This is a genomic window from Pseudomonas sp. H11T01 (genome assembly GCF_048515765.1).
Lineage (GTDB): Bacteria > Pseudomonadota > Gammaproteobacteria > Pseudomonadales > Pseudomonadaceae > Aquipseudomonas.
This window is the reverse complement of sequence record NZ_JBLYED010000021.1, coordinates 1-115,343: the sequence shown is the minus strand read 5'-3', so window position 1 is coordinate 115,343 and position 115,343 is coordinate 1. Positions and strand designations below refer to the sequence as shown.

95 protein-coding genes and 4 pseudogenes are annotated in these 115,343 nt (G+C 59.2%); 55 read left to right on the top strand and 44 right to left on the bottom strand.

The window, feature by feature from the left end; all coding sequences use genetic code 11:
* Positions 1 to 54: 54 nt before the first annotated feature.
* From ACN1C3_RS24815 to ACN1C3_RS24750, 14 genes and pseudogenes are all read right to left on the bottom strand, one after another.
* Positions 55 to 852 (bottom strand): transglutaminase family protein, encoded by a 798-nt coding sequence (locus ACN1C3_RS24815; RefSeq protein WP_419118384.1) that lies wholly within the window; start codon positions 850 to 852, stop codon positions 55 to 57.
* The gene (locus ACN1C3_RS24810; RefSeq protein ID WP_419118383.1) at positions 849 to 1,811 is read right to left on the bottom strand and encodes an alpha-E domain-containing protein; all 963 of its coding nucleotides are present in this window, start codon (positions 1,809 to 1,811) and stop codon (positions 849 to 851) included. The genes ACN1C3_RS24815 and ACN1C3_RS24810 overlap by 4 nt, the downstream gene beginning before the upstream one ends.
* 3 nt (positions 1,812 to 1,814) lie before the next feature.
* A complete protein-coding gene (locus tag ACN1C3_RS24805; RefSeq protein ID WP_419118382.1) occupies positions 1,815 to 3,224 on the bottom strand; it encodes a circularly permuted type 2 ATP-grasp protein in 1,410 nt (469 codons plus the stop codon).
* A 749-nt stretch (positions 3,225 to 3,973) separates the two neighbouring features.
* A pseudogene (locus ACN1C3_RS24800) lies at positions 3,974 to 4,554 on the bottom strand (MFS transporter).
* Positions 4,555 to 4,656: 102 nt separating this feature from the next.
* Positions 4,657 to 4,902: pseudogene (locus tag ACN1C3_RS24795) on the bottom strand (MFS transporter); the annotation flags it as partial.
* A 132-nt stretch (positions 4,903 to 5,034) separates the two neighbouring features.
* Positions 5,035 to 5,490: a hypothetical protein gene (locus tag ACN1C3_RS24790; protein WP_419118381.1), complete on the bottom strand. Its 456-nt coding sequence runs from the start codon at positions 5,488 to 5,490 to the stop codon at positions 5,035 to 5,037.
* A gap of 185 nt (positions 5,491 to 5,675) precedes the next feature.
* Positions 5,676 to 7,049, bottom strand: a complete 1,374-nt coding sequence (gene potE / locus ACN1C3_RS24785; RefSeq protein ID WP_419118380.1) for a putrescine-ornithine antiporter — start codon at positions 7,047 to 7,049, stop codon at positions 5,676 to 5,678.
* A 91-nt stretch (positions 7,050 to 7,140) separates the two neighbouring features.
* Positions 7,141 to 9,324, bottom strand: a complete 2,184-nt coding sequence (speF, locus tag ACN1C3_RS24780; protein ID WP_419118379.1) for an ornithine decarboxylase SpeF — start codon at positions 9,322 to 9,324, stop codon at positions 7,141 to 7,143.
* A 32-nt stretch (positions 9,325 to 9,356) separates the two neighbouring features.
* A complete protein-coding gene (locus ACN1C3_RS24775) occupies positions 9,357 to 11,672 on the bottom strand; it encodes an Orn/Lys/Arg decarboxylase N-terminal domain-containing protein (RefSeq protein ID WP_419118378.1) in 2,316 nt (771 codons plus the stop codon).
* 181 nt (positions 11,673 to 11,853) lie between these two features.
* The gene (locus ACN1C3_RS24770) at positions 11,854 to 12,867 is read right to left on the bottom strand and encodes a succinylglutamate desuccinylase (protein ID WP_419118376.1); all 1,014 of its coding nucleotides are present in this window, start codon (positions 12,865 to 12,867) and stop codon (positions 11,854 to 11,856) included.
* A gap of 31 nt (positions 12,868 to 12,898) precedes the next feature.
* Positions 12,899 to 13,600 carry an ABC transporter permease gene (locus tag ACN1C3_RS24765; RefSeq protein ID WP_419118394.1) on the bottom strand — a complete coding sequence of 234 codons (702 nt, stop codon included), beginning with the start codon at positions 13,598 to 13,600 and terminating at the stop codon, positions 12,899 to 12,901.
* A 5-nt stretch (positions 13,601 to 13,605) separates the two neighbouring features.
* Positions 13,606 to 14,319 carry an ABC transporter permease gene (locus ACN1C3_RS24760; RefSeq protein WP_419118375.1) on the bottom strand — a complete coding sequence of 238 codons (714 nt, stop codon included), beginning with the start codon at positions 14,317 to 14,319 and terminating at the stop codon, positions 13,606 to 13,608.
* A 185-nt stretch (positions 14,320 to 14,504) separates the two neighbouring features.
* Entirely contained in the window at positions 14,505 to 15,287 is a 783-nt protein-coding gene (locus ACN1C3_RS24755; protein WP_419118374.1) for a transporter substrate-binding domain-containing protein, read from the bottom strand.
* Positions 15,288 to 15,320: 33 nt separating this feature from the next.
* On the bottom strand, positions 15,321 to 17,327 hold the full coding sequence (locus ACN1C3_RS24750) for an aminotransferase class I/II-fold pyridoxal phosphate-dependent enzyme (RefSeq protein WP_419118372.1): 2,007 nt from the start codon (positions 17,325 to 17,327) through the stop codon (positions 15,321 to 15,323).
* Positions 17,328 to 17,601: 274 nt separating this feature from the next.
* Between ACN1C3_RS24750 and ACN1C3_RS24745 the strand changes: the two genes are divergently transcribed.
* The 3 genes from ACN1C3_RS24745 (at position 17,602) to ACN1C3_RS24735 (ending at position 21,644) form a co-directional block, all read left to right on the top strand.
* Complete coding sequence (locus ACN1C3_RS24745) at positions 17,602 to 18,768, top strand: aromatic ring-hydroxylating oxygenase subunit alpha (protein WP_419118371.1); 1,167 nt, start codon at positions 17,602 to 17,604, stop codon at positions 18,766 to 18,768.
* A gap of 59 nt (positions 18,769 to 18,827) precedes the next feature.
* A complete protein-coding gene (locus tag ACN1C3_RS24740; protein WP_419118370.1) occupies positions 18,828 to 20,489 on the top strand; it encodes a choline dehydrogenase in 1,662 nt (553 codons plus the stop codon).
* Between the two features lie 78 nt (positions 20,490 to 20,567).
* Positions 20,568 to 21,644 (top strand): GlxA family transcriptional regulator, encoded by a 1,077-nt coding sequence (locus tag ACN1C3_RS24735; protein ID WP_419118369.1) that lies wholly within the window; start codon positions 20,568 to 20,570, stop codon positions 21,642 to 21,644.
* Positions 21,645 to 21,660: 16 nt separating this feature from the next.
* On the opposite strand, the gene ACN1C3_RS24730 is transcribed toward ACN1C3_RS24735, so the two are convergent.
* The gene (locus ACN1C3_RS24730; protein WP_419118368.1) at positions 21,661 to 22,395 is read right to left on the bottom strand and encodes a class II aldolase and adducin N-terminal domain-containing protein; all 735 of its coding nucleotides are present in this window, start codon (positions 22,393 to 22,395) and stop codon (positions 21,661 to 21,663) included.
* Positions 22,396 to 22,598: 203 nt separating this feature from the next.
* On the opposite strand from ACN1C3_RS24730, the gene ACN1C3_RS24725 reads away from it, so the two are divergent.
* The gene (locus ACN1C3_RS24725; protein ID WP_419118367.1) at positions 22,599 to 24,083 is read left to right on the top strand and encodes an aldehyde dehydrogenase family protein; all 1,485 of its coding nucleotides are present in this window, start codon (positions 22,599 to 22,601) and stop codon (positions 24,081 to 24,083) included.
* Between the two features lie 120 nt (positions 24,084 to 24,203).
* Positions 24,204 to 25,145, top strand: coding sequence for a choline ABC transporter substrate-binding protein (locus tag ACN1C3_RS24720; protein ID WP_419118366.1), 942 nt, complete (start codon positions 24,204 to 24,206; stop codon positions 25,143 to 25,145).
* A gap of 50 nt (positions 25,146 to 25,195) precedes the next feature.
* Here ACN1C3_RS24720 and ACN1C3_RS24715 read toward each other — a convergent pair whose 3' ends face one another.
* The 4 genes from ACN1C3_RS24715 to ACN1C3_RS24700 form a co-directional block, all read right to left on the bottom strand.
* Positions 25,196 to 25,744, bottom strand: a complete 549-nt coding sequence (locus ACN1C3_RS24715) for a cupin domain-containing protein (protein WP_419118393.1) — start codon at positions 25,742 to 25,744, stop codon at positions 25,196 to 25,198.
* 194 nt (positions 25,745 to 25,938) lie between these two features.
* On the bottom strand, positions 25,939 to 27,222 hold the full coding sequence (locus ACN1C3_RS24710) for an NAD(P)/FAD-dependent oxidoreductase (RefSeq protein WP_419118365.1): 1,284 nt from the start codon (positions 27,220 to 27,222) through the stop codon (positions 25,939 to 25,941).
* A gap of 52 nt (positions 27,223 to 27,274) precedes the next feature.
* Positions 27,275 to 28,765, bottom strand: a complete 1,491-nt coding sequence (locus tag ACN1C3_RS24705; RefSeq protein ID WP_419118364.1) for an aldehyde dehydrogenase — start codon at positions 28,763 to 28,765, stop codon at positions 27,275 to 27,277.
* 200 nt (positions 28,766 to 28,965) lie between these two features.
* Positions 28,966 to 30,342 carry a glutamine synthetase family protein gene (locus ACN1C3_RS24700; RefSeq protein WP_419118363.1) on the bottom strand — a complete coding sequence of 459 codons (1,377 nt, stop codon included), beginning with the start codon at positions 30,340 to 30,342 and terminating at the stop codon, positions 28,966 to 28,968.
* A gap of 279 nt (positions 30,343 to 30,621) precedes the next feature.
* Here ACN1C3_RS24700 and ACN1C3_RS24695 point away from each other — a divergent pair, with 279 nt between their 5' ends.
* The 7 genes from ACN1C3_RS24695 to ACN1C3_RS24665 all read left to right on the top strand — a co-directional run bounded on the left by ACN1C3_RS24695 (position 30,622) and on the right by ACN1C3_RS24665 (position 38,090).
* Positions 30,622 to 31,398: a gamma-glutamyl-gamma-aminobutyrate hydrolase family protein gene (locus ACN1C3_RS24695; protein ID WP_419118362.1), complete on the top strand. Its 777-nt coding sequence runs from the start codon at positions 30,622 to 30,624 to the stop codon at positions 31,396 to 31,398.
* A gap of 227 nt (positions 31,399 to 31,625) precedes the next feature.
* Positions 31,626 to 32,768 (top strand): polyamine ABC transporter ATP-binding protein, encoded by a 1,143-nt coding sequence (potA, locus tag ACN1C3_RS24690; RefSeq protein ID WP_419118361.1) that lies wholly within the window; start codon positions 31,626 to 31,628, stop codon positions 32,766 to 32,768.
* A gap of 29 nt (positions 32,769 to 32,797) precedes the next feature.
* Positions 32,798 to 33,679 (top strand): ABC transporter permease subunit, encoded by an 882-nt coding sequence (locus tag ACN1C3_RS24685; protein ID WP_419118392.1) that lies wholly within the window; start codon positions 32,798 to 32,800, stop codon positions 33,677 to 33,679.
* Complete coding sequence (locus ACN1C3_RS24680; protein ID WP_419118360.1) at positions 33,676 to 34,560, top strand: ABC transporter permease subunit; 885 nt, start codon at positions 33,676 to 33,678, stop codon at positions 34,558 to 34,560. Before ACN1C3_RS24685 ends, ACN1C3_RS24680 begins: the two co-directional genes overlap by 4 nt.
* Before the next feature lie 52 nt (positions 34,561 to 34,612).
* Positions 34,613 to 35,710, top strand: coding sequence for a polyamine ABC transporter substrate-binding protein (locus ACN1C3_RS24675; protein WP_419118359.1), 1,098 nt, complete (start codon positions 34,613 to 34,615; stop codon positions 35,708 to 35,710).
* 440 nt (positions 35,711 to 36,150) lie between these two features.
* Positions 36,151 to 37,446 carry a methyl-accepting chemotaxis protein gene (locus ACN1C3_RS24670; protein WP_419118358.1) on the top strand — a complete coding sequence of 432 codons (1,296 nt, stop codon included), beginning with the start codon at positions 36,151 to 36,153 and terminating at the stop codon, positions 37,444 to 37,446.
* Complete coding sequence (locus tag ACN1C3_RS24665; protein WP_419118357.1) at positions 37,443 to 38,090, top strand: hypothetical protein; 648 nt, start codon at positions 37,443 to 37,445, stop codon at positions 38,088 to 38,090. Before ACN1C3_RS24670 ends, ACN1C3_RS24665 begins: the two co-directional genes overlap by 4 nt.
* A gap of 17 nt (positions 38,091 to 38,107) precedes the next feature.
* Here the strand turns inward: ACN1C3_RS24665 and ACN1C3_RS24660 are convergent, their stop codons facing one another.
* The gene (locus ACN1C3_RS24660; RefSeq protein ID WP_419118356.1) at positions 38,108 to 38,953 is read right to left on the bottom strand and encodes a site-specific integrase; all 846 of its coding nucleotides are present in this window, start codon (positions 38,951 to 38,953) and stop codon (positions 38,108 to 38,110) included.
* A 647-nt stretch (positions 38,954 to 39,600) separates the two neighbouring features.
* Here ACN1C3_RS24660 and arnB point away from each other — a divergent pair.
* Genes arnB through ACN1C3_RS24615 form a run of 9 tightly spaced genes read left to right on the top strand, consistent with a single transcriptional unit; the run spans position 39,601 to position 50,026 of the window.
* On the top strand, positions 39,601 to 40,740 hold the full coding sequence (arnB, locus tag ACN1C3_RS24655; protein WP_419118355.1) for a UDP-4-amino-4-deoxy-L-arabinose aminotransferase: 1,140 nt from the start codon (positions 39,601 to 39,603) through the stop codon (positions 40,738 to 40,740).
* 5 nt (positions 40,741 to 40,745) lie between these two features.
* Entirely contained in the window at positions 40,746 to 41,765 is a 1,020-nt protein-coding gene (gene arnC, locus ACN1C3_RS24650; RefSeq protein WP_419118354.1) for an undecaprenyl-phosphate 4-deoxy-4-formamido-L-arabinose transferase, read from the top strand.
* A complete protein-coding gene (arnA, locus tag ACN1C3_RS24645; protein WP_419118353.1) occupies positions 41,762 to 43,753 on the top strand; it encodes a bifunctional UDP-4-amino-4-deoxy-L-arabinose formyltransferase/UDP-glucuronic acid oxidase ArnA in 1,992 nt (663 codons plus the stop codon). Before arnC ends, arnA begins: the two co-directional genes overlap by 4 nt.
* Entirely contained in the window at positions 43,753 to 44,637 is an 885-nt protein-coding gene (gene arnD, locus ACN1C3_RS24640; RefSeq protein ID WP_419118352.1) for a 4-deoxy-4-formamido-L-arabinose-phosphoundecaprenol deformylase, read from the top strand. The genes arnA and arnD overlap by 1 nt, the downstream gene beginning before the upstream one ends.
* Positions 44,634 to 46,283 carry a lipid IV(A) 4-amino-4-deoxy-L-arabinosyltransferase gene (gene arnT, locus ACN1C3_RS24635; RefSeq protein ID WP_419118351.1) on the top strand — a complete coding sequence of 550 codons (1,650 nt, stop codon included), beginning with the start codon at positions 44,634 to 44,636 and terminating at the stop codon, positions 46,281 to 46,283. Before arnD ends, arnT begins: the two co-directional genes overlap by 4 nt.
* The gene (arnE, locus tag ACN1C3_RS24630; protein ID WP_419118350.1) at positions 46,280 to 46,624 is read left to right on the top strand and encodes a 4-amino-4-deoxy-L-arabinose-phosphoundecaprenol flippase subunit ArnE; all 345 of its coding nucleotides are present in this window, start codon (positions 46,280 to 46,282) and stop codon (positions 46,622 to 46,624) included. Before arnT ends, arnE begins: the two co-directional genes overlap by 4 nt.
* Entirely contained in the window at positions 46,621 to 47,034 is a 414-nt protein-coding gene (arnF, locus tag ACN1C3_RS24625; RefSeq protein ID WP_419118348.1) for a 4-amino-4-deoxy-L-arabinose-phosphoundecaprenol flippase subunit ArnF, read from the top strand. The genes arnE and arnF overlap by 4 nt, the downstream gene beginning before the upstream one ends.
* Positions 47,031 to 48,410 (top strand): UDP-glucose dehydrogenase family protein, encoded by a 1,380-nt coding sequence (locus ACN1C3_RS24620; RefSeq protein WP_419118347.1) that lies wholly within the window; start codon positions 47,031 to 47,033, stop codon positions 48,408 to 48,410. Before arnF ends, ACN1C3_RS24620 begins: the two co-directional genes overlap by 4 nt.
* Before the next feature lie 8 nt (positions 48,411 to 48,418).
* Positions 48,419 to 50,026 (top strand): ArnT family glycosyltransferase, encoded by a 1,608-nt coding sequence (locus ACN1C3_RS24615; RefSeq protein WP_419118346.1) that lies wholly within the window; start codon positions 48,419 to 48,421, stop codon positions 50,024 to 50,026.
* Positions 50,027 to 50,328: 302 nt separating this feature from the next.
* Here the strand turns inward: ACN1C3_RS24615 and ACN1C3_RS24610 are convergent, their stop codons facing one another.
* On the bottom strand, positions 50,329 to 51,294 hold the full coding sequence (locus ACN1C3_RS24610; RefSeq protein ID WP_419118345.1) for a LysR family transcriptional regulator: 966 nt from the start codon (positions 51,292 to 51,294) through the stop codon (positions 50,329 to 50,331).
* Positions 51,295 to 51,598: 304 nt separating this feature from the next.
* Here ACN1C3_RS24610 and argH point away from each other — a divergent pair, with 304 nt between their 5' ends.
* From argH to ACN1C3_RS24565, 9 genes are all read left to right on the top strand, one after another.
* Positions 51,599 to 53,032, top strand: coding sequence for an argininosuccinate lyase (gene argH / locus ACN1C3_RS24605; RefSeq protein WP_419118344.1), 1,434 nt, complete (start codon positions 51,599 to 51,601; stop codon positions 53,030 to 53,032).
* 61 nt (positions 53,033 to 53,093) lie between these two features.
* On the top strand, positions 53,094 to 53,972 hold the full coding sequence (locus tag ACN1C3_RS24600) for an amino acid ABC transporter permease (protein WP_419118343.1): 879 nt from the start codon (positions 53,094 to 53,096) through the stop codon (positions 53,970 to 53,972).
* Between the two features lie 20 nt (positions 53,973 to 53,992).
* Positions 53,993 to 54,757 (top strand): amino acid ABC transporter ATP-binding protein, encoded by a 765-nt coding sequence (locus tag ACN1C3_RS24595; protein ID WP_419118342.1) that lies wholly within the window; start codon positions 53,993 to 53,995, stop codon positions 54,755 to 54,757.
* A gap of 42 nt (positions 54,758 to 54,799) precedes the next feature.
* Positions 54,800 to 55,624, top strand: coding sequence for an ABC transporter substrate-binding protein (locus ACN1C3_RS24590; RefSeq protein WP_419118341.1), 825 nt, complete (start codon positions 54,800 to 54,802; stop codon positions 55,622 to 55,624).
* Positions 55,625 to 55,657: 33 nt separating this feature from the next.
* A complete protein-coding gene (locus ACN1C3_RS24585; RefSeq protein ID WP_419118340.1) occupies positions 55,658 to 56,506 on the top strand; it encodes a polysaccharide deacetylase family protein in 849 nt (282 codons plus the stop codon).
* Positions 56,499 to 57,386, top strand: a complete 888-nt coding sequence (locus tag ACN1C3_RS24580; RefSeq protein ID WP_419118339.1) for a polysaccharide deacetylase family protein — start codon at positions 56,499 to 56,501, stop codon at positions 57,384 to 57,386. The genes ACN1C3_RS24585 and ACN1C3_RS24580 overlap by 8 nt, the downstream gene beginning before the upstream one ends.
* Positions 57,383 to 58,735 (top strand): MmgE/PrpD family protein, encoded by a 1,353-nt coding sequence (locus ACN1C3_RS24575; RefSeq protein WP_419118338.1) that lies wholly within the window; start codon positions 57,383 to 57,385, stop codon positions 58,733 to 58,735. Before ACN1C3_RS24580 ends, ACN1C3_RS24575 begins: the two co-directional genes overlap by 4 nt.
* Before the next feature lie 152 nt (positions 58,736 to 58,887).
* Positions 58,888 to 60,060 (top strand): MFS transporter, encoded by a 1,173-nt coding sequence (locus ACN1C3_RS24570; protein ID WP_419118337.1) that lies wholly within the window; start codon positions 58,888 to 58,890, stop codon positions 60,058 to 60,060.
* A gap of 156 nt (positions 60,061 to 60,216) precedes the next feature.
* Positions 60,217 to 60,924 (top strand): HPP family protein, encoded by a 708-nt coding sequence (locus tag ACN1C3_RS24565; RefSeq protein WP_419118336.1) that lies wholly within the window; start codon positions 60,217 to 60,219, stop codon positions 60,922 to 60,924.
* A 121-nt stretch (positions 60,925 to 61,045) separates the two neighbouring features.
* Here ACN1C3_RS24565 and astA read toward each other — a convergent pair whose 3' ends face one another.
* The 7 genes from astA to ACN1C3_RS24530 all read right to left on the bottom strand — a co-directional run bounded on the left by astA (position 61,046) and on the right by ACN1C3_RS24530 (position 66,934).
* Positions 61,046 to 62,080: an arginine N-succinyltransferase gene (astA, locus tag ACN1C3_RS24560; protein WP_419118335.1), complete on the bottom strand. Its 1,035-nt coding sequence runs from the start codon at positions 62,078 to 62,080 to the stop codon at positions 61,046 to 61,048.
* Entirely contained in the window at positions 62,077 to 63,027 is a 951-nt protein-coding gene (gene ctlX / locus ACN1C3_RS24555) for a citrulline utilization hydrolase CtlX (protein ID WP_419118334.1), read from the bottom strand. The genes astA and ctlX overlap by 4 nt, the downstream gene beginning before the upstream one ends.
* 285 nt (positions 63,028 to 63,312) lie before the next feature.
* Positions 63,313 to 63,792 carry an Lrp/AsnC family transcriptional regulator gene (locus ACN1C3_RS24550; protein WP_090322115.1) on the bottom strand — a complete coding sequence of 160 codons (480 nt, stop codon included), beginning with the start codon at positions 63,790 to 63,792 and terminating at the stop codon, positions 63,313 to 63,315.
* A gap of 12 nt (positions 63,793 to 63,804) precedes the next feature.
* Positions 63,805 to 64,566: an ABC transporter ATP-binding protein gene (locus ACN1C3_RS24545; protein WP_419118333.1), complete on the bottom strand. Its 762-nt coding sequence runs from the start codon at positions 64,564 to 64,566 to the stop codon at positions 63,805 to 63,807.
* A 79-nt stretch (positions 64,567 to 64,645) separates the two neighbouring features.
* Positions 64,646 to 65,356 carry an ABC transporter permease gene (locus ACN1C3_RS24540; RefSeq protein ID WP_419118331.1) on the bottom strand — a complete coding sequence of 237 codons (711 nt, stop codon included), beginning with the start codon at positions 65,354 to 65,356 and terminating at the stop codon, positions 64,646 to 64,648.
* Complete coding sequence (locus ACN1C3_RS24535; protein ID WP_419118330.1) at positions 65,353 to 66,078, bottom strand: ABC transporter permease; 726 nt, start codon at positions 66,076 to 66,078, stop codon at positions 65,353 to 65,355. The genes ACN1C3_RS24540 and ACN1C3_RS24535 overlap by 4 nt, the downstream gene beginning before the upstream one ends.
* Positions 66,079 to 66,154: 76 nt before the next feature.
* A complete protein-coding gene (locus tag ACN1C3_RS24530; RefSeq protein ID WP_419118329.1) occupies positions 66,155 to 66,934 on the bottom strand; it encodes a transporter substrate-binding domain-containing protein in 780 nt (259 codons plus the stop codon).
* 527 nt (positions 66,935 to 67,461) lie between these two features.
* On the opposite strand from ACN1C3_RS24530, the gene ACN1C3_RS24525 reads away from it, so the two are divergent.
* On the top strand, positions 67,462 to 68,568 hold the full coding sequence (locus ACN1C3_RS24525) for an enoyl-CoA hydratase/isomerase family protein (RefSeq protein WP_419118328.1): 1,107 nt from the start codon (positions 67,462 to 67,464) through the stop codon (positions 68,566 to 68,568).
* Between the two features lie 3 nt (positions 68,569 to 68,571).
* On the top strand, positions 68,572 to 69,723 hold the full coding sequence (locus ACN1C3_RS24520) for an acyl-CoA dehydrogenase family protein (RefSeq protein ID WP_419118327.1): 1,152 nt from the start codon (positions 68,572 to 68,574) through the stop codon (positions 69,721 to 69,723).
* A gap of 130 nt (positions 69,724 to 69,853) precedes the next feature.
* Here ACN1C3_RS24520 and ACN1C3_RS24515 read toward each other — a convergent pair whose 3' ends face one another.
* The 6 genes from ACN1C3_RS24515 to ACN1C3_RS24490 all read right to left on the bottom strand — a co-directional run bounded on the left by ACN1C3_RS24515 (position 69,854) and on the right by ACN1C3_RS24490 (position 76,712).
* Positions 69,854 to 70,627 carry an enoyl-CoA hydratase gene (locus tag ACN1C3_RS24515; protein WP_419118326.1) on the bottom strand — a complete coding sequence of 258 codons (774 nt, stop codon included), beginning with the start codon at positions 70,625 to 70,627 and terminating at the stop codon, positions 69,854 to 69,856.
* Positions 70,628 to 70,671: 44 nt separating this feature from the next.
* Positions 70,672 to 71,799, bottom strand: coding sequence for an acyl-CoA dehydrogenase (locus ACN1C3_RS24510; RefSeq protein ID WP_419118325.1), 1,128 nt, complete (start codon positions 71,797 to 71,799; stop codon positions 70,672 to 70,674).
* Between the two features lie 9 nt (positions 71,800 to 71,808).
* Complete coding sequence (locus tag ACN1C3_RS24505) at positions 71,809 to 73,002, bottom strand: acetyl-CoA C-acyltransferase (RefSeq protein WP_419118324.1); 1,194 nt, start codon at positions 73,000 to 73,002, stop codon at positions 71,809 to 71,811.
* 12 nt (positions 73,003 to 73,014) lie between these two features.
* Entirely contained in the window at positions 73,015 to 73,782 is a 768-nt protein-coding gene (locus ACN1C3_RS24500) for an SDR family NAD(P)-dependent oxidoreductase (RefSeq protein WP_419118323.1), read from the bottom strand.
* A 16-nt stretch (positions 73,783 to 73,798) separates the two neighbouring features.
* On the bottom strand, positions 73,799 to 75,457 hold the full coding sequence (locus ACN1C3_RS24495; RefSeq protein WP_419118322.1) for an AMP-binding protein: 1,659 nt from the start codon (positions 75,455 to 75,457) through the stop codon (positions 73,799 to 73,801).
* 238 nt (positions 75,458 to 75,695) lie between these two features.
* Positions 75,696 to 76,712 carry an AraC family transcriptional regulator gene (locus tag ACN1C3_RS24490; protein WP_419118321.1) on the bottom strand — a complete coding sequence of 339 codons (1,017 nt, stop codon included), beginning with the start codon at positions 76,710 to 76,712 and terminating at the stop codon, positions 75,696 to 75,698.
* A 199-nt stretch (positions 76,713 to 76,911) separates the two neighbouring features.
* Between ACN1C3_RS24490 and efeU the strand changes: the two genes are divergently transcribed.
* The 5 genes and pseudogenes from efeU to ACN1C3_RS24465 all read left to right on the top strand — a co-directional run bounded on the left by efeU (position 76,912) and on the right by ACN1C3_RS24465 (position 82,676).
* Positions 76,912 to 77,760 (top strand): iron uptake transporter permease EfeU, encoded by an 849-nt coding sequence (gene efeU / locus ACN1C3_RS24485; RefSeq protein ID WP_419118320.1) that lies wholly within the window; start codon positions 76,912 to 76,914, stop codon positions 77,758 to 77,760.
* Positions 77,761 to 77,768: 8 nt separating this feature from the next.
* Positions 77,769 to 78,968, top strand: a pseudogene (efeO, locus tag ACN1C3_RS24480) (iron uptake system protein EfeO).
* A gap of 28 nt (positions 78,969 to 78,996) precedes the next feature.
* Entirely contained in the window at positions 78,997 to 80,292 is a 1,296-nt protein-coding gene (gene efeB, locus ACN1C3_RS24475; protein WP_419118391.1) for an iron uptake transporter deferrochelatase/peroxidase subunit, read from the top strand.
* Positions 80,293 to 80,334: 42 nt separating this feature from the next.
* Positions 80,335 to 81,159: an iron uptake system protein EfeO gene (gene efeO, locus ACN1C3_RS24470; protein ID WP_419118319.1), complete on the top strand. Its 825-nt coding sequence runs from the start codon at positions 80,335 to 80,337 to the stop codon at positions 81,157 to 81,159.
* A 296-nt stretch (positions 81,160 to 81,455) separates the two neighbouring features.
* A complete protein-coding gene (locus ACN1C3_RS24465) occupies positions 81,456 to 82,676 on the top strand; it encodes an MFS transporter (RefSeq protein WP_419118318.1) in 1,221 nt (406 codons plus the stop codon).
* A gap of 3 nt (positions 82,677 to 82,679) precedes the next feature.
* Here ACN1C3_RS24465 and pssA read toward each other — a convergent pair whose 3' ends face one another.
* Entirely contained in the window at positions 82,680 to 84,023 is a 1,344-nt protein-coding gene (pssA, locus tag ACN1C3_RS24460; protein WP_419118317.1) for a CDP-diacylglycerol--serine O-phosphatidyltransferase, read from the bottom strand.
* Between the two features lie 149 nt (positions 84,024 to 84,172).
* Between pssA and ACN1C3_RS24455 the strand changes: the two genes are divergently transcribed.
* From ACN1C3_RS24455 to ACN1C3_RS24445, 3 genes are all read left to right on the top strand, one after another.
* A complete protein-coding gene (locus tag ACN1C3_RS24455; protein WP_419118316.1) occupies positions 84,173 to 84,736 on the top strand; it encodes a TetR/AcrR family transcriptional regulator in 564 nt (187 codons plus the stop codon).
* 55 nt (positions 84,737 to 84,791) lie between these two features.
* The gene (locus tag ACN1C3_RS24450; protein WP_419118315.1) at positions 84,792 to 85,271 is read left to right on the top strand and encodes a DUF1348 family protein; all 480 of its coding nucleotides are present in this window, start codon (positions 84,792 to 84,794) and stop codon (positions 85,269 to 85,271) included.
* A 175-nt stretch (positions 85,272 to 85,446) separates the two neighbouring features.
* Positions 85,447 to 86,226: a TSUP family transporter gene (locus ACN1C3_RS24445; protein ID WP_419118314.1), complete on the top strand. Its 780-nt coding sequence runs from the start codon at positions 85,447 to 85,449 to the stop codon at positions 86,224 to 86,226.
* Here the strand turns inward: ACN1C3_RS24445 and nudC are convergent.
* Together nudC and ACN1C3_RS24435 are read right to left on the bottom strand one after the other, a co-directional pair.
* Entirely contained in the window at positions 86,194 to 87,024 is an 831-nt protein-coding gene (nudC, locus tag ACN1C3_RS24440; RefSeq protein WP_419118313.1) for an NAD(+) diphosphatase, read from the bottom strand. The two genes, ACN1C3_RS24445 and nudC, sit on opposite strands and share 33 nt — an antisense overlap.
* 6 nt (positions 87,025 to 87,030) lie before the next feature.
* Complete coding sequence (locus tag ACN1C3_RS24435) at positions 87,031 to 87,843, bottom strand: crotonase/enoyl-CoA hydratase family protein (RefSeq protein WP_419118312.1); 813 nt, start codon at positions 87,841 to 87,843, stop codon at positions 87,031 to 87,033.
* Between the two features lie 352 nt (positions 87,844 to 88,195).
* On the opposite strand from ACN1C3_RS24435, the gene ACN1C3_RS24430 reads away from it, so the two are divergent.
* The 3 genes from ACN1C3_RS24430 to ACN1C3_RS24420 all read left to right on the top strand — a co-directional run bounded on the left by ACN1C3_RS24430 (position 88,196) and on the right by ACN1C3_RS24420 (position 90,084).
* Positions 88,196 to 88,741 carry a tetratricopeptide repeat protein gene (locus ACN1C3_RS24430; protein ID WP_419118311.1) on the top strand — a complete coding sequence of 182 codons (546 nt, stop codon included), beginning with the start codon at positions 88,196 to 88,198 and terminating at the stop codon, positions 88,739 to 88,741.
* Between the two features lie 63 nt (positions 88,742 to 88,804).
* On the top strand, positions 88,805 to 89,302 hold the full coding sequence (locus tag ACN1C3_RS24425; RefSeq protein WP_419118390.1) for a sigma-70 family RNA polymerase sigma factor: 498 nt from the start codon (positions 88,805 to 88,807) through the stop codon (positions 89,300 to 89,302).
* A complete protein-coding gene (locus ACN1C3_RS24420) occupies positions 89,299 to 90,084 on the top strand; it encodes an anti-sigma factor family protein (RefSeq protein ID WP_419118310.1) in 786 nt (261 codons plus the stop codon). The genes ACN1C3_RS24425 and ACN1C3_RS24420 overlap by 4 nt, the downstream gene beginning before the upstream one ends.
* Before the next feature lie 69 nt (positions 90,085 to 90,153).
* On the opposite strand, the gene ACN1C3_RS24415 is transcribed toward ACN1C3_RS24420, so the two are convergent.
* Together ACN1C3_RS24415 and ACN1C3_RS24410 are read right to left on the bottom strand one after the other, a co-directional pair.
* Complete coding sequence (locus tag ACN1C3_RS24415) at positions 90,154 to 91,455, bottom strand: ATP-binding protein (protein ID WP_419118309.1); 1,302 nt, start codon at positions 91,453 to 91,455, stop codon at positions 90,154 to 90,156.
* 4 nt (positions 91,456 to 91,459) lie between these two features.
* Positions 91,460 to 92,161 (bottom strand): response regulator, encoded by a 702-nt coding sequence (locus ACN1C3_RS24410; protein ID WP_419118308.1) that lies wholly within the window; start codon positions 92,159 to 92,161, stop codon positions 91,460 to 91,462.
* Positions 92,162 to 92,163: 2 nt separating this feature from the next.
* On the opposite strand from ACN1C3_RS24410, the gene ACN1C3_RS24405 reads away from it, so the two are divergent.
* From ACN1C3_RS24405 to ACN1C3_RS24395, 3 genes are all read left to right on the top strand, one after another.
* On the top strand, positions 92,164 to 93,594 hold the full coding sequence (locus ACN1C3_RS24405) for an efflux RND transporter periplasmic adaptor subunit (RefSeq protein WP_419118307.1): 1,431 nt from the start codon (positions 92,164 to 92,166) through the stop codon (positions 93,592 to 93,594).
* 12 nt (positions 93,595 to 93,606) lie between these two features.
* Positions 93,607 to 96,705, top strand: a complete 3,099-nt coding sequence (locus ACN1C3_RS24400; protein ID WP_419118306.1) for a multidrug efflux RND transporter permease subunit — start codon at positions 93,607 to 93,609, stop codon at positions 96,703 to 96,705.
* Between the two features lie 191 nt (positions 96,706 to 96,896).
* On the top strand, positions 96,897 to 97,538 hold the full coding sequence (locus ACN1C3_RS24395) for a DUF1345 domain-containing protein (RefSeq protein WP_419118305.1): 642 nt from the start codon (positions 96,897 to 96,899) through the stop codon (positions 97,536 to 97,538).
* Positions 97,539 to 97,636: 98 nt separating this feature from the next.
* Here ACN1C3_RS24395 and ACN1C3_RS24390 read toward each other — a convergent pair whose 3' ends face one another.
* Positions 97,637 to 99,328: a fibronectin type III domain-containing protein gene (locus ACN1C3_RS24390; protein WP_419118304.1), complete on the bottom strand. Its 1,692-nt coding sequence runs from the start codon at positions 99,326 to 99,328 to the stop codon at positions 97,637 to 97,639.
* Positions 99,329 to 99,634: 306 nt separating this feature from the next.
* Between ACN1C3_RS24390 and ACN1C3_RS24385 the strand changes: the two genes are divergently transcribed.
* The 7 genes from ACN1C3_RS24385 (at position 99,635) to ACN1C3_RS24355 (ending at position 107,217) form a co-directional block, all read left to right on the top strand.
* Complete coding sequence (locus ACN1C3_RS24385) at positions 99,635 to 100,582, top strand: choline ABC transporter substrate-binding protein (RefSeq protein ID WP_419118303.1); 948 nt, start codon at positions 99,635 to 99,637, stop codon at positions 100,580 to 100,582.
* A gap of 18 nt (positions 100,583 to 100,600) precedes the next feature.
* The gene (locus ACN1C3_RS24380; protein ID WP_419118302.1) at positions 100,601 to 101,527 is read left to right on the top strand and encodes an alpha/beta hydrolase; all 927 of its coding nucleotides are present in this window, start codon (positions 100,601 to 100,603) and stop codon (positions 101,525 to 101,527) included.
* A gap of 270 nt (positions 101,528 to 101,797) precedes the next feature.
* Positions 101,798 to 102,817, top strand: coding sequence for a LacI family DNA-binding transcriptional regulator (locus ACN1C3_RS24375; RefSeq protein ID WP_419118301.1), 1,020 nt, complete (start codon positions 101,798 to 101,800; stop codon positions 102,815 to 102,817).
* 198 nt (positions 102,818 to 103,015) lie between these two features.
* The gene (locus ACN1C3_RS24370; protein WP_419118300.1) at positions 103,016 to 103,798 is read left to right on the top strand and encodes a sugar phosphate isomerase/epimerase family protein; all 783 of its coding nucleotides are present in this window, start codon (positions 103,016 to 103,018) and stop codon (positions 103,796 to 103,798) included.
* Complete coding sequence (locus tag ACN1C3_RS24365; protein WP_419118299.1) at positions 103,791 to 104,801, top strand: sugar kinase; 1,011 nt, start codon at positions 103,791 to 103,793, stop codon at positions 104,799 to 104,801. The genes ACN1C3_RS24370 and ACN1C3_RS24365 overlap by 8 nt, the downstream gene beginning before the upstream one ends.
* A 103-nt stretch (positions 104,802 to 104,904) precedes the next feature.
* The gene (locus ACN1C3_RS24360; RefSeq protein WP_419118298.1) at positions 104,905 to 106,203 is read left to right on the top strand and encodes an MFS transporter; all 1,299 of its coding nucleotides are present in this window, start codon (positions 104,905 to 104,907) and stop codon (positions 106,201 to 106,203) included.
* Between the two features lie 21 nt (positions 106,204 to 106,224).
* Positions 106,225 to 107,217: a 2-hydroxyacid dehydrogenase gene (locus ACN1C3_RS24355; RefSeq protein ID WP_419118297.1), complete on the top strand. Its 993-nt coding sequence runs from the start codon at positions 106,225 to 106,227 to the stop codon at positions 107,215 to 107,217.
* A gap of 146 nt (positions 107,218 to 107,363) precedes the next feature.
* On the opposite strand, the gene ACN1C3_RS24350 is transcribed toward ACN1C3_RS24355, so the two are convergent.
* From ACN1C3_RS24350 to ACN1C3_RS24340, 3 genes and pseudogenes are all read right to left on the bottom strand, one after another.
* The gene (locus ACN1C3_RS24350; RefSeq protein WP_419118296.1) at positions 107,364 to 108,554 is read right to left on the bottom strand and encodes a pyridoxal phosphate-dependent aminotransferase; all 1,191 of its coding nucleotides are present in this window, start codon (positions 108,552 to 108,554) and stop codon (positions 107,364 to 107,366) included.
* Positions 108,555 to 108,594: 40 nt separating this feature from the next.
* On the bottom strand, positions 108,595 to 109,458 hold the full coding sequence (locus ACN1C3_RS24345; protein ID WP_419118389.1) for a methyl-accepting chemotaxis protein: 864 nt from the start codon (positions 109,456 to 109,458) through the stop codon (positions 108,595 to 108,597).
* A pseudogene (locus ACN1C3_RS24340) lies at positions 109,453 to 110,205 on the bottom strand (MCP four helix bundle domain-containing protein); the annotation flags it as partial. The pseudogene ACN1C3_RS24340 and the gene ACN1C3_RS24345, both read right to left, overlap by 6 nt.
* A 574-nt stretch (positions 110,206 to 110,779) precedes the next feature.
* Between ACN1C3_RS24340 and ACN1C3_RS24335 the strand changes: the two are divergent.
* Together ACN1C3_RS24335 and ACN1C3_RS24330 are read left to right on the top strand one after the other, a co-directional pair.
* Entirely contained in the window at positions 110,780 to 111,064 is a 285-nt protein-coding gene (locus ACN1C3_RS24335) for a helix-turn-helix transcriptional regulator (protein WP_419118295.1), read from the top strand.
* Between the two features lie 52 nt (positions 111,065 to 111,116).
* Complete coding sequence (locus ACN1C3_RS24330; protein WP_419118294.1) at positions 111,117 to 111,854, top strand: response regulator; 738 nt, start codon at positions 111,117 to 111,119, stop codon at positions 111,852 to 111,854.
* A gap of 52 nt (positions 111,855 to 111,906) precedes the next feature.
* Here the strand turns inward: ACN1C3_RS24330 and ACN1C3_RS24325 are convergent.
* A partial coding sequence (locus tag ACN1C3_RS24325; RefSeq protein WP_419118293.1) for an RHS repeat-associated core domain-containing protein occupies positions 111,907 to 115,343 on the bottom strand: 3,437 nt, incomplete at its 5' end.

Below are 115,343 nucleotides of genomic sequence, written 5' to 3'. Positions count from 1 at the left end.
CCATACCGTCTCCATGACGGTATGGCCGGTTACCGTTACGGCTATGAGCAAGGTTTACTGGTGCTGAACCTGAAACAGGGACGTCACCTGCACCCGTGCAAGCATTTGCTCGGCCCCGCCCCCGCGACGCATGCCGCGCACCGGGCAGGCGTCGAGGTACTCGAGGCCCACCGCCAGTTTCAAATGGCGCTCGGGCCGGATCAGCCGGTTGGTCACGTCGAAGCTGTACCAGCCATCGTCGAGCCAGGCTTCGGCCCAGGCGTGGCTAGCCAGATGGCTTTCATCTTCGGTGCACAGGTAACCGGAGACATAACGCGCCGGGATCCCCAGGCTACGAGCGCAGGCCAGGAACGCGTGGGTGTGGTCCTGACAGACCCCGACCCCGGCGGCAAAGGCTTGCGCGGCGGTGGTGTCCACGGTGGTTGCGCCCGGGCTGTAGACCATGTGATCGGCCAGGCCATTCATCAGGTCGATCAGCGCCGCCCGGTCACGCCGCGTGCCGCAGTGCTGCACGGCAAAAGCGTTCAGGGCGTCATCGGTCTTGGTCAGATGGCTGGTGCGCAAGAACGGCAGCGGCGACTGAGTGTCGTGCTCCACGTCCAGCGTCTGGTCGATTTCAACCTGGCCATAGGCGGTCAGCACGAGGGCGCCATGGGGCTCGTCCATCGTTAACACATGCAGGATGTTGCCGTAAGGATCGAGCTGGCTGCGCACCAAACGCGGCAATTCCAGGTGCCATTCCAAAATGCGCTGGCGCTCGCTGTTTTGCGGTGTCAGACGCAGGAACTGGATGCTGGTGCAGACTTCATCGGCGTAGCTGTAGGTGGTGTCGTGGCGTATGGAAAGTTTCATACGACCTCCAGATAGGACTCGTGAACGGTCTGACCCAGGTGGCGAATCCGGGCAATGAAATCGGTCAACCACAGGTGCAGGCCCGAACCCAGGATCTCGTCGATCCCGGTGTAACGCAGCCGCGCGTTCAGCTCTGCAGCCAGGCGCTGAGCCGGACGTCCGTTGTTGCCTGGCAGGCTGGCAAGGATCTGGTCCAGCTCCTCGACACAAGCGTGCAGCGAGCGCGGCACGTCGCCGCGCAACAGCAGCATCTCGGAGACCTGCTCTGCGCCCGGCGCATTGCGGTAGATCTCGTTGAATGCCTCAAAGGATGACAAGGCACGCAGCAAGGCGCTCCACTGGTAGTAGCCGCGGGCCGAGTTGTCACTGACCTCCTCCGACTCCTCGCCGAACATTTCGTAGCGCGCGTCCAGCAGCCGCAGGGTGTTGTCGGCCCGTTCGAGGAAGGTGCCCAGGCGAATGAAGCAGTAAGCATCGTTGCGCATGATCGTGCCCGAGGTCGCCCCGCGGAACAGATGAGAGCGCTCTTTGACCCACTCGCAGAAATGGCTGATGCCGTAATGACCCAGACCATTGCTGGCGATGTTGCGCATCTCAAGCCAGGTGGCGTTGATGTTCTCCCACATGTCGGCGGTGATGCGCCCACGCACTGCGTGCGCATTGGCCCGAGCCGCCTGCAGGCAGCAATAGATACTGTCGGGGTTGGTTTCATCCAGCGCGAAGAAGTGCAGCATGCGCTCGGTGTTGAGTTCGCCGTAGCGTTCGTTGTAGTCGTCCAGCGTGCCGGCGGCCAATAGCGACATCGCCAGCTCGGCGCGGCCATCGGTGCGGCCATCGGTGCGCCCGGCCTGGGGCATCAGCGACAGCGAGTAACTGACTTCGAGCATGCGCGCCAGATTTTCGGCGCGCTCCAGGTAACGGGACATCCAGTAGAGGTCCGAAGCGGTTCTTGAAAGCATGTCTTAGTCCTCCACTACCCAAGTGTCTTTGGTGCCGCCGCCCTGAGACGAGTTCACCACCAGCGAGCCTTCGCGCAATGCCACGCGGGTCAGGCCACCAGGAACCAGACGGGTTTCGCTGCCCGACAGCACAAACGGGCGCAGGTCAATGTGGCGTGGGGCGATGCCGTTTTCGACAAAGGTCGGGCACGTCGACAGGCACAGGGTTGGTTGGGCGATATAGGCTTCAGGGCGGGCCTTGAGGCGCGCGCGAAAATCCTCGATTTCCGCCGCCGTGGCCGCCGGTCCCACCAGCATCCCGTAGCCGCCGGAACCCTGGGTTTCCTTGACCACCAGCTCGGGCAGGTTCGCCAACACGTGGGACAATTCTTCCGGCTTGCGGCATTGCCAGGTGGGCACGTTTTTCAGGATCGGCTCTTCATTGAGGTAGAAGCGAATCATGTCAGTGACGTAGGGGTAAATTGACTTGTCGTCCGCTACCCCGGTACCCACGGCGTTGGCCAGGATCACGTTCCCCGAACGATAGGCAGCCACCAGTCCAGGGACACCCAGCATGGAGTCCGGATTGAAGGACAGCGGATCGAGGAACGCATCGTCGAGGCGGCGATAGATGACATCCACCTGCTTCGGGCCAGAGGTGGTTCGCATATAGACACGATCATCGCGGACAAACAGGTCGGCGCCCTCAACCAGTTCCACCCCCATTTCTCGGGCCAGGAACGCGTGCTCGAAGTAAGCACTGTTGAAGCGGCCCGGGGTCAGCACCACCGTTGTGGGATTGTCCAGGGGGCTGGAGCTCTTGAGGGTGTCCAGCAGCAGGTTCGGGTAATGATCGATGGGGGCCACGCGCTGGGCGGCGAAGAGTTCGGGGAATAAGCGCATCATCATCTTGCGGTCTTCGAGCATGTAGCTCACGCCGCTGGGAGTACGCAGGTTGTCTTCCAGCACGTAGTAACTGCCGTCACCGTCACGCACCAGATCGACGCCGGCGATATGGGCATAGATACCCCGATGCAGATCCAGCCCCCGCATGGCAACCTGATAGCCCTCGTTGGCCAGAACCTGTTCGGCCGGAATGATGCCCTCCTTGAGGATGCGTTGGCCGTGGTAGATGTCGGCCAGGAACATGTTTAATGCCTGGACCCGCTGAATGCATCCGCGCTCGACCATCTGCCATTCGCTGGCCTTGATGCTGCGCGGAATGATGTCGAACGGAATCAACCGTTCAGTGCCCTGCTCGTCCCCGTATAAGGTGAAGGTGATGCCCGCTCGATGGAACAACAGGTCGGCTTCACGACGACGCTGGTCCAGCAGCTCCAGAGGTGTGTCCGCCAACCAACGCGCGAACTCCTGGTAATGTGGGCGGCAGCCACCACTCGCATCATACATTTCATTAAAAAAAGCACGGGACATACCCAACTCCTTGCCGCGATACAGACGGCATTTTTTTTATAACTTCGTTATTTCAATACGATGAGGCCTTACGTTGTTTTAGTGAGTACTGTTTCTGTCTAGCACCTCAGTGTGCGTCGTTAACTTCCTGTTTCATGCTGAAATGGATTCCTCACGATTCCGGCAATTCCTTGACGCGTCCCGACGCCAGAGATTTGGCCATTGTGGTTTGATTTCTGGCGCCCCATTTATAACGCTCCCCGTTATCTTTCTTCGTTAAAAACCACACTTGCGGTGGTTTGAAAGTACTTTTGCAAGGGCTGTGCCCAAGTATTGGAACGACAGATAAAAAACGAAAACCTTCTAAAAAAAGATGCCATAGCGACATTTTGCGTCATTATTGAGACGCAAATCGATAATGCGGCTGAAACGTTTTTCCCCCTTGTAACTTGCACAGCTCTGGCGCGGACAAAAAGGGTGCAATTGGCAACTCAAGTGCGTTTTTTGCTCTATAAACGGGAAATTTATACTCACCGTTTTTATTGCCCTTGTAATACACAGCATCCCGCTCGGCGTGTCGATTAACATCGACGCACTATTAATGCCCCTAAAAATGCACCAAGAGACTCCCTGCAGAACGGAAGTGCCAAGTAGTGATGCAAAAATTTTGGTGGTATCCAGACTCAGGCGAGGCTAACCAAGCCTTTTTGTCACCCTGCACGGAGTGCTCAACTGACTACTGCCCTTCTATATTTAGTTACCGTCGCACCCTAGGTTTTCCCCTTGAGGAAATGGCGAATACGCACAGCAGTGCCGTCGCTCTGAAACCGTCGAGCGACGGCTTCAATCTTCAGTTCCGCGCGCGTTACTCGCTCATGATGACGCAGATGGCCGACCCAGGATTCATCGAAAAAAACTCGCACCACAGGCGCGGGTTCTCGCTGTCCTGCACCAGTCCCCAGGAAAACGATCCGTTGCGCTGGCGCATCCGACGGACAGGGTTCATCGCCAGCTGAAACGCCTGGCCATGCTCGACCGCAATGTCGTATTCGAGGGTGACCATGACCGGCCCACGCTCTTGATCAATGCCCTCTGCCAGCAGCGGCTGCGGCCAATGCAGTGAGGGCGCCAGATCCTCGGCCGTCCTCTGAGGCAAACCTATCCGCCAGCTCAACCCCACGCCCAGCACCATGGTTGTGGCCGCAGCACTAAGCGCCACGCTCATTGAGGCCTGACTGGCGACCAGCCCCCACAACAGTCCACCCAGCGCCATGCTGCCGAAGAACATCAGAATATAGACGGCCAACGCCCGAGCCCGGACCCAGCCGGGTACCGACGTCTGTGCCGCCACTTGAAAGCTGGACAACACCGCGATCCAGGCGGCGCCGCTGAAGTGCCATCGTCGCCATCCACACCTGCACCTCTATCAGGTAACGACGCTTGTCGACAATGTCGGCCAATGCTCCGGCCGGCAGTGCGAGGAAAAACATCGGCACTGCTCCCGCCACCTGCACCAGAGCTACGGTCATGGGGCTGGCTGAAAGCGAGGTCATCAACCAGCCGGCTCGACCTCATGCATCCAGGTGCCGATGTTCGAAGCAATACTGGCCAGCCACAGGCTGCGAAAGATGCCATGCCGCAAAGGGCTCCAGGGCGAACGCGCGGATGTTGCGACGGCACTGTCGGAGGTCTTGTTCACGACCGGCTCCTGCGAAGGTTTTTGAACGACGCGCCAAATACGTACCCAAGGCGATCTTCCCTCAGCCCGTTAAGAGGCAAGTCTTCGCAGTGGGCAGGTTGACAGCCCGTCCTTAACTTACGAGTTCCACCTTCAAGGCGTCACCTGATAACCCCGCCCTTGCAGGCAACTGGTATAGGCCGTTGAACTGGTCGTCGAACTGGTCTTTTGCTGCGCCCGGCGCTCCTGACGCTGGCGCGCGCCACCCACCACAGCTCCAGCGGCCGCGGTTTCTTTGGCGCGATTTTGGCGATAGTCCTGCTTCACATCCTCATTGACACGATCATAAAGCTCGTCATGTTGATTTCCGCGCACCTGTGCACCAGCCGCTCCAGCGGCAGCCCCTACGGCAGCGCCCCGTAGCCTTCCCCCGGAAGGAGGAGGCTGCGTGGAGGCGCTTTGACTGGCCGCCACGTTATGGCAGTCGTTGATGTCCAGCTGGATTTGTTGCGAATTTTGCCCCTTCATGGGCACGACCGTTTCAGCCCATACAGGGGTACAAACTAGCGACAGTGCGATGCACAGGCTGATGGACGGCAACCTACTCATGATGACCTCCGACAGAGTCCGGGACTCTGCATGAACGCTGGGTCGGTAGACAGACAGGTAACTACATCGCACATCGCAATACTGGGCTTCGCACTACAAAAAAGAGTGTAGAACACGACCAGATTGTCCGTCTCCCGCACCCTCCTCCCTAGACTCTCGGAGCGCTATTGATTGCCCTTCTGCGTTCACGATGCCCTCAGGGGTTCCTCGATCCGCACCTTGGTCGCCACCGGGGTAGCCTCCACGACTGGGGCATCAGCCGTCATGAATCGACGGCTGACGGTCCCATACAAGGTCCATCCGAGCATGGTGACGATACCGCCCAGCATCATTGCATCGGCACCGGCGCTATACAGCGCGTAGTAGCTATAAGCAGCTGCGATATAGGCGATGCCATTGGCAAACAGAGCTTTGCGGGGAGTGACACCGGCAGCCTTCTGGATCGTCATCAGCGCCGCCATCGACATCAAGTAGGGAACCAGGTTGGTCACGACCGCCAGGTTGACGATCATGTCGAACTGTTTGCTCAGGTCCGGGCTGATGGTCATTAGCGTCAACGCGGTCTGGCAAACCACCAGCACCAGCATGCCGGCGATGGGTGTGCCGGACGCGGTGGTCCTGGCGAATATCTTCAGGAAATAGCCGACATCGGCAGAGCTTTTGAAGACCTGAGCAATGGTGAACTGCCAACCGAGCAGCGAACCGATACAGGCCACGATCATCAGCCCCATGACGATGTTGCCTACCAGCGGCGTGAACATGGTGGCGAACGCCAGCCCGAACGGTGCGGTGGAGACAGCAAGGTCCATGTTCGGCACGATCCCGGCAATCACGTTAGTCGAGACGATATAGATGACCGCCGCACCGATGGTCCCGCCCAATACGGCGATCGGCACGTTACGCTCAGGATTTTCCACAGCGTCGGTGTTCGCGCACGCCGATTCAAGCCCCAGAAAGGCCCAGAGGGTAATCGAGATCGATGCGCCAACGGCTTGAAACAACGGAGTGTCGTGAGGGTTCCAGGCGGCGATGTACAGCGATGAGTCGAACCAGAACCAGCCCAGCACCGACACCCCCAGCACCGGGATAATGACGCCCATGATGGTGACATTGCCGATCTGGCCGGTAATGCGTGGGCCGCCGAAGTTGGCAATGGTCGTCAACCACAGCAGCACCACGGTTGCTACCGCGACACCGATGGGCGTCAGCGTCACATGGAACAGCTCCGTCGCATAACCCACCGCCGTAATCGCGATGGCAACGTTGGCGATCAACAGCGACACGCCATAGGTGTAGTTGGCCATGAAGTTGCCGGAGCGACCAAACGCATATTCGGCATAACCCCCCATGCCGCCGGGCTTTCGACTGAAGCGTCCACATTTAGCGAAGGCATAGGCCAATGCCAGCGAGCCGAGCGCTGTCACGATCCACGAGAAAATCGATATCGTGCCCACTTGAGCCAGCTTGGACGGCAGCAGGACGATGCCCGACCCCAGCATGTTGATGGCCGTCAGCACGGTGAGTTGCACCACGCTCATCTTCTTCACAGTAGTTCCCATTATTTGCACTCCAAAAACGCCCCTTCGCGGGGCGCTGCATTGCGGATAGACGAATACAGGAATGACTTTCCAGCGTCCTTTCAGGAACGTTTTACTGCTTGATCACGTACCCATAAGCCCGAATACGGCCGTCCACTTCGGTCTTGAGATAGACGCCCTGCAGTTCCGGATTGAAGCCAGGCAACCGATTGATGGCCTCTTGCAGTGCCAGGAAATAGCTCAGCACCGCACCAGACCACACTTCACCCGGGACCACACACAGCACGCCAGGCGGATACGGCAGCGCACCCTCGGCGGCGATCCGCCCCTGGGCGTCCTCGAGCGCGATCAGTTCCACTTTGCCGCGCACGAACTCAAGATTCGCCTCGCGGGGATTCATCACCACCGTGGGCATGTGAGCCTTGCGGAACATGTCCTTTTGCAATTGTTTGACGTTATGTCGAGCATAGAGCTCGTGCATTTCCTGGCACAGCTGGCGGATGGTGTAGTCCTTGTAACGGGCCTCGTGAGCGCTATACACACCCGGCAATACGTCAGCCAGTGGCGCGTCGTCCCTGATAAAGCGCTCGAAGCGAGCGATCTGCGCAACCAGGTGCTGCATCTTGGCTTTGCTTTCAGCCGGCGTGAGCAAAAACAGAATGGAATTCAGGTCGCTCTTTTCCGGGACCATGCCGTACTGGCGCAGGAACGTAGCAAGGACCCCAGCATGAATACCGAACTCCGTGTATTCGCCCGTCGCCGCATCAATACCTGGTGTGGTGAACAGTAATTTGCACGGATCGATGAAGTATTGATTCTCGGTATAGCCCTCAAAGGCGTGCCAGCGCTCCTCGGGATGGAACATGAAAAACCGCACATTATTGGCGATTTCATCGGTTGGATAGTCCTGCCAGTAGCGGCCATCAATGGTCGGCGGCACGAACGGCCGGATCAAGGTGCAGTTATCCATCACCAGCTTGCGGGCTTCAATGCCAGCACGCACGCATTCGTCCCAAAGCCGGTGACCACTGCGACCGCTGTGCATCCGCGCATTGACATCGAGTGAGGCAAACAGCGGATAAAACGGACTGGTGGACGCCTGGGCCATGAACGCGTTGTTCAGGCGGTGATGGTTGCAGTAGCGATCCTGGCCCTTGATGTGGCGATCTTTTTTGTGGATCTGCGACGCCTGGGAGAAGCCGGCCTGCTGCTTGTGAATCGACTGCGTCACGAAGATGCCGGGATCGTTTGGCCCCAGTTCGAGCAGCATCGGCGAGCAGTCCTTCATCATCGGAATGAACTGCTCATAGCCGACCCACGCCGAGTCGAAGAGGATGTAGTCACACAAATGCCCGATGGTATCGACCACCTGCCGGGCGTTGTAGATGGTGCCGTCGTAGGTGCCCAATTGGATGACGGCCAGCCGGAACGGTCGGGGCTCGTCGGCTTTGTCTGGCGCCACCCGGCGCAACTCGTCGCGCAGATAGGTTTCGTCAAAACAGTGGGCATCAATACCGCCGATGAAACCGTAGGGGTTACGCGCCGTTTCCAGGTACACCGGTGTAGCGCCGGCTTGAAACAAGGCGCCCTGATGGATGGATTTGTGATTGTTGCGATCGAACAGCACGACATCGCCCGGGGTCAGCAAGGCATTGGTCACGACCTTGTTCGACGCCGAGGTGCCATTCAAGACGAAATAGGTTTTGTCGGCGTTGTAGATTTTCGCGGCGCGCTTTTGTGCTTCCAGAGGCGCCCCTTCATGGATGAGCAGATCGCCCATTTCCACGTCGGCGTTACAGCGGTCGGCACGAAACAGCGTCTCGCCAAAGAAGTCGAAAAATTGTCGACCCGCCGGGTGCTTGCGAAAGAACTGCCCGCCCTGATGCCCTGGGCAAGCAAACGTCGAGTTGCCCCGCTCGACATAGTGTTTGAGTGCCCCGAAGAACGGCGGAAGTAACGCCTCCTCGTATTGGCTGGCCGCTGTTTCCAGTTTGTCGCCGTAGTACTCGGCCTTATCGGTGCCCAGGTCGAACACGCCGCTGATTTGCAGCAGGACATGTTCAATGCTCGGCAGGTTTTCGCGAGACAGTTCGTCTTCGGCGCAAACCGCAAAGAAGATGGGGATATCGAATCCCGATCGACTGATGACATCGAGCAAACCGTTTTGAACATCCACCCCGGTAATAACCGCGGCGGCAATATCTGTCAGATCAGTTTGGGAAAAGTCCACGACTTCGCGCGACGTCAAAAAACTGCTACGTGAGGCCGCGTTTGCGGCCACTTTTAGTTTATTCACCGATTTTCCCTCCATTGAAAGGCCTGAGCGCCTTATGACGCTGCCTGCGTATCGGATGTTATGCAGCGGACCAGATAGCGCCCCTCCTCCACTTCGACGCCATGGGTGTCATGGGTAAAACCGGGGAAGCGTCGGTCATAATCTTCCAGCGCCTTGAGGTAACCGAGTAACGGGCCATCAGCTGCGCCGGCGTTCTCGCCCGGCATCAACAACGGAATACCCGGTGGATAAGGGACGACGCCTGTGGCCACGGTACGCCCGGCCAATTGTTCAAGCGTCACAATCTCTACATTGCCGCGTACCAGTTGCTCATAGGCCATGACCGGGCTCAGATCGGGTACCGGCAACGTCGAAAATGCCCGAGACATGGTTTCGGTGGTACGCAACTCGGCCATCGCGGCAAACATGGTTTCACAGAGGTCGCGCAGCCCCATGCCCCGATAACGTTGCGCATGAGCGGCCAAGAGCCCGGGCAGCACTTGATTCAAAGGGACGTTGGCGTCGTAATCGCGCTTGAAATCGAGCAATGTATTGACCAGCGTGCCCCACTTGCCCTTGGTCACGCCGATGGAAAACAGGACCAAAATCGTGAAGTCGGTGGTTTTCTCGACCACGATGCCCTGGCGGTCCAGGTAGGCCGTGACGACTTGGGCAGGTATGCCCTGCTCGCTCATGCCGCCGCCCGGCAGAATGCCCGGCGTGGTGATCGATACCTTGATCGGGTCAAGCAGGCAGTAGCCATCCTCGATGTCGCCAAAACCATGCCAGGCAGCATCAGGCTTGAGAATCCAGCAGGCCGGATCACTCGCCAGCAACTCCTCATCGGCGGTATGAAAAGGTATCGTCCGGCCTGTCTCGGGATGGGTCACCGTGTCCGGTTGCCAGACATTGAAAAACCACTCGTCCTTCGCTTGAAACTCTCTATTGAGCCGGGCCAGCATGCGCCGGAACGCAATCGCCTCGCGAATGGCATCCCCGGTCAGGGTCTTGCCGCCCGGGCCGTCCATCATTGCGGCACTGACATCGTTGGAGGCGATAATCGCGTAATTCGGCGAAGTCGAGGCATGCATCATGAACGACTCATTGAACCGCGCATGATCGATGGGACGACGTCCGTCACGGATATGAATCATCGAGGCCTGGGACAGTGCCGCAAGCAATTTGTGAGTGGACTGGGTGGCGAACACCGTTGGCCGATCCGGGCTGTGATCGGCCGGCTCACCATGCATGGCGAAACGTTCGCGGTAAATCGGGTTAAAACGTGCATAGCCAAACCAGGCTTCGTCGAAATGCAGTCGGTCGACGCTGGCGCCCAGCAGCTCCTCGACTCGCGACACGTTATAGCAGAGGCCGTCGTAGGTAGAGTTGGTGATGATCGCGTGCATCGGTGTCGGGTCGACCCCCTCACTGACCAGCGGGTTGTTGGCGATGCTCTCGCGGATGGCCTCGACGGTCAGGCGCTGAGGCGGTATCGGCCCGATCAGGCCGTAATGGTTACGCAACGGGACTAAATAAGTCGGAACCGCCCCGGACATGGTCATGGCGTGCTCGACCGACTTATGGCAGTTACGGTCACACAAGGTGACCTGGCCGCGGGTCACGCTGGCCATCAGGATCACGCGATTGGAGGTCGAAGAGCCGTTGGTGACGTGGTAAGTGCGATGGGCGCCGAAGACCCTGGCCGCATACACCTCGCTGGCGCCGATGGGCCCGGAATGATCGAGCAACGAACCCAGTTCACCGACAGAAATCGACAAGTCGGAACGGAACAGGTTTTCGCCAAAAAAATCAAAAAAAGCACGACCCGCCGTCGATTTTAAAAAGGCCGTGCCACCCGTGTGCCCCGGGGTGTGCCAGGAGTATTCATAGACTTGAGAAAAGCGCACCAGCGCGCCGAACATCGGCGGTAACGCGGCGTCTCGATAGCGCTGGATAGCCGCGATGATTCGCCCGCCGATAAAGACGCTGGTGTCTTCCAGTAGCCAGATGAAATCGTCTGACTTCTGCATGGCGTCGAGCGCTATGGTGGCAGCACTGCTGCGGTCGGCCAGGAGGAAAATCGGCACCGCTTCGCTGCGTTCACGCACCGCATTCAGCACGCTGGTTGCTATCTCGTGGCTGTCGTCGAAGCTCAGGTCCCAATCGAGCAGCACGCACTGCACCATCGGGTCGGAATGGATGATGGCGATAGCATCCAGTGCCGATTGCGCCAATATGACTTCTACCTGACGCCCTTCCAGTACCTCGGCCAATTCTCGAACCGCGCGGCCTGCAGCCGTTTGGGCTGAAAGTTCTTCGTGGATCAGCAGGGCTTTCATGCCCAGACGTCGTTGCTGTTTGAAGGTCATCGAAACGTCCATATTCAATAGATGAGGGTTGAATCAACTCAAGGGTCGATTCCGGTGGTCAATGGAGCAGATGTACTTGTAGTCATTGAGAATGAATTAGCTAAGCGCCATTGAGACTAGCCCATGAGTCAAGACTGTGTGATGTCGCAGATCAAGTAACACTCGATCAGCCAGGTCCGGATTACGGGTCCAGCAACCCGCCGCTCCAGTGCTGCGACTGCCGGCTACCCGTGAACTTGGCCACCACCGCGCCTTGCGGGACCAGTCGATCGCGATAGCGGGTGACCATACGCCCTGACTGGGCGGCCTGCAGCACCACCTCCGATGCCGGGTCGCCGGGTTTGCCGAGAATCCTGGCGAAGCGTTCGCCTTCCTCAAGGTGATCGCCCAATTCCCTCTCGAAGATCAGTACGCCAGGTTGCGGAGCGAAAATCGACTCCATACAGCCGATATCCACCGTCTCGCCTTGCCAGTCCTCTAGCGGCACCTGCTCGTCGATAACACCACTCGCGCAGAGCCACGCATACAGTCCGGCGGCATCCTGCTCGGCCAGCAGATCGTTGACGTCACCCTGCCCTCGCAGTTCGATGGTCGCGGCCAGCCGCTTGCCGATCTCGGCGTCTCGTAGCCAGGGCGAGATGATGGTTTCTTCGAAGGAACCGTCACCGCCTTCGTCCCAGAGGATGGCCACGTCGACCTTCAGCGCTGCCGCCAGTTCGCGGCCTTGTGGCCAAAAGCTGCGATGGATATAGAGGTAAGGCAGCGCTTCATCATCGGTATGCAGGTCGAGCATCAGGTCGGCGTCGGCCGCCAATTGGGCCAGGCACTTTTGCCAATGCCCTAGATTGGTCGCCGGTCGAGTCAAGGCCAGCGACTGATCAAACAGCCGATTGAAGTTCTGCCCGGTTGCCTCATGAATACGGCCGAGAATCCGACCTTGGCGAAATTGCCCGATGCCGAATGGATTGGCTTGCGGCACCACCGTCACGCTGCCTTTGAGCAACCCCCGATCCTGGCAAGCCTGTAGCCGAGGTAGCAACAGGTGCAGCACCAGCATGCCGGCGATTTCATCGGCATGTACCCCGGCCTGGAGGTGCACGTTTGGCCCGCTGCCATCGCCGTCGAAACGCCATGCGCCAATGCGCAGCGTCTCACCGGAATCACCCTGCACGCTCAAGGAAACATCTTTCGCCATACGCTCCCCCTCCTTTGCCCCTTCGACGAACTCATGCCGTAGACCTGCGCAAGGGTGTGCCCCGCCGCTCCGCGATGGCAAACACCGCTTCGATCAGGAACGTCAGGCAAACATAAACGCCCGCCACCAGCAGCAATGGCTGATAAATCTGAAAGGTCTGAGCCCGGACCACGTTGGCCGCGCCCAACAAATCGACCACGGCGATGGTCGAGGCCAAGGCTGTCGACTTCATCAACATCACGCTTTCACCTGCCAGGGTCGGCAGCAACAGACGCATCGCACGCGGCAGGCGGACCCGAAGCAACGCCTGGCGCGGGGTCATGCCGAACGCCGAAGCCGCTTCCATTTCTCCCTTGGGCACCGCCATCAGCCCACCGCGAATGACTTCACCGACATAAGCCCCGACCGACAGCACCAACGCAAACACGATGTACCAATAACCGTCTCGCAGAAACGGCCAGAGAAAGCTGCCGCGCAGCGCCGGAAACTGTGCGAACAGGCTGCCCAGTCCGTAGTAGAAGATATAAATCTGGATCAACAACGGCGTACCGCGAATCACACTGGTGTAGGCCAGGCTGCATTTGGCGATCAGCTTGCGCCGGGACAAACGGGCCAGTGCCGTCAGCACCGCCAGGACAAAACCCAGCACACTGGAAATCAACAGAATCGAGATCGTCGTCTGTAAACCTCGACCCATCAGCGCCGCATATTCGAACATCCACGCTGGAATCATCGCGTTCACTCAGCCAAAGGCATCCAGCGACGGATTCGTCGCTCGATGCGTCCCGATAGGTAATTGGAGGTCAGTGTCACCAGGTAATACAGCGCGGCCGCCGTGAGATAGAACAGCAGGTAATGACGGGTCGAACCGGCCGCCTGTTTGGCGGTGTAGAGCAGCTCGTTGGTCCCGACCACGCTGATCAAGGCGCTGTCCTTGATCAGGTTGATCCACAAGTTGGACATGCCGGCCAGCGCATACGGTGCCATGATCGGCAACGTCACCCGGCGAAACAGTCCGAAGCCGTTCAAACCGAAAGCGCGCGCGGCTTCGATCTGCCCATGGGGAATGGCAAGAATCGCTGCACGGAAAATTTCCGAGGCGTAAGCGCCCTGCACCAACCCCAACACCAGAATCGCTACCAACGGCCCACTGACGTCCACTTCGGAGTAGCCGGCCCACAGCATCAGTGCGTTGAGGCCCATGGAGCCTACGTAATACAGAAGCAAAATCAGCAACAGTTCCGGGACCGCCCGAAACAAGGTGGTGTAACCACGCATCAGTGTCGCCACCGGTCGCGGCGAACCGAGTTTGGCGCAGGCCACCACCAGACCGATGAACAGGCCGACCACAAAGGCCCCGGCCGAAATTTGCAGGGTCATCCACAACCCTTTCAACAGCGCACTTCCCCATCCTTGCTCGCTGAAGTCAATCAAATCGAATATCGCCGGCATCTCAGCCCTCCACGGATCGTCCACGTTTTTATCGACGGTCTCACCCGTAGCGAGGATCTAATGTGGGAGCGAGCTTGCTCGCGATGAGGGAATAACATTCAGCAGTGATATCGACTGTCAGTCCGCTATCGCGAGCAAGCCCGCTCCCACAGATTCGCTTAACCTACGGGATCGGGTTGCCTCCGTTATTGAGCGGGCTTGACGCTGATATCGAAATATTTCCGGGAGATGGCGTCGTAGTCCTTGCTCGCCAACAGGGACTGGATGGCTGAATCCAGATGGGTTTTCAGCTCGGTGTCGTCCTTGCGCAGGCCGGCGCCAACACCGCGACCGAACACTGGGTCGTATGGCACCGTACCGAGGTTATCCAGGCCACTGGCGTCCGGGGATTTGACGAAGCTGGACACCGCAGTACCGTCAGCCATCATCAGATCGATGCGGCCGGCGACGAGGTCGGCGTTGGCCGAATCCTGCGTGTCGTAATAACGCAGGTCAGCGATGTTTTCGTAGTACTTCTTCAGGTAATTGGCGCTGACCGTGGAGATCTGCACGCCGATCGACTTGCCCTTGAGACCGGCCGGGGAAATGTCCACTTTGGTGCCCTTGGGGCCGGCAATCGCTACCGGCGTATCGTAATAAGCCTTACTGAAGGCGATCTGCTTTTCACGCTCTTCGGTGATCGACATCGAGGAGAAAATCACGTCGATCTTCTTTGCCAGCAGCGATGGAATGATCCCGTCCCACGCCACTTCCTTGATCTCGCACTGCGCCTTTATTTCTTCGCACAGCTTGTGAATCAGGTCGACCTCGAACCCGGACCATTGCCCATTGGCCTGTTTCAGCGTGAACGGCGGATAGGGTTCCGCCGCGACCGCAAACACAATGGGTTTTGCCTGGGCCAGGCCAGTGCCTGCCACCAGCATGAACACTGCACTGCCCAACCAGTTTGCCAAACGCTTTTGTCCCATGATGTTGCCCCGTCTTTTTATTGTGTGTTGGAGTTAGCGAGTTTGATGTGCGTTAACGAATTGACGACAACGTTCACTGCGTGGATCTACAAACACTTCATCCGGCGAACCGGTTTCCTCAATCAGCCCTTGATGGAGAAAGGCCACTTTGGAAGAGACATCGCGGGCGAAGGCCATTTCATGGGTCACCAGGATCATGGTTCGGCCTTCTTCGGCGAGTGAGCGGATCACTTTCAGCACTTCCCCGACCAGCTCCGGGTCCAGCGCCGAGGTGGGTTCATCGAACAGCATGACCTTGGGCCGCATGGCCAAGGCGCGGGCGATGGCCACCCGCTGTTGCTGCCCACCGGACAAAAAGGCCGGGTATTCATTACGTTTGGCTGCCAAGCCGACCCGCTCAAGCAGCGCTTCGGCGCGTTCAATGGATTCGGCGCGGCTTTCGCGCAGCACCTGAATCGGCGCTTCGATGAGGTTTTCCAGCACTGTGCGATGGGGCCACAGGTTGAAATTCTGGAAGACCATGCCGAGGCTGGAGCGGATGCGCACCAATTGTTTCGCGTCGGCCACCAGCGGGCTGCCGGGTCGGTCATAGTTCAGTTTGATGCTTTCGCCGTCGACATGAATGCTGCCCTGGTCCGGCACTTCGAGCATGTTGATGCAGCGCAACAGCGTGCTTTTACCCGAGCCGCTGGCACCGATCAGGGAAATCACCTCACCTTCGTGAGCGGTCAGGGAAATACCCTTGAGCACCTCGATATTGCCGAAGCGTTTGTGCAGTGTGTCGACCTCGATCATCTTTTTCGCCGCGGCAGGCGCAGCCGATGTGACTGGCGCAGCGGCGGCGATTCTGATTCTTGTCGGTACCTCGGCTTGCAGAATCCGGACGAAGGCGGTGATTCGCTCACAGGCCTGCAACAGCTGCTCTTCACCCAAGGTGAACGACAGCCGAACGAAGCCCTCCGCAGGCTTGCCGAACGCCGCCGCATCGAGCACCGACACGCCGGCTTCACGGAACAGGCGCCAGGCGAAATCCAGCGAGCTGAGTCCGGTATCGCGCACATCCACCAAAACGAACATCCCGGCTTGCGGTGTGAGCACGGAGATTCCCGGGCAATTGCTCAGCCCCTCGACCACCAGATCGCGCCGATGGCGATAGGTCTCGCGCATACCCTGGGTGACCTCGTCATGGGCCAATACTGCGGCCAGCGCCGCTTCCATGACAAAACCGGGCAAGCCGTACAGCATGCTCAGGACCAGGGTTTCGGCATGGGCGATCATGTTCGGCTCGGCGATGATCCAACCGATGCGCCAGCCGGTCATGGCATGGGATTTCGACAGGCTACCAATCACGATGCAGCGTGACGCCATGCCAGGTAATGCGGCGAGGCTGAGGTATTCGCCATCGAATACCAGGCTTTCATAGACTTCATCCACCACAACCCACAGGTCATGGTCAATCGCCAGATCGGCCACGGCTTGCAGCTCATCGCGACTGAGCACGACGCCAGTGGGGTTGTTCGGATTGGAGAAAAAAATCGCCCGGGTTCGCGGCGTGATGGCTTTGGCCAGCAATGCCGCATCGAGGCGAAAACCCGAATCAGCCGAGCACGGCACTCGCACCAGGGTCGCGCCGCTGGCCTTGAGTGTCGCTTCGTAGGTCACGTACATCGGATCGAGAACGATGACTTCGTCACCGGCCTGCAACAGGCACATCGAGGTCACGAACAGGGCATTTTGCGCACCGGCCACGGTGATGACGTTTTCTGTTTGCAGGGGATGACCGAGGGATTGGCTGTAGCGGGCAGCAATGGCATCGCGCAAGGCCGGGCGGCCAGCGATTTCGGTGTAATGGGTGTCGCCTTGGCGCATAGCCTCGATGGCGGTGTCGGTAATGAAATCCGGCGTGGGGAAATCCGGATCCCCCACGCTGAGGATAATCACATCTTCGCCCTTGCGTTGAGCGTTGAACGCCGCGTGGTGGATGTCCCAGGCAGCAATACCCTGCCCTGAAATTCGCTCAACAAAGGGTGAAAACCGCATGCCAGAGCCTCTCGTTCAGATAGAAAAAGCGCAAGCCCGCATGTAACCAGCCGGGGGGTGCAGCCAACATAAATGAAACTGAACAGTCGTTCAACGGTAAATTTCAACGAGTGTCGTTCGACGCTCAAACAGTCGTTTTTTGGTCTTGATCTATTGATTATTTCAGCCGGCAACTGGTCGCTTTCCATCAATCCCGAACGTTGCAGGCGCCCTAGATTAGCTCCCAGAGCAGGCTGCCATGCCGTGCGGCCAGTCACTGTTGAGGAGAACACCCATGCAATCCCATATTCTGAAGCAGCAAAGCCCAGTCGACGGTTGGGATCATCAGGACCCTGAAGAAGCGTTCACCCTGCCCTCGCGCTACTTTTTCGACGAGACCTTGTTCAAGGCCGAACGCGACAACATCTTCATGCACGCCTGGCATGTTGCCGGGCACACCAGCGAGTTCGCCGAGACCGGCCAATATGTGACGGTTGATCTGTTCGACCAGAGCATCGTCATCGCCAGGAATCTCCTGGGGCAGATTCATGCCTTTCATAACGTTTGCCAGCATCGCGGTAACCGCTTGCTCGAAGAACGTCGTGGCATCACCGGGGGTGTGGTGCGCTGCGCTTATCATTCCTGGTGTTACGAGATGGACGGCAGCCTGCGGGGGGCGCCACGTTGTGAGCGCATGAAGAACTTCGAACTACAGCAGTTCAACATCCCCAAGGTGCGGATCGAAGAGATGGGCGGGTTCATCTACTTCAACCTCGATGATGCAGCGCCCTCACTGCGCGAGCTGTTTCCCGGCGCCGATGAGGAGATGCGTCGAGTGTTCCCGAACCTCGACAAGATGCGGCTGATCGAAGAACAGAACGTCATTGTGCCGGCCAACTGGAAGGTGATCATGGACAACTCCATCGAAGGCTATCACTTCAAGTTGTCCGGGCCTTGCCATGTCGACCTGGCCAAGCTGATCGACTTCAAAGGCTACCAGTTGACCAAACGCGACAACTGGTGGACCTACGCGGCACCGGCCAACCTTTCTGTGAGCGAAGCCTACGGCGTCAAACTCAGAACCGACCTGAACCCCGACGAGTGTTCTTTCAACATCGGCATGTGGCCCAACAACACCTTCTATACCTTCCCGTTCTCGGAGTTTCTGGGCTCTTTCATCATGTTTCCGCTGGACGCCGAACGTTCGTTACTGCGCTTTGGTTACTACTCGACAAACGTCGAGACAGCGCCAGTCTCAGAGGCCTGCATGAAGTGGATGAACGAGGACCTGGGGCCGGAAGACATCGCCCTGAACATCTCGGTGCAGAAAGGTTTGCACTCGCTGGGTTACAACCAGGGCCGCTACATGATCGATGCCCAGCGCAGCAATGAAAGCGAACACCTGGTCCATCACTTTCATCGATTGGTGTTCAACGGCATCCATGGTCAATCCGCGAGCTGAGCCGTTGCCTGGCCGTTAGCCAATCATGCTTTAAACCTTTTGATGGAGCACATCGAGCCATGTCCGAGCATGCGTTTGATTATCTGATTGTGGGCGCAGGGTCCGCTGGCTGCGTGCTGGCCAACCGATTGGGTGAAGACCCTTCGGTGAAGATCCTCGTGCTGGAAGCCGGGCCACCGGATAAAAGCTGGACCATCGACATGCCTTCAGCGGTGGGGATCGTAGTCGGCGGCACGCAGTACAACTGGAGCTACAGTTCCGAGCCGGAACCGTATCTGGATGGCCGGCGAATCGGCACACCCCGTGGGCGGACGCTGGGCGGGTCTTCATCAATCAACGGCATGGTCTACATCCGTGGTCATGCTCGCGATTACGACAGTTGGGCGGAACAAGGCTGTACCGGTTGGGGTTATCAGCACGTGCTGCCGTATTTCATTCGCGCCCAGACCCATACCGAGGGTCCGGATTCGTATCGAGGTGGCACCGGGCACCTGCATGTCACGCCGGGCAATGTCGAAACACCTTTGTGCGCAGCGTTCGTGAAGGCCGGCGCGCAAGCCGGATATGGACTGAGCAGCGATTTGAATGGCTATCGTCAGGAGGGATTCGGGCCTGTGGATCGCACCACCCGCGACGGTCGTCGCTGGAGCACCTCGCGAGGCTATTTGCACCAAGCGTTGGCCCGGAACAATGTCAGCGTGGCAACCGGTGCGCTGGCGCTGCGCATACTGCTCGAAGGCGATCGTGCCTGTGGTATCGAATACGAGCAACAGGGTGAAATACACAAGGCCTACGCCAGACGCGAGGTGCTGTTGACCGCCGGCGCGATCAATTCGCCGCAACTGTTGTTGCTGTCCGGTATTGGCCCGGCCGATGAACTGCGCGAGCTTGGCGTACCGGTGCAGCACGATTTGCCCGGCGTCGGTCGACGGCTCAATGATCATCCGGACACGGTCGTGCAGTACCTGTGCAAGCAGCCCGTATCGCTCTATCCATGGACGACCGCGCCGGGTAAGTGGTGGATCGGGGCACGCTGGTTCGTCACCCATGACGGGCTGGCGGCGAGCAATCATTTCGAAGCCGGAGCGTTCATTCGTTCAAGAGCCGGCGTCGAGCACCCGGACTTGCAGTTGACGTTCATGCCGCTGGCCGTGAAACCGGGCAGCGTGGACCTGGTGCCAGGCCATGCGTTTCAGATCCATATCGACCTGATGCGTCCTACCAGCCTGGGCAGTGTCACGCTCAAAAGCGCCAACCCACGCGAGGCGCCGCGCATTCTGTTTAATTACCTGAAAACCGAGCAGGATCGAGCCGACATGCGTACAGGCGCAAGGCTGGTCAGGGAGATCATCGATCAAGCGGCAATGGCGCCCTTCAAGGGGGAGGAATTAGTGCCCGGCCCGCACGTACAGACCGACGAAGCGCTGGATGCCTGGGCCAGAAGCGTGACGGAAACGGGCTACCATGCCAGCGGGACATGCAAGATGGGACCGGCTGAGGACCCCGAAGCAGTGGTCGATCCTCAACTGCGGGTCCATGGAATCAAAGGGCTGCGGGTGGTGGATGCGTCGATCATGCCGATCATCGTCAGTGGCAATACCAACGCGCCGACCGTGATGATTGCGGAAAAAGCCAGCGACATGATCCGCGGTCTGAAGCCTTTGCCGGCAGCGCAGGCACCCGTGTGGAGTCATCCGCAGTGGAAGACGATGCAGCGCTGACCTCTGCACCATCATAATCGCGACTGGTTTCGCGAATGTGTTGTGCCATTCGATCCATTGCCAGAACCGGGATAGCCCATGAAAGACCAACGCCCTGACAGCGAAAAACCGCCCGAAACCCTGCTCACCTGGCGTCGCGGTGATGTGACGCCGTTGCGGGTGGCCGTCTTGCTGTTGCCCTCGTTTTCCAACTTCGGTCTGGCGGCCGTGCTGGAGCCTTTGGCAATAGCCAACTGGTTGACCCAGCGACAACTGTTCGAATGGACGTTGCTGTCCCTGGACGGTCAGCCGGTGCAGGCCAGCAATGGGCTGTCGAGTGTGGTGAGCGAAGGTATTCGTTCCGATCAGGGGTTCGATGTTTGTCTGGTGATCGCCAGTTTCGACGTCCACAAGCACAGCAGAAATCTGGCGCTCAAGAGCTGGCTGCGCAAACAGGCGTTGTTCGGTGCAGTATTGATGGGCGTTGAAACCGGCACCGAACTGCTGGCCGCCGCCGGGGTGCTGGACGGCTATGAAGCGGCGGTCCATTGGGACAATCTCCAGGGGTTTCAGGAAAGCTACCCCCGAGTCCACGCCAAGCCTCAGCTCTATACCCTGGAGCGGCAACGAATGACCTGCGCCGGCGCAACGACCACCCTGGACATGATGCTCAGCTGGCTCGGGCAAAGTATCGACAGCGACCTGGCTCGGGAAGTCGGCATGCACCTGCTGATGGGGCATGTTCGGCAGCCTGCGGACAATCAACTGGATGGCGGCCTGACCAACACCGGTATGTACGGCAGCAAGATGCGTCGAGCCGTACACCTGATGGAGCAGGCGCTGGAGGAACCGCTGGATTGCGAAGCGATTGCCAGTCAGGTGGGGCTGTCCCGTCGGCAACTGGAGCGCCAGTTCAAACAACAGACCGGTCTGTCTCCGCTCAAGTACTACATCACGTTGCGCCTGGCCAAAGCCCATAGCCTGCTGCAACAGACCCGCCTCAGCGTGGCGCAAGTGGCTGCCTGTTCAGGTTTTGGCTCGCTGGAGCACTTTTCCCGCACCTACCGCGCCAAATTCGGCTGCCCTCCGAGTGAGGACCGCAGCCAGGTGTGGTCGGCGCCAGTGATGCGCCAACCGTTGCGCAAGGAACCCCGGCAAGCTTGCGGGCCGGATTGAGGCGCGGTGCCATCGTTCACTCCCGATACCCCGCCTCCTCCGCATCCAGAATCCCCATCAGTGCCGAAAAATGCTTGTCCGCAAACCCCGGATAGTCGAGCCATTGCCGGGCAGTTTTGCGGGCGATGTCATCGCTGGCGACACGCAGTGCAAGACCGGTCGAGAGCGCTGTGATGTAGGTTTCGCAGGCCCGCTCGAAGTAGTACAGATCGTCGAACGCCTGGGCAATGGTCGGTGCGGCCACCAGCACCCCATGGTTTCCCATCAACAAAATCGGCTTGTCGCTCAGCAAATGACTAACGCGCTCGGCTTCGTCACCCAGCCCCATGCCATCGAAGCCTTCGTCGATGGCAACCCGCTCGAAAAACCGCATCGAATTCTGCTCGATAGGTGGCAGACGCGAATCGGCCAGACACGCCAGCACCGTCGCGTATTTGGAGTGGGTGTGCAGGATGCAGCGCGCCTGCGGTTGGTTGCAATGCAATGCGCTGTGCAACGCCCATGCCGTGATATCCGGCGCGTCCGGGCGGTCGAGACTTCCCGGATCGTCGGCATTGACCAGTAGCAGATCGCTCGCCTTGATCTGTGAAAAGTGCTTGCCATAAGGGTTGATCAGAAATTCCCGACCATCGCTGGACGCCGCCACGCTGAAGTGATTGGCGATCGACTCGTGCATGTTCAATCGGGCGGCCCAACGGAACGCGCAGGCCAGCTTGATTCTCAATTCTTGATGCTCGATAGGCGTATTCATCATTTCCCCCTCATAGGTCGAAAACCGGCTTCGTGAGTGTAGGGAGACGAATGAACGGCACTTGATCGGACGCGACGTTAACTGACGTTATCCCTGCACACATCGGTCGTGACAAAGCGGCAGTGATTTGCCGTTTCTGATCAAGAGCCCCTCAACCTTCGACGCCATAGTGACGGCCATGACTCACCCGCCAGGAGAAGCAGATGTCGCAGATACCGTTGTTTATCGCAGGTGTATGGCAGGCGCCCCATGAGGGGCGTTATCGGGAAGTGATCAACCCCGCGACCGAGGAGGTGCTGGCGCACGTGGCGGTGGCTGGACACGTCGACGCGTTGAGTGCGATCAGTGCCGTGCGGCAGGCGTTCGATCACGGGCCATGGCCGACGATGGCGGTCACCGAGCGCGCCCTTCTTCTGCACCGAATCGCCAATACCATCGAGCTCGACACGCAACACCTGGCGCGCCTGGAAACCCTCAACGCAGGCAAGACCCTGGGCGAAAGTCTGAGTGACATCGGCAGCGTCGTCGCCACGTTCCGCTATTACGCCGCGCTGCTGGAAACCGAAAGCGCCAGCGTCAATTCTCACGCCCCCTCCCATGTCATCAGCTTCAATCAGCGCGAGGCCGTTGGCGTGTGTGCCTTGATCGCGCCCTGGAACTATCCCTTGCTGCAAGCGGTATGGAAGATCGCCCCGGCGCTGGCCGCCGGTAACACGGTGGTGTTCAAACCCAGCAGCCTGACGCCCATGACAGCCCACCGGTTGACCGAGTTACTGGCTCAAGCGGGATTGGCCGACGGCGTATTCAACCTGCTGTGCGGACCAGGCGAGGTGGGTGAAATACTCGCCGCCAGCCATGACGTGGACCTGGTATCGCTGACCGGTGGCGCCGGTGCGGGAGGCAAGGTCATGCGTGCGGCGTCCGGGAACTTCAAACGAGTGGCACTGGAGCTGGGCGGTAAAAACCCCAACATCGTGTTCGCCGACGCCCACTTCGATGTGGCGCTGGATCAGGCGCTCAACGCAGTGTTCTTCAATGCCGGGCAGATCTGTTCAGCGGGCTCGCGGTTGCTGGTCGAGGACTCGATTCACGACCGTTTTGTCGAGGCTTTACGGCAACGCATTCTAAACATTCGTCTGGGCGATGGACTGGACCCGATGACGCAAATGGGCCCGCTGATCTCCGCCAGCCAGCGCGATCAGATCCTCACCATGATTGCCGGTGCGATAGAACAAGGTGCGCAACTGTTGGCCGGTGGCACGGTGCCAGAAGGTGAGCGTTTTCAACGCGGGTTCTGGTTGCTGCCAACCTTGCTGGGCGGCGTCAACGCTGACATGCGGATCGCCCGGGAAGAAATTTTCGGCCCAGTGATCACCGTCGAACGCTTCAGCGGTGAAGCCCAGGCGCTGCACCTGGCCAACGACACGCCCTACGGCCTGGCGGCCGGTGTCTGGACCCAGGACATTGGCAAAGCCTATCGCATGGCCAAGCGCCTTCGAGTGGGCACTTTATGGATCAACGACTACAACGCCGCTTTTCCCCAAGCGCCATGGGGCGGCTACAAATCCAGCGGCATTGGACGCGAACTGTCCCGCGCCGGGATGGATGAGTTCACCGAACTCAAACACATCTACCTCAATACCGAACCGGTAGCGTTGAACTGGTTCGGTGTCGACCCGGTGGGCTGATTCGCCAAGGATCAACGGGATTGAGCAGGCTTTTTTTGTAACCCCATAACAACAAATCCATAAAAAGCGGGCCATCACTGGCCGCAAGCTGCCGACGTTAACCCACGAGGAGTTGATCCCATGAGAGTTTTCCCCACCCTGTTGTTGCTCGCCTCATTCGGCCTGCCGTTGCTGGCCAATGCGGCGGAACCTGAATCCTGCGCCACCGTGCATTTCTCTGATGTTGGCTGGACCGACATTACGGTCACCACGGCAATCGCCAGTGAAGTCCTGGAGTCACTGGGCTACACGACCAAAACTACCCTGCTTTCGGTGCCCGTCACCTATAGAGCGTTGTCGACGGGCAAGGACCTGGATGTCTTTCTCGGCAACTGGATGCCGACCACCGAAAACGATATCAAGCCCTACCGCGATGCAGGCACCGTGGAAACCGTGCGCGCCAACCTGCATGGCGCCAAGTACACCCTGGCAGTGCCCGATTATGTCTATGACGCCGGGCTGCATGACTTTGCCGACATCGCCAGGTTCAAGGACAAGCTCAACGGCCAGATCTACGGCATTGAGCCTGGCAATGACGGCAACCGTTTGATTCAGAGCATGATCGACAAGGACGCCTTCAACCTCAAGGACTTCAAAGTCGTGGAATCCAGCGAAGCGGCAATGCTTTCGCAACTCAAGCGAGCCACGCGCAAGCACGAATGGATGGTGTTTCTAGGCTGGGAACCGCACCCGATGAACACCCTGAACACGATGAAGTACCTCACGGGCGGCGATGACTACTTCGGCCCGAATTTCGGTCAGGCAACGGTGTACACCAACGTGCGCAAGGACTACCTGAAAGAGTGCAGCAACGTCGGCAGACTCCTGCAGAACATGGAGTTCAGCCTGAGCATGGAAAACCAGCTGATGGACGCCGTGCTCAACAAAAGCCAGAAACCGCGAGCTGCCGCAAAGGCCTGGCTCCAGGCCAACCCGGCGATACTCGCCGCCTGGCTTGAAGGGGTCAGCAGCCGCGACGGTAAAGCCGGACTGGACGTTGCGAAAGCCCGGCTGACGCCTTGATAGCACGAGGGCATACGCGCGGGGCGGTCCGCGCACTGCTGCGTTCGATATCAGAAGTTCGCAGGGGTGTTCGCGCTGATGATCTCAGCCTCATCCTGGCCGATATTGCGGAAGCGGTGAGGCAAGGTGGTGGGAAAGTAGTAGCCGTCTCCGGCATTGAGGATGCTGACTTGTCCGTCGATCGTCAGTTCGACGGTGCCGCGCGTCACCAGTCCACACTCCTCGCCTTCCGCGTGCACGATGGGATCCTCGCCGGAACTCGCCCCAGGCGCGTACTGCTCACGCAGAAAGCGCATCTGCCGGCTCGGCACGACCGCACCCACGAGCAGCAGGCGCACCCCATGACGGCCCAGATCGGGCTGTTCATTGGAGCGGAAGACGTAACGGCCCTCTCGAGGGGGCTGGTCGAAGGTGAAGAAATCCGCCAACGACATGGGAATGCTTTCGAGCAGTTTCTTGAGAGAGCTGACTGAAGGGCTTACGCGATTTTGCTCAATCAGGGAGATCGTGGCATTGGTGACGCCGCTACGCCTGGCCAGCTCGCGCTGAGACAGCTTATAGCTTTCGCGCACTAATTTGAGTCGTGTGCCCGTGTCCATGTCAGCCTTATGCGAAAAATACTTAAGGGTATTGGGGGGATAGTGGACGATGTTGTCGAAATAATCGTCGCTGCCCTGCCCCAGATACGTGGAAGCCAAGTATTAAATCACGTTTGTTCGCGCAGCTCAGCAGGTTAGATAAATGACCGACAAAAAATGGCGGCCGGCCAGCACCTGGCCGGCCGCCGTGGCCACTAAATGCCGAACCGGTCACGCATCGAGTAGTACGCAGCGCCCATGGCGGTGAACGGAGCCTGGAAGGTCCTGCCGCCGATCATCGGCATGTGCGGCAGCGAGGCAAACGCATCAAAGCGCTCCGCGTCACCACGGATCATCTCCGATATCAGCTTGCCGGCCAGGTGCGAACAGGTGACGCCATGCCCGCTGTAGCCCTGCATGTAGTAGGCGTTCTTCTCAATGCGCCCGAATTGCGGCATGCGCGACATGGTCAGCAGGAAGTTGCCGGTCCAGCGATAATCAACCTTCACACCCTTGAGCTGCGGGAACGTCTTGAGAATTTTCGGCAGGATCAGTTGTTCGATGTCATTGGGCTCGCGGGCACCGTAGACAACGCCGCCGCCGTACAGCAGCCGGTTGTCGGCCGTAAGCCGGAAGTAATCGAGCAGGTAGTTACAGTCTTCGACGCAGTAATTGTTGCGGATCAGGCTCTTGGCCACGCTCGGCGACAGCGGTTCGGTCACGACGATTTGTGAGCCGCACGGCATGCTCTTGCGAGTCACCCGAGGATCAAGGTCCTGGTTCAGATAGGCATTACCGGCAATCAGCAGGTACTTGGCCTTCACCACGCCCTTGGCTGTACGGACGGTAATCGGTTCGCCATAGCTGATGTCGATAGCCGCCGACTGTTCGAAGATTTTCCCGCCCAGCCGAATAATGGCTGCCGCCTCACCCAATGCCAGGTTCAAGGGGTGCACGTGCCCGCCCTTCATATCGAGAAGGCCGCCCACGTAGCTGTCCGAACCCACTTCTTTGGCGATTTCAGCCGCGTCGAGCATCTTTAATTGCTGGTTGCCATAGCGCTCCCAGCCGCTTTTTTGCTCGGCAAGACCTTTGAGTTGCTTCTTGTTGAGCGCAGCGAAAATCCCTCCAGGACGGTAATCGCACTGGATGTCGTACTGCTTGATTCGTTGGCGAATGATATCTGCGCCTTCGAAGATCATGCTCCCCAGTACTTCTGCAGTCTTGTCGCCATAGCGCTGTTCAATGACATCGACGTCACGACTGTACGAATTGACCAGTTGGCCGCCGTTGCGACCGCTGGCGCCGAAGCCCACTTTGGCAGCTTCCAGTACTGTCACGCTGTAGCCCGCTTCAGTCAGAAACAGCGCCGATGACAAGCCGGTGTACCCTGCACCGATCACGCAGACATCACACTCGACCATCTGGTCAAGTACGGGGAAATCGCCCACATTGTTCCGGGTCGCGGCGTAGTAGCTATTTACATGTGTTTGCATCATTGAATTCCCCGGCGGCCGCCTGCTGACGCCTGCGGCCGCCGTTGTAAAGAGATTAAAGCTTGATCCAGGTTGCTTTGAGTTCGGTGTATTTATCGAACGCATGCAACGACTTGTCGCGACCATTACCCGACTGTTTGAAACCGCCAAAGGGCGCGGTCATGTCGCCACCGTCGTACTGATTGACCCAGACACTGCCCGCCCGAAGGCCTCGGGCAAAGGTGTGGGCCTTGCTCAGATCGCTGGTCCAGACACCAGCGGCCAGACCGAAGATACTGTCGTTGGCAATCTGCAATGCCTCCTGCGCCGTATCGAAGGTGATGACCGACAGCACCGGGCCAAAAATCTCTTCCCGGGCAATCGTCATCGCATTGGTCACGCCATCGAAAATCGCCGGCTCGACGTACAGGCCACCGGTGTCCTCAAGGGTGCGATTGCCGCCGGCGATCAACCGAGCGCCCTGCTCCTTGCCGACTTCGATGTACCTGAGTACGGATTCAAGCTGCCGCGCATCGACGACGGCGCCCACCGTCGTCTGCGGATCCAGCGCATGCCCGGGTTTCCAGGCCTTCAACGCGTCGACCAGCAACGGGATGAACTGATCTCTGATCGAACGCTCGACCAGCAGTCTGGAGCCCGCCGTGCAGACTTCGCCCTGGTTGAAGGCAATGGCACTGGCAGCCGCCTGCGCCGCGGCGTGCAAGTCGGGTGCATCGGCAAACACCACGTTCGGGCTTTTACCGCCGGCCTCCAGCCAGACGCGTTTCATGTTGCTTTGCCCGGAGTAGATCAGCAGTTGCTTGGCAACCGCGGTCGAACCGGTGAATGCCAGTACATCGACATCCTGATGCAGCGCGAGCGCCTTGCCGACCGTGTGACCAAAGCCAGGCAGTACGTTGAAGACCCCCTTGGGGATCCCCGCGTCCAGCGCCAGCTGGGCAATCCGGATCGCCGTAAGCGGCGACTTTTCTGATGGCTTGAGGATAAAGGAGTTACCCGCTGCCAGCGCCGGTGCAAATTTCCAGCTGGCCATGATCAGCGGGAAATTCCACGGCACGATTGCTGCCACCACGCCTGAGGGTTCGCGGGTAATGAGCCCCAATTGATCCGCAGGCGTCGGCGCAACTTCGTCGTAGATCTTGTCGATCGCCTCGGCGCTCCAGCGGATCGCATTCGCGGTCGCCGGAATGTCGATGCCCATGGAGTCGCTGATTGGCTTGCCCATGTCCAGGGTTTCCAGCAGCGCCAGCTCTTCCTGGTTTGCCAGAATCAGATCGGCAAAACGAATCAGGATGCGCTTGCGCTCGGCTGGGGCCAGTTTGGCCCAGACGCCGGATTCGAACGCCCGGCGCGCGACCTGCACCGCCGCATTCGCGTCGGCTTCGTCGGTGCTGGCGACGTTCGCCAGAAAGCGACCGTCCACCGGGCTGATGCATTCGAACGTGTCGCCGCTGAGTGCCGAGCGGTATTGGCCGTCAATGAATGCACGACCTTCTAGTGTTAAGGACTGAAAGCGTTGCTCCCAGTCGCTGCGAGTGTTTGCCATTGAAGTGACTCGACGCAGAGAAATAGGTGATCGTCAGACTAATGCCAGTCAGATAAGGATTTGAAAATGCAATCCCCTGTGGGAGCGAGCTTGCTCGCGAAGAGGCCATCACATTCAACATTGATGGCGACTGATCCACCGCTTTCGCGAGCAAGCTCGCTCCCACAGGTTTCGCTCCTTAAATGACGGGCATCAGGCCGTCAGACCGTGTGCAAGTACCAGTTGTACTCAAGGTCTGAAATGGAGTTTTCAAACTCGGCGAGCTCGCTTTCCTTGCACGCCACAAACACATCGATGTACAGCGGATCGATGTAGCGAGCCATGACTTCACTGTCGGCCAACTCGCGCAAGGCATCGCGCAGGTTGTTCGGCAGGCTCTGCTCGTTCTGCTCGTAGGAGTTACCTTCGACCGGAGCGCCAGGTTCGATCTGATTGGTCAGACCGTGGTGAATACCGGCCAACACCGACGCCATCAACAGATACGGGTTGGCATCCGCGCCAGCGACCCGATGTTCGATACGTACGGCATCAGACGAGCCGGTCGGTACGCGAACCGCGACGGTACGGTTATCAATCCCCCAGCTCGGCGAGTTCGGCACGTAGAACTGCGCACCGAAACGACGGTACGAGTTGACGTTCGGGCAGAGGAAGGCCATCTGCGCCGGCAGGGTCTCGAGCACACCGCCGATTGCATGACGCAGTGCGGCGTTCTGCTCGGGATCCTCACTGGTAAAGATGTTCTTGCCTTCTTTATCAAGGATCGAGATGTGTACGTGCAGACCGTTACCTGCCTGGCCCGGGTAAGGCTTGGCCATGAAGGTGGTGTCCATCTCATGGTCATAGGCGATGTTTTTGACCAGACGCTTGAGCAGTACCGCGTAATCGCAGGCCTTGATCGGGTCGGACACGTGATGCAGGTTCACTTCGAACTGCGCCGGGGCGCTTTCCTTGACGATGGCGTCGGCAGGGATGCCCTGCTCTTTTGCCCCTTCGAGAATGTCTTGCAGGCAATCGACGTATTCGTCCAGATCGTCGATCAGATACACCTGGGTCGACATCGGACGTTTGCCGGAGACCGGCGAGCGAGGCGACTGCGGACGACCGTTCACGTTGTCCTGGTCGATCAGATAGAACTCCAGTTCGAACGCGGCGCAAATGGTCAGGCCCATGTCGTCGAACTTGCGCACCACATTGGCCAGCACTTCACGTGGGTCGGCGAAGAACGGCTCGCCTTCGAGTTCGTGCATGGTCATCAACAGTTGCGCGGTGGGGCGCTTCTGCCAAGGCTCGATGCTCAGGGTGCCGGGAATCGGGTAGCAGATTCGGTCGGAGTCGCCGATGTCCAGACCCAGGCCGGTGCTTTCCACCGTGGAACCGTTGATGTCCAGAGCGAACAGTGACGCCGGCAGGTTAATGCCTTTCTCGTAAACCTTATGGAGACTGGTGCGCTCGATGCGCTTGCCGCGCACCACACCGTTCATATCCGCAATCAGAAGGTCGACGTACAAAACCTCAGGATATTTCTTAAGGAATGCGTTTGCTTCGTTGAGTTGAACGGTACGCAGAGGGACCGACATGATGCACCTATTAGCTGTTAATTATTATGTTCACTACACTTTCACGAGCCCAGTCAATCCGAAAGCCAAGGTGAAGTCAATAGCGAACACTCGACCTTTCAACGCTATTTTTATGGCCTCTTTAGGGCACTAGAGTGCCAAACAAGCCTTGGAACGAGCGAAAACCCTGAACATCGGACGTACGGCGTTTAGAATTTTTTACATGAGAGTTGTTAATTAAAATCAACAAGGCTAAGCTCTGAAAAAGCTCGTTCAAGTGTGTTATTCGAGGTGATAAAAATGGCAATCAAGCCATTGGTCGGTGTTACTGCGTGCGTTAAAGATGTTGGGCTGCACCCCTACCATATGAGCGGAGACAAGTACTTGCGTGCTGTCAGCGTTGCCGCACAGGGGCTCCCCGTCATCATTCCTTCCCTGGCTGAACTGACCGATATAGACGGGCTGCTCGAGCATCTGGACGGTCTGTTGTTTACCGGATCGCCCTCCAATGTGGAGCCGTTCCACTATCAAGGCACCGCGAGCGAAGCGGGTACTGCCCACGACCCTCAGCGTGACAGCACTACCCTTCCCCTGTTACGTGCAGCCGTCGCTGCGGGCATTCCAGTGCTCGGCATTTGCCGCGGCTTTCAGGAAATGAACGTGGCGTTCGGCGGCAGCCTTCATCAGAAGGTGCACGAGACGGGCACGTTCATGGATCATCGCGAAGCCAATGACGCCAGCCTCGACGTCCAGTACGCGGCGGCCCATGCGGTCCATGTTCAACCGGGTGGCGTGTTTGCGGCACTCGACCTTCCCTCTGTGATTCAGGTCAACTCCATTCATTCCCAAGGCATCGACAGGCTGGCTCCCGGATTACGGGTCGAAGCCATCGCGCCCGATGGGCTGATTGAAGCCTTCTCTGTTGATAGAGGGCCGATCGAAGGCAGCAAGGCATTCGCCGTCGGTGTGCAATGGCACCCGGAATGGCAGGTCCTGTCGAACCCTCCTTACTTGAGTATTTTCCAGGCGTTTGGTGACGCGTGCCGGCAACGTGCCGCGCGTCGCAAGGCACGCTGACAGGCGACTGCCCGAGCAAGACAACACCCAGGATTCCCACGCCACTGTGACCCAGGCGGTGCGCCGACGCGCGCCACCTACAGTGGCCAGAGCAAGTTCAGAGAACAAGAAGCAGCGTTAAGTGGCCAGGAGGCCGCGCGGAATAAACCCGCCTGGTGCGGGTTTGTCATCCACCTATTAAGTCAGGCCGTATTGGCCCGACTACTAACACCTGTTGGGAGTTTCACATGGCAAACGCCTCCAGCACTTACAGGAAGGCTCTTGAAGGTAATCCGCACCCGAAAAAGGTGCTGGTTAAAGTCGACCGCGTAACCAAGAAGTTTGACGAGACAACCGCCGTGGACGATGTGTCCCTGGAAATCCATCAGGGCGAAATCTTCGCCATGCTGGGCGGTTCCGGCTCCGGCAAGTCGACACTCCTGCGCATGCTGGCAGGCTTCGAGCGCCCAACCGAAGGGCGGATTTACCTCGATGGCGTAGACATTACCGACATGCCGCCCTATGAGCGGCCGATCAACATGATGTTCCAGTCCTACGCTTTGTTCCCCCACATGACCGTGGCCCAGAACATTGCCTTCGGTCTGAAGCAGGACCGGCTTCCCTCCAGCGAGATCGAAGCCCGCGTCGAAGAAATGCTCAAACTGGTGCATATGACCCAGTACGCCAGACGCAAGCCCCATCAGCTCTCCGGTGGTCAGCGTCAACGCGTGGCTCTGGCACGTTCGCTGGCCAAACGGCCCAAGCTGCTGTTGCTCGACGAACCGATGGGCGCGCTGGATAAAAAGCTGCGCTCGCAGATGCAACTCGAACTGGTCGAAATCATCGAGCGGGTCGGCGTGACCTGCGTCATGGTGACCCACGATCAGGAAGAGGCCATGACCATGGCCCAGCGCATCGCGATCATGCACCTGGGCTGGATTGCCCAGATTGGTAGCCCGGTCGATATCTACGAAGCGCCTGTCAGCCGAATGGTCTGCGAATTTATCGGCAACGTGAATGCGTTCGACGGTTTCGTCACCGAAGACCAGGAAGGCCACGCGATCATTCAGAGCCCGGAGCTTGAGCAGAAGATTTATGTGGGCCACGGCGTCAGTACTTCGGTAGAAGACAAGTCCGTCACCTATGCCATTCGCCCAGAGAAGTTGCTGGTCACCACGATCAAACCCGACGCCCGGTACAACTGGTCCAAAGGCAAGGTGCATGACATTGCATACCTGGGTGGGCATTCGGTGTTTTACGTGCAACTGCCCGGTGGAAAGATCGTTCAGTCGTTCATGGCCAACGCTGAACGCCGAGGCGCACGCCCGACGTGGGACGACGAAGTCTATGTGTGGTGGGAAGACGACAGCGGCGTGGTACTGCGCTCATGACCACTCTTAATATGCGGATTCAAAGCCTGATACCGAGTGGTCGCAAAGTCGTCATCGGTATTCCCTTCCTGTGGCTCTGCCTGTTCTTCATGTTGCCGTTCTTCCTGGTAATGAAAATCAGCTTCTCCGAAGCAGCCTTGGCCATTCCACCCTACTCAGAGATCTACAGCTTCGCCGAGCAGAAATTCCAACTGCTGTTGAACCTCGGTAACTATGCGATGTTGGCCGATGATGAGCTGTACATCTCTGCCTACCTGGGCTCGCTGAAAGTCGCCTTCTTCAGCACGCTGATGTGCCTGTTGATTGGCTTCCCGATGGCCTATGGCATCTCCAAGGCTCGCAAGGAAGCACAGACGGTGCTGATCCTGCTGATCATGATGCCGACCTGGACGGCAATCCTGATCCGCGTCTATGCGTGGATGGGCATCCTCAGCAACAACGGCCTGCTCAACGCATTCCTGATGTGGACCGGCCTCACTCAGAACCCGATAGAAATATTGAACACCAACACTGCGGTGTATATCGGGGTGGTGTATGCCTACCTGCCGTTCATGGTCCTGCCGCTGTATGCCAACCTCGTCAAGCATGACGAGAGCCTGCTTGAAGCAGCATCGGATCTGGGTTCCAGCACCTTCAACAGCTTCTGGAAAATCACCGTGCCGCTGGCCAGGAACGGCATCATCGCCGGCTGCATGCTGGTGTTCATTCCGGTGGTCGGTGAATTTGTGATTCCGGAACTGCTCGGCGGTCCGGAAACCCTGATGATCGGCCGCGTGCTGTGGCAGGAGTTCTTCAACAACCGCGACTGGCCAGTCGCCTCGGCCCTGGCAGTGATCATGCTGGCGATCCTGATTGTGCCGATCATTCTCTTCAACCGCAGCCAAGCCAAAGAGATGGAGGGACGGGCATGAAACGTTTCGGATTTTCAGGACTGATGCTGGTACTCGGCCTGCTGTTTATCTACCTGCCGATGCTGATTCTGGTCATTTACTCGTTCAACGCTTCCAAGCTAGTGACGGTGTGGGGCGGCTGGTCCTTAAAGTGGTACGCAGGCCTGCTGGACAACACGCAACTGATGGGCTCGGTGGTGCGCTCGCTGGAAATCGCCTGCTACACGGCTATTGCGGCGGTGGCGCTGGGCACCCTGGCGGCGTTTGTGCTGACCCGCGTGACCCGCTTCAAGGGCCGCACGCTGTTCGGTGGTCTGGTCACCGCGCCTCTGGTTATGCCTGAAGTGATCACTGGCCTCTCGCTGTTGCTGCTGTTCGTGGCCATGGCGCAGATGATCGGCTGGCCGCAAGAGCGTGGCCTCGTCACTATCTGGATCGCCCACACTACGTTCTGTGCAGCCTATGTGGCGGTGGTGGTCTCGGCACGCTTGCGTGAGCTGGACCTGTCCATCGAAGAGGCGGCCATGGACCTCGGTGCGCGGCCACTGAAGGTGTTCTTCCTGATCACCATTCCGATGATCGCCCCATCCCTGGGTGCCGGCGGCATGATGTCCTTCGCCCTGTCGCTGGATGACCTGGTGTTGGCCAGCTTCGTCTCGGGCCCGGGTTCGACCACCTTGCCGATGGAGGTCTTCTCGGCGGTGCGTCTGGGGGTGAAACCGGAAATCAACGCCGTGGCCAGTTTGATTCTGCTCGCCGTCTCGCTTGTCACCTTCATGGTCTGGTACTTCAGCCGCAAGGCCGAAAACAATCGCAAGCGCGCGATCCAGGAAGCCATGGACCAGACCGCCAGCGAATCCTGGAAACAACCTGAGCAACAATTGGTGGGTGCGGCCGCCTAGGCCGCGCTTTACCAAAGCCGCAGCAAATCACAAGAAAAACGGAGTTGTACGGATGAAAATGTTTGGCAGGACTCTGCTTGCTCTGTCTTTTTTGGGCGCGATCGCTACCTGCGCCCAGGCCAATGACAAAGTACTGCACGTCTATAACTGGTCGGACTACATTGCACCGGACACGGTTAAAAAATTCGAAAACGAAACGGGCATCCGGGTCGTCTACGATGTGTTCGACAGCAATGAAACCCTTGAGGCCAGACTGCTCGCAGGCAAGTCAGGTTACGACATCGTCGTCCCCTCCAACAGCTTTCTGGCCAAGCAGATCAAGGCCGGTGTCTACCAGCCGCTGGACAAGTCAAAGTTACCCAACTGGAAAAACCTCAACCCGATACTGTTGAAGAACGCCTCCGCCAGCGACCCGGATAACGGCCACGCCTTTCCCTACATGTGGGGTTCGATCGGTATCGGCTTTAATCCGGACAAGGTCAAGGAAGCGTTGGGCACAGACGCACCGGTGAACTCCTGGGACTTGCTGTTCAAGCCCGAGAATGCGGCAAAACTGAAGTCCTGCGGCATCAGCTTCCTGGACTCGCCAACCGAAATGCTGCCACTCGCCCTTCACTATCTGGGCTACCCGGTGAACTCCCAGGACAAGCAGCAGCTCGCCGAGGCCGAAGCATTGTTCATGAAAGTCCGTCCATCGGTGACCTACTTCCATTCCTCCAAATACATCTCGGACCTTGCCAACGGCAACATCTGCGTCGCCGTTGGTTACTCCGGCGACGTGTTCCAGGCCAAGGCGCGTGCCCAGGAAGTCGGTGGCATGGTGAAGATCGACTACAGCATTCCGAAAGAAGGTGCAGGCAGTTTCTATGACATGGTCGCCATCCCCAGGGACGCGGTAAACGTCGAAGGTGCCTACCAGTTCATGAACTTCCTGATGCGCCCGGACATCATGGCCGAGATCACCAACAGCGTGGGTTACAGCAATGCCAACTCGGCAGCCACACCGCTGGTCGATGAAGCAATTCGCGACGATTCAGGTCTGTATCCGCCACAAGAGGTCATGGCAACCCTCTACGCAATACCCGATATGCCCATCGCCACTCAGCGGTTGATGACGCGCGGTTGGACGCGGGTAAAACTCGGCAAATAGACAGTCTGCGCCCCTGCTGGGGCGCCACACAGAACTCCGTTCAGCAGCGACTTACCAACGCGGCACCCATAGAACGGCTTCACCTGGCCTCCCTCGGTTAAGGTGGTTTTTGGCGCCTTCGGGCGCCTTTTTTTTGCTCCTTTGAATCCGGGGGCGATTGGATTGGGTCTCTGTCCAGACCTGATTGGCCCGAACCAGAACCGGGCACCCGCTCGGCAAATTCCCGCTGCTGGTGCATTGATCCTCCGTCCTGCCTGTTACAGCGCTGAAAAAAACAAAAAAACGGTCAGTTTTTCTTATTGGCGGTCTGCGGCCCTACCCGTCATACCTCAGCGAAATCAGCCTGTTTCACCCTATGGGCGACACATTGACCAGTTGTTGATAGCACAGACTGGCAAACAACTTGCTTAAGCCTGCTCAGGCTTGAGCCATCAACAACGATGGCTTCGCAAACATCACGGACAACGGCGTCCGCTCCCCTTCTGCATTGTGGAAGGTGGGCGTGCGCCGTTTTTGCGTTCATCCCGGCACAAAAGGAAATCCTCATGCCTGCTCAAGGAATGCTCCCTTCGGGTCATGCCATCGCAACTCTGCACAGCGGCGTCGGCAGGTCCAGCCCTTCTGGCACAGCACTCAGGGCATTGTTCGAACCTGGAATGGCCCTACTCGATCGCAGCAGGATCGGACTCTGGTTACCGCTCGGATTGGCCCTCGGCGCCTGTGGTCTCGCACTGGCCGAACAGCCCGCAAGCGCACTGACCCTGATACCTGGCGTCCTCTACCTGGGTTGCGCCTGGCACCTGCGCGAGCGCCATCAACGCCATCTACAGACATTCTGGAACACTGAGCTAGCTCGGCTGCTGCGCAGTTCCCAGGATGCCGACCCGGCGACGCTGCTGGTGGCCGCCAGTATGCAACTACGTAACAGCGAACGCCTGCGCAGCGAAGCACAGTTCGCCAGCCGTGCCCTGGAACAGATGGCCCAGCAGGCCCACGACCAGGGTGAGGAACAGAGCCAACGGATCGCGATGATCGCTGCTGCCAGCGAGCAGATCGATCAGACCCTGCACAACATTGATGCCTTGGCCCAAGGTGCGCTGGCGGCCTTCGCCAACGCCCATGCCCAGAGCGAGGCCGGTTGTCTGGAGGCGCGCTCGGTCGGTGGCAGCATGCTCGCCATTCAGCACAGTCTGGGCAATACCGCACACGCCGTGGAAGCGCTGCTGCAACGCACTAAAGCAGTGGAAAGCACCGTCAATAGCATCCAGGCACTGGCCAAGCAGACCCAACTGCTGGCACTCAACGCCTCCATCGAGGCGGCCCGCGCTGGCGAGCACGGTCGCGGTTTCGCCGTGGTCGCCGAGGAGGTCCGTAGCCTGGCCCAGGCCACCGACCGGGCTACTCGCGAAATCACCACGGCCGCGACGGCGATCGCCACGGCTGTGCGCCAGGTTGATAGCGAGGTCAAAGAACACCGCGACCTGCTGGAAGCCGGAAGCCGACAGAGCGAGCACCTTGCCGCCAACCTCGACGATCTGGCTCAGCGGAGTCAAACCAATCTGCAACACCTCGGTGCCATGCAACAGGCGCTCAGCGAGCACCAACACGCCAATCATGCCCTCAGTGAACAGTTGCAACAGATCAATGGGGCTGTGCAGGAGCAGAGCACGCAGACCCATGCGTTGCACGACCTGACCCGCTATCTCAACCAGCTCACCGTTGGACGCCGCCCATGAACCTACAACTCGCCGCAGCATTCGATGACGGGCAATCCCGACGAACCCGGCTGCCACAGGGTGACGCTGGCCTGCGGCAGGCGCTCTTGCTGGGCCTCGACCTGCTGCAAGGCCTGCAGCAGCATCGCGGTCTCGGTGGACAGACCACCTGCGAAGCTCGGCAGCGCTGCCAGGCACTGGGTGACTCGCTCGACCCACGTTGGAGGGACTGGCCGTATTCCACGCAACGCCAGGCCTGGCAGGCGTTACGCCGCGATCCTGCGGATTTCGAGGGTCATTGCCGGTTGTTGCAAGATTTGCTCGGCACCCTCCAACACCTGGAATTGCATCGCTGTGCGCTCAATCTGCAGCCCCCGAGCATCGCCGAGCGTTGTTGGGAGCTGGAAGACCTGGGGCGGCTGCGCGGCCTGTCGGTACGCGCCGCCGCCTATCAGAGCTGCCCATTGGAAATGCTGATCCAGTTGCAGTACCTGCACGAACGCTTACTCAGGCATGCTCCTCGCTCGCTACTCGACGCTCTCGAACGGCTGCAACGCGGCCTCATGACCACCTCGACAGTGTCCATTACCCCAGCGCAGTGCTACGCCCTCCTCACGCCACTGCTCGATGAACGCCTCGACGCCATTCGTCGTGATCTGGGTTGAGGCTTATCCCGTTCGACTCACAAGTCATACCGATCAATGGCCCGACGACGCTCATTTTCATCTCGAACATCGTAATTGGCGGTCGTCTGGATGTTTGTGTGGTGGGCGAGTTTCTGTGCGATCGACAAGTCATGCTCTTCGATCACGCGGGTGATGAATGAGCGACGAAAATCATGGGGCATGATTTTCACCCCGACCTGCGCGCCGCGTTGTCGGGCGATGTAATAAATCGCGTGTTTGGTGATGCGTTCACGGGTGATGTGACTGCCACGACGAATTCTGTTGAACAGAAACGGATCATCATCCTGCCCCTCGACCAACTGCGAGCGCCGAAATTCCAGCCACGCATCCAGCTTGGCGAATGCCCAGGTCGGTGCGTACTTGATCAGCTCCTTGTTGCCTTTTCCGGTGACTCGCAAGCTGCGCTCATTGAAATCAATCTGGTTGAGTTGCAAATTCACCGATTCGGATTTGCGCATGCCTGAGCCATACAGGATCGCGATCACCGCGGCGTCCCGCAGCCCTTGTGGTCTTGGGTCAGCCGCACAGACGGCCATCAGTTCCTGAATCAACGTGCGCCTGAGATTTCGCCCTTGGGACAACCGTGTGCCCGCGATGGCTTTGACGGAGCGCATCTTCAGCAGATGATCCTGTGTGATCAGACTGGCACGCCATGCTTCATTCATCACGCCGCGTACGGCGTTGACGTACAAAGAAGAGGTATTGGGCGCATAACCATCGGTGCGCAGCGTCGCAACCAGAGCGATGACATCGCCAGGTTGCAGTTCATGCCACGGCACTTCTTCGATGTTTACCTCTTCGAAACCCAATCGGTCTGCAGCATCCTGTAACACATAACGCATGGTTAGTTGGCTGGAGGGTGCCAGGCGGCTCAGATAAAGTGTCAGTGGATTTACGGCCCTTCTCCCCTCGGGTACTGTTAATGCGGGGCTGCAGGCCTGCGGAGCATCGGTTTCGGGTAGATCAATCAATCTGGACGGGCCTTAAGTAAAAGTAACTCAACTCCATCGCTTTTGGGTTAAGCCGACTGGGTGCACTGCGACGGTTACTGCGATTATAATCAGCGCGAGACGCCTCCCCCGGCGACTGTAAAGAGCAACACCTGAAGGATTTTTTCCGGGGAACTGAGCGAAACCCTGAACAGTAGCTGTCTACCCCTAAGATAAACAGTCTCTTGCCATGTTTTTCATATTCGTTTCACATTTTCGGGCCTAATCTGGGCGCGATGGAATCGTTACGCCACCCCGGTGACGAAAAAGGCCACTACCCATGAACACAAACGGAAAATCATTAGGTTTGTGAAGATAAACTCTTGATCCTTATTTACTTTTCGTCAGAATGGTCCTTACTCTAAGCGTGCACGGACTGCCAGTTACTACGCTCTGTAATGGACCCTGTCGAATGACCAGATTGAACAACGTCCCCTGAATGTCTTCCGTGTTAACCGTTTTTTTGTTTCAAACCCTACCCGCTTTGCCCAGAGGTATCGATGAACCAGCCGTTTCTCCCTTTCTCACGTCCCAGCATTGGCGATGAAGAAATTGCTGCTGTAGAACAGGTGCTTCGCTCCGGCTGGATTACCACCGGCCCGAAAAACCAGCAGCTCGAAGAGCAATTCGCAGAGCGGGTTGGCTGTCGGCATGCTGTCGCGCTGTCTTCTGCTACGGGCGCGATGCACATCACCTTGCTGGCATTGGGAATCGGTCCTGGCGACGAAGTGATCACACCTTCGCAAACCTGGGTCTCCACTGCCAACATGATCTGCCTGTTGGGTGCGACACCGGTTTTCGTCGATATTGACCGCGACACCTTGATGACTGACATCCAAACCATTGAGGCGGCAATTACCCCACGCACCAAGGCAATCATCCCGGTGCATTACGCCGGCGCGGCCTTTGACCTCGATCCACTTTATGCGCTGGCCGCTCGGCATGGCATCCCGGTTATCGAGGACGCCGCACATGCCGCCGGTACGCTATATCGCGGCCGCGCGGTCGGTGCCCAAGGCACTGCGATCTTCTCGTTTCACGCGATCAAGAACATGACCTGTGCTGAAGGCGGGATGTTCGTCAGCGACGATGAGGCACTCGCCAATCGGGTGCGGATGCTCAAGTTTCACGGTTTGGGAGTTGATGCCTACGATCGTCTGACCCACGGCCGCAAGCCCCAGGCACAGGTTATCGAACCCGGCTTCAAGTACAACCTGGCCGATATCAACGCCGCGATCGCGCTGGTGCAACTGCAACGCCTGGATGAAATCAACGCTAAGCGCGAACAGCTGGCACAGGCCTATTTGCAGCGCTTGAGCGGCTTGCCGGTAGAGCCACTGAAACTGCCGAACTACCCGCAGCAACATGCCTGGCACCTGTTCATCCTGCGCATCGACGCTGAGCGTTGCGGGCTCGATCGTGATGCGTTCATGAAGGCGTTGCAGGAGCAAAACATCGGCAGCGGCATCCACTTCGTCGCGACCCATCTGCATACCTATTACCGCCAGCGGTTCCCTGATATCCATTTACCCAACACTGAATGGAATTCGGCACGTCTGTGTTCGATTCCTTTGTTCCCGGACATGACCCTCGATGATGTCGAGCGTGTCGCAAGTGCCATTGAAACCATTCTGGACTGAAGCCTTTGAGACCTTATCCTATTAAGTGTGTGTCGATCGTCATTCCGGTCTACAACGAAGAAGAAAGCTTGCCTGAATTGCTTCGCCGTACCGAAGCGGCTTGTCAGCAACTCAAGCACGAGTATGAAATCGTCCTGGTCGATGATGGTAGCCGCGACAACTCGGCACAGATTCTCGAAGACGCCGCCCAACGTGAAGGCAGTTCAGTGGTTGCGGTCATTCTCAACCGCAACTACGGCCAGCACGCAGCAATCATGGCCGGTTTCGAGCACTGCAAAGGCGATGTGGTCATTACCCTTGACGCCGACCTGCAGAACCCGCCGGAAGAAATCCCCCGTCTGGTGGAACAGGCCGAACTGGGCTACGACGTCGTTGCCACCGTGCGCAACAATCGTCAGGACTCGGCCCTGCGCCGCTGGCCGTCGAAACTGATCAACCTGGCAGTGCAACGCTCTACCGGTGTCGCCATGAGCGACTACGGCTGCATGCTGCGTGCCTACCGCCGCACCATCGTCGACGCCATGCTGGCCTGCCGTGAACGCAGCACCTTCATCCCGATTCTGGCCAACAGCTTCGCCCGTCACACCACCGAGATTCTGGTCGAGCACGCCGAGCGTGAACATGGCGAATCGAAGTACAGCCCGATGCGCCTGATCAGCCTGATGTTCGATCTGCTGACCTGCATGACCACTACCCCGCTGCGACTGCTGAGCATCATTGGCTTCAGCCTGGCGGCACTGGGAGCGCTGTTTGCCTTCCTGCTGATCTTCCTGCGCCTGATATTCGGCGCCAGCTGGGCCGGCAACGGCTCTTTCGTTCTGTTCGCCGTACTCTTCGTCTTCACGGGCGGCCAGTTCATCGGCATGGGCCTGCTGGGTGAATACCTGGGGCGCATGTACAGTGACGTACGAGCACGTCCGCGCTTCTTCATCGAAAAGGTTTTACGTAGCCAACCCGCATCCCCTGCTCCCGTCGTCACTGTCGACGGCCTAACTTCCACTGTCTCCGATCAGGTTTCTCCATGAATCCAAAAGCTGTTGTTTTCGCCTACCACGACATTGGCTGTGCAGGTATCGAAGCACTGCTCAACGCAGGTTTCGAGATTGCTGCCGTGTTTACCCACGCCGACGATCCGAAGGAAAACACCTTCTACGGCTCGGTCGCGCAACTGTGCGCCCGCAAAGGCATCCCCGTGCACGCACCGGAAGACGCCAACCACCCGCTGTGGATCGAGCGCATCGCCAAGCTGAACCCGGACTACCTGTTCTCGTTCTACTACCGCAACCTGCTGGGCGAGCAACTGCTGGCTACCGCCCGCAAAGGCGCGTTCAACCTGCACGGCTCCTTGCTGCCAACCTACCGTGGCCGCGCACCGGCCAACTGGGTACTGGTCAACGGCGAAACCGAAACCGGCGTAACCTTGCACCGCATGGTCAAACGTGCCGACGCTGGTGCGATCATCGCCCAGGAACGCGTTGTGATTGATCGCACCGACACCGCTCTGAGCCTGCATGGCAAATTGCGTGAAGCCGCTTCCAGCCTGCTGCGCGACACACTGCCGCTGCTGGTTCAGGGCAAAATCACCGAAACCGCCCAGGACGAATCCAAGGCCACTGTTTTCGGTCGTCGTACTGCGGCAGACGGCAAGCTGGTTTGGAAGAAACCGGCTGAAGAGCTGTTCAACCTGGTTCGCGCCGTAACCCAACCTTACCCGGGTGCTTTCTGCGCCGTGGGCGAGCACAAACTGATTGTCTGGAGCGCTGAAGTCGTCAAGGGCAACGAAGGTCTGGCACCAGGCCGTGTGATCAGCGTCGACCCACTGCGTATCGCTTGCGGCGAAGACTCCCTGGTCGTCACTTCGGGTCAGCGTAACGAAAACGGTCTGTACCTGAGCGGCCCGCAACTGGCCAACGAACTGGGTCTGGTCGACGGTTCCGTACTGCGTGGCGCTGAGTCGGGCCGTACCCCGCGTCGCACCCGCGTGCTGATCCTCGGCGTCAACGGTTTCATCGGTAACCACCTGTCCGAGCGTCTGCTGCGTGACGACAAGTACGACGTCTACGGTCTGGACATCGGTTCCGACGCTATCGAGCGTCTGCGCAGCCACCCGAACTTCCACTTCGTCGAAGGCGATATCAGCATTCACTCCGAGTGGATCGAATATCACATCAAGAAGTGCGACGTGGTTCTGCCGCTGGTGGCCATCGCTACGCCAATCGAATACACCCGCAACCCGTTGCGCGTATTCGAACTGGACTTCGAAGAGAACCTGAAACTGGTTCGCTACTGCGTGAAGTACAACAAGCGCGTGATCTTCCCGTCGACTTCCGAAGTCTACGGCATGTGCCAGGACAAGAACTTCGACGAAGACACCTCAAACCTGATCGTTGGTCCGATCAACAAGCAACGCTGGATCTACTCGGTTTCCAAGCAACTGCTGGACCGCGTAATCTGGGCCTACGGCGCCAAAGGTCTGAACTTCACTCTGTTCCGTCCGTTCAACTGGATGGGTCCACGTCTGGACCGTCTGGACTCGGCCCGCATCGGTAGCTCCCGCGCCATCACCCAACTGATCCTGAACCTGGTGGAAGGCACCCCGATCCGTCTGTTCGACGGCGGCGAGCAGAAGCGCTGCTTCACTGACATCGCCGACGGTATCGAAGCTCTGGCCCGTATCGTTGATAACGAAAATGACGCTTGCAACGGTCAGGTCATCAACATCGGTAACCCGGACAACGAAGCCAGCATCCGTCAGTTGGGCGAAGAGCTGCTGCGTCAGTTCGAAGCTCACCCGCTGCGCGCCAACTTCCCTCCGTTCGCCGGTTTCCGCGACGTAGAGAGCAAGGCGTTCTACGGCGCTGGCTACCAGGACGTGGAACACCGCAAGCCAAGCATCGAAAACGCCAAGCGCCTGCTGGACTGGACGCCGACCGTCGAGATGAGCGAAACCATCGGTAACACGCTGGACTTCTTCCTGCGCGAAGCCATGCTCGAAATCGCGGACAAGCGCTGATGCAGGCAGGTCTTCGGATCGATGTCGACACCTACCGAGGTACCCGTGAGGGGGTACCCCGGTTGTTGGAGATGCTCGATGAAGCACAAGTCAAGGCAACGTTTTTCTTCAGCGTTGGTCCGGACAACATGGGGCGCCACTTGTGGCGCCTCATCCGTCCGCAGTTCCTCTGGAAAATGCTGCGCTCCAATGCCGCGGGTCTGTACGGCTGGGACATCTTGCTGGCCGGCACTGCCTGGCCAGGCAAGCCCATCGGCCGTGACCTGGGCCACCTGATGCGCCAGACCCTCGCGGCTGGCCATGAAGTCGGTTTGCACGCCTGGGATCACCATGGCTGGCAAGCCAACGCAGGGCGCTGGAGTGACGCGGACCTGATCGAGCAGATTCGTCGGGGCGTAGACACCCTCAGCGATATTCTCGGGCAGACCGTGGACTGTTCGGCGGCTGCCGGTTGGCGTGCCGACGAGCGGGTCATTGAAGCCAAGCAGCGTTTTGGCTTTCGTTACAACAGCGATTGTCGCGGACAAAGCCTGTTCCAGCCACGGCTGGCAGACGGCAGTCTCGGCACGCCACAGATTCCGGTCGACTTGCCAACCTTCGATGAGGTGGTGGGGCCCGTTGTTGCAGCCAATGAGTTCAACTCATACATTCTTGACCGATTCAGCCCCTCGAAGCTGAACGTATATACGATACATGCCGAGGTAGAAGGGATTCTGATGGCTAACGATTTCCGTCAATTACTGGTCGATGCGCGTCAGCGCGACATCCAGTTCCAGCCTTTGGGTGATTTGTTGCCCGCCCAGCCTACAACCCTGCCTCAGGGCCGCGTGCTACGTGGTGCCCTTGAAGGCCGTGAAGGATGGTTGGGAGTGCAAGGCGAATGAGCAAACGCTGGGCTTTGCCGTTACTGCTGATCGCTTTCGGTCTGGTCTATCTGTTGCCGCTGGGCACACATGGCCTGTGGATTCCGGATGAAACCCGCTACGCCCAGGTCAGTCAGGAAATGCTCCTGAGTGGCAACTGGGTGTCGCCCCATTTCATGGGCCTGCGTTACTTCGAGAAACCGATTGCCGGTTACTGGATGATCGCCATCGGCCAGGCGATGTTCGGGGACAACCTGTTCGGTGTGCGCATTGCGTCTGCACTCTCGACCGGTCTGAGCATCGTGCTGACCTATCTGATCGCACGCAGACTCTGGAACGATCCGCGCAAAAGCATCGCCAGCGCATTGCTCTACATGAGTTTCGCCGTGATCGCCGGTCAAGGGGGCTACGCCAACCTCGACCCGCAATTCACTTTCTGGGTCAACCTGAGCCTGGTGGCCTTGTGGTTCGCACTGGACAGCAGCAGTCGCAATGGGCGGCTGATGAGTTGGGCAACCCTGGGTCTGGCCTGCGGCATGGGCTTCCTGACCAAGGGTTTCCTGGCCTGGTTGCTTCCGGTATTGATCGCCCTGCCCTACATGATCTGGCAAAAACGCTGGCGTGAGCTGCTGGTGTACGGCCCGGTGGCTATCGTGGTCGCGATTGTCGTCAGTCTGCCGTGGGTCCTGGCCGTACATGCGCAGGAGCCCGACTACTGGCGTTTCTTCTTCTGGCACGAGCACATTCGCCGCTTTGCCGGTGAAGACGCGCAGCATGCGTCGCCGTGGTGGTTCTATCTGCCTATGCTGGTCGCGTTCAGCCTGCCCTGGGCGGCGTTCCTGCCTTCGGCGCTCAAGCAAGCATGGCAAACCAAACGTCAGGCCAGCACTGGGTTCCTGCTGCTATGGCTGGTCCTGCCGCTGGCGTTTTTCAGCCTGAGCAAAGGCAAGTTACCGACCTACATCCTGCCGTGCCTGTTGCCCTTGGCGCTGTTGATGGGCAATGCACTGATTGACCGACTGAACCTGGGGCAAAGCCGACTGTTCAAGATCAATGGCCTGCTGAACCTGGCCATTGGTCTGATCACCCTGCTGGCCATGGTTTACCTGCAACTGAAAAAACCCGTGTATGTCGATGAAATGCACAGTCTGGTGCTGGTGTTCATCGTGCTCATGGGCTGGATCCTGTCCAACCTGGTGCTGGTGTTCCGACCTTTGAGCGCATGGGCTGCACCGGCAATCGGCAGCTGGCTGCTGATTGCTATTCTGCCGGCCGCATTGCCGCACTCGGTGGTCTACAACAAAATGCCCGACCAGTTCGTCCTCCAGCACATTGACGAACTCAGCCAGACCAAAAGTCTGCTGAGCAATGATTTGGGGGCCGCATCCGCAGTAGCCTGGCGTCTGCAACGCCCTGAAGTAGCGTTGTACAACACCATTGGCGAAGTAAAATACGGCCTGGATTATCCGGACGCCGCTGCGCGTCGGGTCGATACCGAGCACGTGCAGCAATGGATGAGCGAAGCCCGCAAATCGGGCCCGGTCGGTGTGGTCATGCGCGTCAAGGGTGACGACGAAATCCGCGAGCTCGAACTGCTGCCCAAGGAAGGCAAGCATTACGAGCAAGGCAACATGGTCATTCTGATCATCCCGCAGAGCGCGCCATGACCCTGATTCTGCTGTTGACGGCCTGCCTGCTGACCTGCATGGGTCAGATTTCCCAAAAATACGCCGTGGAAAGCTGGCGCGGTAAAGACTCCGGCTGGGGCGAGAAGCTGTTTTCGCCCTGGTTGTGGCTTGCGCTGGCGTGCCTGGGCTTTGGCCTGCTGGTGTGGCTGCTGGTGCTGCAGCGCCTGGAAGTCGGTGTCGCCTACCCGATGCTCAGCCTCAATTTTGTGCTGATCACCCTGGCCGCCCACTTCGTCTTCCACGAAACCATTGATCGACGTCACTGGATTGGCGTTGCGCTGATCATCGCCGGCGTCGTTCTGCTTGGGAGGCACGCATGAGCCTTCGCCGCGGAATTACCTTTGCCATGGGCAGTGTGGCGCTGGTCAGTGCAGCCCAATTGGGCATGCGCTGGAGCATGAGCCATTTGCCGCTGCCCGATCAGTGGCTGCAGGCCCTGAGCAACGGCAGCATCGACCTGCTCGCGATCGGCGTGGTGCTTGCGTCGATCTTCGCTTACGCCCTGTCCATGCTGTGCTGGCTCGCCGCTTTGCGCGATCTGCCGCTGGGTCGGGCCTACTCGCTGTTGAGTATCAGCTATGCACTGGTGTACTTGTTGGCCGCCAGCCTGCCGCTATTCAACGAAAACTTCAGTCTTTCCAAAACACTCGGGGTAGCCTTGGTCATCCTCGGTGTCATCACCATTAACTCTCGAACTGCCAGCGCCCCAGAAGTCAGGAATGCCTCATGAAAATCAGTGTAATTGGTAGCGGTTATGTCGGTCTGGTGCAGGCGACTGTCCTGGCTGAAGTCGGTCATGATGTCGTGTGCATGGACGTCGATCAGAACAAGATCAAAATGCTGCAGAAAGGCCACGTCACTATCTTTGAACCAGGGCTGGAGAGCATGGTCAAGGAGAACCTGGAGAGCGGGCGCCTGCATTTCACCAGCGACGAGAAGCTGGCGATCGAGCACGGGCAGGTGTTGTTCATCGCTGTCGGCACGCCGTCGGACGAGGACGGCTCGGCCGACCTGAAATATGTCTTGTCCGTGGGTGACGCCGTTGCGCGCCACCGGGTCGAACCGCTGATTCTCGTGGAAAAATCCACAGTTCCGGTCGGCACCGGCGACACCCTGCGCGCGCACATTGAAGAAGTGCTGAAGAAAGCCGGGCGTACCCTGGAGTTCGATATTGTCTCCAACCCGGAATTCCTCAAGGAAGGCTCGGCCGTCAGTGACTGCCGCCGCCCTGACCGCATCGTCATCGGTTGCGAACGTGAGGAAGTGCGTGAAGTGATGCGCGACCTCTACGCCCCCTTCAACCGCAACCATGACCGCATCATATTCATGGACCTGCGCAGTGCCGAACTGACCAAGTACGCGGCCAACTGCATGCTCGCGACCAAAATCAGCTTTATCAACCAGATTGCAGAACTGGCCGAACACCTGGGTGCGGATATCGAAGCCGTACGCATGGGCATTGGTGCGGACCAGCGCATCGGCTACCACTTTATCTACCCTGGCTGCGGCTATGGCGGTTCGTGTTTCCCCAAGGATATGCGCGCCCTGATCCACAGTGCCCAGGAAGCGAACTGCTCCAGCGACCTGCTGCAGGCGGTCGAGGCCATCAACGAGCGGCAGAAACACAAGCTTTTCGAGCGCATCAACGCATTCTACAAAGGCGACCTAAAGGGCAAGACCTTCGCCCTCTGGGGCCTGGCATTCAAACCCAACACCGACGACATGCGCGATGCGCCAAGCCGGGTACTGATGGAAGCCTTGTGGGCTGCCGGTGCACAGGTACGAGCCTTCGACCCTGAAGCCATGCAGGAAACCCAACGCCTGTACCCGGATCAACAGAACCTGTCGCTGATGGGTACGCCAGAGTCCGCCCTGGTGGGCGCAGATGCCTTGATCGTCTGCACCGAATGGCAACAGTTCAAGGCGCCGGATTTCAAATTGATCGAGGAACGTCTCAAAGCCCCGGTGATCTTCGACGGCCGCAACCTGTATGACGCCGAACGTCTGGCTCGCAAAGGCTTCAAGTACTTCCCGATGGGTCGTGGCGAGTCGCGCAACCTGCCAATCCCTCAGCAACAATGGCCAGCCTCTACCGTCATTGCCTAGGAGGCCGTGTGCACGCATATCCATCGACAGGGATTCGTCAACAATCGTTAGGTCTGGGGCTGCTGGCGCTGCTGCTGTTCTGCGCCGGGGTTTACCACCAATCGGTGATCGGTTTTGACTCACGGTTCGTGCTGTTTGCTCAGGAAATGCTCCGTCACGGACCGAGCATCTTCCCGACCACCTATGGCGAACCCTATGCCGATTACTCTGGCGCCTCGACACTGGTCGTCTACCTGCTCTCGCTACCGTTCGGGCAGGTGAACAGCCTGACGGCCTGGTTACCCAGCGCCGTCGCTTCTGCGGTCATCGTGACGCTGATGTATCGGCTGGTCGCGCCTTACTCACAGCGCTGGGCACTGCTCAGCATCGCGCTCATGCTGCTCAGCAACACCTTCATTACGGAAACCCGCGCAGTGTCGCTGGACCAGATGCTGGCAGCGGTGGCCTTTGCAGTGTTTTACCTGGGCTACGCCGCCGATCATTTTGCGGCGCCCCGGCGATTGTTTTGGATACTGGCCTTGCTGTTGCTTGGGTTCGCCATTCGCGGCCCCATAGGCCTGGTGATTCCCACCGGAATGCTGTGCAGCTACTACCTGTTGAGCGGTCAATGGCGGCGGTTTTTCAGTGTTGGCGTGTTGGCCTTGGTTCTACTGCTGATATGCGTCGGCGTGCTGCTGTGGCTGGCACATGTCAGCGGCGGCCCGGCCTTCCTGCAGGATGTGATTCGCATGCAATTCATGGGACGCATGGATGGCAGTGAAGGCTCAAGCGGCGCGTTCTATTACTTCAGTAGCTCGCTCGGCAACTATGCGTTGGCCTACCCCTTGGCGCTGCTGGTTTTAGCCTGCGTGATAGGGACCGCTCGCCAACATCAAGGACAGGCCCTGCGCTTGCTGCTGTTTTGCACGGCCGCCGGATTGATCGTGATGATCGGTTTGTCCATACCTCAGGCAAAAAAGGCCCGCTACCTGTTGCCGATGGTGCCCATGGCGGCAATCGTGGCAGCCTATCCGTTCCAGGTCACGCAAGGCCGGGTGTTCCTCTGGCTTCGAGGCTTGATGCAGGGGGTTTGGCTGTTGCTCCCCGGTTTGCTGATTGCCGGGCTATTGTTCGCTCAACGACGGTTTCCAGAGCAACTGCCTTCGATCCGTTCGGTGCTGATACTCCTGAGCGTGCTGCAGTTAGTCGCACTGGTGCTGCTATTCAGATCCCGTTGGCGAGCGTTGGGGCTGGCGTATTGTGCAGTGTTGGCGGTCTGGTCCAGTTACATTCTGGTATTCGAGCCTGTCGAGCGTGAAATGTATGACGCCCGCACCTTCACCGTTGCCGCCCGTGAACTGATCCAGAGCGATCCGGCTCCCGTGGTCCTGCACGGCATGGGAAAAGACGCCAAGGCGATCAAATTCATGGTCAACTTCGAACAGGACCTGCAGCCGACATTCACTCAAGGGCCGCAAGCGCTTGAGCAAGTGCCTGGTCCCGCGTGGGTGGTGATGGATAAATCCGACCTCCTCGCCCTGCAAGGCACCCGCTTCGCAACATTGCAGCCACTGCTGACCGGACGCTTCGACAAGAACGACTACGTCCTGCTGCGATTGCCGCAAGCACAACCCTGAGCGGCTTGCGCCCCTCTAACCGTTCGATAAATCTCTCCCCTCCTATGCAGCCGTCAGAAATATTTCTGACAGCGCTGCCTATTTCCATAGGCACGCATTTTTTGCAGCAAAGTCCTACAGCGTTATCGGTAGCCGCCACCTATGAGCGTCTCTCTACCGGATCATAATCAACCTGTAAAACCGACTTGCAATAAAGCTCTTCACCCACTAACCAATCCATCATTGGCGGTATTCAAAACAGTCACTTCTGAGCGCTCGCTAAAACATCCCAGCTACAGGCCGTTGCCCGGTGAGTAAGCCCTTCAGGAAGGGTTTTTCAGGTCGACACCCAACGCATTGGCGAACGCTTTTACCAGAGGGCTACGAACGGTGTTATGGCGCAATATCAGATTGAATGGCGTGCTGAAATTGATCAGATCCGGCCGCAGCGCCCGTAATTCACCCCGCGCCACCAGTGCGGCCGCATAGTGCTGCGGAAGAAAACCGACAAATCGTCCAGTCTTGATCAGCATCGCGACGGCTTCAACCTGAGAAGCCGATGCCGAATCACTGTCGTAGACGGCAAAGTTGGCTTTATCCCGGTGAATGGCGTAACGGTGATTGATGAACTGATGGTCCTTGAGTATATCGACACTCATGTCAGTGTCCGCTGCGTTGAACAGCGCATGCCCGACTGCGCAGTACGCCTCTGATCGCTCTTCGTAGAGATTAAAGTAATCAAACTCTTCTCTTTTTTGATAAACCGGTACTATTCCGGCGACTAAACGCCCTTCCACTACCCCTCGCTCCACCTCATCTAACTGCGAGGCATGAAGTCGAAACCTTACTTTGGGCGACTCATCATGAATCCGCCTCAATGCGGCCACTAATGGCGAACGCTCATCTGAAATAGTGTTGTCAATAACGCCAACACTAAGGTCGCCAATCAACTCATTCTGCGCGCAACTAAGGCGATCTCGAAAGTTATCGACCGAGGCAAATAACTCGATGGACGCCTGATACACCAGAGTGCCTTCTTCGGTCAGGCAGAACCCTTCGCGGCCACGGGTACACAGGCGCATGCCAATGCGAATTTCGAGATCCGAGATCTGTTTGCTGATGGCCGCAAGGCCCACATTCAGTTCATTCTGGGCAGCACTGAAGCCTCCTGCCTCGACCACTGCCTTGAACACTTTGAGCAGTTTAAAGTCCAGACCACTGAGCGCCAGAGGTGCTCTATGCACCGGCCTCGGCGACGGGTTTCCAGAATTGGAAAGTGGGGTTTCCATAATGCTTATTTACCTCACGCGCCTTATTCAACAGGCTGTGCTCAACAACAAAAACATAGCCGACCAATAATAATGAACACAGAAAACAAGGCTTGGCAACCACAAATAAATCCGCCCGATCAGCCTCAACCTGCTGATGTCGAACGATTTAAAGCTGACACTTTGATCAGCTCTCACCACTTGCAACTGCCCTCTTGAACACCGCATGACCTCAACACGGTCCGACTTAATTCATTAAGCCCCGACCGCGTGTTACGGACATGTGTACCGACTTCAGTTCGTGTTACCGACGAGGAAAACAAAAATGACTCAACCTACCGATCGTTTGTGGGGAGCACGCTTCAAAAGCGGCCCTTCCGAGGCCTTGGCTGCGCTGTCCCGCTGCCCTGAGCGCTACTTCCGCTTGACCCCGTACGACCTCGCTGGCTCCAAGGCCCATGCCCGTGAGCTGCAGCGCGCAGGTCTGCTGGATGAGCAGGAAACCCTGAAAATGCTTGATGCCCTTGAGCAAATCGGCGTTGATTTTCGCGAAGGCCGTATCAGCCCGACGCTGGATGATGAAGACGTACACACCTTCATCGAGCGCCTGCTTACCGAACGTCTCGGCGCCCTGGGCGGCAAGCTGCGAGCCGGCCGTTCACGCAACGACCAGACCGCCAACGATCTGCGGCTGTTTCTGCGTGACCACGCCCGCACCCTGACGGTCGAAATCCTGGCCCTGCAACAGGCGCTGGTGGACCAGGCCGAGCAGCACATCGAAAGCATCTGCCCGGGTTTCACCCACTTGCAGCAAGCCCAACCGATCGTCTTCGCCCACCACTTGCTGGCGCACGCCCAATCCATGCTGCGCGACGTACAGCGTCTGGTGGACTGGGACGCCCGCACCGCCCTGTCACCCTTGGGTGCTGCGGCCATGGCCGGTTCCGCCATCGCTCGTCTGCCCCAGCAGTCGGCTAAGGAAATGGGCTACGACGGTGTCTGCGAAAACTCCATCGACGCCGTGGCCAGCCGCGATCACGTGGCTGAATTCCTGTTCGTCGCCAGCATGCTCGGCATCAACATTTCGCGTCTGGCCGAGGAATTTTGCCTATGGTCATCCCGGCAATTCCGCTGGGTCGCACTCGATGATGCCTACGCCACCGGCAGCTCGATCATGCCGCAGAAGAAAAACCCGGACATCGCCGAACTGGCGCGGGGCAAGGCAGGCCGCCTGATCGGTAACCTCACCGGCCTGCTCTCCACCCTCAAATCCCTGCCGCTGTCCTACAACCGCGATTTGAGCGAAGACAAGAACGGCGTACTCGATAGCGTCGATACCTTGCTGCTGGTGCTGCCGGCCATGGCCGGGATGGTTGCGACCATGAAGGTCAACGTCGAAGAGCTGCGTCGCCAGGCACCACTGGGCTTCACCCTCGCCACCGAAGTCGCCGACTGGCTCGCGGTGCGCGGCGTGCCGTTCAAGGAAGCCCACGAAATTACCGGCGCCCTGGTTCAGGCCTGCGAAAAACACGACATCGAACTGTGGGAAGCCTCGCCGGCGTTGCTCGCCGAGATCGATCCACGGTTGACACCGCAAGTGCGCGACAGCCTGACCCTGGAAGCCGCCATCGCTGCTCGCAGTGGTTGGGGTGGCACCGCACCGCAACAGGTGCGCGAGCAGATCAGCCGCCTGAAAGCCGCTCTGGCCGCACAACAACAATGGGCCGCGCAGTACGACGGCTTCCGTCTGAAACCCTGATCGCTCCTACAGAATGACTGATAGACCGCAGGCGCCGTCGGCCTGCATCCGGAGAAACAACATGAACCAGACCCAGGCAGAGCGCCTCCTTGCCGAGCGCAAGCAAGCCGAGAGCCAGTTCGACATTACCCAGTACGAACACGTACCCCGGCGTTACTACGGGCGAATGTTCTTTGCCACTCTGATCGTCGTCGCCTTGCTGGGACTGGTGCGGGCATTTGCCGAAGGCCAGATCGAGTGGTCGTATATCGGCCAGTTCCTGACCTCCAAAGCGATCCTGTTCGGCCTGTTCAACACCATCGTCATGGCGATTCTGGCCATGGCCCTGGGCGTGGTGATCGGCGTCATCACGGCGATTATGCGCATGTCGCAGAACCCGATCCTGCGCTACGTGGCCGTCACCTACACCTGGCTGTTTCGCGGCACGCCACTGATCCTGCAACTGCTGCTGTGGTTCAACCTGGCGCTGATCTTTCCCACCATCGGCATACCCGGCCTGTTCGAACTGGACACCGTCAGCCTGATGACACCTTTCATCGCTGCCCTCCTCGGTTTGAGCATCAACCAGGGTGCCTACACCGCCGAAGTGGTACGCGCCGGCTTGCTCTCGGTAGACACCGGCCAGTACGAAGCCGCCAAGTCGATCGGCATGCCGCGCTTGCAGGCGCTGCGCCGGATCATCCTGCCTCAGGCCATGCGCATCATCATTCCACCGGTGGGCAACGAGTTCATCGGCATGGTCAAGATGACCTCCCTGGCCAGTGTGATCCAGTACTCGGAACTGCTCTACAACGCTCAGAACATCTATTACGCCAACGCCCGGGTGATGGAGTTGCTGATCGTCGCCGGCATCTGGTACCTGGCCGCCGTCACCGTCTTGTCCTTCGGTCAAAGCCGCCTGGAGCGTCGCTTCGCCCGTGGCGCTGGTAAGCGCTCTTAAGCCGCGCTGGAGAATTGAACATGAGAAGCATCGTAAAGGCTGTCAGCCTCAACAAATACTACGACGCCTACCACGCGCTGAAAGATGTCAGCCTGGAAGTCGAACAAGGCGAAGTGCTGTGCGTGATCGGCCCGTCCGGCTCCGGCAAGAGCACCCTGCTGCGTTGCGTCAACCAGCTGGAAAAGATCGACAAGGGCGGGCTCTGGGTCGACGGCGAACTGGTGGGCTACCGTATCGTCGGCAACAAACTGCACGAGCTCAACGAAGCGCAGATTGCCCGCCAGCGTCTGGCCACTGGCATGGTGTTCCAGCGGTTCAACCTGTTCCCGCACATGACCGTGCTGCAAAACATCATCGAAGGCCCTTGCCAGGTGCTCAAGCGCTCGCCCAAGGAAGCCATCGAAGATGCCCTGGAGTTGCTGGCGCGGGTCGGCCTCGCCGACAAACGCAACAGCTACCCGATCGAACTGTCCGGCGGCCAGCAGCAACGGGTAGCGATTGCCCGGGCCCTGGCCATGCGCCCAAAACTGATGCTGTTCGATGAACCCACTTCGGCACTCGACCCGGAACTGGTCGGTGAGGTGCTGTCGGTAATGCGTGATTTGGCGCAGACCGGCATGACCATGATCGTCGTCACCCATGAATTGGGCTTCGCTCGCGAAGTCTCCAACCGCATGGTGTTTATGGATGGCGGGCAGATCGTGGAGGCTGGAAGCCCCGAAGAAATTCTAATAAGTCCACAAAACCCACGCACCCAAAGCTTCATTTCTGCCGTTCGAACCTAGGCGCCTCGTTGGTGCTCACAAAAAACTCATAAGAGAACGACCATGAAGAAATTTGTCATTCCAGCAGTCATCACCGGCCTCCTGGCTTCGTCCGCAGTCTGGGCCGCCGAGTTGCCGGCCAACATAAAGAGCAAGGGCGAAATCGTTGCGGCGATCATGCCCAACTACCCGCCGATGGATTTCAAGGATCCGGCCACCAACACCCTCACCGGTCTCGACTACGACTTGGGCAATGCCCTGACCGAACGTCTCGGGGTGAAGGTCAATTGGCAGGAAACCGGCTTCGAGCAAATGATCAACGCACTGACCACCAAGCGTGTGGACATCGTGCTGTCGGGCATGACCGACACCGCCGAGCGGCAGAAAACCGTGACCTTTGTCGACTACTTCACCAGCGGCCCGCAGTTCTACACCTTGCAGAAAAACACCGGGATCAATGACAGCATCGACTTGTGTGGCAAAACCGTCGGCACCAGCCGCCGGACGACCTTCCCGGCGGAAATCGCCGAGTGGAGCAAGGCCAACTGCGAAGCCGCCGGCAAACCGGCGATAAAAGTGGTGGGTTCCGAAGGCTCGGCCGATGCCCGTGCGCAACTGCGCCAGGGTCGTCTGGACGCGGCGATGCAAGGCAGCGAAACCTTGTCGTACCTCAAGACTCAGGAGGCCAACACCTTCAAGACCCTTGGCACACCGATCTCCGTGCAATTCACGGGACTGGGTGTCAGCAAGAGCAACCCGGAGCTGGCCGAAGCGATCAAAGTTGCTCTGCAAAGCATGATCGCCGACGGCAGCTATCAGGCCATCCTGAAGAAGTGGGATCTGGGCCTGGGCGCTATCGAGACCGTGACTATTAATAACGGCAAGTAGCCTCAATAACGCAAAGTAACGGAGCCGCCACTAATGTCCTCCTCGCCCCAACCGACTTGGCCCGGTACCCACAAAGCCTGTCTGGCCCTGGCGTTTGACCTCGACGGTCCCACCGGCGATGCCATGCTCAATGGCTCGATCTGGCACAAGCCCGAGTATTTCGGCTTCGGTGGTTATGGCCCGTATCGGGCTTTACCGCGGATTCTCGACCTGCTCGACGAGTTCCGGATTCCGACGACCTTCTTCGTACCAGCCTGGGTCGTGGAGAACTGGCCGAAGCAGTGCCAGGCGATTGTCGAGCGAGGCCATGAAGTGGCGTATCACGGCTACAAACACGAGTCCTTCTATGCCCTGACCCTGGAGCAGCAGAAGGACGTCATGAACAAATCCCGCGAGGTGTTCTGGCAGCACCTGAACATCCGCGCTGAAGGTTTTCGTACACCGTCCGGTGACTGGCGGGCGGAAACGCCGGCCATGCTGGTGGAAGCCGGCGTGATCTATTCCAGCAGCATGCGCGGTGATGACCGGCCGTACCTGGTGCAGGTACCCGGCCATGAACAGCCGCTGGTGGAAATCCCCGGACGCTGGGAAATGGACGATTACGCCTCGCTGGCCTACACCCGCGCACCGGACTTTCCGTCCGGCCTGGACCGCACCGCCAGCTACGAGCTGACGCTGGACAACTGGTGCCGCGAATTCGATGGCGCCGCCGATGAAGGGCTGTGCCTGACCACCTTGTTCCACCCGAAAATTACCGGCAAACCGGGTCGCATCCTGCTGCTCGAACGCCTTTTCGAACACATGCGTCAGCGCGATGACGTGTGGTTCGCCACCTGCCGCGAGGTCGCCCACTGGTGGCTCAAGGAGCATCACCATGGCTGAGTCCAGTGTTTGGCCAACAGGTTATCGCTGCGCTGTGGTGCTGACCGTCGACTACAACGACATCCACGGCATTCTGACCCAGGCCCCGGAAGTCGCCGGGCGTGACAAGACGCTGTCGGTCTGGCGCTACGGCACGCAGCGCGGTGTCGATCGCTTGCTCGGGTTGTTCGAGGAGTTGGGCGTACCCAGCAGTTGGTGCATCCCCGGCATTGTTGCCGAAGAAAACCCCGAGCATATGCGCGCGATTCAGGCCGCCGGGCACGAGATTGCCTGTGCCGGTTACCGCCATGAGAACTACGACAGCCTCAGCCTCGCCGAGCAAACAACCGCACTGGCGCGGGGCTGTCAGGTGCTGGCGGATATCACCGGCCAGCGCCCGCAGGGTTTTCGCATCCCGGCCGGCAACTGGGCGCCCGGTTTTGTCGAGGCGCTGCGTGAGCAAGGCATTCGCTGGTCGTCGTCCTGGCGTGGGGATGACCTGCCGTTCGCCCACCCCACGACAGCGCAAGTGATCGAGTTACCGCTGCACTATGAACTCGAAGACGAACCCTACTTCGCCTTCAACCTCAGCCCGGCGGTACCGCCGGCGCAATCGCGGATCGCTTCCTACAGCCATACCCTGGGCAACTTGCAGATGGATTTTGCCGGGTTTCATCGTTTCGGCCTGTGCTACGTGCTGCGCCTGCACCCGGAGATCATCGCCACACCGGGTCGCATCGGTGTGTTGCGCGAGCTGCTAAAGGGCATCCAGCAACACGATGACGTGTGGATCGCCACCGCAGCGGATGTCGCCCAATGGTGGACCGAATCGGCAGCGCCAACGGCCGAGGACCACCCGGCGGCGGTGTATGAGCGGCACTATCGGGAGTACCTGCCATGAGCGAACGAATGCAGCGTCTGGCGCGCTTTTGTGTTGACACCCGCTTCGAAGACCTGCCACCCGAGCTGGTGGAAAAAGCCAAACGGCACATCCTTGACACCGTCGGCGCGACGCTGGCCGGGGCCGGAAGCGAGATCGCCGCAACCGTGCGCCAGACGCTGGGTCTGGAGCCGGGCAACGCGCCGGTCTGGGGCACCCGGCAGCGCACCGGCGCCACTCAGGCCGCGATGTTCAATGGCATCGCCGCCCACGCGCTGGAACTGGATGACACGGGTGGCTGCGACCATTCCGGTGCCGTGGTGTTGCCCGCAGTCATGGCCGCGGTGAGCCTGAGGCCAACACCGTTGGACGGCCGCGAGCTGATCACTGCTGTGGTTATCGGTTATGAAGTCGGCCGGCGGGTCCTCGAAGCCTGCGGTGGGTATTCGGCCCATAACGGCGCGGGCTGGCACTCGACCTCCACCTGCGGAGTGTTCGGCGCGGCGGCGGTCAGCGCCCGCATTCTTGGCCTCGATCAAGCACAAATGCTCTCGGCACTGGGTATCGCCGGCAGCTTCAGCGGTGGGCTCTGGTGCTTTATCCATGACGGCTCGCAAAGCAAAAAACTTCACAGCGGCCGCGCCGCCGAAGGTGGTTTGCTGGCGGCACGTTTTGCCCAACAAGGCATCAGTGGCCCATCGAAGCTGTTCGATGATGTCTGGGGTGGTTTTCTCAAGACCCTGGCCGGTGACGATGCCGTGCCCGAGGCTCTGGACGAGACACTCGGCCAAGTCTGGAAACTTGCCCGTTGCTCGATCAAACCCTATGCCTCATGCCGTGGCACTCACTCGGCCATCGACGCCTTGGGTGTGTTGCTTGAGCAGTTGCAGGTGAGTGCTGATCAGCTGGAAGACATTCAGGTTTCCCTGTGCGGCTTCTTAAAGGACATGTGCGGCGGTCGCGATATCAGCACCTTGGCCGCTGCGCAAATGAGCCTGTCCTATGCCCTCGCCGCACGGCTGGTTTATGGTCATGTGCGGCTGGATGCCTACAACGATGAACAACGTGCCGACCCGCGAATTGTCGGTTGGCTGCAACGCATTCACCTTGATGTGGACCCGCAGCTGTCAGAGGATGGCGAGCCAGTGGTCACTGTCCGCACGATGGATGGGCGTCAGGCCAGCCTCTGTGTCGAGGTACCGCTGGGCGCGCCGGGCAATCCGTTGAGCGACGGGGCACTGGAGGAGAAATTTATCAGTTTGGCGAAGCGGGTGATGCCCAAGGAGCAGGCCGCAGAGTTGCTGGAGCAATTGTGGCGGCTTGAAGAACTGGAGTCTGTTGGGGAGCTGGATCAGTGGCTGGCTCAATAAACGCGTTGTCTGCTCTGGCCTCTTCGCGGGCAAGCCCGCTCCCACAGGTACCACGCAATCCCTGTGGGAGCGGGCTTGCCCGCGAATGACTGCGAAGCAGTCACAAGCTCTTCAACTAAACGCAGGAATAAAACAAGGACTCGTGCACCACCGTGGCCACTTACTCGCTCGTTATCCGCCGTTTGATGATCTGCTCGCTGACCATTGTCGTCAGCCGCGCCATCACCAGCCCTTTGCTCACGCTGTTCCTCAGTAACAAGCTCGGCCTGAACCAGCAGGACGTCGGTCTGTTGCTGGGCATCGCGGTGTTCATCGCCACCCTGCTCGCACTTTATGGTGGCTACATCATCGATCGCCTGGAAAAGCGCCGGTTGCTGATCCTCGCAATGCTGTCCAGCGCTGTCGGTTTCGTCCTGCTGACCTTCGCCCAGAACCTGTACCTGACCACCCTGACCCTGGTGATCACCGAAACCGCGTCCGCGCTGTTTCTGATCGGTTCCAAAGCGATCATCAGCGAAAACCTGCCGATGGGCCAACGGGCCAAGGTGTTCTCACTGCGCTACACCCTGACCAATATTGGTTACGCCACCGGCCCCATGCTTGGGGTGGTGATATCCGGCGTGCAGCCGTTGGCGCCGTTCCTGATCGCTGGTGGCATCGCGTTTTTCAGCACCTTCCTGATGCGCGGGATTCCCGCAGACACCAGCACCACACCCAACAAACCGCAAAGTTTTCTCAATACCCTGGTGACACTGAAAAACGACCGCACACTGATCATGTTCACGTGCGGTTGCCTGCTCAGCACCGTCGTCCATGGGCGGTACACCCTGTACCTGTCGCAGTACCTGTTAGTGACCCAGGACGCCCATAGAGCCCTGGAAACCATGGCAGCGATCCTCGCCTGCAACGCCATCAGCGTGATCCTTTTGCAGTATCAGATCGGCCGTTTCCTGAAACGTGAGCAACTGCGCTACTGGATCGCCGTGGGCAGCAGCCTGTTCATTCTCGGGCTGATCGGCTTCAGCTACGCCGACAGTCTGGTCTCGTGGTGCCTGGCGATGTTTGTCTTCACCCTTGGCGAGATGATCATTTACCCGGCGGAATTTCTCTTCATCGATACCCTCGCCCCCGAGGAATTACGCGGCAGTTATTACGGCGCACAAAACCTCGCGGCCCTGGGCGGCGCCTTGAGCCCGGTGATCTGCGGCTACTTGCTGACCCACTCCGCGCCGAGCACGATGTTCTATGCCTTGAGCACCCTGACGGCCTTGGGCGGCTTGCTGTGTTTCTTGAGCGGACGCAGAGTCTCGATAGCTCAAAAATAATGCACTTAAGCAGCATCATTATGAATTTGTAAGCGATGCCGTTGATCGGCACACTGTGCCGGTTCCTCCCCCAAATGCTGGAACGTTCAAAGGGTTGTCTGGTGATCCAGACAGCCCTTCTTTTTGCCCGCCATCTGTAATTGGATCGTCTTCGTCATGTTTGCTCGCTGGTTACCTGCTGCCATCAATACCCGCCCCACCGAATGGAGCCGCGCCGCCATCGGCATGTCCCTCGGCACTTTGTTCAGTGTCTGGTTCTGCGGGTATGTGTTCGGAATGGATGTCGCGCTGCACCTGATCGGCCCGCTGGGGGCTTCAGCGGTGTTGCTGTTTGCCGTGTCGTCCGGCGCACTGGCTCAGCCATGGTCGATTCTCGGCGGCTACTTTACCGCCGCCGTGATTTCGCTACTGGTGGCCCATGTGCTCGGCCGAACCCTGGGCAGTGCCTGCCTGGCCGCCGGCATGGCGCTGATTCTGATGTGTTGGTTACGTTGCCTGCATCCACCGGCCGGGGCCCTGGCCTTGTTGCTGGTGATGGCAGACCCTGCGACCATCGCCATGGACTGGCTGGAGCTGGGCCCCGTCATGCTTAGCGCTCTTTGCATGCTGCTCAGTGCCTTGGCCTACAACAACCTGACGCGGATTCGCTACCCCAAGCGTCATAACGAGACGGTAGTGGTGATTCCGGCCGATCACCCACCCATAGATCCTGCGGGCATTACCGCCGAAGACCTGCGGCGTGCATTGGAAGATATGCAAGAGTTCTTCGACGTGACCCCAGAGGATCTGGAGCAACTGATCCACGCCAGCGAACTGCACGCCAGACGCCGCAGCATCGGTGAAGTGCTGTCCAGCAGAGTCTGACCTGAGATCAACGGGGCTCAGGGCCTAATGCCAGTCAGTTAAGGATTTGAACGCCGCAATACCTTGTGGGAGCGGGCTTAACTGATCAGCATTAGGCTCAGCCCCCCCGTTGCTGCTTCCCTTAGGCCGCCGCTAGTTGACGCGCCGGTACTGCCAGGCTCACTGCCCGAACCGAATCACCGGCACTCAAGCCGAGGCTAATAGCTGTGTGGGCATCAACAATTAAAGTCCCTGCCGCAACCCGCGCGGGCGCAGCGGTGATCCGGCAATTGGCGAACTGGCGGTTGTGAATCAGATACGGCACCGCCTGCTCACCGGTTGTGCCGATGCTCAGCTGCAGCACCTGGCTGTCACGCACCGCGCGAATGTCACCGGTGGCGCACTCGATCAGCGGTCCGCCGTCAAAGATGTCGATGTAATCCTTGTGGTCGAAACCTTCGGCTTTGAGCATGCCCAGTGCCGGTTCGGTATTGGGGTGAACCCGACCAATCGCCGAGCGTGCCGTTTCCGGCAGCAGGCAGGTCGGCAGCGGGAACTTGGGCATCAACTCAGCAATAAAGGTCTTGTTGCCCAGACCGGTCAGGTAGTCGGCATCGGCAAAATCCATCTTGAAAAAATGCCGCCCCAATCCTTCCCAGAACGGCGAAACGCCCTCTTCATCCGAGTAGCCGCGCATCTCGGCAATCACCTTGTCGCCGAACTGCTCGCGAAACTCGGCCAGAAACAGAAAACGGGCCTTGGACAATAACCGCCCATTCAGTCCGCTGCGGTGATCGGCGTGCAGGAACAATGAGCACAGTTCCGAATGGCCGGTCATGTCGTTGCCCAGAAACAACGTCGGCATGTGCTGGTTGATTCCCAGATTCTTCGACGCCGCGACAAACAATCCGAGGCGGTAGTTGTACCAGGGCTCGCGCATGCCTACGGCACCGGCCAGGGCACAAATACCGACGGCTTGGCCGTTCTCGGCTTCCAGTACAAACAGGTAATCGGCATCCGCTCGTTCCGCCTCGCCAGCGAAGGTTTTTTCCGCCCACTCAAGACGATGGCGTAAACGCACGGCGTCGGCCGGCAAGGTGGTCAAACCGGTGCCGGCGCTGTGGGCCAGAGCCAGTAATGCAGGCAGGTCAGCCATGGTGGCAGGACGGACGATCATCGCGATTGCTCCTGGGTTGTCAGACGTTTAGGCAGCCGTTGAGGTAAAAAAACTTCCGCCAGCATGCAGCGAGCGCTGCCGCCGCCGATGCGTTCGATGGTGTCGATGTTCACCGGCAGCGGTTTGGCGTGACGCTCGATCAGCTTTTGTTGTGCGGCATCCAGCGATTGCCAGGCGGTACGCGACATGACCAACAAGGGATCACCCGCCGCGTTATGGACTTCGAGCATGTTGCCGGCGAACGACTCCAGCTGCTCCCAGCTCAGGGCCAGGACCTGTTTGCCGCTGCCCTCCAGCCGCGACTGCAGCGCAGCGCGCTCGTTCAGATCGCTGATGGACTCCAGACACACCACCGCGAGGCTGGTGCCCACGCTCATCATCACGTTGGTGTGATAGATAGCGACGCCCTGACGGTCCACCGCGTTGAATGCGCAGAGCTCATACCCCAGATGCTCGACCACCTGATTCAGGGCCTGGGCATGGGTGCGGGTGGAGTAACCGGCGTAACAAATTCGCTGCTGACGATCGAGGACCATGCTGCCGGTGCCCTCAAGGAACACTTCCTGCTGCTCGAGGCTGGAGATGTCCAGTACCTGCTCGACCCGGTATTCGTCGTGTAGCCGGTCCAGCACGCCTTTGTCCCGTTCCAGGCGACGGTTATGGCCCTGCATCGGGTACAGCACCAATGTGCCGTCGGGATGGCTGCTCCACCAGTTGTTGGGGAAGATCGAGTCCGGGGTATGCGGCGCTTCGCTGTCGTTGTGCACCATGACGGTGACGCCTTGCTCACGCAGAGCGGCGACATAGCCATCGAACTCTTGAAGGGCCTTGAGCTGCACGTCTTCGGCAACCGCTGCCGGGCGCTGGAAGCGGTTATTGGCAGCCGTGTCCTGATTGAAGGAGAAACGTGTCGGGCGAATCATCAAAACGGTATTGGTGGTTTGCATGGGCACAGAATCAATGAGGGTTGAGAGGTGCTCATTGTCTGATTCGGCACCGGGAAAACCCGGCTGATAATGGGGGTGGGTGTGATGGAAATGGCTGAAAGCGAGGGGGTGAGCAGCCGATTCGGCGGGGGGAAAGAGGTGTGCTGGATTCCAGGTAGGTCGATACGATTTATGGCGTCTGGGTAAACGTCTTCGCGGGCAAGCCCGCTCCCACAGGGTATACGCGACCTATGTGGGAGCGGGCTTGCCCGCGAATATTTTGAAGACCTGCACGACCTTACGGGTTTACTCCATCGACGTCTTGACCATCGCCAGTTCGGGATGGCTGACCAGCTTGTCGATGTGCAGGTCCGGGTCGTCGAACCAGACTTCGGTCAGGACCCGGTAATGTTCCATGTCGCGGCAACGCATACGCAGGCTGTAGTCGAATGCGCCGCTGATCAAGCGGCACTCCAGCACCTGCGGGCAAGCACGGACCTTGGCCTCGAAGGCCTTCTGTGCCGCCCGGCCGCTTTGGTTCGAGAGCGCCACCAGCACCAGCAGTGACAGCCCCGGTGTCAGCTTCTTCTCGTCGAGAATCGCCCCGTAACCGCGGATAACCCCGAGCTGTTCGAGTTTGCGCACCCGTTCCAGGCACGGCCTGGGGGTCAGGTGCACCCGCTCGGAAAGCTTCTGATAGGTGATGCGCCCTTCGTGGCGCAGCACCTCAATAATTGCCTGATCGATACGATCAAGCACGATCGACAGATCGCGGATATCCGCCATGTACGTCTTGCCTCACTTCAAACGGCCCGATAAAAATTGCTGCAAACGTTCGCTCTGTGGCCGGTCAAGAATCTCTGCAGTTCCCTGCTCCTCAACCCGGCCTTGATGCAGAAACAACACCTGGCTGGACACCTGCCGGGCAAAACCCATTTCGTGGGTGACCATCAGCATGGTACGACCTTCTTCAGCCAACGCCTGGATTACCTTGAGCACTTCGCCCACCAGTTCCGGATCGAGCGCCGAGGTCGGCTCGTCGAACAACAGAATCTGCGGCTCCACTGCCAACGCCCGGGCAATCGCCACCCGCTGTTGCTGACCACCGGAAAGAAACGCCGGGTACTGCTCGGCGACTCGCTGCGGCAAACCGACTTTGTCCAGATACGCGCGGGCGCTTGCCTCGGCATCCTTGCGACTGATACCCAGCACACGGCATGGCGCCAGTATGATGTTTTCCAGAACCGTCAGATGACTCCACAGATTGAAATGCTGGAACACCATGGCCAAGCGCGTGCGCAACCGCTGCAACTGCGCCGGGCTGGATACACGCATACCGCCTGCGGCTGGCCGGGTGGCAATCCGTTCACCGTCCAGCTCGATGGAACCTTCATCCGCGCGTTCAAGGAAGTTGATACAGCGCAGCATGGTGCTTTTGCCTGAACCACTGGCGCCGATCATGCTCACCACATCGCCGGCCCGCGCGTTTAACGAGACGCCCTTGAGCACCTCATTGTCACCAAAGCGTTTATACAGATTTTCAACCGTCAGTTTGTACATGGAAAACTCCTGGAGCCGCGCCGCTGTCGGCGTGACTCTGGACAGAAAGAATAGAAGTGAAAAGCCGCGCGCAACGGGCTCAGTGAGCCGGACCGAGAAAGCTCAGCCAGCGCTTCTCTGCCAGACGGAATGCACCCACCAGCCCGAAAGACAGCGCGAGGTACAGCAACCCGGCAATGCTGAACGCCTGAAAAGTCATGAAGGTCGCAGCATTGGCGTCGCGGGCGACCTTGAGGATGTCTGGAATGGTCGCGGTGAAGGCCACGGAAGTCGCATGCAGCATCAGGATCACTTCATTGCTGTAATACGGCAGTGCCCGGCGCAACGCCGATGGCAGGATCAGCCGCAGATACAAACGCCAGCCACTCAAGCCATAGGCATGGGCCGCTTCGATTTCACCGTAGGGAATGCTGCGAATCGCCCCGGCAAAGATTTCTACGGTGTAGGCGCAGGTGTTGAGGGTGAACGCCAGCAAGGTGCAATTCATCGCATCGCGAAAGAACGCTTCCAGCAGCGGTTGTGAACGGACCACCGCAATGCCGTAGATCCCGCTGTAGCAAATCAGCAATTGGATATACAGCGGTGTGCCGCGAAACACATAGGTGAACAGCTGAACCGGCCAGCGCAGCACGCCCCAGCGCGAGGTCCGCATAATCGCCAGCGGCAGTGACAGGAAAAACCCCAGGACAATGCTCACGCAGAGCAACCACAAGGTCATGGCCAACCCGGTGAAGTTGTAGCCATCACTGAAGAGAAAGGGTTTCCAGTATTCCGAAATCAACTCGATCATCGCGTCATCCCCCGCACGCCCTGGTTGTAACGCCGCTCAAGCACCCGCAGCACATAGTTCGAAGCACTGGTGATCAGCAGATACAGCGCCGCTGCCAGCAGTAAGAAATCCAGCATGTTGAAGGTGCTTTTGCCGGCTTCCTGCGCGACCTTGACCAGGTCCGACAAGCCGATGATCGACACCAGCGCCGTGGCTTTGAGCAACACCAACCAGTTGTTGCCAAGGCTCGGCAACGCGAAGCGCATCATTTGCGGGAACACCACGAAGCGAAACCGTTGCCAGCGGTTCAAGCCGAACGCCGCGCCAGCTTCCTGTTGGCCCCGTGGGACGCTGAGAATCGCGCCGCGAAAGGTTTCAGTGAAATAGGCGCCGTAGATAAACCCCAGGGTGATGATGCCCGCCACAAACGGATCAATCTCCACATAAGGCCAGCCCATGGCTTCGGTCAGGCTGCTCAGCCAACCTTGCAGGCTGTAGAAAATCAGCAGCATCAACACCAGATCGGGAACGCCACGGATCAGCGTCGTGTAGAAAGTCGCCGGCAGATTAAAGATGCGCAGCGGCGAGAGCTTGGCCGCAGCACCCAGCAAGCCCAGCAGCATGCTGACCACAAGCGAGAGCGCCGACAGTTTCAGGGTCACCCAGGTGCCGTGCAGCAACAGAGGGCCATAGCCTTGCAGGGCCGACACGTCGAGGCCCAGAATATTCAGGAAGGAATTCACGCCATTCACCTGTCTTGAGTTGCCACAGACCAACGCTGCATCGCACGGGGCGATACAGCGTCAGGCTGTGCAAGGATCAGTTGTTGTAGAGATCGAGATCGCCGAAGTGCTTCTGCTGGATCTGCGCGTAGATGCCCTTTTCATGCAGGGCCTTGATGGCGGTGTTGATCATGCCTTTAAGCTCGTCGTTGTCCTTGCGGATACCAATGGCGATTTCCGACGGTACCAATGGATCGCTGATGCCTTGGCTGTTCTGGAATTGCGCGCCTTGTGGCGAGGTCAGGAAACTCATCTGCGCTTGCAGCTTGTCCTGGATAGACGCATCGAGACGACCGAACACCAGGTCGGCGTAGACCTGATCCTGGCTCTGATAAGCCCGCAGTTTCACACCACCGGGTGCCAGTTTGGCCTTGGCGTAGGTTTCCTGAATGGTGCCCTGCATGTAGCCGATGGTCTTGCCTTTGAGGGACTCGGCGGTGGGTTCCAGGCCGGAGTCCTTGCGGGTAACAATCGCGGTCGGGCCGGCGTACAGACGATCGGTGAAATCTATCTGTTTTTTACGCGCATCGGTCACCGTCATCGACGACTCGATCGCATCGAACTTACCCGCCTTGAGCGCCGGGATCAGACCGTCGAAGTCGTTACTGACCCACACGCACTTGACCTTAAGCTCAGCACAAATCGCATTGCCCAGGTCGACGCCAAAGCCTTGCACACCACCGTCAGCGGTGGTCGATTCGAACGGTGGGTAGCTTGGATTGACGCCAAATCGCAGCTCTTTCCACTCTTTGGCGCTAGCGCCTGCCGAACAGAACAGCAACGCGAGTACAGGTAAGGCCAGCCATTTATTGTTCATCTTCGTAAGTCCCGATTTATTTGGATTTATCGCGGCCAGGTGTACGACCGAGCCACATTTATGGGCAGGAGTGATGAGTCGATGCGGCATCCACCGCAACAGCGTTCTTATTGTTTTAAACGGGTGCGTCGCCACACCCACCCTGAAACCCTTGTCGCAGACGGCTTCAAATGGAACGCCAGAATGCCAACAGAACGTCTGGGGCAGGTGTCGTAAGGGCCCGTGCAGACAACCCGGTTCTGCTGATAAGCGGTATTTCACAGCCGAATCGGTCGTTGTAGGAGCAAGCTTGCTCGCGATGGACGTTAACGATGACGCGTGCTGTCTGAATAAACACACCGCCCTTGAGTCCATCGCGAGCAATCGAGCGTCGACCGGCTGCTCCTACAGGACCTCGACCATCTTGCAAAAATGCACACCAGACCTGCAGTTATCCGGGTTGTACATGGCAAATTTGCACTGTTACGATCCGGCATCGTTCGCGCGCGAACACTTCTATAAAGAACAACAAAAGCAGGGAGTTAGTGATGACTGCTCAGGTTTCACCCCAAGCGACACGGGACGTCGATGCCACGCAAAACGAAGTGCTGGCCGAGGTCCGCAACCATATTGGCCACCTGACCCTCAATCGCCCCACCGGCCTCAACGCCCTCACCCTGGACATGGTCCGCAGCCTGCACCAGCAGCTCGACACCTGGGCCCATGACCCACAGGTGCATGCGGTGGTGTTGCGCGGTGCCGGTGAAAAAGCCTTTTGTGCCGGTGGCGATATCCGCTCGCTGTACGACAGCTTCAAAAACGGACAAACCCTGCACCAAGACTTCTTCGTCGAGGAATACGCCCTCGACCTGGCCATTCACCAATACCCCAAACCGGTGCTGGCACTGATGGACGGTTTTGTCCTCGGCGGCGGCATGGGGCTGGTGCAAGGCGCAGATCTGCGAATCGTCACCGAACGCAGCCGTTTGGCGATGCCGGAAGTGGCCATTGGTTACTTCCCGGATGTCGGCGGCAGTTATTTCCTGCCACGAATCCCGGGCGAACTGGGGATCTACCTCGGCGTCAGCGGCGTGCAAATCCGTGCCGCCGATGCGCTTTACTGCGGATTGGCCGATTGGTATCTGGAAAGCGACCAACTGAGCCTGCTGGACCAGCGCCTCGACAGCCTGGCGTGGCACGAAACGCCACTCAAGGACTTGCAGGGCCTTCTGGCGAACCTCGCCGTGCAGCAACTGCCTGACGCCCCGCTGCACGCCCTGCGCCCGGCCATCGACCACTTCTTTGCCCTGCCCGATGTGCCGAGCATCGTCGAGCACTTGCGCGAAGTAACGGTCGCCGACAGCCACGAATGGGCCAAGACTACCGCCACTCTTCTGGAAAGCCGCTCGCCGCTGGCGATGGGCGTAACCTTGGAGATGCTGCGTCGCGGTCGTCAGCTGAGCCTGGAAGCGTGCTTCGCCCTCGAGCTGCATCTGGACCGTCAGTGGTTCGAACGTGGTGACCTGATCGAAGGCGTGCGCGCCTTGCTGATCGACAAAGACAAGAGCCCGCGCTGGAACCCGCCGACCTTGCAAGCCCTTGATGGCGAGCACGTCGCGAGTTTCTTCAGCGGTTTCGACACAAGTGGGAGCTGAGCCATGCACGACCTTGAATTGAGTGAAGAGCAAGTCATGATCCGCGACATGGCCCGGGACTTTGCCCGCAATGAAATCGCGCCCCACGCTCAGGCATGGGAAAAGGCCGGCTGGATCGATGATGCGCTGGTGTCGAAGATGGGCGAGCTGGGCCTGCTCGGCATGGTGGTCCCCGAGGAATGGGGCGGCACCTATGTCGACTACGTCGCCTACGCCCTGGCGGTGGAAGAAATCTCCGCCGGCGACGGCGCGACCGGCGCCCTGATGAGCATCCACAACTCGGTGGGCTGCGGGCCGGTCCTTAACTACGGCACCGAGGAGCAGAAACAGACCTGGCTGCCTGATCTGGCCAGCGGGCAAGCCATTGGCTGCTTCGCATTGACCGAACCCCAGGCCGGTTCCGAAGCGCATAACCTGCGCACTCGCGCCGAATTGCGCGACGGCCAGTGGGTGATCAACGGCGCCAAGCAATTCGTCAGCAATGGCAAACGGGCCAAGCTGGCCATTGTCTTCGCTGTCACCGATCCGGAACTGGGCAAGAAAGGCCTGTCGGCGTTCCTGGTGCCGACCGACACCCCGGGTTTTATCGTCGACCGCACCGAACACAAGATGGGTATTCGCGCCTCGGACACCTGCGCCGTCACCCTCAACCAATGCACGATTCCTGAAGCGAATCTGCTGGGTGAGCGCGGCAAGGGGCTGGCGATTGCCTTGTCCAACCTTGAAGGCGGCCGTATCGGCATCGCCGCTCAGGCCTTGGGCATTGCCCGTGCGGCGTTCGAAGCGGCACTGGCGTATTCGCGCGATCGGGTGCAGTTCGACAAACCAATCATCGAGCACCAGAGCATCGCCAACCTGCTGGCGGACATGCACACCCGTTTGAACGCTGCACGCTTGCTGATTTTGCATGCAGCGCGTCTACGCAGTGCCGGAAAACCCTGCCTGTCGGAAGCGTCACAGGCCAAGCTGTTTGCTTCGGAGATGGCAGAAAAGGTCTGTTCCTCGGCCATACAAATCCACGGTGGTTACGGCTATCTGGAGGATTACCCGGTAGAACGCTACTACCGCGATGCGCGGATTACGCAGATCTATGAAGGGTCAAGCGAGATACAGCGGATGGTGATTGCGCGGGAGCTGAAGAACTATCAGATCTGAGAGCTGAAAAGCATCGCGAGCAAGCCCGCTCCCACATTAGATCGATGTTGGCCGAAAATCTGGCGGCTGAACTCGATTCAGTGTGGGAGCGGGCTTGCTCGCGATGACGTCGGTGAGGACGCTACATCATTTATTTACCCTTGAACTGCGCCTCACGCTTGCCGATAAACGCGGCCATGCCTTCTTTGCGATCTTCGATGGCAAACGCCGCATGGAACACCCGGCGCTCGAAACGCACGCCTTCGGACAGGCTGACTTCAAAGGCGCGGTTCACGCTTTCCTTGACCATCATCGCAATCGGCAGGGACTTGCCGGCAATCACCGCTGCAACTTTCAGCGCTTCCTCCAGCAACTCATCCACCGGCACGATGCGCGCAACAATCCCGGCGCGTTCGGCTTCCACTGCATCGATCAAGCGCCCGCTCAGGCACATTTCCATGGCCTTGGCCTTGCCCACGGCGCGGGTCAGTCGCTGGGTGCCGCCCATGCCCGGCAGCACACCAAGGTTGATTTCCGGCTGGCCGAATTTGGCGTTGTCACCGGCCAGAATAAAGTCGCACATCAACGCCAGCTCACACCCACCGCCCAAGGCAAAACCGGCTACCGCAGCGATGATCGGTTTGCGGCGATTGGCCACCCGATCGCTGTCGCTGAACAGATCGTCGAGGTAGATCTGCGGATAGGTCAGTTCGGCCATTTCCTTGATGTCGGCACCGGCAGCGAAGGCTTTCTTCGAACCGGTGAGCACGATGCAGCCAATTTCGGGGTTGGCTTCCAGACCATCCAGCGCCTGATTCAGCTCACTGACAATCTGCGCATTCAGCGCATTCAGGGCTTGCGGGCGGTTGAGGGTGATCAGACCGACCCGGCCGTGGATTTCCAACAAAATCGTTTCATAACTCATGAGTGGGCTCCTGCCTTAGCAATAGAAAGTAGAAATCGAGAGCGTCAAAGATTGCGTGAAATAACCATGCGTTGAATATCGCTGGTGCCTTCGTAGATCTGGCAAACGCGCACATCGCGGTAAATGCGCTCCAGCGGGAAGTCGCTCAGGTAGCCATAGCCACCAAGGGTTTGCAACGCCGAGGAACAAACTTTTTCAGCCATTTCCGAGGCGAACAGTTTGGCCATCGACGCCTCGACCAGCGCCGGTTTGCCGCTGTCACGCAGGGCCGCCGCGTAATGCACCATCTGCCGGGCGACGGCGATCTGCGTGGCCATGTCCGCCAGGCGGAAGGCCACGGCCTGATGCTCGATCAGGGCCTTGCCGAAACTCTCGCGCTCGCGGGCGTAATCGCGCGCCGCTTCAAACGCCGCACGGGCCATGCCCACCGATTGCGAGGCAATCCCGACACGCCCGCCTTCGAGGTTAGCCAGGGCGATTCTGTAGCCCTCACCCTCTTCGCCCAAGCGGTTGGCGACCGGCACTTTCACCTCTTCGAACAGAATCTGGCAGGTGTCCGACGCGTGCTGGCCGAGCTTGTCTTCGATCCGCGCAACCTTGTAGCCGGGCGAATCGGTGGGGACGATAAACGCACTGATACCGCGCTTGCCAGCACTCGGATCGGTCACTGCAAACACGATCACCACCCCGGCGTTTTGCCCGGAGGTGATGAACTGTTTGCAGCCGTTGAGCACGTAGTGATCGCCGTTCAGTCGGGCACGGGTTTTCAGGCTGCTGGCGTCGGAACCGGCCTGCGGCTCGGTCAGGGCAAAGGCCCCGAGCATCGCGCCGCTGGCCAGCGGTTTAAGGAACTGCTCTTTCTGTTGATCGTTGCCGAATTTTAGAATCGGCACGCAACCCACCGAGTTGTGCACGCTCATGATGGTCGAGCAGGCGCCGTCACCGGCGGCGATTTCTTCCAGGGCCATGGCGTAGGCCAGGTAACCGGTGTCGCAACCGCCCCACTGCTCCGGCACCAGCATGCCGAAGAAGCCCAGCTCGGCCATCTCGCCGATGGCTTCTTTGGGAAAGCGATGTTCACGGTCCCACTCGGCGGCGAACGGTTTCAGCCGTTCCTGGGCAAACTGCCGGGCCGCGTCGCTGATCTGTAGTTGTTCATCAGTCGGGAGCATAAGGATTCCTTAGTACAAAACTTCAACGGCCATGGCCGTGGCTTCACCGCCGCCGATGCAGATTGCCGCCACGCCACGGTGCAGGCCTTTGTGGCGCAGGGCCGAGAGCAGCGTCACCAGAATTCGCGCACCGGACGCACCGATCGGATGGCCCAGGGCGCAAGCGCCGCCGTGCACGTTCACTTTCTCATGAGGGATTTCCAGTTTGCTCATGGTCACCAGACTGACCACGGCAAAGGCTTCGTTGACTTCGAACAGATCGACCTCATCCAGCGACCAGCCGGTCTTCTTCATCAGCTTATTGATTGCCCCCACTGGAGCCACCGGGAACAGGCCCGGTGTATCGGCAAACGCCGCATGGCCGTGAATCACTGCCAGCGGTTTGAGGCCGCGCTTTTCAGCCTCGGAGCGGCGCATCAACACCAAAGCCGCCGCACCGTCGGAAATCGAACTGGAGTTGGCCGCGGTCACCGTGCCGCCTTCGCGGAACGCAGGTTTCAGCCCGGCGATCTTGTCCAGTTTGGCCTTTGGCGGTTGTTCATCGTCGATGATCAACTTCTGCTCTTTGCCGACCATGACCTGCAATGGCACGATCTCGGCGGCAAAACTACCGTCGCTGATGGCCTGCTGGGCACGGGTCGTCGACGCGATGGCAAACGCGTCCTGGGCTTCGCGGCTGAAGCCGTTAGCCTCGGCGCAATCTTCGGCGAAGGTGCCCATCAGGCGGCCCTTGTCGTAAGCGTCTTCCAGACCATCGAAGAACATATGGTCGATGACCTGGCCGTGGCCCATGCGCAGGCCACTGCGGGCGCGGTCCAGCAGATACGGTGCGTTGGACATGCTTTCCATGCCGCCGGCTACCACCACCTCGGCACTGCCGGCGAGCAGCATGTCGTGGGCCAGAATGGTCGCTTCCATGCCGGAGCCGCACATCTTGTTGAGCGTGGTGCAACGGGTCGACTTGTCGAGCCCGGCGCCCAGTGCCGCTTGTCGCGCAGGTGCCTGACCGAGACCGGCCGACAGCACACAACCGAACAGCACTTCTTCCACCGCATCAGGCGCAACACCGGAGCGCTCGACGGCAGCGCGGATCGCTGCGGCACCCAGTTGCGGTGCGCTCAGGCTTTTCAAATCGCCCTGAAAACCACCCATTGGGGTGCGGACGGCGCTGACAATAACAATCGGATCGTTGGTAATAGTCATGACAAATCCTCCTTACTTGGCGGCCATGCGCAAGGCACCGTCGAGACGGATCACCTCACCGTTGAGCATGCTGTTTTCAATAATATGCCTAACCAGCGAAGCGTACTCCGAAGGTTTACCCAGACGTGGCGGAAACGGTACGCCAGAGGCCAGAGAGTCGCGTACTTCCTGGGTCATGCCGGCCATCATCGGTGTTTCGAAGATGCCCGGAGCGATGGTCATCACCCGAATACCGTAGCGCGCCAATTCACGGGCGGCAGGCAATGTCAGGCTGGCAATCGCGCCTTTGGAGGCCGCATAGGCTGCCTGGCCGATCTGGCCATCGAAGGCCGCAGCCGAGGCGGTGTTGATGATCACACCGCGCTCGCCGTCGGCATCGGCTTCACCTTCGGCAATGACCGCAGCCGCCAGACGCAGCAGGTTGAAGCTGCCGATCAGATTGACGTTGATCACCTGGCTGAAGCTGGCCAGCCCATGGGGGCCATTCTTGCCAAGAATCTTCTCGCCGCGAACCACACCCGCGCAGTTGACCAGCCCATGCAACCCACCAAAAGCCGCGACCGTGGCCTTCACCGCCGCTTCGGCTGCCGCTTCCTGGCTGATATCGGCCACGACGCTTTGAGCCTGGGAACCGAGCTTTTGCGCTTGGGCGGCCACTGCGTCGGCGTTCAAATCCACCAGCATCACTTTGGCACCGGCGGCCACCAGCATTTCAGCCGTGGCAGCGCCCAAACCGGAGGCGCCGCCGCTAACGAGAAAAACCTTGTTTTCGATCTGCATCATTGTTTCCTTGGATTCAAGCCTTGTGAGCCGCGGCCTCTTGAGCCTTGGCGATTTCCTGATTGCGCAAGATAAAGCGCTGCAACTTGCCGCTTGGGGTTTTCGGCAGTTCGCTGACAAATTCGATTTCACGGGGGTACGAGTGCGCCGCCAGACGCTTGCGCACATGCTGGCGCAGCTCTTCGGCCAGCTCCGGCGCGGCACGGTATTGCGGGCTGAGCACCACAAAGGCTTTGACCAGCTCGGTGCGCTCCGGATCGGGCTTGCCGACCACCGCGGCTTCAACTACCGCCGGGTGTTCGATCAGTGCGCTTTCCACATCGAACGGGCCAACCCGGTAGCCCGACGTGGTGATCACGTCATCACTGCGACCGACGAAGCTGATGCTGCCGTCCGGGTTCAGCTCCACGGTGTCGCCGCTGAGGTAGTAATCGCCGACAAAGGCTTTGGTCGGAGCGCCCTCATACCCCGCGAACCAGCACATCGGCGACTGGGTGCGATCAATCGCCAAAATCCCTGGCTGCCCGACTGGCAATTCCTGATAGTTGTCATCAAGCACCACAATCCGGTGCCCCGGTGAGGCGAAACCGGCTGAGCCGACGTGCACCGGATGCTCAAGCCCATGATGATTACACAGCACCATGCCCGTTTCGGTCTGACCATAATGGTCGTGGATGACTACACCAAGGTTGTCGGCGAACCAGCGGATCACTTCTGGATTCAGCGGCTCGCCGGCACTGCTGACGATACGCAGCTTGCCCTTGATCGAGCGGGCGAATTCATCGCCGCCCGCGATCAGCAAGCGATAGGCGGTCGGTGAACCGGTCAGGTTGGTGATGCCGTATTTGTTGATCATCCGGCAGGTGCTTTCCAGGGTGAACGGACCATCGTAGAAGGTGATCGGGTGGCCGATGGACAACGGGCCAGTGACGCCGAAGTAGATGCCGTAGGCCCAACCCGGATCAGCGAGGTTCCAGAACGCGTCTTCCGGGCGCAGGTCCATCGCATCGCGGGTGTAGCTCTGAAACGCAACAATCGCCTTGAGCGGCACGGCCAGCGATTTGGACGGGCCAGTGGTGCCCGAGGTGAACATCAGCAGGAAAGGATCGTCGGCGCCCAGCAGCGCTGGTTCGCAGTCAGCCGAATAATTGGCCTGTTCGGCCCAGAAACTGAAGTCACCGCGCACGATGCCCTGGCCTTTGGGGCCGCCAACGGTGACGATGGTCGGGCAGTCCATGACTTCATTGAGCTTGGAGCGGTTAACGGCGTCTGTCACCACCAGCGCTGCGCCAGAGTTGTTCAGCCGGTGTTCGATAGCCTTGGGGCCGAAAGCGGTAAACAGCGGCTGATAGACCGCGCCGATGCGCCAGGTGGCGAAGACGGTGATCAGCAGCTCAACGTTGCGCGGCAACAGGCCCGCGACTTTGTCGCCCTTCTTGACGCCTTGAGCCAACAGGAAATTGGCGAAGCGTGCAGCCTTGTCTTGCAACTCGCTGAAGGTGTAGGTCGCACTGGAGCCGTCGCGGCCTTCCCAGAACAACGCAATGCGGCCGGGCAACGCATGCCGGTCGCAGCATTCGACGCAAGCATTGAGCGCCGTCAGAGTGCCCTTCAGGGCGGTATCGACAGTGTGTTGATAATCGAACTGTGCAGTGGCAGACAAGTAATCGCGCATCACCAGAATCCCTCGGTCTTTTTATTAGGAAATACTGGCTCCGCGCGGAGTGCGGGGCAATGGTCAAAGCTTTCAAGTTGGTTGACTGGTTTGGCCAAGGTTTAGAGATGCGGAGCCTGTGCTGACGCTTTCGCGGGCAAGCCCGCTCCCACAGGATGTAGCGTGATCCTTGTGGGAGCGGGCTTGCCCGCGAAGACTGACTGTCAGACAACAGAAATCTCAATCTATGCGCCAGGCCCTACCCTGCCTCATTCAAAATCAAGCTCCGGTAATGCCCGGGATTGGAGCCCGACCATTTGCGAAACGCTTTGTAGAACGAGCTGGCATCGGCAAACCCCAACCGCGTGGCGATTTCGCTGAAGCTGATCTGCGGCTCGGCCAGCCAGAAGATCGCCAGCTCCTTGCGCACACTGTCTTTGAGCCCTTGATAGGTTTGACCCTCTTCGGCAAGACGTCGGCGCAAGGTCGAGGCCGACATGCACAGGCGTTGCGCCAGTCTGTCGGTTTCCGGCCAGTGTTCGGCGGGCAACTGCCGAAGATCGTTCTTGATCCGGCTGGCCAGGCTCTGGGGGTCGCGATACTTGACCAGGATATTGGCCGGAGCATGGGCCAGAAAACGCTTGAGTTCCTCAGTGCTGCGCTTGATCGGCAGATCGAGACAATCAGCCGAAAAGATCATCCGGGTCCGTGGTCGATCAAAGCGCAGGTTCTCGGAAAACATCACCTTGTAGTCGTCGCAAAAATCCGGCTCAGGGCAACGCAGCTCAATGGCCAGAATCGGAATCCGCCGCCCGGCCAGCCAGCAGGCGACGCCATGGACGATCATCCAGTAAGTGAAATAGCTGAAGGCCCGGCGCGGATCCTTGCCGTCCTCCAGCAGGACGATTTCCGCCAGACTCTGCTGCTGAACAAGCTGCGCTGGCATGCGCTCGAACATCAGCGATAGAAACCCCAGCCCCGACTCCAGCCCCGCTGCCAGGGTCAATTGCGCCATAGACGAGCGACAGAGGAACTCCAGGCTGCCGGATTTGAGCTTGCGCGGATCCATGCCGAAAAATTCATCATCCAAACGCCGGGCCAGCAGGCGCCACAGACGCGCATAGGCAGTAGCCGGGACACGCGCTCGCGGATGATCGAGCAGCGTCGGATCTATGCCGACCTTGTTCAGTACTTCATCCGTCGCAGGGCCAGACGCACAGCTCTGCAACAGGGCTTCGCGCACAAGCTGGATGGAGATGGTGTCTTTTTCCGACATTGACGGTTGCACTGCCCTGCGCAAATGAATGGGGCGCTCATCTTAACGTAGGAGCTGGCGCAGCCTGCGATCTTTTCGGTGCACCACGGAACCTCCGTTCGTTCAGCTTCCGTTCAGGTAAATCTAAATCATCCACATTTAGTAATGAGTATCATTATGTTACAACTTGGCTTCTCATTTACTCTCAACGCGGTGCTGAATGCTGGTTCCCTTTTTGATCATGCTGCGCGAAGGCATTGAAGCGGCATTAATCGTTGGCATCATCGCCAGCTACCTCAAGCAAACCGGTCGCGGGCAGTGGATGCCCGCAGTGTGGATCGGCGTATTTCTCGCCGCCGCCCTGGCCTTGTTGGTTGGCGGCGGCCTCGAACTGGTCAGCGCCGAATTCCCGCAGAAACAGCAGGAGCTCTTCGAAGGCGTAGTCGGTCTGGTGGCCGTCGCCATTCTGAGTTCCATGGTGTTTTGGATGCGCAAGGTCGCACGCTCGATCAAGCACTCCCTCCACGTTTCCCTCGATCACGCGCTGACCGGTTCCAAACACCAGGTCACCGCGCTGATCGCCATGGTGTTTTTCGCTGTTGCCCGGGAAGGCCTGGAAACAGTGTTCTTCCTGCTCGCGGTGTTCCAGCAAAGCGAAGGTCCCGCCGCGCCGATCGGCGCCCTGCTCGGCCTGGTTCTGGCGATTGTCGTGGGTTTCCTGATTTACACCGGCAGCATGCGCCTGAACCTCGGCGCGTTCTTTCGATGGACCGGGCTGTTCATCCTGGTGGTCGCCGCCGGAATCCTCTCCAGCTCAATGCAAGCCCTGCATGAAGCCGGCCTGTGGAATCACCTGCAAACCGTGCTCTTCGACTTCAGCGCGACCTTGCCGATGGATGGCCCGTCAGGCTCGGTGCTGGCCGGCATGTTCGGTTATCAGGACGCGCCGACCATCAGCACCTTGGGCGCTTATCTGATTTATCTGGTGGTGACGCTGGTGCTGTTCTTCATTCCGGCGGCCGCCAGCGAGCCAGCGCCAAGTCAACCTTCTTCCGTTTCCAGCCAGTAAGGGCGTCCATGTCAATCCAACCCCATCAACAGGCCTCGCCGCCCCGCGCTTTGCGCTGGGCAGTGGCCGGTTCGGTGATCGTGATGATCGCCGCCGGCGGGCTGTTTTACTACGCGTCGAAAATGGCCGCGGCCAAACGCCAGACCAACCACGACGAAATCACCGTCACGATCCATCCCCACAGCTGCGAACCGAATGCCCTGACCGTGCCTGCCGGACGTGCCAGTTTCCGTATTCTCAATCGCTCGGATCGTGCCGTGGAATGGGAGATTCTCAACGGTGTGTTGGTGCTCGAGGAGCGCGAAAACATCGCCCCTGGCCTGAGCCAGGTGATCAACGCCAACCTGTTGCCCGGCGATTACGCGATCACCTGCGGCCTGCTGAGCAATCCGCGCGGCACTCTGCACGTAACGCCGACCGCCGAGTCCGAAGCCAATGCCAAGGCGCGTCCTTCGATGGTGGCGTTTATCGGCCCGCTGTCGGAGTTTCGGGTTTACCTGAACAGCCAGAGCGGTGCATTGATCAAAACCGTCACCGCCCTTGAGCAAGCCATCCAATCGGGTGACCTGAGTCAGGCTCAGGCGGCGTATGTACCGGCCCGTGCCGCTTACCAACGCATTGCACCGGCCGCTCAGCGCCTCGCCGAACTGGATAGCGCCATCAACGCTCGTGCCGACTATTTCGAAACCCGCGAACACGATCCGGGCTTCGTCGGCTTTCACCGCATCGAATACGCGCTGTTCCAGCAACGCTCTTTAGATGGCCTTGCAGCCGTTGCTCAACGCTTGCTCAGCGACGTCACCCACCTCAAGCAACAGTTGATGGCGCAATCACTGCCACCGGAGCAACTGGTGAGCATCGTCGCCCGGAGCATGCGCAGCATTGCCGACGTGCGCGGCAGCAGCGGTGAAGAAGAACGCTAAAGCCATAGCGACCTGAACGGTTTCGCCGCCAACCTGCAAGCCACGCGCAACGTGGTCGACCTGCTGCGGCCGTTGCTGGCCAAGTCCGCCGCCGAGCTGCTGCCGCAGATCGACAGCGCTATCAGCACACTCGACGGCGAGTTCAATGGCCTGCGCGTGAAAGATGGCTACAGCAGCTACGACAGTGTCGGTGCCGAGCAGCGCAAGCTGATCACCGACAAGGCCAAGGTTCTGGCCGATGCACTCGATGGAATCGATCCCGCCCTTGGCCTTTCCGGCCTTTAGTAGAAGACCCACTTACATGAACGATTCCATAAACGATTCAGATCAGTTTTTCGCCCAGCGTCGTCGGGTTTTGCTCGGCATGGGCGCCGCCGGCGTGGCGTTGGCCGGTAGCACCTTGAGTTGCCCGGCCATGGCCGCCAGCCCGGCGCAAGTCACCGAAGCACCGAGCAGCGAGAAAACCCGCGACCAGCACGACTTTCACGGTCAGCATCAAACCGGCATCGTCACCCCGCGCCCGGCGTCCGGAATGTTGGTGTCCTTCGATGTGCTGGCCAGAGACCGTGAAGACCTCGAACGCTTGTTCCGTACCCTCAACGAACGCATCGCGTTCCTGATGACCGGTGGCCCAGTGCTGCAAGTCGATCCAAAGTTTCCGCCGGTAGACTCCGGAATCCTTGGGCCAGTGGTCATCCCGGATAACCTGACCATCACCGTGTCCGTCGGCGAATCGCTGTTCGACGAACGTTTCGGTCTGGCCGACGCAAAACCCAAGCGTCTGATCCGCATGGTGGGTTTCCCCAACGACGCCCTTGAAGCCGATTGCTGCCACGGTGACTTGAGTTTGCAGTTCTGCTCCAACACCGCCGACACCAATATCCATGCCCTGCGCGACATCGTGAAAAATCTACCGGACTTGCTGCTGGTGCGTTGGAAGCAGGAAGGCAGCGTGCCGCCACAAGCCCCTGTCCGCCCAAATGAACCGGCGCAAAGCGCACGCAATTTTCTGGGTTTCCGTGACGGTTCGGCCAACCCCGATTCCAACGACAGCAAGACCATGGACCAGATTGTCTGGGTTCAGCCCGACAGCGATGAACCCGCCTGGGCAGCCAACGGTAGCTATCAGGCAGTACGGATCATTCGTAATTTCGTCGAGCGCTGGGACCGCACGCCATTGCAAGAGCAGGAACGCATCCTCGGTCGAGTCAAAAGCACCGGCGCGCCCATCGGCGGCGAGAAGGAAACCCAGGTTCCGGATTACGCCAGGGATCCCCACGGCAAGCTGACAAAAATGGATGCGCACATCCGCCTGGCCAACCCGCGTACGGCAGCAACCCAGGTCAATCTGATCCTGCGCCGGCCGTTCAACTACTCCAACGGTGTGAACAAGAACGGCCAGTTGGAAATGGGCCTGCTGTTCATCTGCTATCAGGCCGATCTGCAGAAAGGTTTCATCACCGTGCAAACCCGACTCAATGGCGAGCCATTGGAGGAATACCTGAAGCCGGTGGGCGGCGGTTACTTCTTCACCTTGCCCGGAGTGATGGGCGACAAGGATTTCATCGGTCGCTCGCTGCTCAATGCCACACAACCAAAAACTGCCTGACCGTTAAAAAACCAAACACAACAACCCTCACGGAAAAGTCCCATGAAAAAGTCGCCTCTCGCTTTGTTGCTGACCCTTGGCTTGCTCCACACGCCTCTCTCGGCCTTCGCTGCAACAGCGCCGCTGGAGCTGGTAGGACCGATCTCGGATTACAAAATCTACGTCACCGAACAGCTCGACGAACTGGCCAGCCACACCCAACAGTTCACCGACGCGGTGAAAAAAGGTGACTTGGCCACCGCCAAAAAGCTCTACGCGCCGACCCGGGTTTACTACGAGTCGATCGAGCCGATTGCCGAACTGTTCAGTGATCTCGACGCGTCTATCGACTCCCGTGTCAACGACCACGAGAAAGGCGTCAAAGCCGAGGACTTCACCGGTTTCCACCGCATTGAGTACACGCTGTTCTCCGAGAACAGCACCCAAGGCCTCGATGAGCTGGCCGCCGGCCTGAGCAAAGACGTCAAAGACCTGCAATCCCGCGTGGCCGGTCTGACCTTCCCGCCAGAGAAAGTCGTCGGTGGCGCCGCCGCACTGCTCGAAGAAGTCGCTGCAACCAAAATTACCGGCGAAGAAGACCGTTACAGCCACACCGATCTGTATGACTTCCAGGGCAACATCGACGGTGCGAAGAAAATTGTCGACCTGTTCCGTCCGCAGATCGAGAAGCAGGACAAAGCCTTCATCGCCAAAGTCGACAAGAACTTCGCCAGCGTGAACAAGATTCTGGCCAAGTACAAAACGGCTGACGGCGGTTTCGAGACCTATGACAAGGTGAAGGAAAACGACCGCAAAGCGTTGGTTGGGCCGGTTAACACCTTGGCCGAAGATTTGTCGACGTTGCGGGGCAAGCTGGGGCTGAATTAAGGTTTAGCGTCGCTTGGACCGACGTCATCGCGAGCAAGCCCGCTCCCACACTTGATCGCGTCCAGTCGACAGAATTGTGGCCGACACAGATCTAATGTGGGAAGGGCCGGGCGACGTTCGATTGCTCGCGATGGCATTTTTCCCGGCGACACATTCCTCCAAGCGAACTCAATGCTTGTTACTCCATCTCTAGCCATCACCTGCTGAGCTACCATCAGTCCCGCTAATAATCCTGTGCCTTCTGCCGGCATATCTATAACGTTCACGGACGCTCAATTTTCACGGAAGACTTCCCCATGCCCAACTCGACGGCCACCGCCGATGTGCCGCTGACAACCACCACCTTTGACCTGCGTCCACTGCTGATCGCCAACATGGCCTGCACCATGGCGATGATGGCCTTCGTTTCATTGATCGGGCCCATCGCTCGTGTACTCGGGCTTGCCACCTGGCAGGCCGGTGCTGCGGTGACCGTCTCCGGGGTGATCTGGATGGTGCTCGCGCGTCCATGGGGTCAGGCCAGTGATCGCCTCGGACGCCGACGTGTGCTGCTGATCGGCACCGCTGGTTTCACCCTGGCCTATTGGGCGCTGTGCGTGTTTATCGACACCTCGCTGCACCTGCTGCCATCGGCACTGCTGGCGTTCATCGGGCTGATGCTGGGGCGAGGTCTGATCGGCGTGTTCTATGCTGCGATTCCGGTGGGTGGCTATGCCTTGATTGCCGACAATATCGAGCCGCAACACCGTGCTCGCGCAATGGCATCGCTGGGCGCGGCGAACGCCTGCGGGCTGGTTCTGGGGCCGGCGATCGCAGCGTTACTGGCGCGGCACAGTTTGAGCCTGCCGTTTTATGCCATGGCCGTGCTGCCACTGTTGGGTTTCCTGGTACTGCTGTTCAAGCTCAAAGGCCAGGAACTGCACCTCAAGCAACCACCGAAGACTGTGCACCTTGGCGATCCCCGTTTGCGACGACCGCTGGTGGTGGCCTTTGTGGCCATGCTGTGTGTGTCCATTGCGCAGATCACTGTCGGTTTCTACGCCCTCGACAAACTCGGCATGAACCCGGCCGATGCCGCGCAGACAGCCGGGATCGCCCTGACCATGGTGGGTCTGGCGCTGATTTGCTCGCAGTTGATCGTGCGCAAACTGGAATGGCCGCCCCTGAAGATGATCCGCGTCGGCGCCATCATCGCCGCCACCGGTTTTGCCGGCAGCATGCTGGCCGACACGGCGTGGGGATTGTGGGCGTGCTTCTTCGTTTCGGCCGCCGGCATGGGCTGGATCTTTCCGTCCTTCGCAGCCCTTGCTGCGAATGCCGTGGAGGCCTCAGAGCAAGGCGCCACCGCTGGATCCATTGGTGCCGCCCAAGGCTTTGGGGTGGTTATCGGCCCGCTGGCCGGCACGCTGATCTACGGCATAGAACCGCGCTTGCCGTATTTGGTGGCGGCCGCCTTGCTACTGTTGGTCGCCTGCTGGCCTGCCGCCAAACACAAGGTTCGGCCGCAGACGCTCTGAGCCCTACAGAATGCGATAGAGCAAGCGCTCGATCCGCACCCGGCTGACCCGACGCAAAAACTTGCTGACGGCCGCCGGGTACTCCAGCAGCGTTTCCAGGTCCTGATAACGCTCGATGCGCCGGGTGTTGCGGAAAATCTCCGTCAGCTCAGCCTCACGTGGCTCTTTCAGCTCGTTTTTCGGATCATCGATCAGCAAGGCGTTTTCCAGGTCCAGACGGAACGCTCGCGGATTCAGGTTATTGCCGGTCAACAAGGTGTAACGCTGATCGATCCACATGCCCTTGAGGTGATAGGTGTTGTCGCCGTCGCGCCACAGGTGCAGGTTCAGTTGGCCACTGTCGATCATTCGCTGATGGCGTTTGGCGAAACGGCGCAGGCTGATTTCATACAAATACGGCAGTGCCGCAATCACCTTGAACGGCTCGCTCGGCGGGATGTAGAAGTCGTTGGCAGTCTTGTCGCCGACGATGATGTCGATCTTCACACCACGCGACAGCGCCCGGTTGATTTCCCGGGTCACGGCCAGCGGCAGGTTGAAATAGGGCGTGCAGATCGTCAGTTGCTCGTGAGCGCTGGCAATCAGCTCGCAGATCACCCGACTCAACGGGTTGTTCTTGCCGAGCCCGAGCAGCGGGCTGACCGACAAACCCTCCTTGTTGACGCTACCGGACGTGGTGTCATAAGCCGCGTGCTTCAGGCGGCTGCGCAGGTCACCGATGTCGTTGCGCAGGCTGCGGGTGCTCGGCAGGTTCGGCAGATCGAGCCGGTGCACGGCTCTGGAGGTGATCAGTCCGTGCTCAACCAGATGCTGCATGGAGTCGGCCAATGCTCTGCTTTGCAGCAAGTGATAGCGATCAAAACGGTACTTGTCGAACTTGTGCAGGTAGACGTTATTCAGGCTGGCGCCGCTGTAGATCACGCAGTCATCGATGACGAAGCCCTTGAGGTGCAGCACGCCGAACAGCTCGCGGGTCTGCACCGGTACGCCGTACACCGGCACTTCGCTGGCGTGGGTGCGGGTCTGTTCCTGATACCAGGCCGAATTGCCCGGCTGCTTGCCGGCACCGATCAGCCCTCGCTGGGCGCGCAACCAATCGACCACAACCACCACATCCAACTCTGGCCGCGCGGCTTTGGCGGCGTGCAAGGCATCGAGAATTTCCTGGCCAGCTTCATCCTGTTGCAGGTAGAGCGCAACGATATAGATGCGCTGCGTGGCCTGGGCGATTTTCTCCAGCAGGCAGCGACGAAACTCAGCGGCACCAGAAAGGATGGTGACGGCATCGGCAGTCAGCGGAAAACTGCGCAGTTTTGGCAACAGGGAGCGTTTGAAAAGCGACGGCATAAGGCTCGCAAAAGGTCGAATCCGAAGAGCGGACGAGCTTACACCATGCGTTCGCTCGGGTCTTGTGGCGACCGCAAGATCTTTTGAGGCCAGCAAAAAAACATAACATTAAGTTGACCAAGAAGAACGATCGTTCTACTGTTCGTCACATGAACGAAATCACTAGCAATGACACGCGCGACATTATTCTGGATGTCACCGAAAAGCTGATCTATAAAAGTGGCATCGCTGCTACCGGCATGGAGCTTCTGGTGAAGACCGCCGGCGTCTCCAGAAAGAGTATTTATCGCTACTTTGCGAACAAGGACGAGCTGACCGTCGCCGCCTTGCAGCGCCGTGATCTGCGCTGGATGCACTGGTTGCGAACCGAAGTCGACAAGGCCCCTACTCCAGAGGCGCGGCTGCTGAACCTGTTCACGGTACTCAAGGGCTGGTTCGCCAGTGAGGACTTCCGTGGCTGTGCGTTCATCAACACCAGCGGTGAAACCGGCGACCCGCAAAACCCGGTGCGCCGGGTGGCCAAGGAACATAAACAGAAGCTGCTCGACTATGTGTCCGAGCTGTGCAAAGAACATGGCGTGCACGACCCGGAGGCGCTGGCCAAACAGCTGCTTATCCTGATCGATGGCGCCATTACCGTCGCGCTTGTCATGGGGGATCAGAGTGCCGCCGACACGGCGCAATGCATGGCGCGAAAATTATTGAACCTGTGAGTGTTTTAAACACGACAACACCTGCTTGAACGTTAACGTTCTCTGGAGACTTTAAATGTCATCTAACGCTGAAGTTCGTCCGCCACTTGCGCCGTTCACCCGTGAATCGGCCATCGAGAAAATTCGTCTGGCCGAGGACGGCTGGAACTCCCGCGACCCGCAACGGGTGTCCCTGGCGTATACCCTGGACACTCAATGGCGTAACCGCGCCGAGTTCGCCAGTGGCCGCGAAGAAGCCAAGGGCTTCCTGACCCGTAAATGGGCGAAAGAGCTCGACTATCGGCTGATCAAGGAGCTCTGGGCCTTTACCGATAACCGCATTGCCGTGCGTTATGCCTATGAATGGCACGACGACTCCGGCAACTGGTACCGCTCCTATGGCAACGAAAACTGGGAGTTCGACGAGTACGGGCTGATGTCCAACCGATACGCCAGCATCAACGACATGCCGATCAAGGAAAGCGACCGCAAGTTCCACTGGCCTCTGGGCCGGCGTCCGGATGAGCATCCGGGGTTGTCGGATTTGGGCCTCTGAAAGCTTCGCGGGCAAGCCCGCTCCCACTGAGTCCGCGCACGACCTGTGGGAGCGGCGGTGCGGCGATCCGACTTGCCCGCGAATGCTCTACAACGGTCGCCGCAGGTGAAACATATGGGTAAGATATCGGCCTTTCGCGCAGCCTCTTCTGCGCCCCGCCGAATAAGCCGATCCCATGCCTTTCGAACTCAGCGTAGACCTCACGACCCTCGCCATTCTTGCTGTTGTTGCCTTTATCGCCGGATTTATCGATGCCATCGCCGGTGGCGGTGGCTTGCTGACCACCCCGGCCCTGCTCACCGCCGGTTTGCCGCCGCATCTGGTGTTGGGCACCAACAAGCTCAGCTCCACCTTCGGTTCGGCCACCGCCAGTTTCACCTTCTACCGACGCAAGCTGTTCCACCCGCGCCAGTGGATGCATGCGATTGTCGGTACGTTAGTGGGGGCTTTGGTAGGCGCAATCGTGGCGCATTACCTGCCGGCCGAGTGGCTGAACAAGATGCTGCCGGTGATCGTCTTCGCCTGTGGTGTGTACCTGCTGTTTGGCGGGACACCAAAAGCGCCGCTGGACAGCGACGCACCGATCAAAAAGAAGTGGCAGTCGTCCCAAGGCTTCAGCCTCGGTTTCTACGACGGTGTGGCGGGTCCCGGCACCGGTGCGTTCTGGACCGTCAGCAGCCTTCTGCTGTACCCCATTGATCTGGTCAAAGCCAGTGGCGTGGCGCGCAGCATGAACTTCGTCAGTAACATCGCGGCGCTGTCAGTGTTCGTATTTTCCGGTCAGGTGGACTGGATCATCGGCCTGAGCATGGGCCTGTCGGTGATGGTCGGCGCGTTCTTCGGTGCGCGCACCGCCATCAGCGGCGGTGCGAAGTTCATTCGCCCGGTGTTCATCACCGTGGTTCTGGGCTTGACCGTACGCCTAGCCTGGCAACACTGGTTCAGCATGGCCTAAGCGGCGCGCCACATAGATGTCGATGAGGTAGCGGGCAATAGAGCGTGACGCCGGCAACGGCGGCAACGCGTGAATGTCGAACCACTGCGCATCTTCGATCTCGTCTTCCTGGGGGACGATCTCGCCATCGGCGTACTCGGCATGGAACCCCAGCATCATCGAGTGCGGGAACGGCCAGCACTGGCTGCCCATGTACTGGATGTTCTTGACCTCGATCTGCACTTCTTCGCGCACTTCACGAATCAGGCAATCCTCGGCCGACTCCCCAGGCTCGGCGAACCCGGCCAGGGTGCTGTAGACACCTGGGACAAAACGCGGTGAACGTGCTAGCAGCACCTCGTCGCCACGGGTGATCAACACAATCATGCTCGGCGAAATACGCGGGTAATGCCGCAGATCGCACGGTTCGCAGTACATCGCCCGCTCCCGTGGAATTTGCTGCATCGCCTGGCCACAGTTACCGCAGAAGCGATGCTCGCGCGCCCAGGTGCCAATTTGCGCGGCATAACCGAGCACTTTGTAGACGGTGTGATCGCCCTCGAGCATGAACGCTCGCAGACCTTGCCAGCCGCAACCCGGCACCTCGGACGAGCTATTGAGTTCCAACAGGTAAACCGGCTCGCCGTCCAGGTGGCCGATGCCATGTTCCGCCAGAATCGACAGGTCCTGGCGCTTGAGCCATTCGCGCGGGAACAACGCGCCATTGTCATCAAACAAAAACCCGTCGCGGCTACGAGCCACAGCCCAGCCGCCGGGAACGTCGGTATCGAGTACTGCGGTGGTCCAGCGTGAAGTCATTTTTTATCAATCCAGAAATTCGGGTTTCTGCTTGCTCATTTGCGCGGCCATGGCCACGCGCAGATCGGTGGATTGCAGCATGGCGGCGTTCCAGGTGGCAATGTATTCCAGGCCGTCGTTAATGCTGTGATCGCGCATGTAACTGATCATCTCTTTAGTCCCGGCAATCGCAATCGGCGATTTAGCGGCAATTTCCCGGGCGATGCCCATCACGCCGTCGAGCAGGCTGGTCGCATCAGTGTAGGTGCGGTTGACCAGGCCAATGCTACGCGCTTCTTCAGCACCGATGGTACGCCCGGTGTAAGCCAATTCACGCAGCATGCCGTCACCGATGATCCGCGGCAACCGTTGCAAGGTTCCGACGTCGGCGGCCATACCCATGTCGATTTCCTTGATCGAGAACTGCGCATCTTCAGCAGCGTAGCGCATGTCGCAGGCCGCTATCAGGTCAATGGCGCCGCCCAGGCAATAGCCCTGAATCGCAGCCAGCACCGGTTTACGGCACTTGTCGACAGCATTGAAGGACGCTTGCAGTTGCAGGATCTTACGCCGCAGCAGGCGCGCGTTACGGCCGACATCCTTGCCCAGTTCATTGGCAACCGAGGCCAGCATCATCAGATCGATACCAGAGGAGAAGTGTTTGCCCGCACCACTGAGCACCACCACCCGGACTTCATCGGTGTCATCGATCCACTGGAAAATCTCGATGATTTCGCTCCAGAACACCGCGTTCATCGAGTTGATCTTTTCCGGACGGTTGATCTGCACATGGGCGATGTTGTCCGTCAGTTCGACGCGAAAGGCTTGGTATTCGGACATGGCAGTGATCCTTACTGGGCTGAAAATGAGGGCCGAACTATAACAAGGCATCGCGGTTGGCAGTAAGGCAGTGCATCGGCCAAAAGCGGGACTGGCGGGCCAACACTGTCCCTCGTAGCAGCTGGCGAAGCCTGCGTTCGGCCGCGCAGCGGTCGTAGATGCAGACACCGCATTTCTCCAGGCTAACCGCGATAGCCAAACTACGACCGCTGCGCGGTCGAACGCAGCCTGGCGGCAGCTGCTACGGGGTTATGCTGTTTTCAGGGTATGAATGAATAATTATCCGCCATCAGGTGTTATCTCTCTCTGTCACTCCTTTAATACCTGTATTCCACCGATCGGAGCACCGCTGATGAATACCCGCCTCGCACTCTTCACTGCCCCGTTGCTGCTCGCCGGCTGTCTGGCCGCGGCGTTGTCCAGCTCCCTGGTTATGGCCAATGGTGGTGGTGACGCAGCCCCGGCCAGACCCCAGTGCCCGAAAGGCCAGGTTTTGGACACTCGCAGCAACAAGTGTGTCAGCCAGCAAAGCAGCCTGGTCCCGGACGCCGACCGCACCGATTATGCGTATCAGCTGGCCAAGGACGGTCGCTATGAAGAAGCCCTGGCCCTGCTCGACACCCTCAAGCAGCCCAACACCCCCAAAGCCCTGAACTACCGCGGCTATGCCACCCGCAAACTGGGCCGAACCGACGAAGGCATTGGCTACTACTTGCAATCGGTCAAACTCGATCCGCACTATGCACAAGTGCGTGAATACCTCGGCGAAGCCTATGTCATCAAAGGCCGCCTGGACCTGGCGCAGGAGCAGTTGCAGACCATCAAGTCGATTTGCAGCACCACCTGTGAGGAATACCGGGACCTGGCCGAAGCCATCGCAGATTCGTCGAAAACCTGAAACCCGTTCAACCCATTGAGGCTGGAGGCCGCTATCGCCAGTGATCAGGCAATACGAGCAGAACTGGGCCAGCATCTGGCGCGTTTATGGCGTTATGGCCTGGTGTTGTCTCGGCAACGGCATGTCGCTGAAGACCTGGTGCAGGCCACCTGCGTGCGGGCGCTTGAGCGTGCCGGGCAGTTTGTGCTGGGCACGCGAATGGATCGCTGGTTGCTGAGCATCCTGCATTCGATCTGGCTCAACGAAGTCCGTGCGCAGCGGGTGCGCCAGGGCCAGGGCTTCGTCGACGCCGATAGCGTCTTGTCGTTCGACGGTGAATACGCGGCGCAAACTCATGTGTTGGCCGCGCAGGTGATCAAGCGGGTCGACGCCTTGCCCGAAGCGCAGCGCGAAACGGTGTTTCTGGCCTATGTCGAAGGGTTGTCTTACCGGGAAGTCGCCGAGGTCCTTGCGGTCCCCATCGGCACCGTGATGAGCCGTCTGGCCGCCGCTCGTTTGAAGCTGGCCGAGCATCCGCCCCTGCGCTCAGTGCCCACCACCTCGACAGGAGAACGGCGATGACTGATCCGCGCTCGCAACAAGCGCCTTCGGATGAACTGCTGGTGGCCTACCTCGATGGGCAACTGAGCAGCGAGGAACGTCTGCGGATCGATTGCGCACTGGCCAATGACGAAGCCCTGGAGCAGCGTCTTGAATGGCTATCGCGCAGCGATCTGCCGTTCCAGAGCGCCTATACGGATTTACTCGGTCAAGCGCCGCAGGAGAGGCTGACAATGATGCTCGCTGCGGTGCCAGCGCCCGCCGCCAGCGCTCCTCTGAGCCGACGCCGGTTCATCGCAGCGGCGGCAGGCTTTCTGATCGCGGGCATCGCTGCCGACCGGCTATTCCTCAGCTGGCAGGCGTCTACACGCAAGGTTGAAACCAACTGGCGTGGATTGGTGGCCGATTACATGGCCCTCTACACCCCGCAAACCCTGGACAACCTCCCCGATGACGAAGCGTCCCAACGCGCGCAGTTGAAAATCATCGACCAGCGCCTGGGCCTGGCACTGGAACCGGCGCAACTGGTGCTCTCGCGGCCAGTACTCAAACGCGCGCAGCTGCTCGAATACGATGGCGTGCCGATTGCCCAGATCACTTACCTCGACCCCGTCAACGGCCCACTGGCGCTGTGCATCACCCGTTCAAAAACCGGCACCCGCCACCCCGCGCAAGAGCAACGGCGCGGGATGAATATCGTCTACTGGTCCGGCATGGAGCACGCTTTTATGGTGATCGGGCATAACCCGACATCGGAACTTGAGGCTATGGCGCAGCTGTTTAGAAGCCGAATCAGCGTTTGAGCGCTGTGACGCAGAGCGTCGCTGGATGCGTTACCACGCGGAGCGTGGGAACGATCATGCCACCCCGACTCACCCCGCTGTCGGCAACCACAACCTGAACCGCGCCCCGCCCAGCGGTGATGGTTCTACCGTCAACGTGCCGCCCTGTGCTTCCAGCGCCCGGCGGCTGATGGCCAGGCCCAGGCCGAAGCCGCCGGTGGCGCGGTCGCGGCTGCGGTCCAAGCGATAAAAGGGTTCGAAGATCCGTTCACGCTCGTATTCGGGAATACCGATACCGTCGTCGTCGACCCAGATTTCGCAGCCCTTGGGGCACACCTGAACCCCCACCTGAATCCGCCGCTCGCAGTAGCGCATGGCATTGCGCAGCAGGTTCTGGATTGCCCGAGCAGTCAGGCGTGGATCAAGGGTGAAACGTTCGAGCATGCCGTGCAGCAAGACGTCGATCACGATGTCGGGGGATTCGAGCTCTTCATCGACGCTGCCCAGAATGCTGTCGATGAATTCATCGAGGGACACTTGCACCTGCTCCGGCACCTGCGCCGGATTTTGCAGGCGACTGTAGGACAGCAACTCCAACACCAGTTCATCCAGCTCGCGAATGTGCGCGACCAACCCCTGCAAGCGTTCGCGGCTGGCCGCCGGTAAATCATCGGAGAGCGCCAGCGCCAGGCCGAAGTCGAGCCGGGTCAGCGGCGTGCGCAGTTCGTGGGACACGGCGTTGAGCAAGTCCCGCTGCTGATTCAGCAGGTTTTCAATGTCACCGGCCATGGTGTCGAACACATTCGCCAGGCTGCCGATGTTCGAGCTGGGAGGAATGTGCGTGCGCTCGCTCAAATGGCCCTTACCGAAGCGTTCGGCGGTACCTTTCAAGCGTTCCAGATCCCGCCAGTGCGGACGCAGCCAGAACAGCAGACAGGCCAGCAACGCCGCGCCGATCAGCACATTGATGCTCCAGTAGAGCAAGTTGACGTCCAACGGGTCCGGCGGCACCACCAGTTTCACCGCCATCTGCTCATCCAGTGGCGCAACCGCCAGCGTGCGCCAGCCCCAGTCGCCCATGCGGATGACCTTCTCGCCGCGCTGCAAACGTTCTGTTTCGTAGGCGCTGAAATCCGCGTCGTCGTTGCGCACCACAACCACCTGCAACGGCCGGAACTCCTCGTCCATCTCGGCCGCCAACGCCGGCCAATGCTCGGCCGGTACCGCGTGAAACTGTTTGACGATCAGGTTTTGCAGGCCTCGGGACTGGTCGAGGTTGTAGTTCATAAAGCGCTCGTGGAAAACTTTGATCACCAGGTCCGGGATCAAATAAATCGCCGCGCTGAACGTAACAATGGTGATCAGGTACAGCCGAATCAAAATTCTCAGCATCGGCTCAACATTCCCACTCGGAGCGGCTGAACAGATAGCCCTTGCCCCACACGGTTTTGATTTTGCGGGCTTCGCCGGCGTGATCGTCGAACTTGCGCCGCAACTTGGAGATGGCCACGTCCACCGAACGGTCGGTGCCATTGAACTCGATGCCGCGCAGGCGCTGCAGGATTTGGTCGCGGCTCAGGACTTCACCGGCGTGTCGGGCCAGCACCACCAACAGGTTGTACTCGCCGCTGGACAGCTCCACCGGCTGCTCGCGCCAAGTCACGGTGCGCTCCGACAAGTCGATGCACAGATTGCCCATCAAGATCCGGTCGTTGGCCGTTTGCGGTTCACTGAGGCTGCTGCGCCGCAGCAAGGTCCGCACGCGCGCCAGCAGAACACGCGGCTCGCAGGGTTTGGTGACGTAGTCATCGGCGCCCATTTCCAGGCCCAGTACTTGATCGTGACTGTCGTCGCGAGCGGTCAGCATGAGGATTGGCAGGGTCGCGGAATCGGCGCGCAGCAGGCGGCAAACTTGCAGGCCGTCGAGGCCCGGCAGCATCAGGTCAAGGATTACCAGATCCGGTGGATTGACTCGCGCACGCTCACGCACGTGGTCGCCACGGCTGATCACGCTGACCTGATAGCCGTTGCGTTCCAGGTAGCTGGCAATCAGTTCGCAGAGCGTGGTGTCGTCTTCGACCAGGAGGATGTTGGGCATGGGTGTTTCCAGAAATTGCTGTGGTGACCATTAGGGCCTCTTCGCGAGCAAGCTCGCTCCCACAATGGATCGCCTGTGAACACAAATTTTGTGAACACCTCCAATCAAATGTGGGAGCGAGCTTGCTCGCGATCGACCGCGAAGCGGTCGCAAAGGATATACGCCCCCGCATGCCCGCGAGCAAAACCTTCACACAATTTCACAGAGCACCTACAAAGCTTCACCGCTACCCCCGACGGCGGCCCGTAGCATGCCTGGGTCATTATTGGGGTATTCACATGTCAAAGAACCTGTTTGCCAAGCTTGGCCTGATTGCACTGGCATTGACGCTGAGCGCTTGTGACAAATCCTCCACTGCCGAAGAACAGGCCCCGCTGGCCACAGTCCGGATCGAGACTATCCAGGCCCAGCCGCTTTCAATCAGTAGCGAACTGAGCGGGCGAATCGCCGCACCGCGGATTGCCGAAGTGCGCGCGCGAGTCGCTGGCGTCGTGCTGCAACGGGCCTTCCATGAAGGCACTGACGTCAAAAAAGGCGACGTACTGTTTCGCATCGACCCGGCACCGTTCAAGGCCGACCTCGACAGCGCCCAGGCCAGCCTGCGCAAGGCCGAGGCCAATGCGTTCCAGGCGCGCTTGCAAGAACAGCGCTACAGCCAATTGGTTGAAGGCAACGCTATCAGCGGGCAGGATTACGACAATGCCCGGGCCAGCGTCCGGCAGACGGCTGCCGATGTAGCAGCCAATCAGGCCGCGGTACAACGGGCCAAACTGAATCTGGGCTACGCCACGGTCGTTGCGCCGATTTCCGGGCGCATCGGTCGGGCGCTGGTCACCGAAGGCGCGCTGGTCGGGCAGAACGAAACCACCCCGCTGGCGGTGATCCAGCAACTGGACCCAATCCACGCCGATCTGACCCAGAGCACCCGCGAACTCAATGAGTTGCGCCGTGCCTTCCGCGCGGGGCAATTGCAGCAGGTCGGTCAAGACCAGGCCCGTGCCACCTTGATTCAGGACGACGGCAGTCTTTATCCGCTGCCGGGCAAGTTGCTGTTTACCGACATCAGCGTCGACCCGAGCACCGGCCAGATCATCCTGCGCAGCGAGTTCCCCAACCCGGACCTCGATCTGCTGCCCGGCAGCTTCATTCGCGTACGTCTGGAGCAGGCGGTCAATCAGCAAGGCATCAGCGTGCCGCAACGGGCCATTTTGCGCGACAGCGCCGGTATCGCTCAGGTGCTGCTGGTGGACGCCGAGCAGCGGGTCAGCCAGCAATCGGTGCAGCTTGGTCAGGAGCAGAAGGACCGCTGGATCGTCACCGATGGCCTGAAACCGGGCGACCGCATCGTCATCGAAGGCCTGCAGCACGCTCGCCCGGGCGAGAAAGTGCAGATCGACGACACCCCTCTTCCACTCGCCCAGGCTGCTCAGTAGGTAGGAAACCCCATGCCGCAATTCTTTATCGACCGCCCGATATTCGCCTGGGTGGTTGCACTGTTCATCCTGCTGGCCGGCGCCCTGGCCATCCCGCAATTGCCGGTGGCGCAATACCCCAACGTCGCGCCGCCGAAAGTGGAAATCTACGCCACCTACCCCGGCGCCTCGGCGCAAACGGTGGACGAAAGCGTGGTCAGCCTGATCGAGCAGGAGCTCAACGGCGCTGACCACTTGTTGTATTTCGAGTCCCAGAGCAGCCTCGGCAGCGCCACCATCACCGCAACTTTCCAGTCCGGCACCAGCCCGGAAATGGCCCAGGTCGACGTGCAGAACCGGCTCAAAGCGGTAGAGCCCCGCTTGCCACAATCGGTTACCCAGCAGGGCTTGCAGGTGGAGAAGGTCTCAGCCGGTTTCCTGTTGTTGATCACCCTGACTTCCAGTGACGGCAAACTCGACGACGTGGCGCTCAGTGATTACCTGGCGCGCAACGTGATGAACGAAATCCGCCGCATCGACGGCGTCGGCAAGGCGCAGTTGTATGGTGCCGAACGGGCCATGCGAATTTGGATCAATCCGCAGAAGCTGATTGGCTTCAACCTGACCCCGGCCGACGTCAACGCCGCCATTAGCGCCCAGAACGCCCAGGTCTCGGCCGGGAGCATCGGCGACCTGCCGGCCCGCTCGACTCAGGAAATCACCGCGACGGTGCTGGTCAAAGGCCAGTTGTCGACGCCCGAAGAGTTCGCCGATATCGTGCTGCGAGCCAATCCCGACGGCTCGACCGTGCGCATCGGCGATGTCGCCCGGGTCGAGGTCGGCAGCCAGGAGTACCAATTCTCCACCCGCCTGAACGGCAAGCCATCGACCGCTGTCAGCGTGCAGTTGGCGCCAGGCGCGAACGCCTTGAGCACCGCGACCCTGGTGCGGGCGAAGATGGATGAGCTGGCGCAGTATTTCCCGGCCGGCGTGGAATACAAGATCCCCTACGACACTTCACCCTTCGTCAAAGTCTCGATCACCAAGGTGATTTACACCTTGGGCGAAGCGATGTTGCTGGTGTTTGCGGTGATGTTTCTGTTCCTGCAGAACATTCGCTACACGCTGATTCCGACCCTGGTGGTGCCGGTGGCGCTCATGGGCACCTTTGCGACCATGCTGGCGCTGGGTTTCTCGATCAATGTGCTGACCATGTTCGGCATGGTGCTGGCCATCGGCATCCTGGTGGACGACGCCATCGTCGTCGTAGAGAACGTCGAGCGGATCATGGCCACCGAGGGCCTGTCGCCCAAAGAGGCCACGCGCAAGGCGATGAAGCAGATTACCGGGGCGATCATCGGCATCACACTGGTGCTGGTGGCCGTGTTTATCCCAATGGCCTTTATGCAGGGCTCGGTGGGCGTGATCTACCAGCAGTTCTCGCTGTCGATGGCCACCTCGATCCTGTTCTCGGCCTTTCTGGCGCTGACCTTGACCCCGGCACTTTGCGCCACCCTGCTCAAGCCGATCGCCAAGGGTGAACATCACGCCAAGGGCGGTTTCTTCGGCTGGTTCAACCGGCGCTTCGAACAAATGAGCGACAGCTATCAACGCGGGGTGGTTTACGCGCTGAAACGCACCGGGCGTTATCTGTTGATCTACGGCGTGCTGCTGGTTGGCCTGGGGCTGTGTTTCAGTCGCCTGCCCTCCTCGTTCCTGCCGGTGGAAGACCAGGGTTACACCATCACCGACATCCAGTTACCGCCCGGTGCGAGCAAGAACCGCACGGTGCAAGTGGTAGAACAGATCGAAGCGCACAACGCCACCGAGCCCGGGGTGGGTGATAGCACGGTGATTCTCGGTTTCAGCTTCTCCGGCAGCGGGCAGAACGCGGCACTGGCTTTCACCACACTCAAAGACTGGTCAGAACGCGGCAGCGACGATTCGGCGGCCTCCATCGCCGATCGGGCCAACATCGCCCTCAGTCAGATCAAGGACGCGGTGGCTTACGCGGTACTGCCGCCGCCAGTCAATGGCCTCGGCACCTCCAACGGTTTCGAGTTCCGTCTGCAAGACCGTGGCGGCGTCGGCCATGCCGCGCTGATGCAGGCGCGCACCGAGTTGCTGGCTGCCGCTGAGAAAAGCCCGATTCTGGCCAATGTCCGGGAAAGTGCTTTGGCGGAAGCGCCGCAAGTACAACTGGAAGTCGACCGCAAGCAGGCCAACGCCTTGGGCATCTCCTTTGCGGACATTGGCAATGTGCTGTCCACCGCCGTGGGTTCGGCCTATATCAACGACTTCCCCAACCAGGGACGGATGCAACGGGTGGTGGTGCAGGCTGAAGGCGACCACCGCAGTCAGGTGGCGGACCTGCTGAAAATCCATGTGCGTAACAACACGGGGAAAATGGTGCCGTTATCGGCCTTCGTCCAGGCCAGTTGGACCCAAGGCCCGGCGCAGTTGACCCGCTACAACGGCTACCCGGCCATCAGCATTTCCGGTGAACCGGCACCCGGCCACAGCACCGGCGAAGCGATGGAAGAAATTCAGCGGTTGGTGTCGCAACTACCTGCGGGGCTGGGTCAGGAATGGACCGGGCTGTCGTTGCAGGAACGCCTTTCCGGCGCTCAGGCACCGATCCTGCTCGGGCTGTCGCTGCTGATTGTGTTTCTGTGTCTGGCGGCACTGTATGAGAGCTGGTCGATTCCCACCTCGGTGTTGCTGGTGGTACCGCTCGGTGTGCTCGGTGCGGTGCTGGCGGTGACGCTGCGAGGGATGCCCAACGATGTGTTCTTCAAGGTCGGGCTGATCACCATCATCGGTCTGTCGGCGAAGAATGCGATCCTGATCATCGAGTTCGCCAAAAGCCTGTACGACGAAGGCCATGACCTGATCGACGCCACCGTGCAAGCCGCCCGCCTGCGGCTGCGCCCTATCGTCATGACCTCACTGGCGTTCATCCTTGGCGTGGTGCCGCTGGCGATTGCCACCGGCGCCAGTTCAGCCAGTCAGCAAGCCATCGGCACCGGGGTGATTGGCGGGATGATCACCGCGACATTGGCGGTGGTGTTCGTGCCGGTGTTTTTTGTGGTGGTGATGAAGGTGGTGCGTAGGCGGCACAAGGACCTCTAACCCCACCACCGGCCCAATGTGGGAGCGAGCCTGCTCGCGATGAGGTCGTCACATCCAACATCGATGTTGACTGATCCACCGCTATCGCGAGCAGGCTCGCTCCCACATGGATTTGCATCGTTTCAAGGATTATGGTCACAACCAACCGCGCTGGGCTAAGGTGTTGGAACACCCTGGCCCATTGAGTTCACATGCCGCACCTCGCCCGCACCCATCCTCGCCTGTCCTCCGCTGCCGTGCTCGGCATGGCCGTCGGCATTCTGGTTCCGGCCGATTCGGTGATCAGCAAAGTCCTTATTGGCTGGAATGCCGGGGTCTGGACCTACCTGGTGTTGATGCTCTGGCTCACCGCACGCTCGCGGGCCGATGACGTGAAGCGAATTGCCGAGGTCGAAGACGAAAATGCCGGACTGGTGCTGTTGGTGGTCTGTATCGCGGCAATCGCCAGCCTCGCCGCCATTACGCTCGAACTGGCCGGCAGCAAAGACCTGGACACCGCCCACAAACTCTTGCGCTATGGTTTCACCGGGTTGACGGTGATCGGCTCATGGCTGCTGATCGGGGTGATCTTCAGCGTGCATTACGCCAGGCTTTATTACACGTGGGGTGGCAAGGAACCGGCCCTGCGCTTTGCCGAAGGCGAGGTGAACCCCAACTACTGGGACTTCCTGTATTTCTCCTTCACCATCGGCGTCGCAGTGCAAACCTCGGACGTCGGGGTGGCCACCCGTGGTTTGCGCAAAATTGTGCTGGCGCAATCACTGATCGGGTTTCTGTTCAACACCGCAATATTGGGTTTCTCGATCAATATTGCGGCGGGGTTGTTTGGGTGAGGTACATACGCACGCTTATCTGTTCCGGTTAGCCGCAGGACACTCGACGTCGGAAAACCTTCCGCCGGTATCAAAAACAGGTCCTGCGGCATCTCCGATCAACCCCTGATAGACGCAGGATCGGAGTATTTCCCATCGCGTATCGCGCGCACCTCGAAGAGATAGGTAGTACCAGCCGTCAAATCATTGAACATGAAATGAAGCTCTGAAAACTCCCGAATGAAGCGTCCATCACGGGACAGCTGATAGCCGGTGACGCCGCCACTTTCAATCGGTGGTGCCCATTGGATAGTTCCGACCCGGTTGGAAAGCCGATTAAATACCAGACTGGTCGGCGCATTGCTCGCCAGTGTGGTCACCTCAACAACCGCCGGTTCCGAGCGGTTCCCGGCAGTATCCACGGCGAGTACCTCGAAGCGGTAGGTGGTGGAGCCGCTTAAACCTGTGGCGTTGTAACGGGGATCGCCAACCGTGTCGAACGGCGTGCCAGGGCGGTAAACCTGATAGCCGCTGACTGCGACATTGTCCTCCGACCGGGCCCATTCAAGGACGGCGGAGCTGCTGGTTATCGCACTGGCTCTGAAGTTTCCCGGTGTGCTCGGCGGCGTTGTGTCCGAACCTGGTGTGCGGAGCGAAAGGGGGTCAGAGTCGCGAAAGTTTCCGGCGGCATCCAGAGCACGTATTTTGAAGGTGTAGTCGGTAGAACTGGTCAGGCCTTGAGCCAAGTAACGTAGGTAGCGGTCTGGGCTGTCGATGGTGTGGATCAGCTCGTCATCGCGGTAGATCTGATGACTGATTACCGCGACGTTGTCGGTCGCTGCCGTCCAGTCCAGGATGGCGAAGTTGTGAGTAACATAAAAGGCTCTCAGGTCGGTGGGTTTACTCGGCGGCATCACATCTTTCCAGCGGGCGGCCAAGGAGAGGTTTCCAGCAGCATCCCTGGCTCTTACCTCAAAATCCGACAAGCCTTCCGGCATCAAGGTAACGGCAAAACTGGTGCCCTCGACAGGGATAGCAGCCCCCCCATCACGTCGGACTAAATAACCAGTGACACCAACGTTATCTTGCGATGCACGCCAGTTCAGCATCGCATTGCCGGGTGTCAGGAAGGTGAGTTTGAGTGCCTGCGGGCGAGTGGGAGGCACTTGATCGTGCGTCACTACGCTAATCGACGCTGGCAACGCCGGGACGGGCCCTTCGGGTCTGCGGGGCTGAACCTTGAACAGATATCCCTTCTCGGGTGTCAAGCCCGTGGCGATGTGCTCGAGCGCAGTAGTTCGTACAGGTTCCCGCCCAGGGCAGGTAATTTCGTAATCGATCAGATACGAGGCGTCATCCGGCTTATCCCAAGTCAGCCATGTCTCGGAAAAGGTTCTACCCGGATTGCGCAAATTACGCGGTTGCGTCATGTCAGGACCGGTTTTTATCGTAGCCTGTGAAGGCGCCGAATATCCACTGACGTTGAAAGCGCGAACCTCAATGAAATATCGGCTGTCAGGGGCCAGATACTTGACAAGAAAATTTAAATGCTTAGTTGTCTCCCTACCGATAACGTCAGGAAATTTATCTTCCAGACCATAAGTAATTTCATATTGTGGGCTTTGGGGAGCCGGCCAGAAGACGCGAACCGTGTCGTAATTGACGAGTGTGTGTAAAGGGCCCGGACGCGACGGTATCGGCGGCCCGTCTTGGGTCTTTTGCGTGATACGAGCCGGCAACGAGGGCGGAGTCAGCGCCTGCGCTGACGCATGACTGATAGCTTGCGATGGCGCCTCTTCGTCAGAGCTCATCTCGATCTGTCCTGTCAGTGGAATCAGATTCCATTAAATATCCCTCCCGGCTGCGACGCCACTGACAGAACTGCTAGTCGCATCCGGCTATTTTTTATGCTAGCGCTCCCCCATTGGGCATGGCGATGTTGTTGCTTGGGCTCGGCACAGCTGAGTCTATGGGCGTAAGGTCATCATTGTCGCCGCAGTGCAAAATCCGGTCGCCGCAGAGCGCTTTGGAACCCGACGGGCTGCGTAATGTGGCGGGCACGGTGCATGAAGACACCGAACCCCACAATAAACGACCTGCCGAGCGAGACTTCTGACATGAAAAGACTGTTCAACCGCTGTCTATTGATTCTCTCCGGCGCCGCACTTCTCAGCACCAGCGTCATGGCCAATGAACCGGCCTCCTGCAAGACCGTGCGCATGGGCGTGGTCAACTGGACGGACGTGATGGCCACCAGTGGCATGGCCGACGTCCTGCTCACCGGTCTTGGCTACGACAGCAAACAGACCAGCGCCGTGCAACAAATCGTCTTCGCAGGCATTCGTGACAAGCGCCTGGACATCTTCCTCGGCTACTGGAAACCGGCGATGGACCAGAACATCGCGCCTTTTGTCGCCGCCAATCAGGTCAAGGTCATGGAAAAACCCAGCCTGGCCGATGCCCAGGCGACCCTCGCGGTGCCTGAGTACGTCGCGGCGGCCGGGCTGAAAACCTTTGCCGATATTGCCAAATTCAAAGACCAGCTGGGCGGTAAAATCTACGGCATCGAGCCCGGCAGCGGCGCCAATGCTGCGATCAAAACCATGATTGAGACCAATCACTTTGGCCTCGGCGGCTTCAAGCTGATCGAGTCTGGTGAAGCCGGGATGCTCGCCGCCGTCCAGCGGGCAGTGAATCGCAAGGAGTTCGTGGTGTTTGTCGGTTGGACTCCGCACCCGATGAACATCAACATGAAGATGGCCTATCTGACCGGTAGCGAAGACGTTTATGGCCCCAACGAAGGCGCCGCGACTGTCTCCACGGTGACCGCCCCGGACTACGCCGAGCGCTGCCCGAACGTCAACCGACTGCTGGAAAACCTGACCTTCACCGCTGCTCAGGAAAGCCAGTTGATGGTGCCGATCATGGCGCGCAAAACGCCCCAAGAGGTGGCCAAGCAATGGCTGCGCGCTCACCCGGACGATCTGCAGCGTTGGTTGGCCGGCGTGACCAGTGTCGATGGCAAGGATGGCGTCGCGACGGTACAAGCCAGTTTGAAACCTTAACGCCAAGCTGAGTGCCGTATGACCGATTACCCGCTCTCTCCCGAACTCAAGGCCTTCGTAGAAAAAACCTTGAGTTTCAATAGCCTGAAAAGCAGTCTTAAAGGATTGCGCGAAGCTTATAACCGCATGTGCCGGGCATTCACCCCGCCTCGGCCTGCGGGGTTGGCGGTGACCGATTTTCGTTTGAATGACGTGCCGGTACGCGCTTACTGCCCCACCTTTACGATGCCGGCCGATGGCTGGCCGTGCATCGTCTATGTGCACGGTGGCGGTTGGGTAGTTGGAGACCTGGACTCCCACGACTTCATCACCGCCGAACTGGCAGCCCGACTTCAGGTGCTGGTACTGGCGGTGGATTATCGGCTGGCCCCGGAGCATCCCTTCCCGGCAGCCTTCAACGATTGCCTCGCAGTGTGGCAAGCGCTGCAAAGTGGTGACTGCCCGTTTCAACTGGACCTTGAGCGGCGGGTAGTGGTCGGAGACAGCGCGGGTGGCAATCTCGCTGCCGCGATGTGCCTGGCGTTACGGGATGCCAATGAGCCGTTACCGGCCGCGCAGGTATTGATCTATCCCGGGCTGGGTGGCGCTGCCAACTTGCCGTCGCGCAGTCAATGCGCCGATGCACCGTTGCTTAGCACCAGCGATCTGGACTGCTATCACGCGCTGTACTTGCCGGGTCCGGCGCAGCGTTCGCCCTATGCCATGCCGTTGTTGGCAAACGACTTCAGTCGTCTGCCCCCGGCATTTATCGCGGTGGCGCAGTTCGATCCGCTGCGCGATGACGGCGTGTGTTTCAGTGAACGACTGAACACGGCCAACACGCCCGTCTTGCTTTATCAAGGTCAGGGGCTGGTCCATGGCTGCTTGCGGGCGCGTGGTCTTGCCGCTGAAGTTGATGAGCTTTATGAGGCGATTTTCGAGTATTTACGCGGGTTTCTTTTTTGAGAAAAGTTGACCCGAAAATCTAAGACAGGGTCATACGATTGCGTTGGTTGCTCTGACGTCTTCGCGGGCAAGCCCGCTCCCACAAGGTTTGCGCAATACTCTGTGGGAGCGGGCTTGCCCGCGAAAGCGATCCCACTGCTGACATAATTCTTTCATTCATCCCCTTCCCCCTCTTGACGGCCTATTGGGTTTTGGTGTCTTCTGAAACCGGTTTCAGCGAAGTCTCACCAGCGCTGCTTCCCAATAATTCCAATAAGAAGGTCGTGCACCGTGAACAGTTTTTCCGCCGCCCAACGCAGCCGCGTGACCATGCTCGATGTCGCCGAACGCGCCGGGGTCTCCAAGGCCAGCGTGTCGCGCTTTATCGGTGAAGACCGGCCCTTGCTCTCCGATGCCATTGCGTTACGCATCGAGCAGGCGATCAGTGAGCTGGGTTATCGCCCGAACCAGATGGCCCGCGGCCTGAAACGTGGGCGCACCCGCCTGATCGGCATGCTGGTGGCCGATATCCGTAACCCCTATTCGATTGCCGTGATGCATGGCGTGGAAACTGCCTGCCGTCAGCACGGCTACAGCCTTGTGGTGTGTAACACCGATCGTGATGACGAGCAGGAACGTCAGCATCTGGCGGCGCTGCGCTCGTACAACATCGAAGGTTTGATCGTGAACACCCTCGGTCATCATCTGGACCAATTGCTCGAGCTGCACCAGGAAATGCCTATGGTACTGGTGGACCGCAAGGTCGAGCAGTTGCACAGCGACCTGGTCGGCCTGGATAACCCCGCTGCGGTCCACACCGCCCTCGCACACCTTGAAGAGCAAGGCTATCGCGACGTACTGATGGTCAGCGAACCCTATGACGGCACCAGCTCGCGGATCGAACGGGTCAGCAGCTTCACCTCCGAAATCGCTCAACGCCCGGCCCTGCTTGGCGCGGTGGTCGAGACCGGTCCTGAGCTGACGGTTCGCCTGCATTCCTTTCTCGCCACGCCCGGCCCCGGTCCGAAAGCCCTGTTCTGTGCCAACGGCATTGCCGCGCTGGCCAGTACCCGCGCGCTGCGTGAGCTGGGTTGCGGGTTGTTCGAGGACGTGGGATTGATCGCCCTGGATGACCTGGATTGGTACCCACTGGTCGGCAGCGGAATCACCGCCCTCGCCCAGCCGACCGAAGACATCGGCGCCAGTGCGTTCGATTGTTTGCTCAAGCGATTGCGCGGGGATGAAGGGCCGGTACGGACGCTGGATTATCCGGCGCAGTTGATTGTGCGCGGGTCGACAACTAGACGATGAACAACTGTGGCGAGGGAGCTTGCTCCCGCTCGGCTGCGAAGCAGTCGCAAGGCGGCTGACACATTTTATCTGTTGGAATGCGGTTGCCGGATTTGGGACGGCTTCGCCGTCCAGCGGGAGCAAGCTCCCTCGCCACAGGTTATGTATTAGCCAAAAATTTTTGAACAAAAATGAAACCGGTTTCAGAGGTCAATAACAATGAATAAATCACCTGTCTCCATCAGTCTTTCCAGCTACGGCGCCGATCTGGTTCGCCAACGCGGGCAATTGGCATTCGTCGAGGTACTGGCCAAGGCCGGGGCCAAGCGCATCGAATGGCGTGAAGAACTGCTCACCGCCGAAGACCCGCGCGAATTGACCCGGGCCATCGAACAACAGGGGCTCGAGGCGGTGTTTTCCTCACCGCTGGAACTCTGGGTCGCCGGTCAATCGCAACCCAACCCGCTACTGGCCGCGACCCTGAAACGGGCACAGTCCTTCGGCGCAAAATGGCTGAAAGTGTCCTTGGGTTATTTCACTGACAACAACGATCTGCAGAGCCTCGCCTCGTGTCTGGCGCAGCATCCGGTCCAGTTGCTGGTGGAAAACGATCAGACCACGCAGGGTGGACGCATCGAGCCGCTCCAACGCTTCTTCGCCCAGGTCGAGCAACACAACCTGCCAGTGCAGATGACCTTCGATATCGGCAACTGGCAATGGCAGGACCAGTCGGCCGCCACCGCCGCGCGATTGCTCGGCCGCCATGTGGGTTACGTGCATTGCAAAGCAGTCGTGCGCCGCGCCGACAGCAAGCTGGTCGCGATACCGCCCGGCCCCAACGACTTGCATCTGTGGGAACAACTGCTGCAGCACATGGCCCAGGGCATTCCCCGGGCGGCGGAGTACCCGCTGCAAGCCGATGACCTGCTGCAGTTGACCACCGAGCACGTCGCTGTCCTCGCCCGCCTGGGTCAATCACAGCTGGAGAGCGCCCATGTCTGAGTTCGATGTTCTGTCGTTCGGCGAAACCATGGCCATGTTTGTCGCCGAGCAAACCGGTGATCTGGCGCAGGTCGGGCACTTTCACAAACGCATCGCCGGGGCCGACAGCAACGTCGCCATCGGTCTGTCCCGGCTAGGTTTCAATGTGGCCTGGCTGAGCCGGGTCGGTGCCGACTCACTGGGACGTTTTGTGGTCGATACGCTGCAAGCCGAAGGGCTCGACTGCACCCATGTCGAGGTCGATCCGCTGCACCCGACCGGCTTTCAATTCAAATCCCGCGAAGACGATGGCCGTGATCCGCAGGTGGAGTACTTCCGCCGGGGTTCGGCCGCCAGTCATCTGTCGATCGAAGCGATCCGCCCGCCATTGCTGCAAGCGCGTCACCTGCATGCGACCGGTATTCCACCGGCGTTGTCGGCCACCGCCCGTGAGCTGTCCCGCGAGTTGATGACCCAAATGCGTGGGGCTGGCCGCAGTGTTTCGTTCGATCCCAATCTGCGTCCGGCCTTGTGGGCCAGCGAACAACAGATGATCACGGAAATTAACAAACTCGCCGCCCTCGCCCATTGGGTATTGCCGGGATTGAGTGAAGGCCGCTTGCTCACCGGTTTCGAGGACCCGGCCGACATCGCCGCGTTCTACCTGGACAACGGCGCTAGAGCGGTGGCGATCAAGCTCGGTGCTCACGGTGCTTATTACCGTACCCATCTGGATGAGGGCTTTGTCGCCGCCGTGCCGGTCGCAAACGTCGTCGATACCGTCGGTGCCGGTGATGGTTTTGCCGTGGGCCTGATCAGTGCACTGCTGGAGAACTACAGCTTTAGCGACGCAGTGCAACGCGCCAACTGGATTGGCAGCCGCGCGGTGCAGAGCCGCGGGGATATGGAGGGGTTACCGACACGTGCCGAATTATCTGCCGAACTCAATGCCGCAATCGCGAGCAAGTCCGCTCCCACACTTGATCGCAGTCGTACACAAATTAAGTGTTCGCTGAGGATCTAATGTGGGAGCGGGCTTGCTCGCGATTGGCCATAACAGTCACCGAAAACGTTGAATCCAAACCGTTACCTGCTGCGACAAAAACAACAAGCTCAGGAGCACCATCATGCAAACGCCCACACTCGCCACCCGCCGCTGGTGGTACATCATGCCCATCGTGTTCATCACCTATAGCCTGGCGTATCTGGACCGGGCCAATTACGGTTTCGCCGCCGCCTCCGGGATGGCCGCCGACCTGATGATCACGCCGGGGCTCTCGTCGTTGCTTGGCGCGCTGTTTTTCCTCGGTTACTTTTTCTTCCAGATACCGGGAGCGATCTACGCGCAAAAGAACAGCGTGAAGAAATTGATTTTCGTCAGCCTGATTCTCTGGGGCGCGCTGGCGACCCTGACCGGGATCGTCTCCAACGCTTACATGCTGATCGTCATCCGCTTCATGCTCGGAGTGGTCGAAGCCGCAGTGATGCCGGCCATGCTGGTCTACCTCTGCCACTGGTTTACCCGCGCCGAACGCTCGCGAGCCAACACCTTTCTGATCCTCGGCAACCCGGTGACCATGCTTTGGATGTCGGTGGTGTCCGGCTATCTGGTGCAGCACTTCAGCTGGCGCTGGATGTTCATCATCGAAGGCCTGCCGGCGGTGCTCTGGGCGTTTATCTGGTGGCGCCTGGCCGACGATCGTCCGGCCGACGCCAAGTGGCTCAGCGAGACTGAAAAACAGGACCTGCAAAGCGCACTGGCCGCCGAACAGATCGGAATCAAAGCGGTGAAAAACTACGCCGAGGCCTTCCGTTCGCCGAAGGTGATCATCCTCGCGCTGCAGTTCTTCTGCTGGAGCATCGGTGTCTACGGCTTCGTGCTGTGGCTGCCGTCGATTCTCAAGCAGGGTACGAAAATGGACATGATTGAGGCCGGCTGGCTGTCGGCGCTGCCCTATCTGGCGGCGGTGATTGCGATGCTCGCGGTGTCGTGGGGCTCGGACAAGATTCAACGGCGCAAGCGCTTCGTCTGGCCGCCACTGCTGATCGCTTCCGTAGCGTTTTATGGTTCCTACGCCCTCGGCGCTGAACATTTCTGGTGGTCATACACCTTGCTGGTGATCGCCGGGGCCTGCATGTACGCGCCTTATGGACCGTTTTTCGCCATTGTCCCGGAAATCCTTCCGGCCAACGTTGCCGGTGGCGCCATGGCCTTGATCAACAGCATGGGCGCCCTCGGTTCTTTCGGCGGTTCCTATCTGGTCGGTTACCTGAACAGCTCCACCGGCTCACCCGGTGCGTCCTATCTGTTAATGAGCGGCGCGTTGCTGTTGTCGGTGGTGCTGACGATTTTCCTCAAGCCCGGGGCCAGTGATCGAGCGCTGCCCAAGGTCACGCCGAGACGTCCTCTGGCTGCGCACTCCTGAATTGAACTGAAGGTGAACACCATGAAAAAGCACGTCGTCCTCTACAAAAAGCTCTCGCCAGTGCTGATGGCCCGGTTGCATGAACACGCGCACGTCACTTTGATCGACAAGCTCGACAGCGACGGCCTGATGCGTCTGCGCGATGCCTTGCCCAGTGCTCAGGGTTTGTTGGGTGCCAGTCTGCGGCTCGATGCCGAGTTGCTCGATCTGGCGCCACAGCTGGAAGCCGTCGCCAGCGTCTCGGTGGGCGTCGACAACTACGACATCGACTACCTGACACTGCGCAACATTCTGCTCAGCAACACCCCAGACGTGTTGACCGAAACCACCGCCGACACGGGTTTCGCCTTGATCCTGGCCACGGCTCGCCGAGTGGTCGAACTGGCTAATCTGGTCCGCGCCGGGCAATGGACTCAGAACATCGGACCGATGCATTTTGGCAGCGACGTGCATGGCAAAACCCTCGGCATCATCGGCATGGGGCGGATCGGCGAAGCGTTGGCTCAGCGTGGGCATTTCGGCTTCGGCATGCCGGTCATCTATCACAGCCACTCACCGAAACCGGCGGTGGAGAAGCGCTTCAATGCGCAGTACCGCAGCCTTTCGGAGTTGTTGCAGCACGCTGATTTCATCTGCCTGACCTTGCCGTTGACCGCCGAGACTGAAGGTCTGATCGGCGCCAGGGAGTTTGCGCTGATGCGGCCGGAAAGCATCTTCATCAACATTTCACGGGGCAAGGTGGTCGATGAAGCAGCGCTGATCGAAGCGCTGCAACGGAGGCAGATTCGGGCTGCGGGGCTGGACGTGTTCGAGCGCGAACCCTTGGAACATGACTCGCCGCTCTTGCAGTTGAATAACGTGGTGGCGACCCCGCACATCGGCTCTGCCACCCATGAAACCCGTGAGGCGATGGCCCGTTGCGCGGTGGACAATCTGCTGGCGGCGTTGGCCGGCGAGCGGCCGGCGAATCTGGTGAATGGGGGGGTGTGGGAGAAGAGATTGCAGGTGGGCTGACAGACCTATGCCGCCTGTTACACCGCTATCGCGAGCAAGCCCGCTCCCACATTAGAACCGCGTCGCACACAAAATTGGTGTCCGGACACGGTCGAGTGTGGGAGCGGGCTTGCTCGCGATGAGGCCAGCCCTGACAACAAAGATATTCAGCCTGGCCGCTGTTCCAACAAATCCGCCGCACAGCGCACGATCCGCCGACACGCCTCGGCCAGGCGTTTCTGGTCCACCACCAGCCCGAGGCGGATATGCCCTGCCGCACTCGGCCCGAACGCCTCGCCGGCCAGCACCGACACGCCATAACCCTCCAGCAAGCGCTCGGCAAATGCCTGGGCGCCGAGGCCGGTTTGGCGAATATCGACCATGACAAACATCCCGCCGTCAGGCTTCACGGCATTGAGGCCCGGGCAATCGGCCAGGCGGGCACAAACCAGATCCCGACGCAGGCGATACTCGTCACGCATCTGCGCAAGCTCCGGCAAATCGGCATTCAGGGCGACCTCAGCCGCCTTCTGCACGAAATCCGGCAACCCGAACAGCATGCACAGCGACAAATGAATCAAGTGTTCGGTCAGAGGCTTCGGACCGATCACCCAGCCTACCCGCCAGCCACTCATGGCATGGGATTTGGACAGGCTGTTAAGGGTCGCCGTGCGCTCGGCCATGCCCGGCAGACTCGCCGGGCTGATGTGCTCGCCTTCATACAACAGGTCGCTGTACACCTCATCACTGATCAGCCACAGATCATGCTCGATGCACAGCTGCGCCAGTGCCTGCCAGATGGGCAACGACAGACTCGCGCCCGAAGGGTTGTTCGGACTGTTAAGCAGCATCGCCCGGGTCCTGGGCGTGATCAGCGCTGCGACGTCTGCCGGATCGACTCGAAAGCCATTCTCCGAACTCACCGCCACCGGAACCACCTTGGCACCGCAGGCGCCAAACACGCCTTCGTAGGTCACATACATGGGCTCGGCGACGATCACCTCATCGCCCGGATCGAGCAGGCATTGCACCACGGAGTACACCGCGCATTGCGCGCCGGGCAGCACCACCACGTGATCCGCATCAACCGCCTGGCCGCTGCGGCGGGCATGGCGCCGGGCGATGCTGTTGCGCAGCGAGCAGCTTCCACGCACCTGCGCCGGGTAATGGGTATCGCCGGCCAGCAGGCTGTCGATGGCCGCCTGGACAATCGGTTTGGGGGTGTCGAAGTCCGGGTCACCGATCGATAACAACAGCACGTCGGCGCCCTGCTCTATCAATTCCAGTGCTCGGTAGTGAATCTGCCAGGCCGCTGCTCCGTCGCCGGCAATTCGTTGGGTCAAGGCTGAATAGCGCATGTAGCTCTCCTGTTGCGCGAACTCCAGCCTGAACGGTAACTTAAATCACGAATCGCGCCACCATTGCATTCAAATCCACAGCCAGTCGCGACAGCTCATGGCTGGCGGCGCTGGTCTGGTTGGCACCGGCGGATGACTGGCTGGCCAGGTCGCGAATGTTCACCAGATTGCGGTCCACTTCGCGCGACACTTGTGCCTGTTCTTCCGAGGCGCTGGCGATCACCAGGTTGCGTTCGTTGATCAGATGGATCGACTGAGTGATCTGCTCCAGGGCAACGCCTGCCGCACGGGCCATCTCCAGGGTACTTTGGGTGCGTTGATTGCTTTGCTGCATGGACTCGACGGCCTGGCCGGTCCCGTTCTGGATGCCGGCGACCATTTTTTCGATTTCCTGGGTTGATTGCGCCGTGCGATGAGCCAGTGCGCGAACTTCATCCGCCACCACCGCGAAACCACGACCGGCCTCACCGGCACGGGCGGCTTCGATGGCGGCGTTGAGGGCCAGCAGGTTGGTCTGCTCGGCAATCGCCCGGATCACGTCCAGCACCTTGCCGATGTCACGGCCCTGCACGGCCAGGCCTTCGATCATGGCCGAGGTGTTTTGTACGTCCAGGGTCATGGTCTGGATCGCGCCGACGGTTTCCACCACACGGTCGCGGCCTTCGCGGGCGGCCAGGGTCGACTGGTTGGACGCCTCGGAGGTGGAGACCGCGTTGCGTGCCACTTCTTCTACGGCGGCGGTCATCTCGTTGACGGCAGTCGCTGCTTGTTCGATTTCATTGTTTTGCTGTTGCAGGCCGCGAGACGCTTCCTCGGTGACCGCGCTGAGTTCTTCAGCGGCCGAGCCGAGTTGCGTCGCCGAGCCGGCGATCTGCTCGATGGTTTTGCGCAGATTGGTTTGCATGGTGGACAAGGCACTGAGCAACCGAGCCGGTTCGTCGTTGCCGTCGATGATGATGGGCTTGCTCAGGTTGCCACCGGCGATGGTTTCGGCGGCAGCCACCGCGCGGCTCAGCGGCGTGACAATGCTGCGGGTGAGCAACCAGGCCAACAATACAGTAATCACGGCCGCGGCCACCGAAACGCCGATGATCCCTAGCTTGGCATTGTCATACTGGCTACCGGCCTCGGTATCAGCTCTTGTAGCGTCGGCTCTGTTGATAGCAATCAGTTTGTTGAGCTGCTCGCCCATCAAGTCGGTGCCGTCCTTGATTCGGGTATTGATCAAGTTGCGCATGTCATCGATCTTGTTCTGACGCGACAGCTCCATCATCTGGCTCTGCGCTTGCAGATAACTGTCCAGGGTGGCTGCAAACGCCTTGTAAAGCGCCGCCTCTTCGCCACCGGCAGGCAATGCCGCGTAGCTGGTTTGCCCTTGCTTGACCTTGTCCATCAACGCACTAATACGTGTTTCAGCTTCCAGCAGACCGGCCGCATCACGGTTGACCAGCACCCGAAACGACAAAATGCGCAAACGCAATACGTTTTCAGTGATGCTGCCCAGGAAACTCACGCTGGGCAGTTGGTTGCTTTCCATGTCAACCGAAGCCTGGCGGATGATCGTCATGCGATTCACGGCAAACACGCCGAGGGCGATGACAAGCAACGCAATGAACGCAAAACCGAGGAAGGCTCGAGGCGCGATATTCATATTTCGTAAGGACATAGGATGGCTCTCGGGTGATGAAGGGCTGCGAGCATCCATGCGGTTTCAGCTATCAGGCGAGCGTTAGCTCCGATAGTGCGGGCCGCTCTTGTTATAGGAAGTGGGCCCTGCCGCTGTATCGGCAGGGCTGCAGGTTTTATTCAGTGCCATATGAGCTCCGTTCATCGGTTGCTGCAATGCAGTCGAACGGGATAGTGAGGCGTGGCTCAGAAAATATCCGGAAAACCATTTTTATTTCGCGTCCTTGCGCGCACCGGAAAATACAAAAATGCTCAATTAATCAGTACTTTATTGTTCAAACTGTTGCGCAGGGGCGTTGTGTAGAAGATCCCTACATCGGGATATGCAACAGCTGACAGCCATACCAACAATCCCTCATTAAAGTGGCCTACCTGTAATTTCTGACAGGTTCCAAGGTCGTTGATTCGCGATATAACTAGACCGCGCCTACAGCCCTGACACAGGTGTCTGAAGGCCGGCCGCGCGAACTACGCCCTTATGAAGTAGGAAGATTCTGCCGCGCCCACGCCATCATTGATGATAAATGGGAGAGCCCGTTATGTACCGTACCAACCCAGCACCCGTCCGGTCATTGCCAGCCCAGGTCAATTTCCAGCCTCAGGAGCCCGAGCAACCAGAAGCGATAAAACTCACGGCCAGGGAGAGGGAAGTCTTGCAGTGGAGCGCGTGCGGCAAATCCTCTTGGGAAATCGGCCAGATCGTATGCTGCAGCGAAGCCGGGGTGAACTACCACTTTTGCAACATTCGCCGAAAATTCGGCGTGAGTTCGCGCTGGACCGCGGTGGTCAAGGCGCTGGAACGGGGTTTGATTCATTTGCCTTGAACCGGGCCGACTGCGGTGTACGGCGCTCCATCGGCCCTCACAGAGACACCGCATGAACCCGGAACACATGCCTCACCACACACCTGCTCCCAGCCCCCTCGGTAATGCCTGCGCCGATACTTCGGTATCGCGTCGACATTGCGCTCGCATCATCCTCGCCGACGACCACCCCGTGGTGTTGATGGGCGCCGAAATGACCCTTTGCCCCCCATCCGACACAACGTTCTCGATCGTCGCCCAGGCACACAACGCCGATGAGCTGATCGACCATCTGCAGCGAACACCCTGTGACATTCTGGTCAGCGATTACTCGATGCCTTACGGACGCTTTCCCGACGGTCTGGCGTTAATGGGCTACGTGAAACGTCACTTCGGCCATGTCTCACTGATTGTCATGACCATGTTGCGCAACCCTTCACTGTTGCAAGCCTTGCTCAATACGGGCGTCTGCGGCTTATTCGACAAACGCAGCCCGTTGATCGAACTGAAACGGGCCGTGCAGACCGTGGCCAAGGGGCGCCGCTACCTCAGCCCTTCCTTTGCTGACATTCTCAATGCCCAGACTTTGCCTTCCTCAAGCACTGAGGCGCCATCGGTGAGTCTTTCCCAACGAGAAATGGAAGTGGTGCGGCTGTTCGTCCAGGGCCTGTCCGGCCGACAGATCGCCGCGCAACTGAACCGCAGCGAAAAAACCATCAGCAGGCAAAAGCGCACCGCCATGGACAAGTTGGGACTTGAGCATGACGGTGGGTTGGTGGAGTTTGCGAGAGTGACTGGGTTGAGGGGGTGAGAACATGAAATGTACCCGCTGACGAGCGGGTACATTTAACGTTTCAACCGACCTAGGAATAGCGTAAATGGGAGTTTTTGGAGACGGTGGATTTTTCTGGTACGCGCACCGCAGTATTGTATTCAGACAAGCCGAAGATCTTGTCGACATATCCACTTTTAGTGGTTGTGACTATTTCGCCTTTCACCCCTTGTGGCGGTTTCCCTACAACTACTCCTGAAGCACTTTTCTTTTGTGCAGCTTGGTAGGCGCCTGGAAAGTTTTTTCTATTGTGCTCGTAGTCACCCTCGATCACTTTTGGTTGTTTCGGTTTGGCTACTTTTATCGGGCTTGCAGACTCTGTCGCCGTTGAAGAAGGCTGACTCACTGCTGCCCTCCCTCCTGAAGCTCGTTCGGGAGAAACCGAGTAGTCCGGTGTTACAGAACGCGCCCTTGCCGAAGGCTGACGCGCAGCTGATCTGGAAGGTCGAGCAGATACAGAGACTTTTGCTAATTCATCGGTGACGTTCGCTAATCGTCGAGAACTGCTGCCTGTTGTCTTCGAAACACTTGAGCCAACTCTACTTGCTGCTCCGACTACATCATCACCAGTGTACATAAACAACATAGCGAGTTTGGAAAAGACTGAGTGCCCTGTCTCATCCTTAAATCTAATCGGATTCCCCAAAACATACATATACGCATTCATCCCCCCGTCCCCAAACGGACTCCAACTGTCTGGGCTATGAAACCGCATCAACAACGGATTGAACGCCCGATACCCATTACCCAACAAATACCAACCCGTTTGCGCTTCGCGCAGTTCACCGTTGTAACCCAAATGACTGCTCACCGCCGCTTTATCCGCACGGTGGCCGTACGCCGAATAAGCGATTTCATTGTGCCCATCCTGGCTCACCTCGCACAGCACGCTGTTCTTGTCATCACTGGCCAGCAACAGGGACTTTGGGCCAGCACCTGCCTGGTGCTCGGCGAGCACAACTCCATCGGCCCGTACGAAGGTACTGCTGTTGGAACCCTGAATCTGGTTCGCCAATTCACCGTTCTGGTAGAAACGCTGTTCATTGCCGCCAGAAGTACTGCGTCCGTTCAGCGTGTCCAGTGAATCATAGTGATAGTCATTGGCCGTTTCGCCGGACAAGGCGCTGACGCTGATCAAGCGACCCAGGCTGTCATAGGCCAAAATACGACCGACTTCGTCCTGCAACAGATTGCCGTCAGCGTCATACGTGAAGTCGATTCTGGGCGGGTAGAGCGGATCGCCAGGTCGAGCCGGACTCAATTCATTGGTGAGCCCCATCAACTGACAGGGGTCGTTCTGGTTTGTGTATTCGTAATAGATCGAGTGACGTCCGCCCTCAAAGGTGGTCTCCACGAAGTCCAGATTGTCCTGCGCATCAAAGCCGAAAAGCTGACCCTTGATGACTTTGCCATAAGGGTCTTCGGGCCGTTGGCTGCCAGTGCAGCTGTACTCGACCAGGCGTCCGCGAGGGTCATAAACGTAGGTTTCGTCACGCAGCGACTCAGTGCCTTGCATCAACGTCCGCTGAGTCAGCCTGTCGACCTCGTCGTAGGTCTGGCTCAATGTCTGTTTGATGTCGTTGCCCAGATCGAATTTACGCAGCACCTCCCGGCCGAAATCATCGTACTCAAGATCGATCTTCAGCCTCTGCGCACCGTCGATTGTTTCGATCGTTTTGAGTTGGCCCAAATCGTTATAGGCGAACGTCGAGCGAGTGTCGCCCAGTTCGGTGGCCTTCAACCTGGCAAAATCGTCGTACTCGTACGTCTGGGTCTGCTCGAGAACATCGGTATAACTCATCAACCGTGCCTGCCGGCTGTACTCGTAAAACATGACGCGCGGCACTTCACCTGTCTGCTCACGGCTTTCGCTTTTCAGTTCGCCAGTGCTGAAATACTGACGCGCAAGGCTATGTTTAATGCCCGACTCGTCTACTTCTTCAGTGGTCCGCAGGCGCGCGTTCTCGCTGTCGTATGTATAGATGGCGGTACTCTCCACCGCAATCCGCTGCTCCGGATCTTCACCCAGTTCCGGCCGGTAGACGTAACCAGTTTCCACGCCACTGGGACGCTTCACACTTTTTGGCTGGGTTTGCCCCGGATCGAAGGTATAGACACTTTCACGCCCGCCAGTAATCGACAGGACCATACGATCGAGCCCATCGTAGCCCTGTTCCCCCAGTACAACGCCGTTGACACTGATCTTCACCGGCAGGTCTTCGCTGCTGTGCCCGGCGTACTGGCGCTCGACTTCGTTGCTGTCAGGCAACAGGGTTTTGGTCATCCGGTCGAAAGCGTCGTATTCATAGCGCGTCCAGTTGCCAGCCGCGTCATATTCCTCGGCGGTCCGCCCCATCCCATCGTAGTGGTAGGTGTGTTCACTGATCATCTGACCGCCCAGGTCGATTCGTTTGACGCTGTCGGGCTTGTCGAACAGGTTATTCGTCGTGACGGTTTTACCCATGCCCTCGAGCCATTGACTGGTGGTCTGGGCGATCGGATCGGTGACCTCGTGCTCCTCGACACCATCGGGTCGCACCACACTGCGTTGCTCACCCCAATCGTCGTAGTTGAAGAGACTGGTCAAGGGAACATCTTTTGCTCTTTCCCAGTCGATGACGGTTTCGCTCGTCATCTGTTCCCGGTTGTTGTAGGTCGCACGGTAAGTCTCGCGAAACTTTTGCGGGTCGCCGCCCAGGGCATCGGCATCGCGCCGGGTCTCCTTGATGACCCGATTGTGCCCGTCCAGGTAAGTGATGGTTTCGACGCCCTTGACGTCCTTGGCGCTTTGCCTGGCCTGTTGGCCAGGTTCATTGGTGAGTGTGTAGGTATAGGTGCGGCTGGCTTTGTAGTCATCAGAGTTCGGCGCCACGGTTTCCTTGGTCACCCGACCCAGCAGGTCATATTCGTAGGCGATTTCCACATCGTTGTCGTCACGGTTGAGCAGCGGCTCGCCGTTGAACAATGAATGCTGCAGGGTGATGACTTTGCGCACCGGTTGCACTATGCCCGGCTGGTCTGGGCCATAGTTCGAATAGTCGTCAAACCCGATCAAGGTACTGACTGTATGCAGTACGGCTTCTCCGCTACGGGCATTGCGGGCCTTGCTGTAGGTGTAAGCGGTGGTGGTGGTTTTGCCGTTGAGGGTCACGGCGTCCTGCAGCTTGCGTCCGTGCTCGAGGGGGTTGTTTGGTTCGTTGATGTATTTGTAAGCCGTGTGTTGCAGTGGCTGGTCCTGGCCATTGACGACCTGCACCAGCGTCTCATCCCTGATTGCTAACCATGGCCCGGAACCGGTCAGGCCCAGCTCTGCGGTGTAGCGATAGCGGGTTTGCAGGGTCGGGGCCTTACCGTATTGGGAGGGGGCCGGGGTCACAGTTTTGCTCTTGAGATTGCGCACAAACCCTTGCGGGTCGGCCGGGCAAAGCACATTGCCGTCTGCGTCGTCTTCACCTTTCGCGATGTACC

Excerpts from the sequence above, each read along its gene's own strand:
- argH (WP_419118344.1), top strand. The coding sequence starts at position 51,599 with ATGACTCAACCTACCGATCGTTTGTGGGGAGCACGCTTCAAAAGCGGC.
- ACN1C3_RS24455 (WP_419118316.1), top strand. The coding sequence starts at position 84,173 with ATGAACGAAATCACTAGCAATGACACGCGCGACATTATTCTGGATGTC.
- ACN1C3_RS24700 (WP_419118363.1), bottom strand. The coding sequence starts at position 30,342 with ATGTCGGTCCCTCTGCGTACCGTTCAACTCAACGAAGCAAACGCATTC.
- ACN1C3_RS24585 (WP_419118340.1), top strand. The coding sequence starts at position 55,658 with ATGTCCTCCTCGCCCCAACCGACTTGGCCCGGTACCCACAAAGCCTGT.
- ACN1C3_RS24520 (WP_419118327.1), top strand. The coding sequence starts at position 68,572 with ATGCACGACCTTGAATTGAGTGAAGAGCAAGTCATGATCCGCGACATG.
- ACN1C3_RS24695 (WP_419118362.1), top strand. The coding sequence starts at position 30,622 with ATGGCAATCAAGCCATTGGTCGGTGTTACTGCGTGCGTTAAAGATGTT.
- ACN1C3_RS24705 (WP_419118364.1), bottom strand. The coding sequence starts at position 28,765 with ATGGCAAACACTCGCAGCGACTGGGAGCAACGCTTTCAGTCCTTAACA.
- ACN1C3_RS24770 (WP_419118376.1), bottom strand. The coding sequence starts at position 12,867 with ATGGCGAAAGATGTTTCCTTGAGCGTGCAGGGTGATTCCGGTGAGACG.
- ctlX (WP_419118334.1), bottom strand. The coding sequence starts at position 63,027 with ATGCAAACCACCAATACCGTTTTGATGATTCGCCCGACACGTTTCTCC.
- ACN1C3_RS24450 (WP_419118315.1), top strand. The coding sequence starts at position 84,792 with ATGTCATCTAACGCTGAAGTTCGTCCGCCACTTGCGCCGTTCACCCGT.
- ACN1C3_RS24495 (WP_419118322.1), bottom strand. The coding sequence starts at position 75,457 with ATGCGCGATTACTTGTCTGCCACTGCACAGTTCGATTATCAACACACT.
- ACN1C3_RS24330 (WP_419118294.1), top strand. The coding sequence starts at position 111,117 with ATGAACCCGGAACACATGCCTCACCACACACCTGCTCCCAGCCCCCTC.
- ACN1C3_RS24335 (WP_419118295.1), top strand. The coding sequence starts at position 110,780 with ATGTACCGTACCAACCCAGCACCCGTCCGGTCATTGCCAGCCCAGGTC.
- ACN1C3_RS24775 (WP_419118378.1), bottom strand. The coding sequence starts at position 11,672 with ATGACCTTCAAACAGCAACGACGTCTGGGCATGAAAGCCCTGCTGATC.
- ACN1C3_RS24600 (WP_419118343.1), top strand. The coding sequence starts at position 53,094 with ATGAACCAGACCCAGGCAGAGCGCCTCCTTGCCGAGCGCAAGCAAGCC.
- ACN1C3_RS24415 (WP_419118309.1), bottom strand. The coding sequence starts at position 91,455 with ATGCTGAGAATTTTGATTCGGCTGTACCTGATCACCATTGTTACGTTC.
- ACN1C3_RS24760 (WP_419118375.1), bottom strand. The coding sequence starts at position 14,319 with ATGCCGGCGATATTCGATTTGATTGACTTCAGCGAGCAAGGATGGGGA.
- nudC (WP_419118313.1), bottom strand. The coding sequence starts at position 87,024 with ATGACTTCACGCTGGACCACCGCAGTACTCGATACCGACGTTCCCGGC.
- ACN1C3_RS24545 (WP_419118333.1), bottom strand. The coding sequence starts at position 64,566 with ATGTACAAACTGACGGTTGAAAATCTGTATAAACGCTTTGGTGACAAT.
- ACN1C3_RS24550 (WP_090322115.1), bottom strand. The coding sequence starts at position 63,792 with ATGGCGGATATCCGCGATCTGTCGATCGTGCTTGATCGTATCGATCAG.
- ACN1C3_RS24675 (WP_419118359.1), top strand. The coding sequence starts at position 34,613 with ATGAAAATGTTTGGCAGGACTCTGCTTGCTCTGTCTTTTTTGGGCGCG.
- arnD (WP_419118352.1), top strand. The coding sequence starts at position 43,753 with ATGCAGGCAGGTCTTCGGATCGATGTCGACACCTACCGAGGTACCCGT.
- ACN1C3_RS24355 (WP_419118297.1), top strand. The coding sequence starts at position 106,225 with ATGAAAAAGCACGTCGTCCTCTACAAAAAGCTCTCGCCAGTGCTGATG.
- ACN1C3_RS24540 (WP_419118331.1), bottom strand. The coding sequence starts at position 65,356 with ATGATCGAGTTGATTTCGGAATACTGGAAACCCTTTCTCTTCAGTGAT.
- ACN1C3_RS24385 (WP_419118303.1), top strand. The coding sequence starts at position 99,635 with ATGAAAAGACTGTTCAACCGCTGTCTATTGATTCTCTCCGGCGCCGCA.
- ACN1C3_RS24580 (WP_419118339.1), top strand. The coding sequence starts at position 56,499 with ATGGCTGAGTCCAGTGTTTGGCCAACAGGTTATCGCTGCGCTGTGGTG.
- ACN1C3_RS24765 (WP_419118394.1), bottom strand. The coding sequence starts at position 13,600 with ATGATTCCAGCGTGGATGTTCGAATATGCGGCGCTGATGGGTCGAGGT.
- ACN1C3_RS24380 (WP_419118302.1), top strand. The coding sequence starts at position 100,601 with ATGACCGATTACCCGCTCTCTCCCGAACTCAAGGCCTTCGTAGAAAAA.
- ACN1C3_RS24805 (WP_419118382.1), bottom strand. The coding sequence starts at position 3,224 with ATGTCCCGTGCTTTTTTTAATGAAATGTATGATGCGAGTGGTGGCTGC.
- ACN1C3_RS24790 (WP_419118381.1), bottom strand. The coding sequence starts at position 5,490 with ATGAGTAGGTTGCCGTCCATCAGCCTGTGCATCGCACTGTCGCTAGTT.
- ACN1C3_RS24610 (WP_419118345.1), bottom strand. The coding sequence starts at position 51,294 with ATGGAAACCCCACTTTCCAATTCTGGAAACCCGTCGCCGAGGCCGGTG.
- ACN1C3_RS24505 (WP_419118324.1), bottom strand. The coding sequence starts at position 73,002 with ATGACTATTACCAACGATCCGATTGTTATTGTCAGCGCCGTCCGCACC.
- ACN1C3_RS24525 (WP_419118328.1), top strand. The coding sequence starts at position 67,462 with ATGACTGCTCAGGTTTCACCCCAAGCGACACGGGACGTCGATGCCACG.
- ACN1C3_RS24590 (WP_419118341.1), top strand. The coding sequence starts at position 54,800 with ATGAAGAAATTTGTCATTCCAGCAGTCATCACCGGCCTCCTGGCTTCG.
- ACN1C3_RS24660 (WP_419118356.1), bottom strand. The coding sequence starts at position 38,953 with ATGCGTTATGTGTTACAGGATGCTGCAGACCGATTGGGTTTCGAAGAG.
- ACN1C3_RS24360 (WP_419118298.1), top strand. The coding sequence starts at position 104,905 with ATGCAAACGCCCACACTCGCCACCCGCCGCTGGTGGTACATCATGCCC.
- ACN1C3_RS24465 (WP_419118318.1), top strand. The coding sequence starts at position 81,456 with ATGCCCAACTCGACGGCCACCGCCGATGTGCCGCTGACAACCACCACC.
- arnB (WP_419118355.1), top strand. The coding sequence starts at position 39,601 with ATGAACCAGCCGTTTCTCCCTTTCTCACGTCCCAGCATTGGCGATGAA.
- ACN1C3_RS24755 (WP_419118374.1), bottom strand. The coding sequence starts at position 15,287 with ATGGGACAAAAGCGTTTGGCAAACTGGTTGGGCAGTGCAGTGTTCATG.
- ACN1C3_RS24400 (WP_419118306.1), top strand. The coding sequence starts at position 93,607 with ATGCCGCAATTCTTTATCGACCGCCCGATATTCGCCTGGGTGGTTGCA.
- ACN1C3_RS24435 (WP_419118312.1), bottom strand. The coding sequence starts at position 87,843 with ATGTCCGAATACCAAGCCTTTCGCGTCGAACTGACGGACAACATCGCC.
- ACN1C3_RS24420 (WP_419118310.1), top strand. The coding sequence starts at position 89,299 with ATGACTGATCCGCGCTCGCAACAAGCGCCTTCGGATGAACTGCTGGTG.
- ACN1C3_RS24390 (WP_419118304.1), bottom strand. The coding sequence starts at position 99,328 with ATGAGCTCTGACGAAGAGGCGCCATCGCAAGCTATCAGTCATGCGTCA.
- ACN1C3_RS24365 (WP_419118299.1), top strand. The coding sequence starts at position 103,791 with ATGTCTGAGTTCGATGTTCTGTCGTTCGGCGAAACCATGGCCATGTTT.
- efeO (WP_419118319.1), top strand. The coding sequence starts at position 80,335 with ATGAAAAAGTCGCCTCTCGCTTTGTTGCTGACCCTTGGCTTGCTCCAC.
- pssA (WP_419118317.1), bottom strand. The coding sequence starts at position 84,023 with ATGCCGTCGCTTTTCAAACGCTCCCTGTTGCCAAAACTGCGCAGTTTT.
- ACN1C3_RS24680 (WP_419118360.1), top strand. The coding sequence starts at position 33,676 with ATGAAACGTTTCGGATTTTCAGGACTGATGCTGGTACTCGGCCTGCTG.
- ACN1C3_RS24730 (WP_419118368.1), bottom strand. The coding sequence starts at position 22,395 with ATGAATACGCCTATCGAGCATCAAGAATTGAGAATCAAGCTGGCCTGC.
- ACN1C3_RS24565 (WP_419118336.1), top strand. The coding sequence starts at position 60,217 with ATGTTTGCTCGCTGGTTACCTGCTGCCATCAATACCCGCCCCACCGAA.
- ACN1C3_RS24350 (WP_419118296.1), bottom strand. The coding sequence starts at position 108,554 with ATGCGCTATTCAGCCTTGACCCAACGAATTGCCGGCGACGGAGCAGCG.
- ACN1C3_RS24500 (WP_419118323.1), bottom strand. The coding sequence starts at position 73,782 with ATGCAGATCGAAAACAAGGTTTTTCTCGTTAGCGGCGGCGCCTCCGGT.
- ACN1C3_RS24445 (WP_419118314.1), top strand. The coding sequence starts at position 85,447 with ATGCCTTTCGAACTCAGCGTAGACCTCACGACCCTCGCCATTCTTGCT.
- ACN1C3_RS24735 (WP_419118369.1), top strand. The coding sequence starts at position 20,568 with ATGAAAGACCAACGCCCTGACAGCGAAAAACCGCCCGAAACCCTGCTC.
- ACN1C3_RS24410 (WP_419118308.1), bottom strand. The coding sequence starts at position 92,161 with ATGCCCAACATCCTCCTGGTCGAAGACGACACCACGCTCTGCGAACTG.
- ACN1C3_RS24715 (WP_419118393.1), bottom strand. The coding sequence starts at position 25,744 with ATGGACACGGGCACACGACTCAAATTAGTGCGCGAAAGCTATAAGCTG.
- potE (WP_419118380.1), bottom strand. The coding sequence starts at position 7,049 with ATGGGAACTACTGTGAAGAAGATGAGCGTGGTGCAACTCACCGTGCTG.
- astA (WP_419118335.1), bottom strand. The coding sequence starts at position 62,080 with ATGATCGTCCGTCCTGCCACCATGGCTGACCTGCCTGCATTACTGGCT.
- potA (WP_419118361.1), top strand. The coding sequence starts at position 31,626 with ATGGCAAACGCCTCCAGCACTTACAGGAAGGCTCTTGAAGGTAATCCG.
- ACN1C3_RS24345 (WP_419118389.1), bottom strand. The coding sequence starts at position 109,458 with ATGCAAACCAATCTGCGCAAAACCATCGAGCAGATCGCCGGCTCGGCG.
- ACN1C3_RS24530 (WP_419118329.1), bottom strand. The coding sequence starts at position 66,934 with ATGAACAATAAATGGCTGGCCTTACCTGTACTCGCGTTGCTGTTCTGT.
- ACN1C3_RS24665 (WP_419118357.1), top strand. The coding sequence starts at position 37,443 with ATGAACCTACAACTCGCCGCAGCATTCGATGACGGGCAATCCCGACGA.
- ACN1C3_RS24745 (WP_419118371.1), top strand. The coding sequence starts at position 17,602 with ATGCAATCCCATATTCTGAAGCAGCAAAGCCCAGTCGACGGTTGGGAT.
- ACN1C3_RS24720 (WP_419118366.1), top strand. The coding sequence starts at position 24,204 with ATGAGAGTTTTCCCCACCCTGTTGTTGCTCGCCTCATTCGGCCTGCCG.
- arnE (WP_419118350.1), top strand. The coding sequence starts at position 46,280 with ATGACCCTGATTCTGCTGTTGACGGCCTGCCTGCTGACCTGCATGGGT.
- ACN1C3_RS24490 (WP_419118321.1), bottom strand. The coding sequence starts at position 76,712 with ATGTCGGAAAAAGACACCATCTCCATCCAGCTTGTGCGCGAAGCCCTG.
- ACN1C3_RS24370 (WP_419118300.1), top strand. The coding sequence starts at position 103,016 with ATGAATAAATCACCTGTCTCCATCAGTCTTTCCAGCTACGGCGCCGAT.
- ACN1C3_RS24725 (WP_419118367.1), top strand. The coding sequence starts at position 22,599 with ATGTCGCAGATACCGTTGTTTATCGCAGGTGTATGGCAGGCGCCCCAT.
- ACN1C3_RS24510 (WP_419118325.1), bottom strand. The coding sequence starts at position 71,799 with ATGCTCCCGACTGATGAACAACTACAGATCAGCGACGCGGCCCGGCAG.
- efeU (WP_419118320.1), top strand. The coding sequence starts at position 76,912 with ATGCTGGTTCCCTTTTTGATCATGCTGCGCGAAGGCATTGAAGCGGCA.
- ACN1C3_RS24595 (WP_419118342.1), top strand. The coding sequence starts at position 53,993 with ATGAGAAGCATCGTAAAGGCTGTCAGCCTCAACAAATACTACGACGCC.
- arnT (WP_419118351.1), top strand. The coding sequence starts at position 44,634 with ATGAGCAAACGCTGGGCTTTGCCGTTACTGCTGATCGCTTTCGGTCTG.
- ACN1C3_RS24515 (WP_419118326.1), bottom strand. The coding sequence starts at position 70,627 with ATGAGTTATGAAACGATTTTGTTGGAAATCCACGGCCGGGTCGGTCTG.
- ACN1C3_RS24810 (WP_419118383.1), bottom strand. The coding sequence starts at position 1,811 with ATGCTTTCAAGAACCGCTTCGGACCTCTACTGGATGTCCCGTTACCTG.
- ACN1C3_RS24740 (WP_419118370.1), top strand. The coding sequence starts at position 18,828 with ATGTCCGAGCATGCGTTTGATTATCTGATTGTGGGCGCAGGGTCCGCT.
- arnF (WP_419118348.1), top strand. The coding sequence starts at position 46,621 with ATGAGCCTTCGCCGCGGAATTACCTTTGCCATGGGCAGTGTGGCGCTG.
- ACN1C3_RS24620 (WP_419118347.1), top strand. The coding sequence starts at position 47,031 with ATGAAAATCAGTGTAATTGGTAGCGGTTATGTCGGTCTGGTGCAGGCG.
- ACN1C3_RS24815 (WP_419118384.1), bottom strand. The coding sequence starts at position 852 with ATGAAACTTTCCATACGCCACGACACCACCTACAGCTACGCCGATGAA.
- ACN1C3_RS24430 (WP_419118311.1), top strand. The coding sequence starts at position 88,196 with ATGAATACCCGCCTCGCACTCTTCACTGCCCCGTTGCTGCTCGCCGGC.
- ACN1C3_RS24575 (WP_419118338.1), top strand. The coding sequence starts at position 57,383 with ATGAGCGAACGAATGCAGCGTCTGGCGCGCTTTTGTGTTGACACCCGC.
- ACN1C3_RS24395 (WP_419118305.1), top strand. The coding sequence starts at position 96,897 with ATGCCGCACCTCGCCCGCACCCATCCTCGCCTGTCCTCCGCTGCCGTG.
- arnA (WP_419118353.1), top strand. The coding sequence starts at position 41,762 with ATGAATCCAAAAGCTGTTGTTTTCGCCTACCACGACATTGGCTGTGCA.
- ACN1C3_RS24750 (WP_419118372.1), bottom strand. The coding sequence starts at position 17,327 with ATGCGGTTTTCACCCTTTGTTGAGCGAATTTCAGGGCAGGGTATTGCT.
- ACN1C3_RS24670 (WP_419118358.1), top strand. The coding sequence starts at position 36,151 with ATGGCTTCGCAAACATCACGGACAACGGCGTCCGCTCCCCTTCTGCAT.
- ACN1C3_RS24710 (WP_419118365.1), bottom strand. The coding sequence starts at position 27,222 with ATGATGCAAACACATGTAAATAGCTACTACGCCGCGACCCGGAACAAT.